General features: G+C 35.3%; 90 protein-coding genes, 5 tRNA genes, 1 other RNA gene and 1 pseudogene. 40 read left to right on the top strand and 57 right to left on the bottom strand.

The genetic code is table 11. From position 1 onward, the window contains the following. Positions 1-393: 393 nt before the first annotated feature. The 5 genes from GXZ72_01405 to GXZ72_01425 form a co-directional block, all read right to left on the bottom strand. Positions 394-741, bottom strand: a complete 348-nt coding sequence (locus GXZ72_01405; protein ID HHT18211.1) for a DUF488 domain-containing protein — start codon at positions 739-741, stop codon at positions 394-396. An 18-nt stretch (positions 742-759) separates the two neighbouring features. After that, positions 760-1,224 carry an HIT family protein gene (locus GXZ72_01410; GenBank protein ID HHT18212.1) on the bottom strand — a complete coding sequence of 155 codons (465 nt, stop codon included), beginning with the start codon at positions 1,222-1,224 and terminating at the stop codon, positions 760-762. Positions 1,225-1,605: 381 nt separating this feature from the next. Continuing rightward, complete coding sequence (locus GXZ72_01415; protein HHT18213.1) at positions 1,606-2,343, bottom strand: metal-dependent hydrolase; 738 nt, start codon at positions 2,341-2,343, stop codon at positions 1,606-1,608. 75 nt (positions 2,344-2,418) lie between these two features. After that, positions 2,419-3,135 (bottom strand): succinylglutamate desuccinylase, encoded by a 717-nt coding sequence (locus GXZ72_01420; protein HHT18214.1) that lies wholly within the window; start codon positions 3,133-3,135, stop codon positions 2,419-2,421. 114 nt (positions 3,136-3,249) lie between these two features. Next, the gene (locus GXZ72_01425; protein ID HHT18215.1) at positions 3,250-3,999 is read right to left on the bottom strand and encodes a SagB/ThcOx family dehydrogenase; all 750 of its coding nucleotides are present in this window, start codon (positions 3,997-3,999) and stop codon (positions 3,250-3,252) included. A 157-nt stretch (positions 4,000-4,156) separates the two neighbouring features. On the opposite strand from GXZ72_01425, the gene GXZ72_01430 reads away from it, so the two are divergent. From GXZ72_01430 to mcrA, 9 genes are all read left to right on the top strand, one after another. Continuing rightward, on the top strand, positions 4,157-4,504 hold the full coding sequence (locus GXZ72_01430) for a hypothetical protein (GenBank protein ID HHT18216.1): 348 nt from the start codon (positions 4,157-4,159) through the stop codon (positions 4,502-4,504). After that, on the top strand, positions 4,501-5,088 hold the full coding sequence (locus GXZ72_01435) for a DUF4405 domain-containing protein (protein ID HHT18217.1): 588 nt from the start codon (positions 4,501-4,503) through the stop codon (positions 5,086-5,088). The genes GXZ72_01430 and GXZ72_01435 overlap by 4 nt, the downstream gene beginning before the upstream one ends. A gap of 197 nt (positions 5,089-5,285) precedes the next feature. After that, complete coding sequence (locus GXZ72_01440; GenBank protein HHT18218.1) at positions 5,286-6,464, top strand: argininosuccinate synthase; 1,179 nt, start codon at positions 5,286-5,288, stop codon at positions 6,462-6,464. 65 nt (positions 6,465-6,529) lie between these two features. Then, entirely contained in the window at positions 6,530-6,790 is a 261-nt protein-coding gene (locus tag GXZ72_01445; GenBank protein HHT18219.1) for a sigmaK-factor processing regulatory BofA, read from the top strand. Between the two features lie 171 nt (positions 6,791-6,961). Beyond that, positions 6,962-7,690 carry a TetR/AcrR family transcriptional regulator gene (locus GXZ72_01450; GenBank protein HHT18220.1) on the top strand — a complete coding sequence of 243 codons (729 nt, stop codon included), beginning with the start codon at positions 6,962-6,964 and terminating at the stop codon, positions 7,688-7,690. Between the two features lie 487 nt (positions 7,691-8,177). Continuing rightward, positions 8,178-9,509: a coenzyme-B sulfoethylthiotransferase subunit beta gene (gene mcrB / locus GXZ72_01455; GenBank protein ID HHT18221.1), complete on the top strand. Its 1,332-nt coding sequence runs from the start codon at positions 8,178-8,180 to the stop codon at positions 9,507-9,509. A gap of 19 nt (positions 9,510-9,528) precedes the next feature. After that, complete coding sequence (gene mcrD, locus GXZ72_01460) at positions 9,529-10,014, top strand: methyl-coenzyme M reductase operon protein D (GenBank protein ID HHT18222.1); 486 nt, start codon at positions 9,529-9,531, stop codon at positions 10,012-10,014. 6 nt (positions 10,015-10,020) lie between these two features. Further along, positions 10,021-10,821, top strand: a complete 801-nt coding sequence (gene mcrG / locus GXZ72_01465) for a coenzyme-B sulfoethylthiotransferase subunit gamma (GenBank protein HHT18223.1) — start codon at positions 10,021-10,023, stop codon at positions 10,819-10,821. Continuing rightward, entirely contained in the window at positions 10,818-12,470 is a 1,653-nt protein-coding gene (mcrA, locus tag GXZ72_01470; GenBank protein ID HHT18224.1) for a coenzyme-B sulfoethylthiotransferase subunit alpha, read from the top strand. The genes mcrG and mcrA overlap by 4 nt, the downstream gene beginning before the upstream one ends. Before the next feature lie 68 nt (positions 12,471-12,538). Here mcrA and GXZ72_01475 read toward each other — a convergent pair whose 3' ends face one another. Then, a complete protein-coding gene (locus GXZ72_01475) occupies positions 12,539-14,029 on the bottom strand; it encodes an NAD(P)H-hydrate dehydratase (GenBank protein HHT18225.1) in 1,491 nt (496 codons plus the stop codon). Positions 14,030-14,151: 122 nt separating this feature from the next. Here GXZ72_01475 and GXZ72_01480 point away from each other — a divergent pair, with 122 nt between their 5' ends. Beyond that, positions 14,152-16,077 carry a hypothetical protein gene (locus GXZ72_01480; protein HHT18226.1) on the top strand — a complete coding sequence of 642 codons (1,926 nt, stop codon included), beginning with the start codon at positions 14,152-14,154 and terminating at the stop codon, positions 16,075-16,077. 38 nt (positions 16,078-16,115) lie between these two features. Here GXZ72_01480 and fhcD read toward each other — a convergent pair whose 3' ends face one another. The 4 genes from fhcD to GXZ72_01500 all read right to left on the bottom strand — a co-directional run bounded on the left by fhcD (position 16,116) and on the right by GXZ72_01500 (position 19,289). Continuing rightward, on the bottom strand, positions 16,116-17,015 hold the full coding sequence (gene fhcD, locus GXZ72_01485; protein ID HHT18227.1) for a formylmethanofuran--tetrahydromethanopterin N-formyltransferase: 900 nt from the start codon (positions 17,013-17,015) through the stop codon (positions 16,116-16,118). Positions 17,016-17,036: 21 nt separating this feature from the next. Beyond that, a complete protein-coding gene (locus GXZ72_01490; GenBank protein HHT18228.1) occupies positions 17,037-17,429 on the bottom strand; it encodes a flavin-nucleotide-binding protein in 393 nt (130 codons plus the stop codon). 228 nt (positions 17,430-17,657) lie between these two features. Then, positions 17,658-18,674, bottom strand: a complete 1,017-nt coding sequence (locus GXZ72_01495) for a UPF0104 family protein (GenBank protein HHT18229.1) — start codon at positions 18,672-18,674, stop codon at positions 17,658-17,660. A 132-nt stretch (positions 18,675-18,806) separates the two neighbouring features. Further along, positions 18,807-19,289: a metallophosphoesterase gene (locus tag GXZ72_01500; GenBank protein HHT18230.1), complete on the bottom strand. Its 483-nt coding sequence runs from the start codon at positions 19,287-19,289 to the stop codon at positions 18,807-18,809. A gap of 367 nt (positions 19,290-19,656) precedes the next feature. Between GXZ72_01500 and GXZ72_01505 the strand changes: the two genes are divergently transcribed. The 3 genes from GXZ72_01505 (at position 19,657) to GXZ72_01515 (ending at position 23,718) form a co-directional block, all read left to right on the top strand. Then, positions 19,657-20,442, top strand: a complete 786-nt coding sequence (locus tag GXZ72_01505; GenBank protein HHT18231.1) for a slipin family protein — start codon at positions 19,657-19,659, stop codon at positions 20,440-20,442. Positions 20,443-20,723: 281 nt separating this feature from the next. Then, positions 20,724-22,154, top strand: a complete 1,431-nt coding sequence (locus GXZ72_01510) for a TrkH family potassium uptake protein (GenBank protein HHT18232.1) — start codon at positions 20,724-20,726, stop codon at positions 22,152-22,154. A gap of 133 nt (positions 22,155-22,287) precedes the next feature. Continuing rightward, positions 22,288-23,718: a TrkH family potassium uptake protein gene (locus GXZ72_01515; GenBank protein HHT18233.1), complete on the top strand. Its 1,431-nt coding sequence runs from the start codon at positions 22,288-22,290 to the stop codon at positions 23,716-23,718. A gap of 115 nt (positions 23,719-23,833) precedes the next feature. Here the strand turns inward: GXZ72_01515 and GXZ72_01520 are convergent, their stop codons facing one another. The 4 genes from GXZ72_01520 to GXZ72_01535 all read right to left on the bottom strand — a co-directional run bounded on the left by GXZ72_01520 (position 23,834) and on the right by GXZ72_01535 (position 25,363). Then, on the bottom strand, positions 23,834-24,454 hold the full coding sequence (locus GXZ72_01520; protein ID HHT18234.1) for an MBL fold metallo-hydrolase: 621 nt from the start codon (positions 24,452-24,454) through the stop codon (positions 23,834-23,836). Between the two features lie 52 nt (positions 24,455-24,506). Further along, positions 24,507-24,660, bottom strand: a tRNA-Trp gene (locus GXZ72_01525). A 40-nt stretch (positions 24,661-24,700) separates the two neighbouring features. After that, positions 24,701-24,772: transfer RNA gene (locus tag GXZ72_01530), tRNA-Cys, on the bottom strand. A 210-nt stretch (positions 24,773-24,982) separates the two neighbouring features. Further along, complete coding sequence (locus GXZ72_01535) at positions 24,983-25,363, bottom strand: DUF3221 domain-containing protein (protein HHT18235.1); 381 nt, start codon at positions 25,361-25,363, stop codon at positions 24,983-24,985. Between the two features lie 171 nt (positions 25,364-25,534). Between GXZ72_01535 and GXZ72_01540 the strand changes: the two genes are divergently transcribed. Further along, positions 25,535-25,807, top strand: a complete 273-nt coding sequence (locus GXZ72_01540; GenBank protein ID HHT18236.1) for a hypothetical protein — start codon at positions 25,535-25,537, stop codon at positions 25,805-25,807. Between the two features lie 218 nt (positions 25,808-26,025). Here the strand turns inward: GXZ72_01540 and GXZ72_01545 are convergent, their stop codons facing one another. The 10 genes from GXZ72_01545 to GXZ72_01590 form a co-directional block, all read right to left on the bottom strand. Beyond that, positions 26,026-26,514, bottom strand: coding sequence for a GNAT family N-acetyltransferase (locus GXZ72_01545; protein ID HHT18237.1), 489 nt, complete (start codon positions 26,512-26,514; stop codon positions 26,026-26,028). A 12-nt stretch (positions 26,515-26,526) separates the two neighbouring features. Then, entirely contained in the window at positions 26,527-27,330 is an 804-nt protein-coding gene (locus GXZ72_01550) for a methyltransferase domain-containing protein (protein ID HHT18238.1), read from the bottom strand. 190 nt (positions 27,331-27,520) lie between these two features. Then, positions 27,521-28,015, bottom strand: coding sequence for a YbhB/YbcL family Raf kinase inhibitor-like protein (locus tag GXZ72_01555; GenBank protein HHT18239.1), 495 nt, complete (start codon positions 28,013-28,015; stop codon positions 27,521-27,523). Between the two features lie 535 nt (positions 28,016-28,550). Next, positions 28,551-29,141 (bottom strand): GNAT family N-acetyltransferase, encoded by a 591-nt coding sequence (locus GXZ72_01560; protein ID HHT18240.1) that lies wholly within the window; start codon positions 29,139-29,141, stop codon positions 28,551-28,553. A 195-nt stretch (positions 29,142-29,336) separates the two neighbouring features. Further along, positions 29,337-30,005, bottom strand: coding sequence for an ABC transporter ATP-binding protein (locus tag GXZ72_01565; protein HHT18241.1), 669 nt, complete (start codon positions 30,003-30,005; stop codon positions 29,337-29,339). Continuing rightward, positions 29,998-31,113, bottom strand: a complete 1,116-nt coding sequence (locus GXZ72_01570) for an ABC transporter permease (protein HHT18242.1) — start codon at positions 31,111-31,113, stop codon at positions 29,998-30,000. The genes GXZ72_01565 and GXZ72_01570 overlap by 8 nt, the downstream gene beginning before the upstream one ends. A gap of 601 nt (positions 31,114-31,714) precedes the next feature. Next, a complete protein-coding gene (locus GXZ72_01575; GenBank protein HHT18243.1) occupies positions 31,715-32,059 on the bottom strand; it encodes a winged helix-turn-helix transcriptional regulator in 345 nt (114 codons plus the stop codon). Positions 32,060-32,092: 33 nt separating this feature from the next. Then, positions 32,093-32,686, bottom strand: a complete 594-nt coding sequence (locus GXZ72_01580; protein ID HHT18244.1) for a DUF1700 domain-containing protein — start codon at positions 32,684-32,686, stop codon at positions 32,093-32,095. Continuing rightward, the gene (locus tag GXZ72_01585) at positions 32,679-33,020 is read right to left on the bottom strand and encodes a PadR family transcriptional regulator (protein HHT18245.1); all 342 of its coding nucleotides are present in this window, start codon (positions 33,018-33,020) and stop codon (positions 32,679-32,681) included. The genes GXZ72_01580 and GXZ72_01585 overlap by 8 nt, the downstream gene beginning before the upstream one ends. A gap of 124 nt (positions 33,021-33,144) precedes the next feature. Continuing rightward, positions 33,145-33,903 (bottom strand): class I SAM-dependent methyltransferase, encoded by a 759-nt coding sequence (locus GXZ72_01590; GenBank protein HHT18246.1) that lies wholly within the window; start codon positions 33,901-33,903, stop codon positions 33,145-33,147. 446 nt (positions 33,904-34,349) lie between these two features. Between GXZ72_01590 and GXZ72_01595 the strand changes: the two genes are divergently transcribed. Then, entirely contained in the window at positions 34,350-35,306 is a 957-nt protein-coding gene (locus GXZ72_01595; protein ID HHT18247.1) for a calcium/sodium antiporter, read from the top strand. A gap of 339 nt (positions 35,307-35,645) precedes the next feature. Here GXZ72_01595 and GXZ72_01600 read toward each other — a convergent pair whose 3' ends face one another. The 6 genes from GXZ72_01600 to GXZ72_01625 form a co-directional block, all read right to left on the bottom strand. Beyond that, entirely contained in the window at positions 35,646-36,539 is an 894-nt protein-coding gene (locus tag GXZ72_01600; protein ID HHT18248.1) for a hypothetical protein, read from the bottom strand. A 244-nt stretch (positions 36,540-36,783) separates the two neighbouring features. Next, positions 36,784-37,116, bottom strand: a complete 333-nt coding sequence (locus GXZ72_01605; protein ID HHT18249.1) for a hypothetical protein — start codon at positions 37,114-37,116, stop codon at positions 36,784-36,786. A 25-nt stretch (positions 37,117-37,141) separates the two neighbouring features. Further along, complete coding sequence (locus GXZ72_01610; protein ID HHT18250.1) at positions 37,142-37,432, bottom strand: winged helix-turn-helix transcriptional regulator; 291 nt, start codon at positions 37,430-37,432, stop codon at positions 37,142-37,144. A gap of 127 nt (positions 37,433-37,559) precedes the next feature. Continuing rightward, complete coding sequence (locus tag GXZ72_01615) at positions 37,560-38,420, bottom strand: 4Fe-4S binding protein (GenBank protein ID HHT18251.1); 861 nt, start codon at positions 38,418-38,420, stop codon at positions 37,560-37,562. A gap of 23 nt (positions 38,421-38,443) precedes the next feature. Continuing rightward, positions 38,444-38,914, bottom strand: coding sequence for a flavodoxin (locus GXZ72_01620; GenBank protein HHT18252.1), 471 nt, complete (start codon positions 38,912-38,914; stop codon positions 38,444-38,446). Between the two features lie 451 nt (positions 38,915-39,365). Next, on the bottom strand, positions 39,366-39,974 hold the full coding sequence (locus tag GXZ72_01625) for a GNAT family N-acetyltransferase (protein ID HHT18253.1): 609 nt from the start codon (positions 39,972-39,974) through the stop codon (positions 39,366-39,368). A 375-nt stretch (positions 39,975-40,349) separates the two neighbouring features. Here GXZ72_01625 and GXZ72_01630 point away from each other — a divergent pair, with 375 nt between their 5' ends. From GXZ72_01630 to GXZ72_01655, 6 genes and pseudogenes are all read left to right on the top strand, one after another. Beyond that, complete coding sequence (locus tag GXZ72_01630) at positions 40,350-42,134, top strand: DNA polymerase (protein ID HHT18254.1); 1,785 nt, start codon at positions 40,350-40,352, stop codon at positions 42,132-42,134. Between the two features lie 270 nt (positions 42,135-42,404). Beyond that, a complete protein-coding gene (locus GXZ72_01635; protein ID HHT18255.1) occupies positions 42,405-42,590 on the top strand; it encodes a hypothetical protein in 186 nt (61 codons plus the stop codon). Positions 42,591-42,615: 25 nt separating this feature from the next. Beyond that, positions 42,616-43,308 (top strand): class I SAM-dependent methyltransferase, encoded by a 693-nt coding sequence (locus GXZ72_01640; protein ID HHT18256.1) that lies wholly within the window; start codon positions 42,616-42,618, stop codon positions 43,306-43,308. A 62-nt stretch (positions 43,309-43,370) separates the two neighbouring features. Continuing rightward, positions 43,371-44,067: pseudogene (locus GXZ72_01645) on the top strand (epoxyqueuosine reductase). 511 nt (positions 44,068-44,578) lie between these two features. Continuing rightward, positions 44,579-44,923 (top strand): winged helix-turn-helix transcriptional regulator, encoded by a 345-nt coding sequence (locus GXZ72_01650; GenBank protein ID HHT18257.1) that lies wholly within the window; start codon positions 44,579-44,581, stop codon positions 44,921-44,923. Between the two features lie 59 nt (positions 44,924-44,982). Continuing rightward, on the top strand, positions 44,983-45,753 hold the full coding sequence (locus tag GXZ72_01655; GenBank protein ID HHT18258.1) for a phosphatase PAP2 family protein: 771 nt from the start codon (positions 44,983-44,985) through the stop codon (positions 45,751-45,753). A 28-nt stretch (positions 45,754-45,781) separates the two neighbouring features. Here the strand turns inward: GXZ72_01655 and larB are convergent, their stop codons facing one another. After that, positions 45,782-46,540, bottom strand: coding sequence for a nickel pincer cofactor biosynthesis protein LarB (gene larB / locus GXZ72_01660; GenBank protein HHT18259.1), 759 nt, complete (start codon positions 46,538-46,540; stop codon positions 45,782-45,784). 158 nt (positions 46,541-46,698) lie between these two features. Between larB and hypF the strand changes: the two genes are divergently transcribed. Further along, complete coding sequence (gene hypF / locus GXZ72_01665) at positions 46,699-49,014, top strand: carbamoyltransferase HypF (GenBank protein HHT18260.1); 2,316 nt, start codon at positions 46,699-46,701, stop codon at positions 49,012-49,014. 74 nt (positions 49,015-49,088) lie between these two features. Here hypF and GXZ72_01670 read toward each other — a convergent pair whose 3' ends face one another. After that, positions 49,089-49,583: an ArsR family transcriptional regulator gene (locus GXZ72_01670; protein HHT18261.1), complete on the bottom strand. Its 495-nt coding sequence runs from the start codon at positions 49,581-49,583 to the stop codon at positions 49,089-49,091. Between the two features lie 345 nt (positions 49,584-49,928). Here GXZ72_01670 and grpE point away from each other — a divergent pair, with 345 nt between their 5' ends. From grpE to GXZ72_01695, 5 genes are all read left to right on the top strand, one after another. Next, complete coding sequence (gene grpE, locus GXZ72_01675) at positions 49,929-50,471, top strand: nucleotide exchange factor GrpE (GenBank protein ID HHT18262.1); 543 nt, start codon at positions 49,929-49,931, stop codon at positions 50,469-50,471. Between the two features lie 22 nt (positions 50,472-50,493). After that, positions 50,494-52,356: a molecular chaperone DnaK gene (dnaK, locus tag GXZ72_01680; GenBank protein HHT18263.1), complete on the top strand. Its 1,863-nt coding sequence runs from the start codon at positions 50,494-50,496 to the stop codon at positions 52,354-52,356. A 220-nt stretch (positions 52,357-52,576) separates the two neighbouring features. Further along, on the top strand, positions 52,577-53,740 hold the full coding sequence (dnaJ, locus tag GXZ72_01685) for a molecular chaperone DnaJ (protein HHT18264.1): 1,164 nt from the start codon (positions 52,577-52,579) through the stop codon (positions 53,738-53,740). Positions 53,741-53,879: 139 nt separating this feature from the next. Then, positions 53,880-54,248, top strand: coding sequence for a carboxymuconolactone decarboxylase family protein (locus GXZ72_01690; GenBank protein HHT18265.1), 369 nt, complete (start codon positions 53,880-53,882; stop codon positions 54,246-54,248). Positions 54,249-54,476: 228 nt separating this feature from the next. Then, a complete protein-coding gene (locus GXZ72_01695; GenBank protein ID HHT18266.1) occupies positions 54,477-54,956 on the top strand; it encodes a DUF308 domain-containing protein in 480 nt (159 codons plus the stop codon). An 83-nt stretch (positions 54,957-55,039) separates the two neighbouring features. On the opposite strand, the gene rnpB is transcribed toward GXZ72_01695, so the two are convergent. The 4 genes from rnpB to GXZ72_01715 all read right to left on the bottom strand — a co-directional run bounded on the left by rnpB (position 55,040) and on the right by GXZ72_01715 (position 56,646). Continuing rightward, an RNA gene (rnpB, locus tag GXZ72_01700) (RNase P RNA component) lies at positions 55,040-55,347 on the bottom strand. A gap of 14 nt (positions 55,348-55,361) precedes the next feature. Continuing rightward, a tRNA-Met gene (locus GXZ72_01705) sits at positions 55,362-55,436 on the bottom strand. Between the two features lie 225 nt (positions 55,437-55,661). Further along, on the bottom strand, positions 55,662-56,216 hold the full coding sequence (locus GXZ72_01710) for a hypothetical protein (protein ID HHT18267.1): 555 nt from the start codon (positions 56,214-56,216) through the stop codon (positions 55,662-55,664). Between the two features lie 16 nt (positions 56,217-56,232). Continuing rightward, entirely contained in the window at positions 56,233-56,646 is a 414-nt protein-coding gene (locus tag GXZ72_01715) for a hypothetical protein (protein ID HHT18268.1), read from the bottom strand. Between the two features lie 373 nt (positions 56,647-57,019). On the opposite strand from GXZ72_01715, the gene GXZ72_01720 reads away from it, so the two are divergent. After that, positions 57,020-57,946: a type II methionyl aminopeptidase gene (locus GXZ72_01720; protein ID HHT18269.1), complete on the top strand. Its 927-nt coding sequence runs from the start codon at positions 57,020-57,022 to the stop codon at positions 57,944-57,946. 43 nt (positions 57,947-57,989) lie between these two features. On the opposite strand, the gene GXZ72_01725 is transcribed toward GXZ72_01720, so the two are convergent. The 5 genes from GXZ72_01725 to frhA all read right to left on the bottom strand — a co-directional run bounded on the left by GXZ72_01725 (position 57,990) and on the right by frhA (position 62,028). After that, positions 57,990-58,364, bottom strand: a complete 375-nt coding sequence (locus GXZ72_01725; protein HHT18270.1) for a tetratricopeptide repeat protein — start codon at positions 58,362-58,364, stop codon at positions 57,990-57,992. 274 nt (positions 58,365-58,638) lie between these two features. After that, positions 58,639-59,523 (bottom strand): coenzyme F420 hydrogenase subunit beta, encoded by an 885-nt coding sequence (frhB, locus tag GXZ72_01730; protein HHT18271.1) that lies wholly within the window; start codon positions 59,521-59,523, stop codon positions 58,639-58,641. A gap of 11 nt (positions 59,524-59,534) precedes the next feature. After that, positions 59,535-60,329 (bottom strand): coenzyme F420 hydrogenase subunit gamma, encoded by a 795-nt coding sequence (frhG, locus tag GXZ72_01735; protein HHT18272.1) that lies wholly within the window; start codon positions 60,327-60,329, stop codon positions 59,535-59,537. After that, on the bottom strand, positions 60,329-60,802 hold the full coding sequence (gene frhD / locus GXZ72_01740; protein ID HHT18273.1) for a coenzyme F420-reducing hydrogenase, FrhD protein: 474 nt from the start codon (positions 60,800-60,802) through the stop codon (positions 60,329-60,331). Before frhD ends, frhG begins: the two co-directional genes overlap by 1 nt. An 8-nt stretch (positions 60,803-60,810) precedes the next feature. Next, positions 60,811-62,028: a coenzyme F420 hydrogenase subunit alpha gene (gene frhA, locus GXZ72_01745; GenBank protein HHT18274.1), complete on the bottom strand. Its 1,218-nt coding sequence runs from the start codon at positions 62,026-62,028 to the stop codon at positions 60,811-60,813. A 349-nt stretch (positions 62,029-62,377) separates the two neighbouring features. On the opposite strand from frhA, the gene GXZ72_01750 reads away from it, so the two are divergent. From GXZ72_01750 to GXZ72_01765, 4 genes are all read left to right on the top strand, one after another. After that, positions 62,378-62,821 carry a peptidase propeptide domain-containing protein gene (locus GXZ72_01750; GenBank protein ID HHT18275.1) on the top strand — a complete coding sequence of 148 codons (444 nt, stop codon included), beginning with the start codon at positions 62,378-62,380 and terminating at the stop codon, positions 62,819-62,821. Next, entirely contained in the window at positions 62,821-63,540 is a 720-nt protein-coding gene (locus tag GXZ72_01755) for a proteasome assembly chaperone family protein (GenBank protein HHT18276.1), read from the top strand. Before GXZ72_01750 ends, GXZ72_01755 begins: the two co-directional genes overlap by 1 nt. Before the next feature lie 8 nt (positions 63,541-63,548). Beyond that, positions 63,549-63,622: transfer RNA gene (locus tag GXZ72_01760), tRNA-Arg, on the top strand. A 79-nt stretch (positions 63,623-63,701) separates the two neighbouring features. Next, positions 63,702-63,776, top strand: a tRNA-Arg gene (locus tag GXZ72_01765). A 539-nt stretch (positions 63,777-64,315) separates the two neighbouring features. On the opposite strand, the gene GXZ72_01770 is transcribed toward GXZ72_01765, so the two are convergent. The 16 genes from GXZ72_01770 to GXZ72_01845 all read right to left on the bottom strand — a co-directional run bounded on the left by GXZ72_01770 (position 64,316) and on the right by GXZ72_01845 (position 75,210). Next, positions 64,316-65,584, bottom strand: coding sequence for a TIGR00375 family protein (locus GXZ72_01770; GenBank protein ID HHT18277.1), 1,269 nt, complete (start codon positions 65,582-65,584; stop codon positions 64,316-64,318). Between the two features lie 95 nt (positions 65,585-65,679). Continuing rightward, a complete protein-coding gene (locus GXZ72_01775) occupies positions 65,680-66,453 on the bottom strand; it encodes a proteasome assembly chaperone family protein (protein ID HHT18278.1) in 774 nt (257 codons plus the stop codon). Positions 66,454-66,585: 132 nt separating this feature from the next. Continuing rightward, positions 66,586-66,753, bottom strand: coding sequence for an RNA-protein complex protein Nop10 (locus GXZ72_01780; protein HHT18279.1), 168 nt, complete (start codon positions 66,751-66,753; stop codon positions 66,586-66,588). Beyond that, positions 66,750-67,529, bottom strand: a complete 780-nt coding sequence (locus GXZ72_01785; GenBank protein HHT18280.1) for a translation initiation factor IF-2 subunit alpha — start codon at positions 67,527-67,529, stop codon at positions 66,750-66,752. The genes GXZ72_01780 and GXZ72_01785 overlap by 4 nt, the downstream gene beginning before the upstream one ends. Before the next feature lie 9 nt (positions 67,530-67,538). Then, complete coding sequence (locus tag GXZ72_01790; GenBank protein HHT18281.1) at positions 67,539-67,715, bottom strand: 30S ribosomal protein S27e; 177 nt, start codon at positions 67,713-67,715, stop codon at positions 67,539-67,541. 9 nt (positions 67,716-67,724) lie between these two features. Further along, positions 67,725-68,006, bottom strand: coding sequence for a 50S ribosomal protein L44e (locus tag GXZ72_01795; protein HHT18282.1), 282 nt, complete (start codon positions 68,004-68,006; stop codon positions 67,725-67,727). Between the two features lie 113 nt (positions 68,007-68,119). Further along, a complete protein-coding gene (locus tag GXZ72_01800; protein HHT18283.1) occupies positions 68,120-69,100 on the bottom strand; it encodes a DNA replication complex GINS family protein in 981 nt (326 codons plus the stop codon). A 2-nt stretch (positions 69,101-69,102) separates the two neighbouring features. Continuing rightward, positions 69,103-69,837 (bottom strand): proliferating cell nuclear antigen (pcna), encoded by a 735-nt coding sequence (gene pcn / locus GXZ72_01805; protein ID HHT18284.1) that lies wholly within the window; start codon positions 69,835-69,837, stop codon positions 69,103-69,105. A gap of 17 nt (positions 69,838-69,854) precedes the next feature. Continuing rightward, positions 69,855-70,538: a CvpA family protein gene (locus GXZ72_01810; protein ID HHT18285.1), complete on the bottom strand. Its 684-nt coding sequence runs from the start codon at positions 70,536-70,538 to the stop codon at positions 69,855-69,857. Positions 70,539-70,561: 23 nt separating this feature from the next. Further along, positions 70,562-70,876, bottom strand: coding sequence for a transcription factor S (locus GXZ72_01815; protein ID HHT18286.1), 315 nt, complete (start codon positions 70,874-70,876; stop codon positions 70,562-70,564). Positions 70,877-70,966: 90 nt separating this feature from the next. After that, positions 70,967-71,407: an NUDIX hydrolase gene (locus GXZ72_01820; protein ID HHT18287.1), complete on the bottom strand. Its 441-nt coding sequence runs from the start codon at positions 71,405-71,407 to the stop codon at positions 70,967-70,969. A 125-nt stretch (positions 71,408-71,532) separates the two neighbouring features. Next, entirely contained in the window at positions 71,533-72,138 is a 606-nt protein-coding gene (locus tag GXZ72_01825) for a DUF99 family protein (GenBank protein ID HHT18288.1), read from the bottom strand. Beyond that, complete coding sequence (locus GXZ72_01830; protein ID HHT18289.1) at positions 72,135-72,473, bottom strand: DNA-directed RNA polymerase subunit L; 339 nt, start codon at positions 72,471-72,473, stop codon at positions 72,135-72,137. The genes GXZ72_01825 and GXZ72_01830 overlap by 4 nt, the downstream gene beginning before the upstream one ends. A 1-nt stretch (position 72,474) precedes the next feature. Then, positions 72,475-73,044, bottom strand: a complete 570-nt coding sequence (locus GXZ72_01835) for an exosome complex RNA-binding protein Csl4 (GenBank protein ID HHT18290.1) — start codon at positions 73,042-73,044, stop codon at positions 72,475-72,477. 557 nt (positions 73,045-73,601) lie between these two features. Then, positions 73,602-74,591, bottom strand: coding sequence for a diphthamide biosynthesis enzyme Dph2 (gene dph2, locus GXZ72_01840; protein ID HHT18291.1), 990 nt, complete (start codon positions 74,589-74,591; stop codon positions 73,602-73,604). Between the two features lie 37 nt (positions 74,592-74,628). Continuing rightward, positions 74,629-75,210 carry a purine phosphoribosyltransferase family protein gene (locus tag GXZ72_01845; GenBank protein ID HHT18292.1) on the bottom strand — a complete coding sequence of 194 codons (582 nt, stop codon included), beginning with the start codon at positions 75,208-75,210 and terminating at the stop codon, positions 74,629-74,631. 484 nt (positions 75,211-75,694) lie between these two features. On the opposite strand from GXZ72_01845, the gene ffh reads away from it, so the two are divergent. The 8 genes from ffh to GXZ72_01885 all read left to right on the top strand — a co-directional run bounded on the left by ffh (position 75,695) and on the right by GXZ72_01885 (position 81,948). Next, complete coding sequence (gene ffh, locus GXZ72_01850; protein ID HHT18293.1) at positions 75,695-77,026, top strand: signal recognition particle protein; 1,332 nt, start codon at positions 75,695-75,697, stop codon at positions 77,024-77,026. Between the two features lie 175 nt (positions 77,027-77,201). Next, positions 77,202-78,422, top strand: coding sequence for a tRNA pseudouridine(54/55) synthase Pus10 (locus GXZ72_01855; protein HHT18294.1), 1,221 nt, complete (start codon positions 77,202-77,204; stop codon positions 78,420-78,422). A gap of 328 nt (positions 78,423-78,750) precedes the next feature. Beyond that, positions 78,751-79,044 (top strand): 50S ribosomal protein L21e, encoded by a 294-nt coding sequence (locus tag GXZ72_01860; GenBank protein HHT18295.1) that lies wholly within the window; start codon positions 78,751-78,753, stop codon positions 79,042-79,044. Positions 79,045-79,049: 5 nt separating this feature from the next. Then, the gene (locus tag GXZ72_01865) at positions 79,050-79,385 is read left to right on the top strand and encodes a DNA-directed RNA polymerase subunit F (GenBank protein HHT18296.1); all 336 of its coding nucleotides are present in this window, start codon (positions 79,050-79,052) and stop codon (positions 79,383-79,385) included. A 112-nt stretch (positions 79,386-79,497) separates the two neighbouring features. Beyond that, positions 79,498-80,076 (top strand): DUF655 domain-containing protein, encoded by a 579-nt coding sequence (locus GXZ72_01870; GenBank protein HHT18297.1) that lies wholly within the window; start codon positions 79,498-79,500, stop codon positions 80,074-80,076. Between the two features lie 27 nt (positions 80,077-80,103). Continuing rightward, positions 80,104-80,943 carry a 16S ribosomal RNA methyltransferase A gene (locus tag GXZ72_01875; protein HHT18298.1) on the top strand — a complete coding sequence of 280 codons (840 nt, stop codon included), beginning with the start codon at positions 80,104-80,106 and terminating at the stop codon, positions 80,941-80,943. 1 nt (position 80,944) lies between these two features. Continuing rightward, positions 80,945-81,268, top strand: a complete 324-nt coding sequence (locus GXZ72_01880; protein HHT18299.1) for a carboxymuconolactone decarboxylase family protein — start codon at positions 80,945-80,947, stop codon at positions 81,266-81,268. Positions 81,269-81,348: 80 nt separating this feature from the next. Then, the gene (locus tag GXZ72_01885; protein ID HHT18300.1) at positions 81,349-81,948 is read left to right on the top strand and encodes a methyltransferase; all 600 of its coding nucleotides are present in this window, start codon (positions 81,349-81,351) and stop codon (positions 81,946-81,948) included. The last annotated feature ends 504 nt before the right edge of the window (positions 81,949-82,452 follow it).

An 82,452-nucleotide genomic window follows, 5' to 3' on the forward strand; every position in this document is an offset into this window, starting at 1 on the left:
ATGATATATAAAGATAACTAAATTAATTTTAACTCCTTATAAAAACGACATTTCCATCTTCTGATCCATGTTGTGGGATGTCTTAGAAGAGGAAGTACCCCGTTATCATTAAAAAGTAAAAATTTAGAAGAATACTCGAATTTAAGAAAAAGTTGGATAACATAGCAAAAAATATCATCATATTTAATGGTAAATAGTATTTTTCACAGATATTTGCCCCTGAATTATTAAAAAAAACTGAGAATATACTGCATTACTTGGCAGCAATCAGAACAATATTAATCATCCCAATTATATAGTGTGGTTGGGAAAAAAACTACAGTGCCCCATAATAAGTAAAAACCATTTTAATTGATTCTAAAATCATAAAACTGTACCCAAAAAAAAATTTTATTAATAATTTTTTAATATTTCTAATAAAACCACAGCATTGTTATGTTTTTCATCTTTAGCTGCATATATTAGAGTTAAATTTCCTTCTTTTTCTTCAATTTTTTTGATTTGTTCTAATTGATCTGTTTTTTCCTTGAGTTCATCAGTGTACTTGTCTCGGAATTCTTCCCATTTTTGAGGATCATGTCCAAATGATTTTCGAAGTTCATTGGATGGGGCAATTTCCTTAAGCCATAGATTTATCCCCAGTTTTTCCTTGCTTAAACCACGGGGCCATAAGCGATCAATTAATATTCTAAAACCATCAGTTTCATTTGCTTCTTCGTATGCTCTTTTTATTTGGATCATTTTACAACCTGTTAAACCTTAGATGTTTGAAATTAAAGGTTTTTTAATTATTTGGGCCAATTTTTCCATTGTTTTATCTGGAATCTCTTTTTTTATTGGAAGAGGAATATGGCCAAAATCAGGGTCTTTGAAAACAATACCATCAAAATCCACTGGATATTTATATCTAGGAATAAAATGCCAGTGAATTTCTGGATTAGGATTTTTACTCCGGAAAGTAGAGTTCTTAAAACAGCTCCAATTGTAAAGTGTGGGGTTAAAATTTATTTCCAGTGAGTTTTCAAGTTTTTTAACGACAAAAGCAAAATCAATCCATTCTTCATTATTGACTTGGGATAAATCTTGAGTACGCCTTTTTAGGGCTACCACACAAGTTCCCAGATAGCGTTGACTGGGTGCAAGATATATTTTCCAGTAGGTTGTCTCCCAAATGAGTTTTCCATATCCGCCAATGATCTGACAATATTCGCAACTAGAATTCATGAAAAAACCATGATGAGTTTTATTAATATAATAATTATATCCATCTAATACTTATTTATTTCAATTATTTAAAATTTCTTAATATTCTGTAATTGTATTGAAAACTATAAAATAATAGGCAAATAACGTTTTAAAATTTGTAAATCTATGGTTTTTCCAATAAAATAAGTTATTAAGCCATGAAGTGATAAATTAGCTTGAATAGGCTTAATCTTGCTGGAGTATGTCGGGTGTGGTGTTTTAATGGGGGGGAAAACTTCAAAATTAGCATCTAGATGACCCTATTCAAATTTCTATGTTTTAAAAAAATTATTTCTCATTTTTTAAAATGAATTCAGATCCTCCTGAAAATTTTTCTTAAAAATAAATGTTAACAACGTTTTAATATAATTTATATTTAGAATACTCGGCTAAATTTTTAATAAACATGTTCAGGGTAAGAATAAAATCATTTCCAGGGTAAAAATTAAATATAACTACGAAAATTGCCCATAACACTAGAAAGAATGATCCTGCTAATTTTCCATAACTGTGTTTCCACAGTGGTTCAAAAAGTTTAACACCATTCCCAGTGAAGAGGTCCAGAATCAGATGGCTTAAAGAACCAACAAATAGTGCTGTGTAGATGTATAAAAAGTTAAAATTGGTTTCAGGCATCAAAAAGATTCCAACAGAAACAAGTAAAGCATATAAAATCAACACCCCCCTATTAAGAATCATGACCCCTATTATTATTGCTGTCAAGTAAATTGCCACCATGTAATCTACTTTAAAAAGGATTAAAATGTTTTGGAAACTTAAAACGAAAATTGCCAGACAGAATGATGTCAAACATATCCCGGGAATTGAATGGACAAATCCCCTGTGTTGGGCTAAAAAGAAAAAAAATGCTATGCTAATGAGTAATATGCCTGGAAACGGAGTTAAATTTAAAAATAGTAATATAAATGCCAGAATTCCTCCTGAAAAGGCCATTATAAACAAGTTTCTGTAACGAAAACTGTTATCCAGATCAACCATCGAAGCACCGATAACAGCCAGAGACAAATAATATACATCTGGAAAGAATGGAATTACCATTAAAAGTGAAAATAAAATATGTTTTTTATAAGAAGACATAAGATCAGTTAAAAATGATGCTTGATATAAGCTTTATCCTCTTACTATCATGATATTTGAATTAAAGGAAAATAATTAAATAATCTTAAAAAACTCCATAAATGACTTCATCTGGAGAAAAGATCGTTCGACACTCCCTGAATCTACTAATCCATTTCTTGAAACAACTTCACACGTCACTGCAGGTATTTTGCTAATGTTTAACTCATCTTCCAAGGCTCCACCATACAAAGTACCTGCTTTTTCCTGTGATATGACCTTGGAAGATGTCTGACTGGTTATATGTTCAGCTATTTTAAAGCTCTCATAACAAGGTTCTTTAGAACAAAAAACACTTTCCACTCCAGGATTACTATGGGGCTGGGTTGAGTGAAAATCTGCTGCAGCTTCAATTTCTAACTTTTGAGCGGTTTTTAAGATTGTATTTGATATGTATCCTTCTTTAGACGTCTTTCTATTCATATCCCATCCTTGAAACCTGCGTGAATTCTTCATGGTAGCATAAGGAATGGCTATGGGCACCATAAATACTGTTCCTCTAATTTTTTTATTTTTTAGATGATCAATTAGTTGAAAAAACGCTAATTGAGGTGGAAGTTCATTACCATGTATTCCACCGCATAAAAAAATACGAGGAGATCCAGAACCCAGTTTTAAAAGAGGAGTTCCATTTTTTGCCACTTCAATAATATTCTTTCCAATCTTATCAGGGGCTAAATGTTTCATGAACTTTTTGTTCAGAGTAATATCCCCTCCAGTATCTTGCGATATAGTTGAAATATCAACTTGCATATTGTTCACCGCAAACCCCATTAAACCATCGAAGTATTAATCTAATTTGAAGATTAAAAAGCTTTCATCATGTGTAAGACTTATTTTCCCCATAAACTCAGATTTTTTTACTAATTATCCTCGGTTGCCAACTGGATAAATGTAAAGAGGTGTTTCATTAGCAGGTAACTTGAAAAGACTTATCATCTGATCATCATAGAAGGAACCTATGGCCACTGTTACCAGCCCACGGGATGCTGCTTCCAAATATATGTTTTGGCCAATATGGCCTGCTTCCATGTCCACAAATCGGGTGCATAAATTTTTATCGGAATATTTGTTTTGCATTTTAAGATAATTTCCAGTGATTATCAGATTAATAGGAGCGTCATTCACCCATTTTTGTTTATGTGCAGCTTGTGATAAGTTATATCTCATATCACCCCTTACAATCATTTCTAATGTGTGATTGAAAGGATTATAATGATATATTCCTGCTTCTAATTCTTGGACGCCATTATTACCTACAACCAGATAGATTTCCATTGGGAAAACACCCCCAGCAGAAGGAGTGGTTCTAAAATTCCTTTCAAAATCAGTTATGCCCTGAGCAGCCCATAACAGTTGTGAAACATCCTTTAAACTAAGAGGAGTTGCACTGAATCTTCTGACTGAACGCCGATTTTGGATGGCTTGATCAACAGACATATTACTGGCAATTTCTACTTGAGGGAGATCTACTGTTGCCAGGATCTCTCTAGACTGATTTATAGGTTGATCTTTAACTCCAACAGGTGGCATGAAAACTGAATATCCAATGTAAACTATTAAAAAGACTGAAAGCAGAATTATCGCTGCGAGGACAAATTTGCTCTTTTTTTGCATTTTTTCACCAGATGGTGATCTATATATTACATCATGACAATTAACTTTTAAAACACATTAATACTCAATTGATATATTAAATTATCCTAAGTGAAGAATTTTTATCAATCGGATAAATTAAGAAAATTTATATAAAAAAAGGTCATTCAGGATTATTATGATTTATGACTTTATAATCGTGTCTATTCTGTTGTTATTAGCTTATCTTGGGAGTTACACCCTTTATCATAAGAATTTTATAAGCAGGGCTGTTCATATCCGTTTATGGAATATATTAATTCTATTTTCATTTTTAGTGTCTGCTGGAGCGGGTTTAACGCTTTTAAGCCTTGTTGAATGTGGTTTGGCTTTGCCAATTAGTCAGAGTTTTTTATACTGGCACATTAAGTTTGGCATGTCCATGTTCTGGATTGCCCTGTTTCACATGCACTCCTACTGGAAGTCATCCAAGAACATTAAAATCCCAGATATCCCTCTAAGGAAAGAAAAGGGGGGAAAATATTGAAAAAAATATGTTTATTGGTTTTTATTATTTTTTTAACTCCGATTGTCATTTATGCTTGGAATGATTGCCCATATGGCCTCGTAAATGATCCGTTTCCTGGTCAATGCCCACGATATGAGGATACAAATCAAGATGGTGTGTGTGACCATTCCCAATCTCCTTCAAGATCGTCCCTCAATAACAGCTCAGATAATGAGCACAGAGGCAAAAAGGGAGACATTGGTGTGAATATTAGCTCTTTAGATACTCAAAAAGCAAAATTTGTTCCGAAAGGAAATTATTATCTAGTTCCACTCTCTATAACCACCCTTATCATCTATTTGGTTACTTACCTTTTTTATTTAGAAAACCGATTAAAGAGAGATATTTTCTATAAAATTTGGAATTATGTCCTGATTTTCAGCTTTTTGGTAACTGGAGTAACTGGTTTGATCTTGATGATAGTTGTTAGCCAAAGCATAAGATCTTCCTGGAATTTGACCATTGATTTTTGGCACGCTGAATTTGCCATTATCATGGTAGTTAGCACCTTATTCCACTTTCATCTATACTGGAACCAGTTGAAAAATGTTTTCAAAGGTTAATCCAAAAGATATTGTATTTTTCGAGGAATATTGCAATTTTGCAATCTGTTTAAAAAAAGAATTTTGGTAAAATTGGAGAATAAGATTTACAACAATTCTTATAAAGTTTTTTATATTGCTGCCATCAAAACTAAATCAATATTTATTCTAACTATACAAAAACATCAATGAAGGATAAGAATTGAGGAGATTTAAAAATGGAAAAAGTTGTTCTGGCGTTCAGCGGTGGGCTGGACACCTCAGTATGCATAAAATTACTTGAAGAAGAATATGATAAAAAAGTTATAACTGCCTGTGTTGATGTAGGGCAACCTGAGGATGAAATAACAAGACCTGCCAAATTATCAACTGAAATGGGGCTTGAACATTATACCATAGATGCTAAAGAGGAATTTGCTCGTGAATTTATCTTCCGAGCAATAAAGGCCAATGCTGTTTATGAGGGTTACCCACTTTCAACTGCATTAGCCAGACCACTTATTGCCATTAAAATTGTTGAACTCGCTGAAAAAGTAGGTGCCACTGCTATAGCTCATGGTTGTACTGGTAAAGGAAATGATCAATTCCGTTTTGAGTCTATCATTAGATCTTATTCTGATAGTGATGTTATAGCACCAATAAGGGATTTAAACTTAACGAGAAGTGAAGAAATTGCCTATGCAAAGTCCCATGGAATTCCACTCCCTTCAGATAAGCTTTACAGTATTGATGAAAACTTGTGGGGGCGTTCAATAGAAGGTGATATTCTAGAGGATCCTATGGTGGAAACCCCTGAAAAAGCTTTTAGTTGGACTTGTTCCACCGAAGATGCTCCTGATAAACCAGAAATTATTGAAATATCCTTTGAGGAAGGAGTTCCAACCGAAATAAACGGAGAACTAATGGGCCCTCTTGATATTATCCAAGAATGCAATAAAGTTGCCGGCATGCATGGAATTGGCAGGATTGACATTATGGAAGACCGTATCATCGGCCTTAAATCAAGGGAAAACTATGAAACACCTGGTGCTTGTCTTTTAATTGCAGCCCATCGTGCCTTAGAACAACTGGTTTTAACCAGGGAAGAGATTAAGTTCTCTGAAATTGTATCATTAACCTATTCTGAACTAGTTTATAATGGATTATGGCATGAACCACTAAGAGATGATTTGGATCAGCTTATTGACAATATGCAGGGCCGAGTTTGTGGAAATGTACGTTTGAAATTGCACAAAGGTAGTATACGCATTTTAGGACGAAAATCACCATTTAGTTTGTACCAAGAGGAAGCCGTGTCCTTTGAAGATAAGGAAATGGATCAAAGAGAAATTGCAGGCATGGTTAAAAACTATGGAATACAAGCAGCTTGTTATCAGGATGTTTGTCGCCGAAAATAGTAAAAGAACTTGTTAAAAAATTATAAATCCATTAAAATTGTTTTAGATGAACGAGGAATGCTAATATGGATATCTTGACTATGATTATTATTGTCATTGTCCTAGTGGTTTTGGGAGTTATTGGGATAGGGATTCTCTTTAAACTGGGAAAAATTGCTTTTAGCATTCTTTTGCACATGTTAACTGGATGGATATTACTATTTGTCTGGAACATATTGCCCTTTTTCAAGATCCCTATCAACGTGTTATCAGTTTTGGTCGCGGGTTTTGGGGGAATTTTTGGTGTTGGTGTGCTAATTTTCGCCAAAGCATTGGGTTTCTATTAACCAGAGATGTTTTTTTATAAGTTATGAGAATTTTAGAGTTATCATTAGAAATTTAATTTTTCAAAGTATCAAAATAAACAAATAACTAAAAGCTAATTGTTTCCATACTATTAAACCATAGTATTACAATAACTCTAGGTCAGTTATTAACCATTGTTTAGAGGTAAAGTAATGTCCATTAAAGATCGGAGGAAAAGAGAAAGGGAACAAAGAAGGAATGATATCATTAATGCTGCTGAAAAATTATTCTTTGCAGGTGGGTATGATGATGTTTCCATGAATGACATTGCTAATGAAGTTGAACTGAGTAAAGCTACTCTTTATCTCTACTTTAATAATAAAGAAGAACTTTTTTTTTCTATTGTCTTGCGGGGTACATTAATATTGAATTCCACTATAAAAGCTGAAGTTCAAAAATCAAAAACTGGAATTGATAAAGTTTCGGCTTTTAGAAAAGCTTATAATAACTTCACAAATGATTATCCAGATTATATGCGGATTTATAAATACTTCCAATCAGGAAGATTTGATATAAAGAAAATAATAGATGAAAATCATATTCATGACGTTATAACTGAGATTAATGGAGAATTTGTAGTTAAAACAAGCTTGGATGAGGAAAATTTGGTTGATGAATATTTAAAAAGGATCATGGAATTGCGTTCAGAAAGATTAATTATTATGTGTAATTCTATCAAAACCGGTATAGACGATGGCACCATTCGTCCGGATGTAGATCCAGTTGAAGCAGCTGTATTATTATCATCAATTTCTAAAAAAATGTCAAATATTCCTCTAGATCATGAAAAAATCCTTGAAAGTCGAGGAATTGATCATGATAAATTCGTTGCTGATGTTGAAAAATTAATCAGATATATGATAATGAACTCTTCCAATTAGCAATTCCTCGGTCTATTACAATTTTCATTAAATAACCAAAAAAAAAGAATTTCAACATTATGAGCTAATATTCTAATTTAATTGAGGTAAGGTAATATTATTGGCTTAATATTACGTAATTCTATTTTTATTCGAAAATAATTTATTTTTTTAAAATTAAACCATTGTATGAGTTTGCTTTAGATCATATTAATGGAAATTTTGGATTTTATTTATAAACTTTTTTAAAAAAATCAAATCGAAACTCTTATAAAGTTTTACCACTGGTTACTAACTAACCAGTAGTAAGTTTATAATTATTGGTTATTTTATCACTAGTAGTAATATTTTATTTATGCTCACAGTTTCATGATTGATCCAGACATTTGATAGGCACAAAAACAGTCTGGATCTTTTTCACCAATCACATTCCCCCTACAGATTCGAAGAGAGACCTTTGTCAGTCTCTTCTTCAACCCCCTTAAAAAATTAAAGAGGTGTAAACGTTATGCCAACCTATGAAGACAAAATAGACCTATATGGCGCAGATGGAAAGCTTTTAGAGAGTGATGTTCCTCTAGAAGCAGTTAGTCCAATGTTAAACCCTACAATAGAAAACATTGTACAAGAAGTCAAACGGTCCGTTGCAGTAAACTTATCCGGGATTGAAAAATCATTGGAAAAAGCAGCTTACGGCGGAAAATCTAATTTTATTCCAGGTAGAGAATTAAAACTACCAATTGTAGAAAACGTTGATATCATAGCAGAAAAAATCGAAAAAATGATCCGTGTTGATGATGAAGATGACTTCAACTTAAAACTCATCAACAAAGGGGACCAGCTTTTAGTGCAATTACCTTCCCAAAGACTAAAAATGGCAGGAGATTACACTGTTTCAACAATGGTCACAGGATCAGCAGTTGTGCAAGCCATCATCGACACTTTTGATGTTGACAAATTCGAGGCATCATCAGTTAAAACCGCTGTTTTAGGAAAATACCCACAATCAGTTGATTTTGCAGGTGCCAATGTCACCGCCCTACTAGGCCCACCACAAATGCTGGAAGGTATGGGATACGGCCTAAGAAACATTCCTGCCAACCACGTGGTAGCCATTACCAAGAAAAACACTCTAAACGCAGTAGCGTTATCTTCAATCTTGGAACAAACAGCCAACTTTGAAATGGGAGATTCAGTAGGAGCTTTTGAAAGATTCCATTTATTAGGATTAGCATATCAGGGTTTAAATGCTAATAACTTGGTATTTGACTTAGTTAAAGAAAATGGTAAAGGAACTGTTGGAACTGTTGTAACCTCCCTGGTGGAAAGAGCACTTGATGATGGAGTTATCAAAGTGGCCAAAACAATGCCATCAGGATACAATATCTACGAACCAGTAGACTGGGCATTATGGAATGCATACGCAGCAGCAGGATTAATAAGTTCAGTTATAGTGAATATTGGGGCTTCTAGAGCAGCTCAGGGAGTTGCATCCACTTTACTGTACTACAATGATATACTCGAATTTGAAACCAGCCTACCCGGTGCAGATTATGGCCGTGTAGAGGGAACTGGAGTTGGAATGAGCTTTTTCTCCCACTCTATATATGGAGGAGGAGGTCCAGGAATCTTCCACGGAAACCACGTTGTAACCAGACACAGTAAAGGATTTGCAATACCATGTACAGCAGCAGCAATGTGTTTGGACGCAGGAACACAAATGTTCTCACCAGAAATGACATCAGGAATGGTTGGAAACATATACAGCGATATTGAGTATTTCAAAGAGCCACTCAAATACGTAGCTGATGGTGCTCGCGAAATAAAAGAAGAAATATAATTTGGTTCAGGTGATCAAGATGGAACCAATCAAGGCCATTGATGTGAAAATATTCCCTCACAGACGCTTGAAACCAGAAACCACTGAAACCATTCTTAATGAATTACTGGAACTAAAAGGATCCCTTAGATTTCTAGTAAACGGAGAATCTTTGCCCAATGTTGTGGGATATGGCCCTGCAAGAGGAATCAGTGTAAACCATCCTGATAGAAAGACCATTACTGTAAAAGGAAAAAAAGTGGAACTTTTAGTTTCTGTTGGAGAAATAGTAGTCACTGTAAAAGAAGAAAATCTGGAAGAATTCGTTGCCGATACAAAAAATATTCTTGAAAAAATATTAAACTTCGGTTTTGACGTGAAAATAGGTTCATTCACAAGAACAAAGACTACTGTATCAGATTATCTGAAATTAGGTTACGGTATTGAAGAAAATTTTGATCCCAGCCTAGTGGGAATAGTTGATCCCAAAACAAATTCCAAAGAAACTGTGAAGTTAATTAGGTGATTAAATATGTCATACAAACCCCAGTACACACCTGGAGAAACAAAAATAGCTCAAAATCGTCGGAATCATATGGATCCAGATTTTGAGATGAAAAAAATCAGAAATATTAATGATGAAGATATTGTTAGCGTTTTAGGTCACAGAAATCCTGGAGAAAATTACAAAACCGTTCACCCTCCCCTGGATGAAATGGATTTCGATGAAGACATGATGAAAGAATTGGTTGATCCAATTCCCGGAGCAAAACAAGGAACAAGAATCAGATACGTACAGTTTGCAGATTCAATGTACAACGCACCTGCACACCCCTACGACCGGGCCCGAACCTACATGTCACGTTTCAGAGGAGTGGACACCGGAACTCTATCTGGAAGACAAGTTATTGAAATTCGAGAACTAGACTTGGAAAAAATTTCAAAAACATTACTAGAAACAGAATTCTTTGACCCTGCAAAGACCGGTTTAAGAGGAGCAACTGTACATGGACACTCACTAAGATTAGATGAAAACGGACTAATGTTCGATGCTCTGCAAAGATACGTATACAATGAAAAAACCCGACAAGTCTCCTACATTAAAGACCAAGTAGGAAGACCACTCGATGCACCTGTAGATGTAGGAGAACCAATGGACGAAGAACACTTAAAAGAAATCACCACCATTTACCGCAGCGACAACGTTGGCATAAGAGAAGATAAAGAAGCCCTTGAAGCAGTTTTAACAATACACGAATCTAGAACTGACGGCGGATATGGATTAGGAGTTTTCAAAAAAGATTTAAAAGCAAAACTGGGTGATGACAAATGAACAATGAGAAAAAGCTATTTTTAAAAGCTTTACAAAGTAAATTTGATGAAGATCCCAAGGAAAATCACACTGATTTTTACTGTTACGGAGGCTGGAAACAATCACCTCGAAAAAAAGAGTTTGATGAGTACGCAAAAAAGGTTGAAAAAGAAAGAGGAATCCCATTCTATAACCCAGACATCGGAGTTCCACTAGGTCAGAGGAAATTAATGGCCTACAAAGTTTCAGGTACTGACACCTATGTGGAAGGAGATGACCTACATTTCTGTAACAACGCTGCAATCCAGCAACTTTCAGATGATATCAAAAGAACCATCATAGTTGGAATGGATACAGCTCATTCTGTTCTGGAAAAACGTTTAGGTGTGGAAGTTACTCCCGAAACTATCAACGAATACATGGAAACTATCAACCATGCCCTTCCAGGCGGTGCAGTTGTTCAAGAACATATGGTAGAAGTTCACCCCGGTCTGGTTGGTGACTGCTACGCCAAACTGTTCACTGGTGATGATACCTTAGCTGATGAACTGGATTCCAGATTCCTCATCGATATTAACAAAGAATTCCCAGAAGAACAAGCCCAAATGCTCAAAGAATATATTGGCAAAAAAACATACCAGATTAGCCGAGTTCCATCCATGGTAGTCCGAGTATGTGATGGTGGAACTGTATCCCGATGGTCTGCAATGCAGATTGGTATGAGTTTCATTGCCGCGTATAAACTATGTGCTGGTGAAGCAGCTATTGCTGATTTTTCATATGCGGCAAAACACGCAGACGTTATAGAAATGGGAAGCATCCTCCCAGCAAGAAGAGCAAGGGGACCAAATGAGCCTGGAGGTATATCCTTCGGTGTAATGGCTGATATGATTCAAACATCCCGTATATCCGATGATCCTGCAAAAATTTCTCTAGAGGTTATTGGAGCAGCAGCCACTATATACGACCAGATCTGGCTAGGTTCTTACATGTCCGGCGGAGTAGGTTTCACACAGTACGCAACAGCAGCTTACACTGACGACATCCTAGATGATTTCGTGTATTACGGTAAAGAATACGTGGATGGTAAATATGGCATCTGTGGAACCAAAGCAAGCACTGAAGTAGTTCACGACATAGCCGCCGAAGTAACCATGTACGGAATGGAACAATACGAATACCCCGCTCTCCTTGAAGACCATTTTGGAGGTTCTCAACGAGCTGCAGTTGTTTCTGCTGCTGCAGGATGTTCAGTTGCCTTTGCAACAGGGAACTCCAATGCTGGAATCAATGGATGGTACTTAAGTCAAATTCTCCACAAAGAAACCCACAGCAGACTCGGTTTCTACGGTTACGACTTGCAAGACCAGTGCGGAGCATCCAACTCCCTATCTATCAGGAGTGATGAAGGTTTGATCCACGAATTACGTGGTCCTAACTACCCTAACTACGCCATGAACGTTGGCCACCAGCCAGAATACGCAGGAATTGCCCAAGCACCACACGCAGCCCGAGGAGACGCTTTCTGTGTGAACCCTCTTATAAAAGTAGCATTTGCTGATAAAGATCTAGCATTTGACTTTACCAGACCAAGAAAGGCCATTGCTAAAGGTGCACTACGAGAATTCGTGCCTGGTGGTGAAAGGGACTTAATCATCCCTGTAAAATAAATATGAAAAAAGAAATTCAATGTGGAAAAATAATAATCCACATTTTTTTTTAATTTTTAATTATTCGATTAAATATCAAAATAATCGTCCATGAAGACTTTTGGGATATATTTCAAAAGATCGGTAGCTTTGAAATTGTAACCAAACTCTTTTTCTGCTAAATCTCCAGCTATACCATTAATATAAGCCCCCAAAAATGCAGATTCAAATCCAGAATGTCCTTGTGCCATTAAGGCCCCAATAACTCCGGCCAGACAATCTCCTGTCCCACCAACTGTCATTCCAGGATTTCCAGTACTATTCAACTTGACTTTATCATTTTGGGCGATTATATCAACTTTTCCCTTTAACAAAACAGTGGTTCCTGATTCTGTTGAAACATCCCTAACCACATTTATTTGGCTTTCCAAATCTTGAGGAACTTTTTGGCCTGAAAAGGCTATGAACTCTCCAGGATGAGGTGTGATAACAGTTTCCTGATTTCTTCGAGGTAAAACACCAGGACCTATAAGTTTAAGGGCATCAGCATCTATTACAATGGGTTTTTCGATTTCAACCGCCAAATCATTAACTGCTAGAGATGTTTCATCCTTTCTGCCAATTCCACAGCCAATAACAACAGAATCAAAGTTTTTAGATAATTTAACTAGTTCATCTGTATCATTGGGATTTAAAAAATCATGTGACAAACTGGTTACTATCAAATCAGGAGAATAAGATTTAATAACTGATGAAACTTCTTGGGGACATGCTACTTGGGCAATATCAACACCAAATGCGAGTGATGAAAGAGCAGCTAAGGCTGGTGCTCCAGAATATTCTCGGTTGCCCCCTATTATTAAAACTCGGCCATTTTGACCCTTATGGGATATACTATCCCTATCTTCTATTCTTAAAATATCTCCTGGTCCTGTAAAGAGTTCAGCTTCTTTTGGAATTCCTATATCGCAAACTTCGATACTGCCCACATATTCCACACTAGCCATGTTCAGACCTACTTTCACTTTATGGAAAGTAACAGTTACATCTGCATGGACTGCTTTATCAGTAACCATTCCTGAATCTGGATCAACACCTGTTGGAACATCAACAGCAATTTTAAATCCTTCAGATTGATTTATAATGTCAACTGCACTAGATATGGGTTCTTTAAGATTTCCATGGACACCAGTACCAAGAAGAGCATCAACAATCACTTCTGAATCAGTGGGGCTAAGATATGATGAATCCTTGATGACTTCAATTTTCAATGGACTGGTTCCCTTACTAATTTTTTCCAATACTTCCCAATTCAATCTAGTTTCCTCTGAGTTTATGAGAACTGGATCAGATAAAAAGTATAAATCAACTTCGAATCCATTATTAAGAAGATATCTAGTCGCTACAAATCCATCCCCACCATTACCTCCATTTCCAGCATAAATAGCAACTTTACAAGGATTTTTGTTTTGGATAATCCTATTAGCCAGACATCTTCCGGCATTTTCCATTAAAGAAGTTCTAGGAATGCCCATGGCATCTGCATTGGCATCGACAACCATCATATCCTTTGGGGTCATGTTATCACTACTTATAATTATAATAAAGATGATATTTAACCATGTCCCTACATGTTTTTCTATCAAAAAATTTTTGATAGGTATACATTCAGGAAATAGATTGGTTGCGTAATGGTGATGTTTTGCAAGCCCCAAGTTCAATGCCCATGGTCACTTCAATTCCTTTTTCAGTTATTAAATATCCGATAATTGCAGTAATAGCATTGTTAACTTATGGTTTTATAGGATCTACTTTAATAATGAAATTAGACATTATTAACGCAATCTATTTTACAATCATAACCACTGCAACTGTGGGTTATGGAGATATAAGCCCCCAAAACCCACTTCAAAAGTTTTTTGTGGTTACCCTCGTACTTGGAGGGGCTAGTTTGATAGCTTATGCCTTTACTTTAATCATAATGGTGGTTTCCATGACTGTTGAAGATATTACATCCGGTGCAAGGCATAAAAGATTGCTCAAAGCTGTTAAGAACCATTTCGTACTTTGTGGCTATGGAAGGGTAGGCAGTGCCGTTCATGAAGAACTTTTAAAAAGAAATCAAAGTGTTGTTATCATAGAAAAAGACCAGAAGGTTGTCGAACAAGAACTTTGGAATGATACAAATATTTTAGCCATTTCAGGAGATGCGACAGATGAAGGCGTCATGACCCAAGCCGGCATCCAAAACGCCAGGGGAGTGATCATCACCACTGGCGATGATGTTGATAACCTCTTTATAACATTAACTGCCCGAGAAATACAGCCAGACATCTGGATAGTAACTAGAGCCAGTAAAAAAGTGAATATAAAAAGATTATACCATTCAGGAGCAAATGCGGTAATATCCCCAGAAAGTAGTGGTGCTGAAGATATCTATTTTGCAGCCATCCAACCAACTATAATGAAGATCACAGAGATGCATGATGTTTCAGACATTCGGAAAGAAGCAGAAATCATTCTCAAACACGGTTGCACCCTTGAAAACATTGAATATCATCTTCCAGAGTTCAAAGAACCGCTTGCTCGAAAAATTGGCATAACAAAAATAGAGGAATTGGACCGATTTTTGGAGAGTCTGGATAAAGACCCTAAAAGGAAAAAATCCTTGGAGAGGATCTATGAATCAGTAAGTGGAATTCACTCCCACTGTATCTCAGGACCTGACAAGGAAACTCTTGAAAAAGTAGCCAATAAACTTGAAAAAGAAGAATACCTTCTAGGAGTGGACCTTAACGAAGAAGAGATCAAAGAAGTAGCTCGCGAATATGGTAGGCTTGTGGAAGTAGTTATAAAACCAGAAATTAAGATCACTGAAAACCATTCTGTTTTAGATATCAAAGAAGAAGCAGAAATCATCTTAAATCACGGTTGTACAATTGAAGATATTGAATACTATCTTCCCGGCTTTCAGGAACCTCTAAAAAGAAAAATTGGTGTTTCTGATATAAAAGAAATGGAAAGGTTCCTAATAAGTCTCAAAAAAGATTCAACCCGAATGGAAGCTTTGGAAAGACTTTATACTCTCTCCGGTGGAGGTATTCATTCCCACCGCATAACTGGACCAGACACAAAAAGTCTTAAGTGTGTAGAAAATGAGTTAAAAAAGAAAGGATTCCTTTTAGGAGTAAATTTGAAGAAAGAAGATGTTTTCGACAAAATTAAGGAATATGGAAGGGTTAGTGAACTATTAATACGGCATGACCCTGGAGCAACTGATGACAAAAAAATTATCATAAGTAATGCTGGCAAAATATTAGATTCAAAACATTTTCTTCCGGGTTTAAAGCAAGTAGTTACCAGAAAATTGTATTTGATAGATAATGAAGACCTTAAAAGATGTGAAGAAGAGTATATGAAGCCAGATGCCAAGAGATCCCTGGATACGTTATCCAAAATATCCAAGAATATTCACTCCCACACTGTGTCCGCTGCAGACGTTGATGCCATGGAAAAGATAATCAAAGCCCTTGACAAATCGGGATTATTATTAGGGGCTGATCTTCCTGAAAAGGAGATATGGGATATTGTTGAAAATGCAGATACTGTTGCGTTTCCAGTAACATGACGAAAAAATTGGAAAATGAAAAAGAGTAAAAAAAAAAATTACTCTCGAATCAGATCTTTAAGCCATATTTGGTATGCTCCAAGAGTTCCACCATAGTTTGCAGCATATATCCTTTTAACACCGGATACTTTTACTGCTGCGGCTATTCCTACCTTCATGGCTTCTTTAACAGCATTTTCGCCAACACCATCAATTACAATTTCATAAATCCCTTTTACATCTGAAGGGATCTCACTTTTTACCTGATCACACAAGGTGGGACAGAATTTTTCATTGGTAGTAGCAGACATGAACTTGTACTTGTTGGAACCAACCTTAGAACCAGAGGCAACAATACCTCCCGGGAAGGGAGTTATTGCCCCTTCAACATTCCCAATAGCGTCAACTGCAACTTCAGCACCGACAAGGGCTGCAGTCTGATTTTCAGCCATGACAAAGAAGTTTCCTCCTGCTACTCCTTTTTTAATTCCCAGTTCCCCTTCAATTACGAACTCTCCAGACATGATAGGAATGCTGTAAACTTTCCGTCCAGACATGTTAGCTTCCTTCTCATAACCATCCCCAAAGAATTTAAGTTTAAATCCTATTTTGAGTTTTTCATCAGCGTCTGACCCCATATCATCAAATACTGCGGTGGTTGGAGCTGTGAGAACACATTGACCAATTCTTTCAAGTAACTGGTGTTCCAATTCATCCTTTTTTGGGTGGCAGACCATTACCACGTATCCTGGTCTTCCATCTGGGGTTTCGGAAGGAGGGACATAGCGGTCTATTCCTGCTTCTGCAGGACACATGATCACGGATGACCCAAAACCAACTGTTTCTTCAGCTGCGATCATTGCGAATTTTTTGGTAGCTGCTGTTATTAAAAATTTAGAGACAAATATATCAAAAGCTTCGGCGAATGAGTCTTCTACTGTTACACCATCAATTTTCATTAATAACACTCCTTGAATAAATTAAGCTATCTTTTTACCTTTGTCACCGACTTTAACTGAGTATATTTCAGTTATTGTAATAACAACAGCAGCTTTAGGTTTGGGAGCCAGAGGATTGACATCTTTAACCCATTCCACAACAGCATCAAAATGTTCGCCTTTTTTAAATATTTCTACAGTTCCCTTAAACTGGTAAGGATATCGTGCAGCATCTTGAACTACGAAGGACACTTTGGGATTTTTTTCCAGATTCGCCCGGCTTTTAACCATGTAACTGTCTGCGATTATAACCTTCTTGTTATCCAGTGGTTTGATGAACCCAATAGGGACAACATTTGGAACTCCGTCTGGAGTGGCGGTTGCTAGATAGGCTCTTTCCTTTTCTATAACTTCCATCATTTCTTCGTTCAACATTTCAAAGACCTCCATTTGTCCATAATGACATGGTGTGTTTAATTAGCAAATAAATAATGATTGATTTACATCCTTTTATAATCTTTTTGATTTAATTTTTATGAAATTCGATCCATCCCCTCCCTTGCAAAAAATGTTAACTAGCGATTTTTTTCCATTTACATTGTAAAATGTTTTAAAAAATGAAAATTATGGCAAAAACAAAATAATAAAAACTTATTTAGAGTTTTAAAGTTTTTTAGACATTTTTTCTACTGCATCAGCACCGAAGTATGGTAAAACTGCTACTCCTAATATGGTTGTCATCCAAAAAGATATCAAACGTTCGACTATGGTGGCAGCTGCACTCACTGATGGGGGGATTCCAGCATAGGAATAAAGGAGAATCATCATACCATCAACAGCCCCTAAACCTCCGGGTAGTAAAGGAATCATACCTATTAACGTTGAAATTACAAAAACCACACCTATAATCTCCAAAGGAGCGTTTATGTTCAGGGCAATGAAAATGACATATACTCGGAAAATTTCCAGCCCCCATATGAGAAAAGATAAAGGTATTCCATATAATAGAACCTTGCGGTCAGTTACCATAATCTTCATACTATCCTGAAAGCCTTCCACTGCATTTATGGCTTTCTGTTCGATTTTGTCATGTATTTTACTTGAAATCTTGTTGATAATCCTCAAAACCCATCTAATGGTTCGGTCACCAAATTCGCGGTTTAAAGACATGTATAAAGCTAGCGCAAAAATAATGACTAAAACAATGAGGCAGATTATAAGGGTGATAATCATCCATTGAGGTAAATTAATGTAAAGAACTGCCAAAATGATAGTTAATATGGCTAATGCAATAAAGGGAAATGTATCAAGACCTCTATCTGCAATAACTGTTGCAAATGCATTTTCAGTTGGGGACTGAGAATATTTAGCCAAAATGTACGCCCGAACAGGTTCACCACCACCCCTACCACTGGGTGTGAGATTGTTAATTGCCAATCCCACCAGGAGCATTGGCAATAATTGTCTTCTTTTAATGGATATGTCTAATGAAGAAATGGTTATAGCCCATCTTTCAGTCCAAAGCCAATATATTACTAATTGAATGACTACTGCTAAGATAACATACCAGGGATTTGCTTGTTTAATGGCACTTTCTATCTTTTCCGGGCCAATAAATAGCACCATTATTGCCAGGACACCAATACCTGCTAGCATCAAAAGCAATGTTTTATACTTCAATAATAATCACCATTAATATCCTTAAAGCCAATTCAACTTTTTAATGTAGTCATGAATCTTATAAATCCTATTTTCAACTATTCATCGACAATATTATCTTTTTAATATCAATTGAACAATAAATGAGTGTATTTAAAGTTTAACTAATTCCCAACTCAAATCAGCAGTATCCAACAGTATAACCGTTTTTTCACCAGATAAATAGCCACAAGTCTCTCCAGGGTTGATAACCATTGTTTTTCCTTCTATAACATCGGTTTTGTGAGTGTGACCCCTTATAATCAGATCATAATTACCACTTTTCTGCAGTGCATCAACCAAGGCCTGGTTTGTTCCGTGGATTACCGCGACCTTCCTTCCATTAATTTTTAATTCTTTAAAGTCTTCTAAGACACATAGTTTTTCATATGCCAATCTTAAACCCTGTCTTTCGCCATCGTTATTTCCAAAAATAGCTTCTAGAGGAGCATTGAGCTTTTCAAATTCCATTGCTGTGAAAGGAGATATGAGATCTCCTGCATGGATAACCAACTCCACATTAGCTTGATTAAATACATCTAATGCGCTTCTGATGGCTTTTAAGTTATCATGACTGTCTGACATAATCCCTATCATTTATTATCCCTCAAAATGGAAAAATGAACCGAAATTACTGTAAGGACTATGTTACCAGAACATATATAATTTATCATAAACTGTAAACTTTGAAAAGGAATTATGAGTAAATTATTTTGAGTAATCCACCAAACCAATAACGATTATTCAGAAACTATATCTGTTTATAAATATGTTTAAATAAGCACATAACCTATTATCTTCGATATTTTCCACTGATCCTTTTTATCAAGCACTTTATTGCGTTCTTGAATTTTCAAACAGTACTAACCTGAAAATTATTCTCATTAGTGCTATGTGAAATTTATTAGGTAGTTTTGATATAATTTAACTATAAATTTTCTAATTTGGAAAAGGAGGTTAAAATATGGATTTATTTACCCTTATCATTATTGGCATAGTGATACTGATTATACTGGGACTTTCTATTAGAATCGTGAATCAGTATGAACGGGGGGTTGTTTTCAGATTAGGAAAAGTTATTGGAGTTAAAAAACCAGGACTTCGACTCATAATCCCTTTAGTTGATAGAATGGTCAAACCATCCCTCAGAATAGTAACTATGCCCATACCCGCCCAGAAGATCATAACCCAAGATAACATTACCATTGATGTTGCGGCAGTGGCTTACTTTAAAGTAGTGGATGCATACCGGGCAGTAGTAGAAATTGAAAATTATAACCGTGCTGTTAACCAGATTTCCCAGACCACAGTAAGAAGCGTTGTTGGACAATTCACATTAGACGAGGTTTTATCCGAGACACCTAAAGTGAACACCCGTATTCAGGAAATTATAGATGACCACAGCGAACCATGGGGTATAAAAGTGACCACAGTTGAAATAAAGGACATTAAATTGCCTGAAAGTATGCAAAGGGCTATTGCGCTACAAGCTGAAGCTGAAAGGGAGAAAAGAGCTAAAATCATATCGGCAGAAGGTGAATATCTTGCTGCTGGAAAACTGGGAGAAGCTGCTGACATCATAGCCGAACATCCAGTAGCACTGCAACTTCGGACCATGCAAGTCTTAAGCAACATTTCTGCTGAGCAAAACTCCACAATAGTATTCCCGGCCCAAATATTAAGCACTCTTAAGGATATTAAAGAGTTCATGGGATCAGAACTAGAATCTATAGAAAAAGAAAAAAAATAATCAAAACCAAATAATAATGGTTGAGGAGAATATTAACTATTGGGAAATCTAGCCTTAGTTAATTCTAATCTTCTTCTCACATAAATTAAATCCAATATTCCAATTCCTATTATAGATTATATTTTTACCAATAGCCTTAATAGTTATATAATAGACGCAAAATTTATAAATCAGTGCGATAAATACTTATTTTAATTATATCCCTTATTTTTTAGTTAATCTATCACTGATGAGACTTTCTTAGTGAAATTTATATATTAGATTGTTATGGATTAGATTATATGAGAAACTATCTAGGGAAGAAGGATTTGTTATTAATAGCCAATCCTCTAGGCATAATAATGCAAGGCATTGGTGCTGTTGTGCTTTTACCTCTTATAATAGCCATTATATACGGTGAATCAAACTTTATTGAATTCATTATATTTGGATTGTTTTCAATTGGACTGGGATCTGTTTTTCGAAGATTACCCTCCGATTATAATCGATTGAAGCTCAAACACGGTATGATAATTGCTTCACTAGCTTGGTTATGGGCAGCACTCATGGGAAGCTTTTGCTTAATGTATGCCACTAACATTGACTTTTTAAATGCTTATTTTGAATGTATGTCCGCTTGGAGTGGCACTGGACTTACGATTTATACTGACTTAGAGATACTACCTAAATCCATTTTATTCTTCAGAAGCCTTATGCAATGGGTTGGTGGGCTGGGAGTGGTGATTGTAGTAATAGGAATCTTAATAAGGCCCGGAACAGCAGCTGCCCGCCTATATAAATCTGAAGCGCGTGACGAAAAAATAAAACCAAGCATAAGCAGTACTGTGAAAACAATTTGGTGGATATATCTTTTATACACTGTTTTAGCAATCACAATGTTCCTAATAGCTGGTATGAACCTTTTTGACGCCATTAACACATCTTTCACCACCATATGCACCGGGGGTATGTCAATAAAAAATAATAATTTAGGAGCCTATGGTAGCACTCCAATTTTTATTGTCGCTATGATTGTGATGATACTGGGTGGTACCAGCTTTTTAGTTCATTATAAAGCACTGAAAGGAAATATAATGGATGTTTTCCATGACTTACAATTCCAAGCAATGATAATTATAGTATCTGTTTTTTCTGTTCTCCTAATTATTATGTCAAAGTTCACTACAATTGATTCTTTTTTCTTTGTAATTTCTGCCCTAAGCACTACCGGGGCAAATATTCAACCAACTAGTGCCATGGTTACTTGGCCAGATTTTGCTAAAATAATTATTATGAGCCTTATGATAGTTGGTATGTCAGCAGGTTCAACTAGTGGTGCAGTTAAACTCATAAGGATTGTTATAATCTTTAAAGGAATATATTGGGAAATAAAAAGAATACTTTTACCACAAGGAACAGTTATCCCCCGAAAAATTAGTGGAAAGCCTGTGGAAGATGTGGAAATTAGAGAAGCAGGAAGTTTCATATTTATATATCTCTTCTTTATTTTCATAAGCTGGTTAATACTTGTTCAGTATGGATATGACGGATTGAATTCCCTTTTTGAGGTAATATCTGCCCAAGGTTGTAATGGTCTTTCCATGGGTATCGCTTCCCAAAAAATTCCTGAACTGGCCCGAATCTTCCTCATCTTTAATATGTGGATAGGTAGGATAGAAATTATACCCGCACTTGTGTTATTTAAAGGATTGTGGGATGTATTAAAAAGATAAACTAAAAATCAATAATGATATAGAGGTTATACTAGTATTCCATAAAACGTTGGATTCATCTAAATATTTCAAAAGAAAGAAATTCAATTTTCCAAAGTCAAATTTATATACAATATTGTTTCTCAATCAATTGATGATGGGTTATCTGGGTAAAAAAGACTTTTTATTAATTGCCAAACCTCTGGGCATAATAATGCAAGGTGTGGGTGCAGTGGTGATTATGCCCCTCATAGTTGCCATTATATATCATGAACCTCTATTCTATGAATTTATAATTTTTGGGGGCTTTTCCATATTATTAGGGTTTATTTTAAGAAAAGTGCCCTCAGATTATAATAAGTTGAAACTACGGCATGGGATGATAATAGCAGCAGTGGCATGGCTATGGGCTGCACTGATTGGAAGTTTTTGCTTAATCTACGCCACCAATATAGATTTTTTAAATGCTTATTTTGAATGCATGTCTGCATGGAGTGGTAGTGGATTTAGCATTTTTACTGATGTGGAAATCTTACCAAAATCTATTCTATTTTTCAGAAGTCTTATGCAGTGGTTTGGAGGACTAGGAATTGTTATTATGGTTATAGGAATATTAATTAGGCCTGGCACAGCAGCAGCCCGATTATATAAATCTGAAGCACGTGAAGAAAAAATAAAACCTAGCATTACTAGTACCGTAAAAACTATCTGGTGGATATATGTATTTTACACGATTTTAGGTATTATACTATACTTATTTGCCGGCATGGGCCTTTTTGACGCTGTTAACAATACCTTCACTAATCTTTCCACCGGAGGAATGTCCATAAAAAATAACAGCATTGGATCATATAACAGCGACTTAATAACTTTAATTACCATTATTTTAATGATTATTGGTGGTACGAGTTTTCTTGTTCATTATAAGGCATTCCAAGGTCGTGTTTTAGATGTGTTTAAAGATTTGCAATTTCAGGCAATGATTATAATAGTTGCTGTATTTTCAATACTCCTAGTTGTATACGCAAAGTTCACCGACCTGAATGCTGTTTTTTATGTGGTGTCTGCTCTGAGTTGTACTGGTTCCAATACTGAGCCAATTAATGCTATGGCTACTTGGATGGATTATCCAAAAGTAATCCTAACTATCGCCATGATAATTGGTATGGCTGCAGGTTCAACTACTGGAGCACTCAAACTAATCAGAGTAATCACCCTCTTTAAAGGCGTTTACTGGGAGATTAAGAGAATATTGCTTCCTGAAGGTTCAGTGATATCACGGACAATTAGTGGGAAACCAGTAAGTGATATTGAAATCAGAGAAGCAGGAAGTTATACATTTTTATATTTTTTCTTTATTTTGATAAGCTGGTTAGTGCTAATGCAGTATGGTTATAGTGGAATTGACTCATTTTTCGAAGTAGCATCAGCTCAAGGAAATGTAGGATTATCTTTGGGAATAATTTCCCCAAATATGCCAGATATAGCTGAAATTTTACTAATATTCAACATGTGGATAGGTAGACTTGAAATTATCCCTGTACTCGTGTTATTTAAAGGTTTGCTGGATATTTTCCGAAGATAAATAAATATAAGATAGAAATCCGCCCAATACTTCAGTTATAATATAAAAAAATAGACTGGAATTTGGATTAATTAAATGAAATAAATTATAAATTTTTCTTTAAAAAGGATCATGACTAATAATATCCGTTTGAAATGTCACATGCCAGTTTAACATGTCTAGAACCATGTTCTACAGCAGGACCATGACCAGGGAGTAAATATTCAATATCGAGTTTTTTCAGTCTTTCCAGGGATTTTCTCATATCATTCATATCCCCACCCAGATCCACCCTACCAAAACCTCCACCAGAAAATACTGTGTCTCCAGAGATAAGAGTTTCACCATCATATAAACAGATACTTCCAGAAGTATGGCCCGGGGTAAGTAAAACCTCAAAATCGTGGATCTTATCCCCTTCTTCGAGTTTAATATCCACTTTCATTTTTTCAATAGATTCCCCGAACATTGTAGCCAATAATGCATCTTCATCACCTTTTTCAAGTGCTACTGCATCATTTGCATGCATAGCCACTTTCAAATTAAAGTAATGATTTCCACCCACATGATCGTAATGATTGTGGGTATTTACTATTAAAGACAACTCATCAACATCTTTACCTGCTTCTTGTATGGATTTAAGTATGTAATCCATGTTTTGGCCTGTTCCAGTGTCTACTATAACATCTTCAAAAATGTAGACATTGGAGTCGTAACCGATTCCTTCAATTATAATTATATCGTTGATTTTAGTCAATTTACACCCATCCAAGTAGGAAATAGGAAAGTGTTCACAAAAAATAGTATAGTGGGGTCACCGGGATTTGAACCCAGATCCTAGGATTTCTCTTGTCTCAGTACTCCAATCGATCATCATCCGATTGATCATACCTAACGTCAGAGCGCGCGTTTCCTCAAAGACAACTGGAGTCCCAGATGATAGCCTGGTTACACTATGACCCCTAAACTAATGCTCATAGAATGATATATTTTATTGGATTAAAGCCAAGGGAGAGATTTGAACTCCCGTGTAATGGATCTGCAGTCCACCGCTTCGCCTCTAAGCTACCTTGGCTCATTAGTTACGTTGCACACTGTTGCTATTTAAACCTTACGGAGGTAATGTAACATTAGTTTTTAAAAGCTCATTCTTCAAAATAAATACTAAAAAAGATATTTATTAATAAATAACGCATATTTAGCGGCTTAAAAAAATTGTTAAATTAATTACAACACTGTTAGAAAGAATAAACTATCCAATAAACCTAATTAGTGCAGATAAGTATTAGGAAATGATTATAATTTCTTTGGCTGTAGTCTGGGGCGGATATGATTCAAGGAATGGTCCAGTGAACATTACGGCAACATTATTCCCTGTTTTCATCTCACAAAAAGATGCATTAACATATTTTTTTCCGTTTTTCTTTAGTATTACAGTGGCATCATTAATTTTTAATGATATGTTATGAGTTTCACTATTGCCTGCAACCTTCCCCTCGACTAGAATAGAATTTTGAGTATTATTTTCATCGTTGGGATTGGCATGGCAAATTCCGATGATTTTTCCATCCATATCAGCTTTCTGCTCACCAGTGGCGAATATAACCCCGTAAAAAACCCCCATCATAATCACAACTAATATTGCAAACAAGGTTATAGTCCTCATCTTTACAAATCCTCTACTTTAGTCGATTAATGGCACATAATTCCAATTATCACAGATGTATAAGTTAATTCTACTATAAATGGTTTATTACTCAACTTGTCTCAAGTTTGGTTATCAAAAAACTTTTTAAAAATAAACATTACATATTACATTGGAGTATAGGAGGTTCCGATAATGCCAGTTCTTGATCCTGTAACTATTTTAAACTTGATCTTTTGTATAATAATAATCGGATTAGGTTACTGGGAATACCACAAGAATAATAGTTTAATATCTCTATTCATAGCCATAACTTTTGGACTTTTTGGTATAGCCCATTCGGCCATAATTTTAGGGATGAAAAGCTCTGATCTTTTCATTATGGTGATAAGGTCTGTTGCTTACTTGGTTATTATTTATGCACTATATAAAACCGCCACAAACAATGAAATAAGGAATGAATGAAAATTTTTGCAACAAAATCTCTTCTAAATTTCCGTTTTTTTGGCCCCCAACACGAAACTGGGGTTACTCTAGTAACAATGCCAATACATTACTATTATCATCCCATCAGGAAATTATTTATCTTTTTTCCCCCAAATGCCCTAATTTAGCATGTTCCCCTAAAAAAAATCAGCACTCTTAAATTTTATCCTTTATTTTCCCTTTTAATTTCATTTTTATTAAAATGTATTATAATCAATATTAATGTGTTTTTTCCTTATTTTTTCCATAAAAACTAAAGTTAAGTGAGGTGTGAGTTTTTCCGTCTTAAATGTTTCATAACCACATTTTTTATAAAGTTTAATATTTTTAGTGCTTAGTTGTCCAGTCATAAGCTCCCATCTATGGCATTTATGGAAAATTTTCTCAATTTCAATCATCAATTTAGTTCCAATACCCTGGTTCTGGAAATCTGGATGTACGATTAATCTTCCAATGTAACAAGTGCCAGGACTGGAAATTCTTCCTCGAACTGAACCAATAATTTTCCCTTTTTTAGTGACTTTCAGGAAGAAATATTTTCCAAAAGCATCTTTTATCATGTCTAATGTGTCAATAAGGGGAGGAATAGTATAATCAGAATATATTTCAGCCTCGCTTAGGTAACATAACTTCTGTAGGGCGAGAATTTCTTCAGCATCATCTACATTTGCTTGTTGAACTATCAATAAATCAACTTCCTACTTTGTGGCTATTCCCTTGAAAAAATTGTAGAAGAACGTACCGGAAGGTTCTGCAGATTTATACAAACCTTGAATACCTTTTTCCCATGTTTCAATATCTATAAGATCTGATTCAAGTGCTTGGTCTTTTACTCCTTGTACCATAGCAATTATGGTCTTTTTAATAAATCCATCCACTAGTTCCGGTTTGCTTGAGTCAACATATACTATTCGGGGATCAACTTTAATGTTTTTAAATTCCGCTTCAGTTAACAATGGATACAGTTCCCGACCCATTAAAGGATTGCATTTCAAGTCATTTTGAACTTTAATTAGGCACTGCCATGCTTTGATGGCCTCTTTTGTCTCAGGATGGAAGTAACAAGACCCATGATCACCTTCTATAACTGTTATGGAACCTCCTTTTTTGAGAACCCGTTTTAAACTTAAAAGAGCCCCAACAGGGTCAGGGAGATGTTCTAGAACAAAACAAATGAAGACATGGTCAAAGGCCTCATCCTCAAATGGCAAGTTCATAATATCCCCTAATTGAAATTTGACATTTGAAATCCCTTCTTCATTGATTAAAGCCCGGGCATGATTGAGGGATGGTTCTGATATGTCCAGTGAAGTTATCTCGGCATGGGGGCTGTTACGAGCCAGAGTGATGGTTTGAGCTCCCACCCCACAACCAGCCTCCAACACCAGACTTCCGGAAGGATAACAAGTATCATGATGCATGAGAGCAGACAGTGTCTTTGCCTGATCAACCAGTCTGATTGCTTCCCTTTCTGAGTATCCGTGAACATAATCATTTCGCATATTGTTTAACCCCTATATGAGATGTGAGAAAAAAATGAAATAACTCATTTACTCATCATACATCCTATACTACTAAAATAAGAGCACTATTTAAAACTTTATAGAACACTTGTGTACATTGAATTGGGGGGATTGTTTAAAAAAATGGATGGAAATATAAGTTTAAACAATTAATTTAGTCTAAATACATTTATTTCCCATATTTACCTGTTATTTTAGCCTTAACAAGCACGTGCCCTTGTATTGCTTCATTCACTTGTTGTTTAGTTGCACCAGATTCTAATTTAAGCAATACATCTAGTGCATAGATTTTAAACACATACCTATGTGTTCCGCTTGGCGGTGATGGTCCGGAGTATCCTATAGTATCCATATCATTAATTCCCTGTTTTGCACCATTATCCAATATCTTCTGGTTGGGTATGCCCTCAGCTAACCGAGTAACGTTTCCAGGTATGTTAAAGATTATCCAGTGGAAGAATGCACCATCATCAAGTCCAGATGCATCGGGATCTTCACAAGTTATAGTGAAACTTTCAGTATTTGATGGTGCTCCAGTCCAAGTGAGAGGTGGAGATATATCCTCACCATCAGCAGTGTATTTTTGAGGAATCTGACCACCCTGAGTAAATGCACTGCTGGTAATCTTAAAACTATTAGAGTGGCTTGTGGGTTGATTATTAATCTGATTGTTATCCTGTGTGCATCCTGAAGCAAAAATAACAATAATTATTATGGAAATTCCCAAAATAAAAAGTAAATTTTTATCCACAAAAATCCCTCCCCTCAATTCTTTATTCTGCTTATTACTCTATAATTATGTATATAATAATATGACGATGCTGAAATGAATCTTCAAAGGACGATTTTAGCTAATTAAAAAGCTAATGCTGTTGGAATATTTCTGTAGGATTCTTCAACAGTTTGAGAACTGATCATTGTAAAGGTACCACTCCTAACTGGATGGATAGAAATAGGAGGATAATCTTCATCCCCCTTCTTCATGAGTTGGGAAAACTAATTTTTATTCACCCATGCAATGGGCATCAAATACATTATTACCTTTTTGAGGACGGATAATTACCAGAATCCCATTCCACTGATAAAAACAGTTTTTTTCGTCCATTTTCCGTGAAATTCTTAATTTTATATCAAATCCAACCTTTTAAACCAAACATTCACTGAACGCATTTATTTAAGAAAGGGAGGATTTAAAACAATTATAGTTTCAGAACCATAAACACATCTCCACCGGATTCATAATCTCCATCACTGTATTTAGGTAAATATTCGCTTAGATAATAATTTTTAGGTTCTAATTCTTCTTGGATAAATCCAGCCTTTTGGTATGATTTAATAGCTCTTTTATTATGTTTTGATGGGCGAATAATTACTTTTTCGTATCCAAGATCCCTGACAGTTTCAACAAGCCTTAATAAAGCCTTTGTCCCATAACCCTGTCCAGTTAAACTGAGTTTTTTAAGCCAAATGTCAAATTCAGTGATTTTATCAAGTAAATGAAACGATGTGTAGGATATAATCCCAATATCCTCAATTTTTCCATTTTTTTTACAAACAATAATGTATGCTCGTCCCTTGTCTGGTTGAGAATCATCAAAATAGAAATCCATGTATTCTTCTTTTTTATAATATTCGTAAGAAGGAATGGCTTCTTTGCTAATTCCTCCTAAGTCATTTAAATAGTCAGAAAAGTCTGAGTAATAAAGCCAATTGTAGGTCATTTTTCTGTCCCTAATTCTAGCTTTTCTTATATCTATAATTTTGATTCCCCTGTTATGATGTTCAATCAACAAATATATTGGTTGTTAAATATGTTTTTCAACATAGTTAATTTGAACCATTTCTAAAACTTTATCTTGCCTTATTCCAAGTAGTTCTCAAAAAAAATGATAAATTGACAAATTCAATTCTAAAAAAAATGAGAGAAGATTAATAATCATCTGAGGTTAATCCAGTTTGTGTATTATTGCTTCATAAAAAATAAATTAGGTTTGGATTTTTCCGTCCAAAACCTTAATGGTCCTCTCAGCCATGGAAGCCACGTTCAAATCATGAGTCACCATGATCAAAGTGACATTTTCCTTTTCATGTAATTCTTTGAGACGTTTAAGGATCATTTTACCATTTTTAGAGTCCAAAGAACCGGTAGGCTCATCTGCCAAAACAATTGAGGGTTTGTTGGCTAGGGCACGAGCAATTGCCACCCTTTGTCTCTCACCACCTGAAAGTTCAGTGGGTTTTCTTGTGGCTTTATCTTGTAAGTTTACATATTTTAAGAGATTCATAGCCCTTACGCTCATTTGTTTACTGTTATATCCATTTCCATACATGGGAATCATAACATTTTCCAAAACACTCAAGTTAGGGATGAGGTTGTGTAATTGGAAGATAAATCCAATTTCTTTTGAGCGAAAATCACTTAAATCATTTTTTTGACTTATATCATTTCCAGCAACTCTAATTAACCCCTCATCAGCCGTGTCTAAGGCTCCGATCATGTTTAAAAGGGTGGATTTCCCAGAACCAGAAGGCCCGATTATGGATACAAATTCTCCTTTCCTAATTTGAAGATCAATTCCATTTAAAGCTTTGATTCTCCCTTTATCAAATCCTTTCTTTAGATTGTTTATTTCTACAATATTTCCATTATTCATAGCGCAACGCCTCCGTTGGAGCTAATCTACTAGCTCTAATTGCAGGATATAAACCCCCAATTATGCCTACCAGGATTGCAATTCCCAGTGCTTTTAAAGCAAGGGCTGGAGTGAAAGCTAAGGGTATTGGAATTTCAGAAAACTTCATAATCACTTCGATTCCAGTAAATCCAAGTATTATTCCCACCATACCTGCAATTAGAGTTAATACTATGGATTCTCCCAGAATCATTCCCAATATCCTGCGACTTTTCCATCCTACTGATTTTAAAACCCCAATTTCTCGAGTTCTCTCGAATACAGACATTATCATGGTATTTATTATTCCAATTCCGCCAACAATAATTGCAAGTAAAGATATTGCCATTGTTGCTGTTTCGATATTTTTTAAACTATTATCAGCCTTTTGATAATCTTCAAGTGATGCTAATGATGTTAATTCACCAGGATAAGCTTTTTCTACTGATTTAGAAATTGTTTTTAAATCTTGACCAGATTTGATCTTTACATAAATCATGTATACTTTTCCCTCTTCTTCGTCCATTTTTTGGAGTTTTTTCAATGGTAACGCACCTATAGAGTCCAAATTGACATTACCCGTTTCAAATATGCCAGTTATTGTGTATTTATTTCCATTAAGGGTTACTGTGTCTCCAGCTTTCTTTTTTAGCTTATCTGAAGCTAATTTGCCCAATATCAATTCGTTTTTATCGTCTGCTGAAAATGCTTTGCCTTGTGTTATCTTAGCCCCTAATAAATTCAGATCCTTGGAATTTACACCAGCCAGATTTAGTTGATCGCCACTTACTATCATTCTACTAGTGGAAACACCTGCTGCTTGTTTAACTCCATTCATCTTGCTGATTTCATCCACTCGTTTTTCATTAATAGTTTCTGATCCTGATGATGATTCAGAGGTGGTGTTTTTCACAACAACAAAATCAGCCCCACCCGTCTTTAACTGCTCTTCAACACTTAATTTAAGTCCATCAGTCACCATTCCCAAAGCCACAATAGTGGCTATACCAATAGCAATTCCTATCACGGATAAGGCTAAACGGGCCCGATTCCTAAATGGATTTTTAGCCATGAGTTTTATAAACGACATAATAATCACCTAATTTTGAATTAAAATATTTTTAGTTGAATACAATCCATTTTATTATTAAAATGCGGTTGTATTATTCCATTTCAATTAATAATCTTGAAAATTATTTCAAAGTTATATTTTTTCTTATTTTAATAATTAAATTCACATTTAAAATTACTTTTAATTATTAAATCTAAATGTTCCTCTAGAAGGGATTTTGAGACGGTATAATAGGATTTGATGATTAATCATTTTCCTAGATCCCCTCTTTCATTGGAACATCTTGATTTTTCATTTTCCCAAAAACTTTTTAACTACCTCCTTTTTACTAATTCATGTTATTTGTAATCAAATGTTAGATTAAACCCTTAAAAATAGTTTTTTCCAAAATTTCCCCACAATTTCCCCATTTTTTATTCCAATTATCTCTTATTTCCCCACAAATTACACCCAAATTCACCCAAAATTAAAAAAGATCACTGGAAAAAAAAACGATTTTAAAATCTGATAAAAAAAATATATTGCAGAAAAAATAATCTTTAATCAGAAAAATAGTATATTTATAAATAAAAATAGGTTAGGATAAGTAAATTTAAAGTAATTGAGTTAAAAAAGCTTATTAATTGATTAATTCCACAGGAACCTTGTCGATAATTTTGTCTTCTATATAATAAATTTCAGAGTCAGAACTACCAAAATCTGCCAAAATCTGCATAAAAGTAGTGAAATTTTTTTCCATTCTATCTGAAAGGAAATACAATGCACCATATCCTTTATGTGTGGGTGTAACTATATCATTTTTCTCTAAAACTTCAATATGGTATTTTATTGTTTTATAATTAAGAGAAAGTTTTTCAGCAAGCTGATTAGCATTATAAGGTCTGTCTCGTAAAATTGCAATGATTCTAGCACGATTCGTCCCTCCTTTAGTTCCTGCTAGTAGCGACCAAAGAATTTTTTTCATTAATACTAACCCCCTACTTAATGTTCGAAAACTTTATCTGCGTCCTTTAATTATCTCTAAATTTAATTTTAAATATCTAATAGCCAATCCATACAACCATCGAGTGACAAAATACAATCCTGCTAAAAATGCAAGGCCTAAAATGGTTAAACAAATACCAACCAGTATTCCTCCTAAAATATTCAACCAGCCATCGCCTATTAGAATATTAAAATGGTACTGAGGTAAAACTGGCTGTAAACAAGAGGCCAGGGTTATGTAGATGCCGCCAAAGACCATTGCCCCACTCAAAACAAAAAAGGTTAGTAAAATGGCAATTAAAATCAGGGCAGGTACTGCTACAAATATTAAATTAAAAATTCCAAGTCCAGCCGCAGATAATATTGCTTCAAACATACTGCTGGCAGACTGTTTATCTTCAGCTATTTTAACCATGTACTCGGTTTTGATCTGTTTTGCAAGTGTTTTGGGATTTCCTAAAGCTTTTGAAATTTCTTCCTCAGACCTACCCTTTTCCAGACCAATCATAAAGTGTTCTTCATAATCCCATAATATGTCTTCCCTTTCCTCTTTTGGCAGTTTTTTAAGGAGTTTACTGAGTTTTTCAATATATTCATCCTTATTCATCATTTATATCCCCTGAATTATTGATTTTCTCATGAATTAGATTATTTACACCCATTGAAAATTGACCCCATTCTTCCACCAGATTTTTCTTCCTATCTTTTCCAATGACTGTGATCTTGTAATATTTTCTTGGAGGGCCATCTTGTGATTCCTTTAAGTATGAAATAACCATGTTTTCCTTTTTTAACCTTTTTAGAAGAGGATAAATTGTTCCTTCCGAAATTGAAATAGTTTTTGAGATTTCATCCACCATTTCGTAACCATAGCAGTCTTTTCTATCTAGTAGTACCAAAACACATAGTTCAAGTACTCCTTTTTTAAATTGTGTGTTCATAATGATCACTATATCTTACAAGGTACTGTATAATGCAAGGTACTATATATAGTTATGGACATTTAATAGTAAACCATTAGACCCAAAAAAATATAAAAAACAAGTTTAAAAATAAAAAAAATCTTTAAAACTCAGCGATAACCAACATTTCATAATTTTCAGTTGTTAATGGAACGTCTCTGCTGAACGCACCAATTTGGCATCCATAAATATCAATTTTTTTAAAACCAATTGATTTTAGGAGCCAATTAATTTCTGATGGAACATAATATCGTTCGTTGCAGTTTAAATTCATTTTACAACCATCATCCCCTTCTATTTCCAACTGATATATGTCTCGGAAGGTCATGAGGTCAAATGTGTTATTTTTGTTGGTTTGAGATGTGGAATCAGAGTTTATGAAATCTTTAACAGAATGAAATAATGGAAACAGACCATTAAGGGTAGTTAAGATTAATTTACCCTTTTTATTAAGTGATCGTGCAGCACTTTCCAAGATATTGAAGTTCATTTCATCAGTTTCCATGAGAGGGAAGGCCCCTTCACAGATCATTATAACCAAGCCAAATTCTCCTTGGAATGATAGATTTCTGGCATCAGCTTGCCTGAAATCTATCTCAAATCCTGCATTGCAAGCATTTTTACGGGCTTTTTTTAGCATGTTTTCAGATAGATCAATACCGGTTACGGAATAACCTCGTTTGGTGAGTTCAATTACGTGACGGCCAGTTCCACAGCCCACATCAAGTATTTTACAATTTTTATTCCAATGAATTTCTTTTTCTATAAAATCAACTTCCCCAATGGTTCCCTGGGTAAATGATTCATCTTCGTATTTATCAGCATAATTTGTGAACAGTTCTTTGTACCATCTACTCATAATCAAAAACTCCTAAATTGTTTTTTTCCTTGAATATTTATTAATAATCGAGGTATTATTGTTTCCATGGAAACCCCCCAAAAAAAACTATATAATCTTAAAAAATCACCAATACATTCGAATGATATACTAATCAAGGAAATTTTCTATGATTGTTTATTTTACAAAAAAATGAGTGTTCACAGATTTAAAAAAAAACCATCATCTATCTTCATGCCAAATAAATTACATATTACTTAATTTCTAAGCCAACTGGTGATTGAAATGCTTCAAAACTAGTTTTTGAATTAATTTAAGAATCTGAAGATTTTTTGGGTAATTTTATTACTAATATTCCCCAGATAGCTCGAATATGAAGATATCAAACCATTAATAACCTAAAAAAAGCCAATGTATAAATAGATGTTCCAGACAATGAATCATAACATAATTTTGTTCAAGTGAAAAACATGTGGATAGTTCTTATCATTTTGTTAGTTTTATCAATTTTAGGTGTCTTAAAGGCAGCAGATATTTTTGTTAATAATTTATCAGATTTAGGAACATTTTTTGGTGTATCAGACGTGGTTTTGGGTGTGACTGCCTCGGCAATTGGTACTTCCTTACCTGAGTTTGGTTCAGCCATGATAGCTATTTTAACTGGAAACCCTGATGTGGGCGTAGGAACAGTGATTGGAGCCAATATGTGGAATATTGGCGGAATTTTGGGTATTACTGCTCTTGTAACCGGTCCCATACTATCTCAAAAGGTTACTATAAAAAGAGACGGTTTAATGGCTCTGGGCACTGCAGTGATTTTATTAGCATTCCTAGTAATTTTTCACGAAATAAATATTATTGCAGGTTTAGTACTTTTAACAGCTTATGGGATTTATACCTATTTCCTTATTGAAGGTCAAAAAAAGGAAAACCGTCAACAAGAACCTGAAAAGAAAAAAACTCACAAACCATCACTAAATATAGCAAAAACAGTTTTATACGCATTATTAGGAGTTATAGGATTAGCTGTGGGTTGTCACATTATTGTTTACTGTGCTGTAGAGCTTTCTGCAATTTTCTGCATACCGGCAATGTTTGCAGGAATAATTTTAGCATTTGGAACAACCAGTCCAGAATTTTTCACTGTAATAACTTCAGCAAGAAAAGGACTAGATAATCTAGCTTTAGGAACAGTTTTAGGCAGCAATATATTCAACATTATGATTGGTCTAGGTGTGCCTGCCATATTGGCAACTGTTCCAGTAGATCAATTTGTCATAACCTATGATGGCCCTGCTCTTATTTTAATTACTATATTGCTCTTATTACTACTTTACAGGGGAAATAAGCTTTCCAGAAAAGAAGGATTAATTTTAATAGGTAGTTATGTCCTTTATATCTCATTAAGAACATTTATGCACTTATAAGAATTAATACATGATTTCATTTTATGCTCTAACTTTTGATATTACATCGTTGCATACTATAGACTATTCTGGTAGACAATAATGAGCAGATTAGTTAACATATTTTAAAAAAGTTAGTTGATTGAAATATTTTTTTTAGGTTACAAACCTTCCTAACCAATGGAAAGGAAAGGTTTCTACCCCCCGTGCCATGTAACTGTGTAGCACATTAGAGGGGTGAAATTTTACCAAGACTTTAGGGCGATAGAAGTGGGTTCAACAACTTCTTCAACTTTTTAAAATCTTTGGAATACCTATCCATCCACATTACTACTTCCAATAATATCTGTATCCCATTTTTTATTCCAAATTCAATTTGATAGTACCAATCTTGGGTGCCAAGAAATTGTATAGAATTGCAATTAGTGCGGTTTCTATGAAGTAAATGATAAAGTTAGATATGAATTCTCCATAGTTTTGGGACAGAATACCAGATATGAGCCCTAATAATGTGAAGATTAGTGCTACAGCTAGGGCAGTTGGTAAGACAGGTATGTGTTTAAGTTCAAACAAACTTCCAGTAATTTGAACAAACTCAAGCTGGATCTTAGCTACTTTAGAAACTATGTAGTTATAGAATATTGCCAACAAAGAATTCCAGATGAATCCAAACACAAATACCATCACAGGCAGCCCAATGATTAAAACCAGAGATAAAATTAACCCTGCTGTTCCTATTTGCGCTCCTGTGGATACGGTAGTTCCAGTTACATGAGTTATATTATTTGTTATATTGGCTGCCTCTGGCATGGTGGCAATTGCACCTATAAATGATAACAGGGGCGATAATACTGCTGCCAGAACTAATCCGGTGATAAATGCCCATATTGCTTCGATAGCAGATAATATCAGAGAAAATGGAATTACTTGAATTTTTTCCACTTCATTACCTTCTAATTCTAACTTAACACCACCAAGTCTTGGTACCAGTATGTTATAAAGCAATGCAGAAAAAAAACTTCCGATTATCATACCGAAGAATGTTCCTATTGGAATTAAAATAATTAAAGGCACTCCTAATCCTGTTATCAAGTTAAAATGCCCTAATTGAGGGATAATTCCCGTTGTTTGCACGATAATGAGGACTATCAGCATCACAATAGCACCGATAAAGCCTAAAATCCCATATATTGAAGCTGACATCTTGGTGAACGGTGTCAGTTTTAATGATTTAATTTCTTTAACATCTACCATGTTTTAAACCTCCATTTCTGATTTTTAACTAAAAAAATGATTTTTACTTAAACATTAGTTAAGGAATCTTTGATTTTTTTAAGTCCTAAACCTTTACTTAATTCTAGTTTAAACACTTAAAAGTAATTTTTCCATAATTTAATCAACTTTTCCTCTTTTTTCCCTCCAAATTCATCCCTATTTTAAAACCTTAAAATTAAACCACCCCTGGAAAAAGAGATTTAAAAATAGAAAAAATGAATAATTATTCCCTTGTTATCATCAAGAGAAGAGTTAATGCGGCAAATTCTAGTCCTAAAAATATTAAAGGCAAAATAGCGTTGATTATTGTTTCAGGAAGATTGTATACGAAATAAACTGAAAATAATATGTTCTGTGCAAGGAAAAGTAGTGAAAATAAAACCAGTGCTGTGGTAAATTTGGATTTGATTTTCAAGTGTCTTTCTAAGTACACATAGAGCATTCCAATTAAAAGAATGATGTTGGCAATACTAGTTATTAAAGCCGAAGATTTAACCAATGCAAATAAATTAGGTATTAAATTTGACAGTCCGAACACAGCGAGTAACATTAACATGTTTTATACCTTCTTTTCCGTGTATTTATTCATCACTTTTTTTAAATTCTTCCCAAATATCTAGAAAAGTGTCGTAAACATCTTCCATCTCATTTGAAAGGAAATACAATGCACCATATTTTTCGCCAGTTGATTCAACTATATTATTCTCATCTAAAACATCAATATGGTGCCTAATTGTCTTATAATCGAGAGATAGTCTTTCAGCAAGTTTATTGGCATTGTATGGTCTAGTTTTTAGTTCAATTATTATCCGGGCACGGTTTTCTCCACCCTTACTCCCTGCAATTAACCACCACAAGAACACTTTTTTCATGATGAACTCCTACAAATTCTATCATAATCAATTCTGTAAAATTTAATTATCAATAAATTTGTCATTGAAGAGTTATTTTTAATATCATTTTTATTCATCATATAAATATATCATAAAATCATTATCTTTACTTCATCATCATTTCTGACAGTTTAACATTAGGATGATGATATCTTATGGTATTTTTTAGTTCAATACTGCCTATAGCCATTTTATGACACCAGTGAAAACAAGCCAGACAAAATTCACAATTGTGCAGCCATTTAGGTCTATTTTCAACTATTTCTATATTATTCACTGGACATATTTTGGCACAATTTCCGCATCCATCACATTTTTCATTGGTACTAAAACTTCTATCCATATATGGTAACATTTCCTCATAGCCCATGTTCTCTGAATTTGAGTATCGTTTCAAATGGCTTAAAGTTAGAGGTTTGAAAAGAAAAATAAACGGGCTGACAATAAATCTGATGAGTCCAAATGTTTTTCCAGCCAGTACATTTGGTGTGTGGAATCTGACTTTCTTTCGGGCGCATATCTGGGCACTTATATAATCAATGTTTTCTTCCCAAACATGGAACATTTTTTCCTGTTTTTTAGAATTGTTAAGGGATGGTCCAGCCATGTTATTAGGCATGTTAACGGTGAATCCTGCTGTAAGTTTGCCTCCTTGAGATTCGATAATTTCTTCCAAACAGTTAATAGCTTTGAAAGAACCACTCCCATATGTGCAGATGGCAAAAAGATACTTTGAATTAATTTTTTCAAGTTTACGGGCAAATTTTCTTACTATGAGCGGAACTCCACCATATGGTTCATAATAAGTAGGAAAAACAATCCCAATTATATCTGCATCTATTTGAATGGTATAATTGTCCATCATTGTTGGGATTGAAATTAATTTTCCATTAGTTCTTCTAGCAATGTCTTTGGCAACAACTAGAGAGTTTCCTGTGCCTGAAAAATAATAAATCTCTGTTTTCATATTCGGTTCTATATTAGATGATTTTATAATTCGAAGATTAAACTGAATTTTTGGGTCAGTTCATTGATTTTTTTATCAATATCCCCTCGCCATACGACAATATCAGTTCCCATAATATTTCCACCCTTAGATTGGCAAATTTTTTCCATTTGACCAATGGCACGGGTTCCACCTGTGAATTTGAGAGGTAATGCCTTAGTAACATATAATGCGACTTTTTTATCATGCAGAGATGGAATTTGTTCCAGATAAATTTTCATTGCCGGTGCCAGTGAAAATGCATGTACAGGAGAGCCAAAAATTAGACCATCATATACAGTTACATCTGGAGGGTTTTCAATTTGTATATCCTCACTTTGAGGTTTATTACCCCCCACCATATCCACTGTTTTAATATTAACTTCGTTTCCATCTTTTTGAAGTTTTTTCTGAAGTTTTACAGCAACAGAATAGGTATTATTTGTTTGTGAATGCACAATTATTCCTATCTTCACCTTAAGTCCCCCTTCTTAAAAAATATTTATGGCATCATATTGTATCTATTTCACTAGTGTAATAACTAATTCGAGATGATTAGTGAATACCCATAAGTTATTAATTCCTATTATTAAATAATTACATATAATGGCTATGAAAATATCCATGTGGGTATCCTTGTTCCAACTTGATTCCATTATCCATCTATTTCATTGTTGTTTCCATTCTTCAGATAAGATTGATTTTGGAATTCTATACACTTGTTTTTTGCATCTTTATGTAAATACTGCTCTTAAAAAATAGTGTGTGAACTAATTATTATTGAGAAACTTGCCGCATATTAAAGGCCGATTAAATCCTTATTCTTAAAACAAAAAGACGTTTTCAAGTTACTCGGCGAAATTAAAATGTAAAAGCAAAACCACAACTTAATAGAGACACTTTCCATTAACTGGTGAAAAAATCTTCTTAATCATTCAATAAATATTCCATGTTGTAAACCCCTTCTTCCCATCTAAAAATTGAAATACTCTTTGTATTAAATATTGTAAATCCTAATTTTTCATAAAACCTTAAAGCACCTTTATTTTCAATGTCAACATCTAAAACCACTCTTTTACATCCTTGTTTCCTGGCCAATTTAATACCCTCTTTAATAATTAAAGAACCTATTCCCTGCCCCCTTGAGTCTTCGTCAACAGCTACAATGGCAAAATAATAATCATCCTCCTTAATATCCGAAAGGAAAATTCCATCAAGTATCTCAATCATGATGAACTTTAACGAATCGATAATGTTAAAATTCTTTAAAATAACCTTTGATTGCCTGATTTTATCATTCCTAACCCTTGTTGCATATACCATTACCCCTAAAATGTGATTTCCTTCATTGGTTACAACGTGCGTCTGTTGGTATCCCAGATTATTATCGCCTGCATTCACCAGTTTTTCAATTTTTTCGGATGCATTTTTCTTATTTCCAAAGAAAAAATTGAAGGTATTGGCATCAGCTTCATAAATTATCTCTGAAACCTTGTTAGAATCATGTTTCTCTAAATCCATTCTTTGAAATTCCATTGAACTGAACCTCCTGGCGATGTGTTATTATTGTATTTTGATGATGTCTTTTATCAAAACCCAATTAATCTGATTAAACCTTTTATTGTTAAACACTGACAATATTTACACTTGCAATATATGGCTAAGTTATAAATATTGTATTACCTCTTCACATACTATTGTATTGATAACTCATTTAAAAAAAAATAGTAATTGGAAAGTATAATATGATTGTTAATACTTTTTAGAAGATTAAAAAACCTAAATTCAATTTTTAAACACAAATTTTAATTTTATTCACATTCATATACATCAAGAATTTTTAAGATTTAAAATCCAAAAATCTTCATTAAACAATTATTTTATACTCCGATTAATATAAATTAAGAGCGTATGGAAACCAAAAGAATGGTGCTCCTGGATATCGACTACGTCACCCGGGGCGAAAAAGCAATTATAAGGCTCTTTGGAAGAGAAAAAAACGATGCAAATGAATCAATTATCGTCCTTGATGATGGATTCCAACCTTACATCTACGTAGTCCCCCGAGACATAGAAGAGTGTCAGGAGCAAATAGAAGAATTGAATGTAGTGAAAGTTGAAAAGGTGAAAATGAAAGATTTAGCTAAAGAAAAATATTTCATAAAAGTGACTTTCAATCATCCACAAGATGTTCCTAAATTAAGAGATAAAATAAGAGACTTATCAAGCGTTAAAGAAATACGAGAACATGATATACCATTTTACCGGAGATATCTTATAGATAAAGGATTGTTTCCCATGGCAGAGGTGGAAGTAGAAGGAAAAACCACCAATCCCTTAGATATAAATGAAATCAGCAATAATTGTCAAACCAAATTATTCAAGTTACAAGGTGAAATTCGGCCGATTAGTTCTGATTTTCCTAATCTTAATATTTTAAGCCTGGATATTGAAGTTTACAACCCAAAAGGAATGCCCAAATCAGAAAAAGACCCTATAATTATGATCAGCCTTTCCAGTAACCAAGGACTTCAAAAAGTAATATCCACCGAAAGATCAAGTCTTGATTTTGTGGAAACTGTTAAAAACGAATCCGAAATTATTGAAAGATTTGTTGAAATCATACAAAAAGAAGATCCTGACCTTCTCATTGGTTACAATTCTGACAATTTTGATTTCCCCTACATAAAAGATCGGGCAGAACTTTTGAACATTCCATTAAACTTGGGAACTGATGGTTCACAATTAAAATTTATGAAAAAAGGTTTTGCTAATGCTGCGCTGGTAAAAGGACGAGTTCATGTTGATCTTTACCTTATAATGCGTCGTTATCTGCAATTGGATCGTTACACCTTGGAAAGAGTCTATTTAGAACTTTTTGATCAGGAAAAACAGGATATTCCTGGTGATGAAATACACTGCTACTGGAGTGAAGGAGGCGAAAAACTAGATACATTGTTTAAGTACTCATTGGATGATGCAGTAACTGTCACAGAAATTGGGGAAAAAATGTTACCTTTGACTTTGGAGTTAACCAGAATAGTTGGACAACCATTTTTTGATGTTGCTCGCATGGCGACTGGTCAATTAGTAGAGTGGTATCTTATCCGCAAAGCCTATGAACAAGGTGAAATAGTACCTAATAAACCATCTTCATCACAATACTCCAACCGAAGAGGAAAAAGAGCCTCAGGAGGGTATGTTAAAGACCCAGTTAAAGGATTGCATGAAAACATTGTTTACTTCGATTTCAGGAGTCTTTACCCGAGCATTATCATTTCAAAAAATGTCTCACCTGATACTCTGGTGACTGAATGTGACGATGAAAAATGTCACATCTCTCCTGAAAAAAGATACATGTTTCTTAAAGGGCCTGCTGGTTTTGTTCCATCAATCATAGGCAATATTCTCCGTGAGAGAGTGCGTCTTAAGACCATGATGAAAGAATCTTCCGATGAAGAGGAGAAAAAATTTCTCAATGTGCAGCAGGAAGCACTTAAACGACTGGCCAATTCCATGTATGGAGTTTATGGTTATTCACGTTTCAGATGGTACCGTTTGGAATGTGCTGATGCGATTACCGCGTGGGGAAGGGATTACATTAAAAAAACCATGGTAAAAGCAGAAGACTTCGGTTTTAAACCAGTTTATGCCGATACTGATGGGTTTTATGCAGTTTATCATGGTGATCATTGAAAAAAATATGGAAAATAATCAATAGGAAAATCTTTACAAGTGGGGGATTTTTTCATGATCATGGCAAGGTGCATGATTAACTTGCTAAAAAAAAGCTAATTTTAGGACAGTGCAGAAATTATTCTCAGAGGTAACAGTACTCATACCACTTAGTGCTGAAAATTTACTACATTTAACACTCATTTTCAAACACTCCCTACTATATGAAATCTATACCCATTTATTTCCTATACAAATCAAATCAGTGTATAGAAAGTTTAAGGTCATAGAATGAAGATTATAAAAATTATTGAAACCGACCATTTGAATCTGGATTTAATTCAGCCAATGTGGGAAAAACTTAATGAACATCACCAAAGGCAGGAATCGGATTTTAAAGATCATGATGAAAATTTCACTTTTCAAGAACGAAAAAAATCTCTCTTGAAGAAAACAGAGGCTAACCATGATTTATGATTAAAATTTTAGGAGTGAGTATTAATTGGAAGAAAAAAATCATCATGATTTGTTGAAAGAAAAGTTCAGTCAGGGTGCTGAAGAATATGACCAGCAACGAAAACATGTTATTCCCTGTCTGGAAGATCTTTACCAGGTCACATCTGATCTGGCCAATTTAAACATCCTCAAGCCTAAAATACTTGATCTTGGTGCTGGAACTGGACTTTTAACATCTTATCTTCATAATAAATACCCCCTGGGTGATTTCGTCCTTCTTGATTTGTCAGAAGAAATGTTAAACATTGCCAGGACTCGGTTCGAAAATTCTTCGAACTTTCATTACGTGGTTGCAGACTACTTGAAACAAGATTTAGAAGGATTTTTTGATATTGTGGTTTCTTCCCTTTCCATTCACCACCTAGAACACCCCGATAAGAGGTTACTGTATGAAAAAGTCTACCAACATCTGAATCCGGGAGGTGTTTTCATCAATGCCGATCAGGTTAGGGGACCCTACCCTGCCAATGAGAAGGAGTACTATCGGAATTGGTTAAACAAAATAGATATGAGTGCTTTATCCAAATCAGAGAAAACCATCATATTGGATCGAATGGAACTGGATAAACCAGCATCATTGGCAGATAATTTCAAATGGTTGGAAGAAATCGGTTTTGTAGATGTGGATGTTTATTATAAATACTACAATTTCGTTGTTTTATATGGAAAACGGGTTTAAATCATGCCCATCGTCGATGGAAATGGATAGTTCTAGGATTGATAATATTTAAGGTGTTTTTTATGGATTTGAACAAAGAATTTAGAAAAACTGCCTTGGATGAAGGAGCAGATTATTTTGGAGTGGCCGATCTATCATCGGCCCATGGTTTTATTAAAGAACAAGGTGGAAATGAAGTTGCTTCCTATCTCCGGGCTATTTCATTAGGAATACGAATTATTGATAGTATTGTAGACCAACTCCCCCAACGGGAAGAACGGGCTGTGGCAGTTAATTACCGCCATCATGGATACGATATCATTAACCGAAGGTTAGACCTTCTTGCATCCAGGATAAGTAGTCAGATCCAGAATAATGGTTACAAAGCTCTCCCTATCCCATCATCGGAACGTTATGATGATGAACGTATCTGTGCAGTTTTTTCCCACAAATTAGCCGCTCATTTGGCTGGTCATGGATGGATTGGGAAATTGTATGTTGATCACACCTGAAGCAGGCCCAAGGGTACGTTGGATAACCATACTTACCGATGCTCCCCTTAATGTTACTGGAACCTCCCAAGATGAAAAGTGTGGTAACTGTACAGAATGTGTGGATATTTGCCCGGTTTCTGCCTTCACTGGTACGCCCTTCAAGGAGGATGAACCTCGAGAAACACGTTATGATGCCAGTAAATGTGAAAAATATCTTCATGAAGAGGCGAAATGGGAAGTTTGCGGTTTATGTGTTTATATTTGCCCATATGGAATGAAAAACTGAAAGATTTATAATAAAAAAAACTCAAAGATAATGATTCAGCTCCCTAAAAACATTATCCAACGAATTAGTTGTAATGATGTTCGCTGCTGTTTTAGGACCCAACAACTTTACAAACTCCTTTTTTAAAAAGAAAATAATAGAATTTCAAGCTTTAGTGACCATATATTACTAAAAAATGTTAATCATTTAAAGTAATGGAATAAAAAAAATAATTAATTGAAATAAAAAAAATCTCTATTTATTCTGCATCCATCATTTCGCCGTATTCTATTTCTATTTGACAGCCTTTAGGACCGCAGCAGAAATGTTGTAAATCAAATTTTGCTTCCATTTTTTTCACCTCGATAAGTTCAACAATATATAAAAGTAACTAATAGTATTTATAGTAAGTACTGACATTGATCATATATACTTACATAAAGTATACTTAGTATCATAAGGTATAGCATTTATTTAGCCATTCGTAAATATTATACATGAACCTGATGTCTTGAAATAAAAGGAGGATCAAATGGCAAAAAATGGCAAAAATCATGAGTATATCTGTTCAGTAGAAGTTGCCATTAATGAAATAGGTGGAAAATGGAAATCATTAGTAATATGTTCATTAAAAGATGGTACTCTTCGATTTAATGAGATAAATAAGAAAATACCAGATATAACTCAGAGAATGTTAACAAAAACCCTTAGAGAGTTGGAAAAAGACAGGATAATAAACAGGAAGGTTTACCCTGAAGTTCCTCCTAAGGTCGAATACTCACTAACTTCCAAAGGAGAATCTGTATTACCAATATTTGATTCTTTGTGCGAATGGGGGAAAAAATACTGCCAATCTGAAGAGAATTGGAAAAATTAGTATGTTTTGATGTTAAATAATTTAAACCTACCATAATAAGAAACCAATCAGGATATAAAATGGACCTTACTACACAAACTTCTGAAATGAAATTATTCGAGTTTGGAAGTCAAAAGAAGCTGATTTTGATTTTATTGGCAGCTATTTTATTGGTTTCCGCCTTAATCACCTATTTTATTCCAGGTTTTAATTACCATTTAGTGGCTAGTTTCAATGCGCTGCGTACCAATGCATCATTTGCATGGTTCTGGTACAATTTTACATTGTATATGTTATATATTGTTTTATTCCCCATTATAGTAGTTTATATCATGTCATTCAAGGTTAATAAATTAAAACCTTATCGTTTGGTGCTATTTTTATCCATTTTGGTCACTGGAATTGGAACTCCCATTGTTGACCCTGTCATGAAAGATTTATTTGCAATTCCACGACCATGGGTAGCTTATTCTGATATTAACAGTTTATACCATGTAACCGGATTTTCTTTTCCTTCAGGACATTCATTTGAATCGTTTGCAGTCACTTTGCCACTAATGATATGTTTTTTAAGTAATGATGAAAACTTCAGGAGAAATTGGAAAAAAGTAGTTTTATCATCCTTATTATTAATTTTTGCAATAACACTGTCATTTAGCCGGGTTTTAGTAGGAGTTCATTATATTTCAGATGTTTTTGCCGGGATAGGTTTTGCAATCCTATTAACTGTGTTATTATCCATTTTATTGCAATGGTTCTTGGATACCAATAGATTAAACCTTCAAAACGAAAAATGGTATGCCTTATTGTTAATTTTTATCTTGGTCATAAATACTTTTTTCATCAGATGAATGCTAAAATAATCAATAAAATTGGTTTTTAAAGTTGTTTAACAATTGTGGCAGCGAAAACAGCTGCTCCAAAACCATTGTCAATATTTACCACTGCAATTCCAGGTGCACAAGATTGCAACATGGCATTAAGGGCCGCAAAACCGCCTGTTCCCACCCCATATCCCACAGATGTAGGAACACCTATAACTGGAACATCCACCAGCCCAGCAACCACTGATGGTAATGCTCCTTCCATTCCCGCCACGACAATAATGGCTTTTACATCTTTTTCAATCATTCGCCTGATTTGTGAGAATAAACGATGAATCCCCGCCACTCCCACATCATAAGATACTAAAACATCACAACCTGCCTCTTCTGCCACTATACGTGCCTCTTCTGCCACGGGAACGTCAGATGTGCCGGCGGTGATGATCCCTATCTTTCCCCGCTTTTCTATTTCGCCATCTTTAATGAGCAAAATTCGTGCTTTATTATTGTATTCAACTTGAAAACCTTTTTTTAAAAGATTATTTATTTCTTCTTTGATTTTTAAGTACCGATCCTCTCCCAATCGAGTTACCAGAACTCTTCCCCTATTTGCACAGTCTTTGATGATCTTCACCAGTTCCTGATCATCCTTACCTTCGGCAAAAATAGCTTCTGGGAATCCAGTGCGAAGATCGCGTGCAGCGTCTAATTTAGCAAAATCCTCCAATTCAGCAATCTGCATGGTTTTAAGCATTTTTTCAGCTGTTTCTACCGATATTTTGCCATTAATCAGTTCTTGGAGTATTTTCTTCATACTATCTCTACCTATCAATCTTATATATTAAGCGGGAGTATTAAAAACAATTCTATGATCTCAATTGTAAATTCATATTTTTCATCCCTACATAATAATTAATATCCTAGAAAAACTATGTTTCATAATTAAAAAATGACAAAATTAGAGGTATGAAATTGAAAAAAGCACGTATACTTGTCCAAGGAATAGTACAGGGAGTTGGATTCCGACCTAATGTTTACAGGTTAGCTAATGCTAGAAAACTAAACGGATACGTGCGGAACTTAGGTAATGTGGTTGAAATAATAGTTGAGGGAAGTGAAGATAATATTAAAAGTTTTTCAAATGAAATTAAAACTAAAAAACCACCTATATCCAAAGTTGATTCTGTAAAAATAGATTGGCTGGATGATGGTAGTTCGTCAAGGTTTAATAGTTTTCAGATATTAGAAAGCTCTTCCAACTTTTCTGGATCTTCTGTAATACCTCCAGATATTGCCACTTGCAATAGTTGCTTGGATGAAGTTATGAAAAATGGAGATCGGCGTTTTCAATATCCGTTCATTGCTTGTACTGATTGTGGCCCTCGTTTTACGGTGATCAGTTCAGTTCCTTATGATCGTGAACGTACATCCATGGATGTATTTCCCCTGTGTTCTGATTGTAAAAAAGAATATGAAGACCCTGAAGACCGGCGTTACCATGCTGAAGCATCTTGTTGCCCGATCTGCGGACCTGAAGTTTCCCTTTATGGTGAAGAGAAGATAAATTCAGATAATCCAATCAAAGAAGCAGCAAACCTTCTTGATGAAGGATATATATTGGCAATGAAGGGTATTGGTGGCACACATTTGGTGGCAAACACCCTTGATGATCTTCCGCTCATCAATATGCGTGATAAACTGGGTAGGATGAATCAACCATTCGCTTGTATGTCTCCAAATATTAAAACAATACGAAGTTTCGCTGAAGTTACAGATTATGAAGAGGATATCCTCCTATCAAATAACAGACCCATTGTTATTCTGAAAAAAAATAAAGATTATTATTTATCCCCCCAAGTTGCACCAGAACTTCATAATTTAGGAGTTATGCTCCCGTACTCTGCCTTACATCATCTTTTATTCACTTACACGGACTCACCAGCTTACATAATGACCTCTGCTAACATGCCTGGTGAGCCTATGTTAACTAAGAACAAGGAAATATTAAGTAAACTGGAAGGTGTTGCTGATTATTTCCTCTTGCACAACCGCAAGATTATCAACCGATGTGATGATAGTGTTGTAAGGTTTCGTGGGGGTGATTTGGCATTTATACGTCGTTCGAGGGGTTACGTGCCTGAACCTTATGATTTTTCTAAGATCAACACCGATTTGAATGTTCTGGCCCTTGGACCTGAAATTGATGTGACTTTTTCTCTCCTCAAGGAAGGAAAATGCTATGTTTCTCAGCATATCGGAGATACCACTAAATATGAAACCTTCCTTTATCTACAAAAAGCTATAGAATATATGATGGGCATCACAAGGACAGACAATGTTGATGTTGTGACTTGTGACCTACATCCTCAATTTTTTACCACGAAATTGGCGCAAGAATTTGGTGAAAAGTTTCAATGCCCTGTTTGGAAGGTTCAACATCATCATGCTCATGCTGCTGCTCTATCTCTTGATTGGGGAGTGGAAGAACTTATTTGTATAGCAGCCGATGGTGTAGGTTATGGTGCTGATGGAAATGCTTGGGGAGGGGAGATATTATATTCTAACAGAACAGAATACGAACGAATTGGAAGTTTAATGCCACATTACATGCCTGGAGGAGATTTGACCACACGTTACCCTGCTAGAATGATGATGGCTATGCTTTACCATTATTATGAGGAAGATGAACTCTTGGAACTTATGAAGAGTGATTATCTTAATTATTTCCCGCATGGTATCAAAGAGGTGGAAATAGTGGTCGATCAACTAAAAAGGAATTTCAACTTAACAAGCACCACTAGTACTGGGCGAGTGCTCGATGCTCTTGCTGCGTCTCTAGAAATTTGTGGAGAAAGAACTTATGAAGGCGAATGTGCCATGAAACTGGAATCTGCAGCTTACTATGGTGAAGATCGTTTCGATATACCTGTCGAAATAACTCAACAAGATGGTATGGATGTTTTGGATACTTCTAAAATTCTTTTATCAGTTTTAGAGAAAAAATTGGAAGGAGAAAATGTTAAAGATTTAGCATGTTCGGCTCAGCGTGCTGTTTCAGAAGGCTTAGCTGAACTTGCAATTTTAGCCGCCGATAAAATAGGTATAAATAACATTGGTGGTTCTGGAGGGGTTTTCTACAATGAAGCCATTAGCATGACTATAAAAAATGTTGTGGAAAATGCTGGTTTTCGATTCCTTCAACATAGAAATAGTTGTGCAGGGGACGGTTCTGTTTCACTGGGTCAAGCAGTGGTTGCTGCCCTGAAATTCAATGAAAAATTGAAATAATTCATGATCAAATCATGGTATTTCAAATGTTAACAAAACAACAATTGAACAAATTACAGGAATAAAAATATACTTTATTTTGGGGGTTCCTCCTCAGCAAACATCACTGGTAAGTTTAAAGAACGAATTTTTAAAGCTCGTTTCCGTTCATTAACCTGTTTTAAAAGAATTTCTGCGTGTTTTTTGGCTTCATCGTAATTTCGAATGAGTTCTTCCAATTCTGATGAAACATCATCCCCAATGCGAGACTGTTCTTCCAACATTTGCAATTCTTGGAATTCATGACCCGGTGATTTGACCCTTATTGTGCCTTGACTGATGAAGATCTGAAATTCTACATCATTGGAAATATCATAGTATTTTCTAGGTCTTCCACGTTCAATTTTCTGAAATTTGGAACTAAGAAGGCCTGCTTCTTCCATTGCACGTAAATGTTCGATTATGGCTTTTTGACCAATTTCTAATTCTCTGGATATCTGACTGACAAAACGGGGCTCTTCACGTAAAAGGTCCAATATGTTCCTTCGAGTTTTGCATCCCATGACGTCCAGCAGTAACTCTAAATCCATTTTTATCCACTTTTATATACTTTATAATTCAAATAATTACTAATTACTATTATATTCCTGTTTATCTTTAATAGTATGTAACATTTGCCTATCTAAAAAAATTTAGATTGCTTTGCCTTTAAGTTATCTAATTCATGAAAAAACATTACACTAAGGCAATGCAAAATTATTATAACAATTTGTTATTATAATCATTATTTTCAGAAAGGTTTATATAACCTTAAGTTACTAATAATTTATATAACTTTTGGTTACTATAACCAGTTTTGTGAAGGTTTATATTACCCTAAGTTACTATAATGCTAGAGTTACAAATCTTCCCACCCCTCCCTTAAAGGTGAATAAATGAGTTACAAAAAAGAAATTAAGAAATTAAAGGATGATTTGAAAAAATTAGAGTCAGAAATCCAGGAAAAAAATGATGAAATTAAGGAGAAGGAAGAAAAAATCATCGAAAAAGACCAAGAAATCAAAAATAAGGAAGAACAATTTTTAAGGCTTCAAGCTGATTTTGAAAACTATAAAAAAAGAACTGAAAAAGAATTGACGGATCACATCAGATATGCCAATGAAGAACTCATAATTAAAATTATAGATACTTATGAAGACTTAGAACGTGCATTAAAATCTGGTGAATCTGATGAACTCCAAGAAGGAGTGGAGATTATCTATCAAAATCTCAAAAAAATCTTAGAAAAAGAAGGCCTTGAAGAAATTCCTACCAAAGGCGAGAAATTTGACCCATTCAAACACGAAGCACTGCTAACAGAGGATCATGAAGATTTTAAAAACGGAGAAATAATCAAAGAACTCTGTAAAGGCTATAAATTAAATTCTAAGGTTATAAAATATTCTAAAGTTCAAGTTTGTAAGAAAAATAATGCATAATGCAAGTAAAAGGTGATTTTATATGGCTAAAACAGAAAAAATAATAGGAATTGACTTAGGAACTAGTAATTCTGCTGCTGCAGTATTAATCGGAGGTAAACCAACCATTATCCCCAGTGCAGAAGGAGCTACCCAATATGGTAAATCTTTTCCCAGTTATGTGGCCTTCGCAGATGATGGTCAGCGCTTAGTTGGAGAACCAGCCAGAAGACAAGCAGTAACCAACCCTGAAAAAACTATTACTGCGATTAAAAGACAAATGGGTACTAATTATAAGGTCGACATAGCTGGAAAACAATACACACCTCAAGAAATATCGGCCTTTATCCTTCAAAAGATTAAAAAGGATGCGGAAGCCTTTTTAGGAGAAGAAGTTAAAAAAGCAGTTATAACCGTGCCAGCCTACTTCGATGACAACCAGAGAACAGCCACTAAAGATGCTGGAACCATAGCCGGATTAGACGTTGTTAGGTTAGTAAATGAACCCACTGCCGCCAGTCTGGCTTATGGTATAGATAAATCAGGTGACGATGAACTAGAAATAATGGTATTCGACTTTGGTGGCGGAACCCTTGATGTAACTATTATGGAGTTCGGAGGAGGAGTTTTCGAAGTAAAATCCACCAGTGGGGACACTAAACTCGGAGGAACTGACATGGACGCCGCTGTGATGAACTACTTAGCAGGTGAGTTCAAAAAAGACACTGGCGTGGATCTAATGAATGATGATCAAGCTGTTCAGAGACTCAGAGAAGCTGCTGAAAAAGCAAAGATAGAACTTTCTACAACTTTAAACACTGAAATAAACCTACCTTTCATCACTGCTACCCAAGACGGACCAAAACATTTAACCCATACCTTAACAAGGGCTAAACTGGAAGAATTAGTAGATTCCATCATCAAAAAATGCTCAGGACCAATGGAACAGGCATTAAAAGATGCAAAAATGACCAAAAACGATGTGGACAAAATTATTCTGGTTGGAGGTCCAACCAGAATGCCCATTGTACAAAAATTTGTGGAAAACTACATTGGAAAACCAGTTGAACGTGGAATCGATCCTATGGAATGTGTATCTGTAGGAGCGGCAATTCAAGGAGGAGTACTAGCTGGAGAAATCAAAGACTTGGTTTTGCTTGATGTAACACCCTTATCTCTAGGTATTGAAACATTAGGAGGGGTTTTCACCAAATTAATTGAAAGAAACACCACTATACCCACTAAAAAGAGCCAAGTATTCACTACTGCTGCTGATAACCAGACTTCAGTTGATATCCACGTGTTACAAGGTGAAAGAACTGTGGCCACTGGAAACACCACCCTGGGCAGGTTCCAATTAGTTGGAATCCCTCCCGCTCCCCGTGGAATGCCACAAATAGAGGTTACTTTTGATATTGATGCTAACGGAATACTTAACGTGTCAGCAAAGGACATGGGTACCGGTAAAGAACAAGCCATAACCATCACTGCCCCAAACAAATTATCCGAGGATGAAATTGACCAAAAAATCAAAGAAGCTGAACAGCACGCTGAAGAGGATAAAAAACGTCAAGAAGAAGTTGAAATCCGAAATAATGCTGATTCAATGATTTATACAGCTGAAAAAACCCTGGATGAACTGGCAGAGAAGGTCGAACCTGATCAGAAAACAAAGATCGAAGGACTCATCAAAGAACTCCGAGAAGTTATAGGTGGAGATGATCTGGAAGCCATCAAAAATAAAACTGAAGAATTGACTAAAGCTGTTCAAGAAGTTGGAGCTGCAATATATCAACAAGCCCAACAAGAACAAGCTCAACAACAAGAACAAGATGCTCAAGGTCAAACAAGTCAAGACCCGGAGGATGATGACACCATCGATGCAGACTATGAGGTTAAAAAATAGAGAATATTTTGTGTGAAAATTGGGTGGGAAACTTCCTCCCACCCACCCACAATTTTATTATATTTATTTTAACAAAAAGGAAATAATCAAATTAATAACACTCATAATTATAATGATCAATTCATAATATGTCGTAAATTGGTTTTGTACATCATCATTCATCTACAATTACTAAACAATGCGTAAGAAAAGTAATCAGAGTATTTAAGGAAGATTATTCATGGCAGAGAAGCGAGATTACTACGAAGTCCTAGGAGTGGAGAAGGGAGCTACTAAAAAAGATATTAAAAAGGCCTATCGTAAATTGGCAATGGAATATCATCCTGATGTTAGCGAAGACCCTGAAGCAGGTGAAAAATTTAAAGAAATCAGCGAAGCCTATGCTGTACTCTCTGATGATGAGAAAAAAAACACTTATGACCAGTATGGTCATGCTGGAATGGGCGGATTCAGTCAGGAAGATATATTTAACAATATTAACTTTGAAGATATATTCCGTGGCTTTGGCTTTGGAGGAAATCATGGTGGAGGCGGTACTGGCTTTGAAAGCATATTTGATCTTTTTGGATTTGGAGGAAGCCGCCGAAACGGACCTCAGCAGGGAAATGATGTTTTATATGAAATGAAAATCACCTTGGAAGAAGCAGCCCATGGACTGGAAAAGGATATCCAAGTCCCCAATAAAAAAACTTGTCCACGATGTAACGGTTCAAAAGCCGAGCCAGGGACAGAAAGTCGAACTTGTGATACTTGTGGAGGTAGTGGTCAAGTTCGCCACGTTCAAAACACTCCATTAGGACAGTTTGCCACTATCCGGCCCTGTAACACTTGCCATGGTGAAGGGAAAATAATTGATAGTCCTTGCCATGAATGCCATGGTAGAGGTATTGTCAAACAAAAAAGCACCATAAATGTTAAAATACCACCAGGAGTAGAAGATGGATCTCGCCTACGCGTTCCAGGTGAAGGTGATGTTGGTAACCGAGGAGGGCCGCCAGGAGATCTTTACGTTCTTATTAGAGTGAGACCACACAAATATTTCAAGCGAGAAGGGGCAAATCTACACTACGAAAAACCAATTAGTTTTGTTCAGGCAACATTAGGTGATAAAGTTGAAGTCCCCACTATTGACGGGACAGTAGAGCTCAAAATACCTGAAGGAACTCAAACTGGGACATCATTCCGAATAAAAGGTTTTGGACTACCCCACCTACGCTGGAACGGAAAAGGAAATTTATACGTGAAAGTAAAAGTAGTAACTCCTAAAAAACTCAGCCCACAACAAAAAGAACTCCTGGAAGAATTTGCCAATATAAGTGGTGATGAGATTTACAACGAAGAGAAAGGATTTTTTGATAAAGTGAAAGATGTCATCAGTCACTAAAAAAATTATATAAACATATTTTTTATTTTCCTTTCCAATAATTGAGCTTGTAGAAGAAAAACTATTTATTTTATCAAGGTTAACTCCTATTTACTGTTCTGCAGCATTGTAAATTAGCTTTAGATGTGGTTGGGAAAAAATGTGTGCTAAGGAAAATAAGGATATAAATGTAACACTCATATTGGAAAAGGTTAAAGATTATTTTGGTTTCGTGCCCAAAATATTCCAAGTTTTATCTGAAAATCCAGTTGCTTTAAAGGTATTCTTCGATAAAGCTGAATTTATGATGGCAGATGATAGTTTACCGCCACTTACAAAAGAATTCGTGTCTATTGGGGCAGCTGCTGCCATGGGATCGCCTCACTGTCTTGCTACCCATTTGGAAGTGGCCAAAGAGCTCGGAGCCTCTAATGAAGAACTCCTCCTTGCTATAATTATTGGAGCATCCATAACCGAAAGCACTGCTTTATCCAAGTCTTTACGAGTTTATGACGATTTTAAAAAATGATTAATGAATTTCATCTAATTTGACTTTTTAAACCTTTTTTCTGATGATATTCGAGTGAAAAATTGATGACCACATTTTACTTATGAAAAATCTTAGATTTTATTTAAAATTCAAAAAATAATTCCAGATATTTCAAGTTCATATAGAAATAGGAGATGATAAAAAAATTTAATATAAATTAAAAAGAAAATATAATTTAATAAAAGTTTTTATAAGGGAGGAATTAATATGCAGAAAAATACCATGGCTATTGTGCTGATAATTCTAGGTATAATCGTATTGGCCGTTCCACTCTTGGGATTAATTCCACTTAGTATTCTAACAGGACTAGGAGTAGTATTTTTAGGTATAGGATTTATACTTGCAGGTTTTCCGGATAGGGAAATTAACCGTGGCTTAGGACTTCTTGAAATTGTTTTAGGGATCATGGCCTTGGTTTTGGGTCTTGGATTCATACTAAACTCTGATCTATTCAGTTTTGTCGCAGGATTATTAGTTACTATGGCAGGTTTGTTCCTGATCATCGTGGGGATAGTGGCCACGTTTACTAAAACTGGTGGTAGTCGTTGGAACGGAGTTGTAGCCATAATTATAGGATTAATTTACCTTCTATTTGGACATATACTACAAGATCCATTCTGGTTAGGCGAACTTATCGGTTTATGGTTACTTTTAACTGGAATCATTATGTTTTTCCAGAAAGATTAATTTAAAAACAATTTTTTTTCCATATTTTTTTATTTAAGGATAGAAAGAAAGATTTCTTGTTTTAATAATACTATTGAAAAATGGCCTGCCGAGAGTAACCCACCTTCTGTTCTTGGCAGCATTCATCTATGCGGGTTACCTCTGCCTCATACAGTTTTCACTGGCAGTGTTTACCCTTGCATCCCGTAGATTAGCCGTTTCACCGATCCTTTTGGTGTCAATCAGACGGATCATCATGTTCATCCACCAAAAGACGTGTCGTTTCTGCTCCAGAGTCCTGCTTCTCAGCAGATGTCTTATGACATCACGGTTCTGTATGATGGGTGGAGTTTCCTCAGTTTAAACTACAGACAAAATATCCGCAGAAACCGTTAGCTGCCCTTCGGCTGGCCATTAAAAAATGAGTAGCGGGGCCTAGATTTGAACTAGGGCTCTCGGGGTTATGAGCCCCGCGGGATCACCAGACTACCCCACCCCGCTGTACTATCACTGTTGAATTTTTAGGTATATAAAGGTTTCCATCAATCTTTTTTTGGTAATTCCCTCATATTCGATTTAATTGATTCTATTACAAGTTAACGTAATTTTATCATCTTCAAAATGTTTTATCTCACTTTACTAAGGTAATGTAGATAAAAATTAAGAAATATAATGCAAAAAATGAACTAATAATTCCCCATATAATACTCTTATTTTATGATTGGATTATTCTTCAGGGTTTTCCAGTTTTTCCAATCGTTCTTCAATGTTTTTCAGTTTTTTGTTTGTTGTGCTACTGTATTCGTTGAAACGTTTTTCCAAAGTCTCTATGTCCATTGAAACTACTTTAAAACGTTTTTCTAATACAGTCAAGTCTTTTTTAGTGGCCAAATCCCAGTCTGCAATTAACTGATCACTCTGTTCATTGAGGAAAATATCGATGCGATGAGATAAGTTATCAGTGCTGATGGGTACGTTAACCCTGCCTTTAAGTTTTTCACCCATTCCTGAAACCTTCTCACTTACTCCTGAAACATTTAATCTTTCACCCATTCCTGACATAGATCTTTCTCCAGAAACTTTTTCACCCAAGTTACTGGCACCGCCTTGAACTTTATCACCTAAATTATTAGCCTCACCATATACTCTTTCACCTAAATTAACTGCATCACTTTTCACTTGGCCCAAATTAAGTTTCCGATTATCCTGTAAATAATAATATAAAAGTATAACTATAGCACTTACCAAAACAAGAATTGCAAATACTTCTAATGGAGTCATTGATCATTTCCCCCTTTTATACTTTCCCCTTCTTTTCAATCTGTTTTTCCTTTTTATCAATTTCATCTAAAAGTTTTTGAAGTTTTTCGTATTCAGCTCTAGTTTCTAGGCGGGTTACTCTCTCGTTAATTTCACTATGGAGAAATCCAACTTTTTGCATCATTTTTGATGTTTCTCCCCTGATCTGAGAAAGTCTCTCTTGCTGGTCCTTTGGGAGTGGTATTACATTTTCCATTAGACGTTTAGATTCTAAATCCCTTTCAACAAGTTCTATTTTCTTAAGTTCAGCTTGTTTTTCAAGGAATATTACATTACTCTGGGCTTCTCTAACTTTTCTCCATTGCATAACAATTACTATTATTGCAACTAATGCTATTACCGCAATAATAAGTAAAAAAATGTTCTGTGGAATGCTTATAGCATCTGCCATGATATTCCCCCTTATTTATGCGTTTCAATATGCTAATTTGTGTACACTCGAACAATTTCTTTAAAGCTTTTAAAGGTAAATCGGTGATTAAACCTTATCTACTTAAAGTCACTTGAATCATCTGCTTGCCAACAAATTATAGAAATCAATTATAAGTACCCTATACTTATCGACTAACAGATGAAAGTTACATATAAATATGTACATTTATATAATTAATGCTTTATGATAAAGCTTATTATCTATGTTTTATAGTATTTTGGAAGAATACAAACTATTCATAATAGGTGGATGAGTGATTTAGTCCAGAATAATTGTTGATAACCCCCAAATAATAGAGATTAATATATTACTGTAATAATAGTGTGATTACATGATAGATATGTACCAAAAAGCAGGTAAAATTGTAAAAGAAGTCAGAGAACTTGCAGTTAAAGAAGTGCATGAAGGGATGAAGGTTTTAAGTTTAATAAATCTCATTGAATCAGAAATTGTAAAAAGAGGAGGGTTACCTGCTTTTCCATGTAATATATCAATTAATGAGGTTACCGCCCATTATACCTCCCCACCAGGAGATACAACGATTATTAAAGATGGAGATATGGTTAAAATTGATTTAGGCGCCCATATTAATGGTTTCATAGCTGATTCGGCAACCACGGTGATTGTGGGCTCTGGTGAAGGTCCATACCAGTCTGGGGAAAGGATTTATACTAGAGAAAAGGAGTTGGAACTGATAGAAACTGCAAATGAAGCTCTTAATCTGGCAATTAGCCACGTCCGAGATGGTGCAGTTCTGGGTGAAATTGGAAAAGCGGTTGAAGAATATGTAAAATCCCAAGGTTTTTTACCTGTGGCTAATCTTACTGGTCACAGCCTAGATCAGTGGAATCTGCACTCTGGCTTATCTGTACCAAATGTTAATGATGAAAATAAACAAATAATAGAAGAAGGGGATGTTTTAGCCATCGAACCATTTGTTACAGACGGTGTTGGCATGGTTGGAGACATGAAAGAAACATTCATTTATAAGTTTCTTCGTGACCGGCCTTTACGCTTAGTTGAATCACGGAAATTACTTAACATTATAAAAAAAGATTATAAAAATCTTCCTTTCGCTCAAAGATGGTTGGAAGAAGATTCAAAAATCCGAAAAGTTAATTTGGCTATGAGACAACTTATTTCTTCCAGGGCAATCTACCCCTACCATGTGCTTCGTGAGAAAAGTGGTGCCAGGGTAGCCCAAGCTGAACACACCGTAATTGTAGAGTCAGATGGTTGCATAATTACAACTGAATAATAGCAAACTATTTCACTTCTGCATAAATTATAAAAGCCCATATTTATTGTTTAAGTGAAATTACAGTGTTATGCGCTTTGTCTCTCCCAGTATAATCTTCAATACCCTCATATATTTTTGAAGCCTCTTGAAAGAAGTAAACAGCATTTTCAGTATCGTTTTGTTCCTTGCAAACTAATCCCATGTTGTAGAGAGCTTCCGCCATGTGTTTTTGGTCATTTATCTCCTCAGAATATTCGTATGCTATTTTAAAATAAGTTGCAGCTTTATCATAACCACCACGCCTAAGATTCATGACACCCTCCAACATTAATTTTGATATCTTTTTTCCTTTTTCTTGTGATCTTAAACGGTAGTAAAGAATAATCATCCCCGCATATGCCAAAAACATTGCCCCAGAAATTAAAATTATGTCCATTTTATCACATCCCCATTCTACAAACCATATATGTAACATTATTACTATAATACTTTCCCATTAAATCATTACAAACCTATTTCAAGAAATATCAAATCTTGTTTGGAGAATAAAATTAAAAAACACGAAAAGATTACGAATTCAATATTATAAGTTATAACGTTTAAGAGAGGTAGAAATTTGAGATGTATCAGAATAATAAGCATTTATAGAATTTATAAATACAAAAGAAAGATCTAAAAATAAAAAAGAGAAAAAATGGGATGTAAATCCCTTAGACGTTAGCTAGTGGGTCTTCTTTTTCGCCGCTGCCTTTATATGGCACAGGTAAGCCCATGGCTTTCCTTTCATCGATGACTTTCATGGCTTTGGTTTTCTTGTCAGTTGCCAGTTTTTCTAGAAGACCTAAACCTGGTTTCACATCATCCATTGATTTGGTTTCAATGAGTCCAGCTTCAACTGCTTGCTTGAATACTGTTTCACCAGCATCAGTTCTGACAAATACCGTGGACCAGCCGTCAGGTGTTCCTACTGAACCAGTTGACACGTCAGTTAATTCGCATACATAGTCCAAGCAGACTTTACATGCGTTTTGTTCGTAACCATGAGTTTCTTTCAGTGGTATGGTCAGAGTCTGATCGGCAGTTTCTATCCAGAATTTACCTTTACCTATGTCCATTTTTTCCACTAAGTCAAAGTCAACACCTGCTTTCTCCGAAATGAAAGTCCTTAATGATTCATATGGGAAGTTTTCCATACAGAAAATACCTAAGGTTAAGGCTATTTTATCTGCTAGGAATCTCACACCAAATGGATAAGACTGCATTTTTCGGATTCCCATACTCTGACAAGGTATAGCTACGGTTCCAACTTTCTCCAGACCGTACTGTCGGACTGCTTCTTTGAGCATCCATACGTTAGGAGAGAATGTGTATTTGGTTCCAGCAGCAGCCAGTATCTCATCTGAGGTTAATGCTACCATTGGTTCTGGTTTCCACATGACATCAGTTGGTCCTGCTACCACTGCTCCATCGATTAATCCTTCATCCAGAGCATAGCAGAATAATCCGGATACTATACCTCCGTCTTGGGCTATTTTTTGGATCTGTTTGTCAGTTGATCTTGCTGCAACAACTTCTTTGTAGGTTCCTAATACCATTTTTTCACCTCCTATAACCCTAAGTCCTGTTGGATCCTGTCAGCAGGCCACCAACTTCGTGGGCACTGCACATAACAGATTCCACATTTAATACAGCGGTTTTCGTTAAGTTCAGGTCGTCCGTTGGTCATGCTTAGGGCTCTGGTCTGGCAAGCCATGGCACATGTTCCACACCCTACACATAAGGCTTGGTTGACCACTTTAGTCTGCAAGTCACATCCACATGCTTCAGTGTATCCTGCCAGATCCATCATAGGTGCTAAGTAGTCCATGTCACCATTTATAGCAGCTACTACAACTTTGGCAATTATTTCTGGTGATGGTGGGCAGCCAGGTATGGCTAAATCCACTTTAACAAGGTCAGCAATTGGCACGAATGATTCGTGGTTTGGTTGTGCTTGTTGTCCTCCTCGGGAGTAACGGGTGAAACAACCTGTTGCTGCGCAGGACCCGAAGGCCACTACTAAGTTTGCTTTTTCCCTTACTTCCATTAGTTCTTTCACACTGTGTTCATCTTGTAAACAACATGATCCCTCGACCAAGGCTATGTCCATTTCTGGCATTTCCCATAGGTCTACCAGGGTTTGTCCGTAAACTACATCCACCATTTCAGTTAGTAAAGGTGCTAATATGTCGTAGTTTTCAGTTAACGAGATTACATCTCCGGTACATCCACTCAAGTGAACGTATCCTATTTTTGGTTTAGCTTTTTCTTCAGCCACTTTTTCAACCTCCTCTTTAGAAGCTTTATCGTCTGGTTTTGCCTCCATTCCTAAAAACGATTTTATGCGGGCTAATATTGACATTAACTAACCCCTATTTCCTTTAATATCATCTTAATGGCCTGGGGAATAGCATCTTCCACACTTTTAGTTAACCCCATTTCAACATCGGGGGCAGAGATATGTTCCGGCTGGCATCCAATTACCATAACTTCACAAGTTTTTGCCAAGTCATGTAATGGCTCAGTAACTGGCCATGAATGCACATTTTCATATGAACCTTTTGGTATTTCGTCCACACTGAATTTGCGAAGGGTTCCTGGTTCTGCATTAAATTGTACAACGTCCACCACAATCATTTTTTTCCATTCTTCATGAGGAAGACTGAAAACAAAGTGGGGACCACCAGTACCTGCATCTATGATCATAACATTCTCTGGTAGGGGTTTTTCCTTAGAGTATTCTCCAAGTGCCTTTATCACTTCTGGTCCGAATCCGTCATCTGCAAATAAGATGTTTCCGCATCCGACCACGATTATCTCTGCAGTGTATGGCATGCTTTTCCCTAAATCCTGACCATCTCGTCTTTGAGAATGCTCCTGTCTTCGTCGTCAATTACGATCATGTGAGTCGCGCAGGAAAGACATGGATCGTAGGCTCGGATGACGTGAGGTCCGAATTCGTGGTGGAATCCTTCGGTTGCAATACCCATAGTAGGTATGTTCCAAGTGGTTGGTACCAGACAACTGTAGAACTGGGTTTTACCATTAGCAACTTGTGCCATGTGAACGTCCATTCCACGTGGTCCTTCAATAGCACCTACCCCCAGCTTGTTAGTACCTCTAACATCGTAATCAGCCATTACAGGTGCAGAAGTGTCTAATTCAGCCAGTAAATCTATTATTTTTGATAATGCCATCTTCTGCTCTAATGCTCTGGCTACGTGCTGAGCAACAACACCTCTTTCTTTGAAATCACCATAAGTGGCTAACCTGGCCCTTGGACCTACTTCAACATTTCTTCCATCATATAATGGAATTGTTGAACAGGCTCTTTTGGCTATTTCTGGGTCGTCATACCAGCTTTCTGGCATGATTTCTGTGAATCTGTCAAGATCGAAGTTTTCCCGGTCACCATATAGTACATCAGTGGCCAGTGTTGGTGCGTTTGTTACACCTAAACCTTCTGGGAATCCTTTGTCTGCGACTAAACCAATAATTAATTCGACGTGGGCGTCTAATTTTGGTTTGAGTTGTTTACATCTTGCATATAGTCTTTTTCTTGCAACTTCACTTATGTTACGGGCCATTCCACCGATCCGAACATCGGATGGGTGAATTCCTTCTCCAGCAACCATGTCCACTACCATTTGGACAGTTTTCCTGATTTCAGATACTGAATTTATTGCTGTGACCATAAGGTCATCTGGCACGACATCAGGAGCTATTAGAAATTGGTGTATTGCGTGACTGTTGATGTCATGGGCAGCTAATGTGATTTCCCTTAATTGTCTTGCTGCTTTGGGTATTTCTATACCTAATGAATCATCCATAGCTTCTACTGAAGCCAAGGTGTGGGGTATAGGGCACACACCACAGATCCTCTGCGAATATACAGGTGCGGATTCTGGGGCTTTACCTGTTAACATCTTTTCTAAACCTCTAACGGGAGTAATACTGAAGTATCGTCCCTTGGTTACTATTCCTTCATCATCGACTTCCATAACCAACTCTGCGTGTCCTTCCTGTCGTGAGGTAGGCGAGATAACTACTCGTTCGCTCAAATGTATCACCTCTTAGTTTTATATAAGAACATCATTATTTCTAACTTTTAAATAATATTATAAGCTTTTCTTTAAAAACTAAAATGAAAAATTTAAATAGCAGTATAAACTAACTTATGAACTCCAACTAAACTTACAAAAAATTAATCGTGATTCTTTTTATTGGAGTAAATAAGATTAAACTTCAATGATATATAAAATTAAAATACTACTAATCTAATTTAAATCCCGAAAACTCTAAATAATATTAATTAACTTAAATCAATTAGTTAAATATAACTTCTAAGACATATAACTAAAATAAAAGATAATCTTAATAGAAGAATAAATTGGTGAAGAGGTGATCTGAGTGATAGACTCAAAAATTTTGATATCAGTGGTCATAGTGCTATTAATAGGAGGGGCGGCTGCAAGTTACCAGATATCAAACACACCTGGACTATGGCAACCAGTAACATCACATAATCCCGATTCAGACAAAAAATCCAGTTCTTCTGATGGGACTGATTCTGGAAGCCACCAAAGTTCTGCATTCAGCCCATCAAAATCTTCAAGTCAACAGTCAAGTGGAACCGGAAGTGATAATGTGAAAATATCATCTTCAGAAGCTAAAGCAATTGCTCAACAATCAATCGTGCAGAAAGGAGCAACTGCAGGAACTCCAACCCTTATTAATTCCAATGGTAAAAAGATTTATGTGGTGCCAATTATGATGAATGGGAATCGGGTTGGTGAAATTTATATTGACTCTCAGACTGGTAACAATTTAGGAGGGGCGGGGGGTGCACCCTAATGGTCAATATGGTGGAAACAGAAGTAGAATGTTGTAAAATAATATCAGAAGATGTTGAAAACGCGTCAGTAATCGAAGGATCTCCAGAACTAGGACTAATTGGCAATATAGTGGGATGGCTCCTGGTAGAAGAGCTTAAAATGAAGGAAATTGGACACATAGAATCCAAATACTTCCCCCCACTCGCTGTTCTTTACAAAGGAGTTGCAATACATCCATTCAGGATTTATGCCAGCGATAACATAGTTCTATTCCTATCTGACTTTGTTGTTCCACCAAACTTAACTTATGACATGACAAACACAATTGTGGACTGGATGGAGCGAAATAATAGTAAGGAAATCGTGACACTTAATAGCATTGCAGTCCGTCAAAAAACTAACGGAGTTGCAGGTGCAGCTAACTCAACAGAAGGTCTTAAAAGATTGGGGAACCTTGATATTCCCATACTGCCCTTTGGAAATATTAATGGAATTTCAGGAACTCTGTTAACTAGGAGCATGAGCCGTAACATTTTAGGCACATGTTTATTTGCGGAAGTTCTAAACCAGTACCCTGATCCTCGTGCTGCTGCCAGTGTAGTAGATATTTTAAATAGGATGCTGGACATAGAAGTAAATCCCGAACCACTCTTAAAAGAGGCAGAAGAAATCGAATCACGACTTAAAGAGCTTGCAAATACTGTTCAAAGCGAAGGAGAATCTCCAGCATATAGTTAAATTCATACGGGCCCGTAGCCTAGTTGGATAGGGCGTCGGACTTCTAATCCGAAGGTCCCGGGTTCAAATCCCGGCGGGTCCGTTACTGTACTCTTTTTTTATTAGAAAATAGTAAATGTTTTGAATATTAGGGTAAATAATAATAGAAAATAAATCATAGTGGGCCCGTAGCCTAGCCTGGATAGGGCATCAGACTCCTAATCTGAGGGTCCCGGGTTCAAATCCCGGCGGGTCCGCTAAATCATTCTTTTTTTTATATAATGATGATATTTCTCACATTTCCAAAAAATTTTTTGACCATGCATTTCCACGAGAACGCATCTCACCAGTTCCAATCCTTTTTCCAATAAACATAACTTCTTAGGATTATTTCCCAACAAATGGAGTTTTAGGTGATTACCCAAATTTTGTGATTAATGAAATTAATTTTCAGGAAGAAGGCTGGTTTTTAATCTGATAAGTCCATAAAGAAAAACTTGTTTAGAATATTAAGTTTACAATAATGAAAAAAAAATGAAATTTTGATTTTAAAATAAAAATATTTATTCTGCAGGATTTCTGTTTATAACTTGCAGTATTGTATTTACCAGTACAAATCCACCAATTATGACTGCTAAAATCCACCATGAATATTCCATCATAATACTCATATATTGAACACCTCAATTTCTAATTCGGAAAGATGATACTAAAAATCCTGTTTATTTCATAATTTAATTAATGAATATAATTATAAAAACCTTTCGCGTGATAATTATTTCTAAAAAAATATTTATCATTTCATAAATGAATCTAATGTAGAATTTTCAGTTTTATATTGCGCTTCATCAACAACTTCTTCATTCGTATTAAATATCATTTCCCCATATTTTCCGCCACCACCTGCCTTGATCTGCAGGGTTTTTTCACGAAAAGCTCGTATTCTAATGGCAAGTTCTGAGTCAATTTCTGCTAAATTTTCCAGTGGGGCATCAATCAACACAGAAATCTCATCACCAAATTTCAAAATTAATTCCTGCCATTTCCTCTGAACAAATTTAGTGGTGACACCTTTACTATAGGTAAGACTTATTATTTCGGCCAGAGGTATTATATGGATGTATGGTGGCCTATGATTGGGGTGTTGGGGTTCATTCCAAGTAGCCAGTTCTTCAACTCGGTAGTCAACTCCTTTTTTAATGGTACCACCACAGGGACATTTCATTTTCATCCGTATTGCTTCTTCTGGATGGAACTGTCGATAGCATTTGGTGCAGGCGGTGTGATAATATTTGCCCAATCTAGGGTCAAACCCATAATTTGCTGTGATCTTCCGGTCATGAATTGCACGAGCCAGTGCAGGGAAGCTTATATTTTTAACGTTAATTTCATTAAACTCACGACCCAATCTATGGGGCCAGGGGGAGTGTGCGTCAGAGTTGGTAAGGAATGGTGTTTCCTGTAATTCTTCAATACGATCTGCCATGCCAGCATCCGCTGAGAGTCCAAGCTCTACAAAATCAGGGATTTCGCCATAACAGTCCATTAAACTATCAAATTCTTTATATATGCTAGTCCAAGGCGTGAATGCGTGAGCCGGCCCCATTATGCATCCACTTGCCCAAGCTAATTCCTGTATTTCAGCACCACTCATGCGAATTCTTGGCCTACCATCAGAATCAAGGTTTCCCTTAAGTTTTTTGCGCATATTGTAGGCTGTTTCAAAAGAAGGGAGAATAATCAAGTGGTGAACCCGATTATAGTCTTCCACTTCAGCTGTTAGAATAAGATATGTTTCAGGATTTTTAATGATCCCTTCTGATATTTCCTCCTGAAGAAATTCATTTTGGGCCTTATTTGTTTCTCGGATCCGAAAAACCCCTTGATTTATCTCTTCTGTGGCTTTTTCAATCATATTAAGCCATCCGAGATGGAACGCATCTCCAGTAGCAACTAAATTAAGTCCTTTAAGGCGTCCCTGAGAAGATAATAACTCAGGAGTCATATTTTTCGAGGTGGCCATTGAAAAACGGCCATGAATATGTAAATCAGCCCTTATAATCAAGTTTTCACCATTTATTCAAATATAATATTTTAAAATAAATTGAAAAAAGAAAAAATTGAATGAACTCGATTGAAAAAATGTAACATGCTAGTGAATTAACCAATGTATCTTAGGTCTTCTTCACCAGGAACTATGTTCATCCGCTCGACCATTTCTCGTTCCATCTGTTGAGCCTTACTGATCATTTTTCTGGTTTCTTCAGCACGTTCTTCCAGCTTGGCCACATCAACATCTAGTTTAATCATTTTCAGTAATGCTTTAAGCACTGCCTTTGATGCATCAGCGTCAATGAAGTAACCAGGAGTTTCACCCATTAGACAAACACCATTCATGCCCCTAGAAATCCCTAAACCAAGAATAAGGCCTGATGCACCGATTATTCCCCCATCAGCTGACCTTAAAGTTATTTCATGTTCTTGAAGCATTTCTGCCAGTTCTTTATTGGTGGCAACTCCATAAACCTTTGGTTTTTCTATAGGTTGACCAGTTCCCAACCCGCCAAGGGTGTACATTTCTTTGACACCATAGTTTTCCACGAAATCAAGTATATATCCGCATATTTCATATTGTCCCTCTGGACTGAGACCTTGAGTATTTCCTCCCAGAAAAATAAAGTCACGTCCATCTTCTCCCTGGTTTTTAAGATAGTAAAACTCGTTTTTCATTGGCTCAACAATACCCTCTTCATCAACAAAAACTTGTGGAGGGAATGATGGCGAATATAGTTCAGCAAATTTTTCTGCACCTAATTCATGTATAATATGCTCTGCAACAAGTTTACCCACGTGACCTAGGCCAGGTAGGGCTTCAATAAATATAGGATCATCAAGATCCACTTCCTTAATCATTTTTATGAATGTTTCTTTCATTTAAACTCTCCTGGGAGATAACAATGCTCTGAAAAAGCATTTCTATCCTCTAATAATATGTTTATAAAAGATTGATGGGATTAGAAAACAATTGGCGTATAATAGCAACATTTATTGTTTGAATTTATTTAGTTAAATGCCTTTGAGTTGTTCCTTAAGAATTCTCCTGTATTTGCCATATCTATCTTCTGGAGAATAGCGTGGAGGGTATACCACTTCTAAATCACCCCCACAGCTAGGACAATGATCCTTTAGTGTATATTCTTTACAGGAGCGGCACCGCCTCATTTTCATTTTCATTCTAATTCCCTGTGAAACTCACCCTCACCACCAGCTTCTAAAACAATTTCTATAGCTTTATCCGCGGCGTCCTTAAGAATAGTTTCTGCAGTGATGTAATCTGATGATTTGACAAGTAACCTGTATCGTGGCGCGCCTACACATTGAACTGATACATCATCTTTGTTGATGGAATTTAGAGCATTGCGGATGATCTGTACGCCATCAGGAGCGTAAGAAGTTATATCCACATATCCAGTGATTTGTACTTCTGGAGGAGATATGTTTTTCTTGGCAACATCAGTTATGGCTGCAGCCCATTTTTCATCCATACCTCTTTCTATAAGAGAATCTTTACCTTCTTCAGCAGATATTTCGAATGCACCATAAAGGTCTCCAAATTCATCTATCATTTCATAGCCTACTTCTTCATAGGCCGCATTTAAATCTTTATTTATACTTTTTGCAGCGAATTCGAGAAGTTTTTCTGCTTTTTGTTCTATTTTCCATTGCTGTATCTTCCGGGTTCTTTGATCTTCCCGGATCCTTTTCATGGAAACATCAACATGCCCTTTTTTAGGGTTAACTCGCAGTACTCGAGCCACTATTTTCTGATTTTCCCTTACATAATCTCTAATGTTCTTAACCCATCCTGCAGACACTTCAGAAATGTGTATGAACGCTTCTTCTCCAGGATATTCTTCAAGTTTGGCGAATGCACCATAATTGAGAACTTTATGCACTGTGGCCACGACTAAATCGCCCTCTTGCGGCCATCTATGCTTCATTCTTACCATTACAACACCTTAATCCAACACTTCTACTATTTGGGCAACAATTTCTGATTTTCCACCCTTAGATTTTACCAGAGATTTACCACAGATTATGCACTCCACTTTGGAGGCTGCGTGATCGAAAACAACTTGCTGGTTTCCACAATCTCCACATTTAACTTTTAAAAAGTTACTTTTTCTTTTTGACATTTTATACACCTACTGCTGGATGAATTCTACTTTTCCAGCTCGGAATGTGGAGCGTTTGATGTGAGATTTATTGCATTCTTTGCATTTGTATCTTAAGTCCAGTTTTTTAGTTGGTTTGTTTCCTGAAGGTAAAGGACGAGGATACCCACGGTACCCGCTAGTCACCCTTCGAAACTGACGTTGACCCCACTTTAGTTCGCTGGCTTTTCTTCTTTTTGATTCTAAAACTGTGTGAATTGTGTGTTTCTTACAATTTGGACAATAAGTTTTCCTTTCTTTAGGAATCTTCATATAATCACCTTTTTGGCTGTAAAAATAAGTCATCTGACCTGTAAAATTGATTAATGGTCCTCGGACTATTATAAAAAGCCTCACTCTATATTTCGCTATTTATATTTCACTGTTTATTTATACCTTTGTATGGACTTTCCCTTATGATTTTTAATTAGTATGCGGGCATTTTGAACAGGCATGGTTATAATATCACCAGGGGAGAACGGACCATAAACATTATGATCAATCCCCATAATAGAGGGCAAGTCATCCAGAATCATTAAAACTTCTGTTGATGGCTTATTAACTCTTGAATCGTTTGATTTGATAAGATTTTTGTCTGAAGATTGAACTTTATTGATTTTTAATTTTTTTCTAATATTATCAACAGAATTAGAAGCGTTTTTATCATCTTTTGATTTAGTTTCTGGCAAGTGAGCAGATGGTTTCTTGGAAACTTGTCGAGAAGGTTCCTTTCCAAACTCCCTGTAAATTTCATCTTGGATTTCAGGAGGAATTTCATTCACACCAGGAGGTACTTCTGTTTTTGGAGTAATAGGGATCTTAAGATCGGTTGAAGTCTTAACATCCGTTGAAGAATTTACACTATGGTTATTGTGGTCATCAATGAACTCATCATAATCCTCCTTCATGGTTTTTGAATCCATTTTCGAAGAAGGTAGTTTTGAAGATAACTCTTGCTCTTTTTTATCACTGTATGATCTCAATGGAGATCTCATATCTTGCCTATAATTTGCTAGTAACTTATAAAGTTCCCTGTATAGTTCTTGTTCTTCAGGAGTTAAATTTGATGGGATTTGGGGTTTTCCATCGCCTGTAGAGTCTTTAAAAATCTTATAAGATCGTTGTACATTCATTACAACGCTATTTGCAATTTTGTGTTCTCTTCTCTCACATATTTCAGCTACAATTCTTTGAGCATCACGAAGGAGGTATGATTCAAATGAAAAGGGATTATTATCTATTTTTTTCATTAATTTATTGAAATAATATGAAATATCCTGGTAAAAATCATCACCCACAGGAGATAAACTACCTGAACTCCTTTCCTTCTTTTGAATCGCCCTCAAATTCTGGAAAAACTCATCCAACCCTATTCCTCACTTTCAATTCTAGGAGCTAAGAGAAAACTTAGTTCACCTTCATCAGAAGCCATTTGCAGTGCAAGATTCAGAGGCATATCGTTCCCCAGCCGTATGACTGCAGATTCAGAGAATTTATCTGCTTTTAACATTTCTTTTACTTTTTCAAGGGAAAAAATTGATTTTGCCGATTCATTTATTTTTTCCCCATGCAAGTACTCGATTTGAGCATCCCCAAACTCTCCCTCGGCTGAGGCGGCAAATTTGTCTTCATTTACTTGAAGAGCTATTTTATCAGAAACTATACCTATGTCTTGAATAGAATCTTTCAGTAAATTAAAAGGAACTTCGAATTCAGTTGGATATTCAAGTTGTGGTGGGCTGGGAGCTTCATATTCTATATCTATAAGCCTTATTTTGAATGTTCTGTGAGCTTCACCTTCCAGTGTTACTATAAGGTTGCCCTCATCAACAGTGAGTTCCACCATATCCTCTGCTTTAGCTCTTTTTAATACCTTCATCAACTCCTCAGTATCCACGTTGATCTTCATTGGTTCATCACACTGATATTCATCAAATAAACCTTTTTTTAACTCCAAATGCACAAATGTGATGTGACTGCGGTCTAATGCATCAAGTCTGAGCCCTTCTTCGTCCGCTTGCATCTGCACTTCATCAACAATGGATGAGATAGCATCAAAACTGGTTTTCAAAATATTAGAATCACTTAAAACTGCTTTGAACATGTTCATCCTCCTTTAAATTACTTTTTATCCTTCTCTTCTATATTATTTTTTTGTTTTTCTTTTTCATTGAATGATTTTTTCTTTTCTTTTGATGATTTTTTGATGGAATGCGGTTCTTCCACTTTTTCTAGTTCGGAATGTATTTTTTTGAGAAAAGTTCCAGTTAACAAGCGGAGCCCGAATAAACCTGCAATTATCAGGATTCCAATGAGGATTGAAAAAGCTGATAATACTGCTCGTTCACCATATATTACACTATCTGCCAATCTTATTGAACCGCCAAACAAGTATAATATTCCAGCGATTATAAATAAAACTCCTACTAGTCCACCAATAATTCTAATAATTTGTTCTTTTTTGGAATGTATGTGTCGATAAATCTTAAATTTCATGAATTCCTGACGAAGATAAAATTCTTGTGACTTTGAAGGGGTATTATCTTCATATTTCTGATTTACTTTCTGTTTTCGAGGTTCATCAAGATATTTATTTTTAGAATCTGATTCTGAATCTAAAAATTCAGAACCAATTAAAAAATCTCTGAAACGTTTGGAAGATTTCGTTTTAGAGGTTGATGAATCCACAGAAAAGCTATTTTTATTCGATCCACTTTTAGTATTTTGGTTAAATTGGACTGCCTTTGATGATTTTTCATCAGAAGTTTTCTGTTCTTGGCTCACCTTTGATGATTCTTCCTCCATTCCAACAGGTCTCCTTCAAATGTTTAATCATACTCTCGCCAAGTTTGTCCGCATTTTGTGCATCTTAAAAACCTGGTTTCAGATTCATCAGCCCTTCTAGTCTGTTGCAACCACCAAAATGCCTCTCGATTACCGCATTTGGGACATATGGCTTTGGTAGTGGGTAAAGTTTTAATATTATCCCCTGTTACAATCACATTCTCCTTGGGGGATACTTTCTCAGAAACTTCATATTCACTTAGTGATTCTTTGGTTATCTTTTTTTGGTAACCGCATGAACATTCGAAACGGTCCCCTTTAGGGAACAATACTGTCCCGCATTTAGGGCAAAATTCCATTTAAATCCTCCTAATAATATTTAAATTCGAAATAATTATTGTCAATGCAACAATATTATTTTTTTGATTATTTAGCTGCTGTTGATTGTATTAGTCTAATATTTCGTCAATAATTCCAATCTTATTTAACGCGTCTTTTAATATTTCATGATGATCAAATGCTAAATCCATTTTAAGCGCATCATCAACAGTGAACGACGAAACTTCTTGAGCATCTGTGTCTGCTTTAAGTTCACCATCTTTTTTATAAGTGAAGAAGCACACGGTAATTGTGTGCCCCCTCGGATCTCTCCCTGGATCGGAATAGACACCCACTAACTCCGAAATTTCTATTAAAATTCCAGTTTCTTCCTTAACTTCCCTTAATATAGCTTTTTCCACAGTTTCGCCGTACTCGACAAAACCGCCGGGTAGTGCCCAAGATCCTTGGAAAGGAGTATTTTTCCTCCTGATTAATATTATTTTACCATTTTCATCAGTTACTACCGCATCTACTGTTAATAAAGGATGTTTCGAATCGGTTATATGCACACTCCCCTCAAATCATGATGCAGAAAACGCCAAGAATGCTTATTTTTTTTGGTTGTGAATGATATAATTTGAAGTGGAAAAAAGATTTAACACATTTTTTTTTAAATTTATTGGATTGTAATAAATTAAGCATTTCCTTTTGATTCTCCAGTTGTTATGCCGGCAGCTATGATATGAGCAACACGGATAGGTTCTGGTATTGCGCTCCTAGTTGTTGAAAGAGTAACAATCTTCTGTGCATCTTCCTTGCTGATTCCACTGGTCTGCATATATATGGAATCTTTTTTATGGATCTCATCAGTCCGGTAAATCTCTCCAGCTTCAAGAAGGCGTTTCCATCTTTTTTCCCAGTCATGAAAGTTTTTCAAAGCTTTTTTTATACTTGGCAAATCAGGATATCTGCGCATGATTACTATAACTGGCACTCCAGTTTCTTGGAATACCTTCTTGATATCAACTATATTAAATCCACCAAAGGTAATCCCATCCAGCATTATTACTCCTAGCTGATCTTGGTGTCTGGATTTGTTAACCATTTCAATAAGAGAATCAGTGGCGTCGTTGCCATCAATAGTTATGTGAGTGCTTATTACACCATCCAACCAAGTTCCTGCCCTAAAAACAGTTCCCACAAGCATGACTTGTTCGTGAGTGTGGGGGGTGAAAGGGGCATCATCAACTCCCAGAATCCTTATTTCTTGCTTAATGTTTCTGAATTTTTTTAAGTTCATTTTTTCTTTTTGGAGGTCTTCTTGGCTGATTTTTTAGTAGTTTTTGCCGATTTGACTGGTTTTTTAGTTTTTCCATCAGCATCAGATTCTATGAGTTCTTTAAACTCTTCACATCTTGATTTTATAATTTCAGCTGCATTTTGGAGGGATTTTTTAGGGTTTTTTGCTTTTATGTACAGTTTTGGCTCGCCAATAATAGGATGTTCAATAACATATGCTGCTGCTTCAACATCTTTATCTTCCATTAGAGTCTTTCTAAGGGCGTTGCATAAGGTGTGTGTCTCACCAGTAATTTCAATCTCTAATTCATTCTTTTTATCCATTATAATCTTCATATTATCCCTCATAATTTGAAGAAATGTTTCGTGTCTCTTTTCTACCACAATTAGGGCATTTAACTTCTTTTTTTCCTATTTTATTCATGAAATGTCGACAGTTGGTGCACATGGCCTTTAAGACACCAAGTTCATTTTCTGCAGTGGTTAGATCAGCATTGTCCACTCCCATGACTTTGGTAACTTTAGCTTGTATCAGATCTCCGATACGGAAATCATCAGTTAGTTTGTCCACATATCCCTTACGTGCTTGTGAAATGTGTATGGCACCTAAAAATGTGATGGGAAGACTTCTTTTACTATCTTTAATACCATCAACATCGACTAAAGCCCTTTGACCTCTAACTTCACGTATTTGTCCTAAAATCACGTCCCCCTTTTTTAAAATAGCGGGGGATTTTGTTTTGGGAACGATGGATATTTTTTTGTTTTTCTGGTCTATGCTTACTGTCCCCGCTACCAAGGACCTGATATCACCATGATCATCGTAGGTCCATTCTGACGGGAGAAACTCCTCAGTGACCCCTAATGCGTCACCAGGAAGAACGAAATCTCCGTTTTTTGTTTTCATCTAATTCACCTCATTTTAAAAAAATAAGTTTATAAAAATCAATTTTTATTCTAAAAATGTTTACTTAAGCATTCTATGAGTAATATTTACATTCTATATTATGAATTTTTTCTAATTTTTGATTAAATTAATTATAGGAGAATTATTGGGAGTATTTTTCTTAAAAACACCCCAATTACTTGTATACTTGAATTATTAAGAACTTGTGGTGATAAATAATTGTCGTGGAAATCCATCACTGTTATTTGAGTTTTAAAAGTTTATGACACTTGATAATAATATCTATTAATCTTGATCCAAACAAGTTGAGAAATTGGAATTAGTATTTGTTGTAAATTTTGTATGATTGCAGTAAATATTATTATTTTTTGTATATTTATAGAGTTCTAATGGTTTCTGTAACAGAGTTAATTATTTTGTTGTTGTGTATGATTATATTTGAAGATTTATGAGTTAACATTAAGTAGTATATAAATTGTGAGAAATTTATGATTTGTAGTATGGTTGTTAAGGTCACTTCTCATTGAAATTTGTTACGAGTTAATGATTACATTATCTTAGTATTTAATCTCATCCATCTCATAATCTTCCCAATCTCTCAGCCCCAACACAATTTCCAGTTCTTGAGGAGTTAAAAGTGGTTTTTCATACATTTTAGAATCATCTATAGCTATCCGTGGACATGCCGTCACAACAAAGGCATCTAAATCCATAAAAGGCATTAAATTTTGAGGAGTAATTTCATCTAAAATGATCAAATACGCTGACATACCCCTTTTAGTAATAATCTTCTTCAAATTTTTTGCAAGATCCCACCGAGACTGTCCTTCCTTGGAAGAGACGAGAATTCCAAATTTTTCAGCTTCAGAAGCGCGAGTAATTCTTGCAAAACGTATCCGAAGAATTTTATCAGTGAATTCATCTATATTCCTTACTTGGTTAAGATAAGGATCCGCGATTATAACAGTTTTCTGAGTGGATAACTTTATACCGAGTGGATGAAAATTGCCACTGCCCAAATAAAGGAATGCATCCACAGGTAAATCTTGAACAGATGAAAAGTTACAGCCCAAAACTTGACCTTTCAGAGTTCCTCTACCTTCCTTCATTAAAACTTTCTTTCCACTTTTCTCAAGTATTTTTGTAGCATCTTCCAGAAGGTGCAGATGCTGAGTAGTAGTAACTAAACCAATTTTTTTCTTATCTTTAAGGTATTTTAATGCTTTTTTTAATATTTGAATTGATTCTAACTGGTAATGTGCTTCTATATAAAGAATGGGAATTTTTTGATCAATTGGAAGGGGGGTGTGGCCAAAGTGGATCAGCAGATCAACGCATCCTTCCATTTCTTTGTCAGAAAGATCGCATGCACCATAACATGGATCACCCGATATTAATACTAAAGAATCGGTTTTTTCTTCGATTTCCCTAGCTAAATCAGTTGCATGGGTTTTGAGACCTTCAGGAAACTGTAAACCAACTACTTTAACCTCCATGCTCTGGATTTTATCAATAATTTCTTCTATTTTAAATTGATAATTAGTCATTGGATCCCTTTAAAAATTATAATATTAGTCGTACTTTCTAAGGACTATTTTTTCGAGCTGTAATTGCCTCTATTGTTACTTTACCCTCGATTACGTTTGCCCTTACCAGTGAATGAACTTTGATTCCTGTTTCCTTCTCCACAAATTCCTTACCTTCACCTTTTTCGATTATGGCCATTACATCAATGATGTCCGCCCCGATGTGTTTTAGTGCTTTGATTACAGCAGCCATGGTACCTCCTGTGCTCACCACATCATCCACCAAAAAAACACGATCGCCTTTTTTAATACCATTAATATATAACTCACCTTCACTGTAACCAGTAGTCTGATGGACTGCAATCTCCCCTTCCAGACCATAGGAACGTTTTCGCACGACTACAAATGGAATATCGGTGAGTAAGGAAAGTGCAGTAGCTAAGTGTATTCCCATGGCTTCCACGCACACAATTTTATCCACATTAATGTTTGCATACTGTGAAACAGCTTCAGATACTTCTTGAAGCAATTCTGAATCAACCAAAGGAATTCCATCTGTAATAGGGTTTACAAAATAGTCATAATCGCCTTTTTTAACAATAGGAGAGTTTATCAGACTTTCGACCAGTTTTTCGAACATTTCATCACACCATTAAAATATTAACATTTTTAAGTTTTGATGTATAAATAATCAATTTCAGATATTAGTTATTTTTACACGCTAGTTCAGAGTTACTTTATTTAATTTGTATTAAAAATTGATAATCAATTGAATAAATTTTAAAAAAACTGAAAAGACTAAATTACATGTTTTAACACAAAAATTCGCCCAAATATGGATTGAAAGACAAAGACGTTTACATATTACACGATCCTTATATATCTCAATATGTTATATATATCGTGTGCTAGAAGTAATTAAAATTATATTTTTATATAAATTAGAGTTTTTATGATAATAGAATTATTTCCTATGAAAAAATAAGACCCATGTATTAAAAATGGTGAATCACAACGAATAATGAATTAATTAAGGGATTAGAAATACTTCAAATCTTTATTACATATAAATGAATAATTGAATTATAATAGCTCTTTAAAGGAACTAAATCTGGTGAAATTTTATGTTAGGAAACTTAGGCAAGAATCTGACTAAAACCATGAAGAAACTTGCTGGAATGACCATAATAGATGAAGAAGTAGTTAAAGAAGTCATTAAAGATATTCAAAGAGCTTTAATCCAGTCTGACGTCAATATTAAACTTGTTTTAAATTTATCCAAAACTATTGAAGACAGAGCCTTAAACGAAGAACCTCCTAAAGGTGTTACAGCTAAAGAACATGTAATCAAAATTGTTTACGATGAATTAGTGCATCTTCTGGGAGATAAAGTTGCCGAAGTCCAAATTGAGAAGAAACCATACAAAATTCTTTTTATAGGACTGCAAGGAAGTGGTAAAACTACTACAATAGGTAAAATGAGCAAATATTTGCAAAAAAAAGGTTTTAATCCAGCGATTATATGTACCGACACGTGGAGACCTGCTGCCTTCGAACAAATTCGGCAATTCACAGAAAACCTGAATATATCACTATACGGAGACCCCAAAAATGATGACGCCTTGGATTTAGCTCGAAAAGGTTTGAAAAAACATAAAAACCAAGACATAATCATTGTAGACACTGCTGGTCGTCACAAAGAAGAAAAAGATCTTCTTAATGAAATGAAACAAATATCAGCAGTTGTTGAGCCTGACGAAGTCATGCTAGTTATTGATGGAACAATAGGCCAACAAGCCAAAGAACAAGCCCAAGCTTTTAGTAAAACCACTGAAATCGGATCAATTATCGTGACAAAGCTTGATGGGTCGGCTAAAGGAGGTGGAGCTCTTTCTGCAGTAGCAGAAATTGGAGCTCCCATTAAATTTATTGGTACTGGTGAACGCATTGATGATCTGGAAGTTTTCGATCCTGAAAGGTTTATCTCCAGATTGCTAGGTATGGGCGATATCAAAACCCTGATTGAGCGTGCCGAAGAAATAGTTGAAGAAGATGTCGATACTGAAGCCATGGACGCCATGTTAAGCGGTAAATTCACATTGAAAGATATGTACAGCCAATTTGAAATGATGAATAAAATGGGCCCAATGCAACAAGTTATGAATATGCTACCAGGCATGGGTGGAAAATTACCCAAAAACGCGTCACAAGTAACTGAAGAGAAACTAACCAAATACAAGATCCTAATGGATTCAATGACTGAAGAGGAGCTTACTCATCCCGAAATCATAAAACAATCCCGAGTTAAAAGAATATCCAGAGGCTCTGGAATGCGTAACGAAGATGTTAAAGAGCTTCTTAAATATTACCAAGTCACTAAAAAAGCAATTAAAGGCTTCGGAAAACGTAAGATGGGCGGTCCCTTGGGACAGATGATGCGTCAAATGATGCGATAACATCACCCATCACCACAAATAAGCTTAATTAACACTTTTTTGTTCATAGTTTTTACATGATTAAAAATGCAATTGCCCCAATTGTGCAATTTACCAGAAAAATACTATTTAACGAAATTTTACGTAAATACTGCTATTTGCCGCCCCATTTAAAAATATATGAGGAACATATAGAATGAATAATATCGAGTATCAAACTATTGAAATTATAAAAATTACTGATGGAAATATCTGTAATCGTTGTTTAGGTAGGAATTTCTACCCTAAAATCTCTGGAAAGAATAATCAGGAGAGAGGGCAGAATCTAAAAAATTCGTTAACCCTAGGAAAAAGCTTGCCCGAAAATAGTAAAGAATGTTTTATATGTGAAAACATCTTTGAAACTCTTACAAATGATGTAAAATACATAATCAATGAAATAAATAGTTCTAAAATCGAATTTTCAAATTTCCTTGTTGGTTGCCGTTTACCGAAAGAAATATTGGAGAAAGAAAAAACTATTTGGGACAAAACAGGCCTAATGAGTGAAAGTATAAAAAAAGAGATCAACAGAGAACTTGGTAAAGCATTAGCACTTAATATGAATAAAGAAGTAGAATTTGAGAATCCTAACTTAGTAGTGATGATGGATTATACCACCGGTAAAGTGGATCTTCAAATAAACCCACTGTTCATAGAAGGCCGATACCGTAAACTTATAAGAGGAATCCCTCAAACGAGATGGCCTTGCAGAAAATGCAGGGGTAAAGGATGCAAATTTTGCGATTTCACAGGCAAAACATACCCAGAATCAGTTGAAGAATTGATTGCTGAAAGAGTGATCCAGGTAAGCAAAGGAAAGGAATCCAGATTTCATGGTGCAGGTAGAGAAGACATTGATGTGAGAATGCTCGGTAGAGGTAGGCCCTTCGTACTAGAGATTAAAGAGCCAAAAATTCGCGATTTAAATTTGAAAGAATTAACTGAAAAAATTAATAAACATTGTCAAGGCAAAGTCGAAGTTCTTAATTTGCAACTTGTAGGAAAAGAACGTCGGAGTGGCGTAAAAGCATCTTCTACAGAAACCTCCAAGACATACCGTGCGGTGGTTGAAGTAGAAAATACCATTTCCAATGATGATTTAAAAATTCTGAGAAATTTAAAAATTATCCAGCAGAGAACACCAATTCGGGTGTCTCATCGTAGAGCAGATAAAATACGAACTCGGGAAGTAAAAGAAGTTGAATTCAAAATAATTGATTCGAATCATTTTGAACTAATAATAAATTGTGAAGGAGGATTATACATCAAAGAACTAATATCTGGGGATGAAGACCGGACAAAACCCAGTATTACCTCACTTTTAGAAAACCAAGCCACTTGTGTTGATCTGGATGTGTTAGAAGTTAATATTTAAATTGGTAATTGATAGAAAGATAGTTTTATAAACTCTAAATTATTAACATTAATTTAATCGATTTCACCGAGGATTAAGCACTGAAAGATTCACACGAATTTTATCTTAAATTAACAGGGACCCCCTTCACGGGACTGTATTATAAAGTAAATCCTAATAATCTCTGTGAATAACATATTGTGTACGTAATGACCTAATGAACATATTACAAGATGGATATATACAATCATGATGGTGTATGTTTACTGATCATTCAGAGATTAAAAAAATACTTTCGATGGACATAATTAAAAAGTTAAACCATTTCTGATGAAGTGGAGGACTAAAAATGACGCAAAGATCAAGAGGTTTTAGAAGTAAAACAAGGTACAAACTTAAAAAGAGTTTAAGAACAGGAAGAGCCAACCCCATAACAAAAAAAATCCAGACCTTCCAGGAAAATGATCTGGTTCACATAATCATTGACCCCAGTGTTCACAAAGGACAACCACACCCCCGTTTCCATGGGAAAACCGGCAAAGTGGCAGAAAAAAGGGGTCGTGCATACATTGTTGCAATAAATGATGGAAATAAGGCCAAAAAACTAATTATAAGACCTGAACATCTTAAAATACAAGAGTGATGGGGATGATTGGAAAGAAAACCCTGGATACCGATCCGATCCCTCTGGTGAATGTAAAGCCATTGCTAGAGGAACGGGAAAAACTACATGAACTAAGTTATGAGCAGAATCTGGCATTGGATCATGTCACGAAATTTTCCAAAATATCAGTGGAAAACGCCGCTAAACTGGTTTCTGAGTTAGAAGAAATAATAAAAAAGAATCAAGCCATTAAAATAGTAGATCTTATGCCTGAAGATATGAACGACATGAGACTAATTTTTGCTAAAGAAAGAGGCTCACACAAAAAAGAAGAACTTGAAAATATATTGAAAATAGTTAATAAATACCGAGAAGAATAAATCTGAGGGTAATACTTAATTTCAAGGATTATTATTCCTATTAAGATTATTCTGAGAGGAATTATTTAATCAATGATTTATATAATAAATATGCCATTGTCAGGGTGATAAAATGGAGGATTATGCGATTATTCTGGACTTTCTACCACTGGGTTATGTTAAAGAGGGATCTAACTCTTACAAACGCAAACCTGTGGCTCAAGCCATTGGTACAGAAGAATTCACCCTGTTAGAGTTAACACCTAAAGAAAATGTAAACTTGGACATTCATGAAAAGGTTTACATAGGTGCAGGACAGAGGGACAAAATCGCAAGGGTAAATCGTAGACTCCCATTTAACAAAATGACATCAACAGCCCAAATTGAGGTTAATTACGTTCTCGAAGAGATTGTAAAAAGGAAAGAAGAAAAATTCATCCGATTTTTCAATGAAGCAGGCCCAATTTCCACCAGACTACATCAAATTGAGCTTTTACCTGGAATTGGAAAAAAACACATGTGGGATATTATACAAGCACGTAAAGAAGCTCCTTTTAAGGATTTTAAAGATGTGAAAAAAAGAGTTCCCATGCTTTCTGACCCAGTGAAACTGATTGTTAAAAGAATTCAGTTGGAGTTAGAAGCTACAGAAGATCGGAAAGGTAAAAAGAAATATATCCTCTTTACTAGACCTCCTAAAAGAAAATTTTAGGCTAAAGAAAATTATTTAATAAGGGAAATGTTGGCAACAGAAACCTTTAATCTATTAAAAAAGTACCGAATACGTTTAGACAGAAAGAAAGGCCAAAATTACCTTATTAACAATCATTTTTTGTCACAGATAATTGAAAATGCTCATCTCGATCATTCTGATGTTGTGTTGGAGATAGGGGCAGGAATAGGCACTTTAACAGTCCCCCTGGCAGAAAAAGTTTCTAAAGTAGTGGCCATTGAACAAGATAAACGTATCATCCCAATTCTAAGGGAAAGACTTAATGAAAAAGACATTTCCAATGTGGAGATTTTGTTGGGTGACGCCACTAAACTTAATTTCCCCTATTTTTCTAAAGTAGTTTCTAATCTACCTTATCAAATATCATCCCCCATAACCTTCAAACTCCTCGGTTATGATTTTGATTTTGCTATTTTAATGTACCAACTTGAATTTGCCCAGAGAATGATTGCTAAACCAGGTGAATCTCATTATTCTCGACTTTCAGTTATGATGAACCTTTGCACTCAGACTGAACTTCTTTTTAAAGTTCCGAAGAACGCATTTCTACCACCTCCTAAGATTTCTTCTGCGGTTATTAAATTAACTCCTACTAGAAATCCTGATGTTGATGAATTTTTTGTCAAGACTTGCCGAGCTTTATTCCAGCATAAAAAAAAGAAATCAGGAAAGGCATTACTACAGTCATTTCATGAAATTTGTGATATGGACCTTGCCCGAAGTTCTATTCGAGATATAATTTCACAAGTAAATGGAAAATTAATTGAGGAAAGAGTTTTTAAACTAACCCCTGAAGAAATATTAGTAATTTCCAGTGAACTTGAAGATGTTTTGGAGAAGATGTAATATGAATAAAAATTCAGAAAATGATAAAAATCCCTATCAATTATTTCAGGAAGAATTTCCAGAACTGGCAGGATGTTTCAATGATTTGGTTGAGGCACAACGTTCTTTAAAGGGAATGGATGCCAAAACTAAACAATTAGCAGTTATAGCCATTCACACTGCTAATCGAAATCCAATGGGTGTGAAATTACATGTTCAGATGGCTAAAAACCAAGGTGCAACTCGTGATGAAATTTTAGGGGCAGTAATGATTAATTTACACCTATCAGGACTTTCAAATGTTTTGGAATGCCTTCCTTCAGCTATGGAAGGCTTAAAATTATAAAAATCGTTATTTAATATTTACTAAAAACTTGATAATTAGCTAAATATTTTTATTCGATAAACTATGAATGAGGCAATTTAATGTTAGAATATAAGGGAATCCATTACGAAACCCATCCCCAAGTATATGAACCTGCAGAAGATACTTTTTTATTAGCAGAAAATCTTCAAATTGAAAGAAGAGACAAGGTGCTTGAAATAGGAACTGGAACTGGGCTTATAGCAATAATAGCCTCTAAAAATTGCAGTACAGTGACAGCTACTGATGTAAATCCTTATGCCATTGATTGCGCAGTAAAAAATTTAATTGCCAATAAATCATACAATGTTGAACTAAGAAAAGGAAGTCTGTTCGAAGCAGTTGAAAATGAAAAATTCGACCTAGTACTATTTAATACACCATATTTACCCACAGATGAAGATGAAAGGGTTGGTGACGAACTTGATGATGCTTGGGATGGTGGAAATGATGGTAGAAAAATTATTGACCAGTTTTTAGAAGGTTTAAAGGACCATCTTACCCCTAATGGAAGAGTTCAACTGGTGCAATCATCTTTATCTGATATTGACAAAACAATCGAAAAATTAAATGAACAAGGATTAGAAGCATCAGTAACAGCCAGAAAAAAATGTTTCTTCGAAGAAATAGTGGTTATTACCGGAATACCAAAATCAACGTAAATTTTTTATCTTGATCCTCATGCTCAAAGAGTACACAGTGGTTTTTCATTATTTTAAAAACTTATCTACACCCGAATTTTTCCGAACTGTTCGTAAATAAACTGATTGTTCGAAAAAAAATAAATTTTTATACAACAAAGACAAAATATATCCTGAGGGGGGTTAACCACTAAAATTATGTACAATCTGCTTTGTATGGTACCATATTCTTCCAAAATAACCCCCATCTCACCCCATTAAATATTACAAAATACATTGGGAAGGAAGAGTAGATTTATTATTAATTCCAACCCGTACCACTCCATGTATTTAAATAAATATCCATCATTAAATCCAATTTAAACCCTTGTTAAGAATATTAATTCTTTTATGACTTAGGATATGATAATTATTTCATGAATGAATGACGTTTTCATGAATGAAATTAAAATTTAAAAAGTTATAACTATAGAAACACATCTCAGCCATTTTTACTGGTGGATTAATACCGCTATTGAATATCAA

This window comes from Methanobacterium sp., from assembly GCA_012838205.1.
Taxonomy (GTDB): Archaea; Methanobacteriota; Methanobacteria; order Methanobacteriales; family Methanobacteriaceae; genus Methanobacterium.

Excerpts from the sequence above, each read along its gene's own strand:
- GXZ72_01600 (HHT18248.1), bottom strand. The coding sequence starts at position 36,539 with ATGGTAGATGTTAAAGAAATTAAATCATTAAAACTGACACCGTTCACC.
- GXZ72_01550 (HHT18238.1), bottom strand. The coding sequence starts at position 27,330 with ATGCGAAATGATTATGTTCACGGATACTCAGAAAGGGAAGCAATCAGA.
- GXZ72_01505 (HHT18231.1), top strand. The coding sequence starts at position 19,657 with ATGGATTTATTTACCCTTATCATTATTGGCATAGTGATACTGATTATA.
- GXZ72_01510 (HHT18232.1), top strand. The coding sequence starts at position 20,724 with ATGAGAAACTATCTAGGGAAGAAGGATTTGTTATTAATAGCCAATCCT.
- GXZ72_01880 (HHT18299.1), top strand. The coding sequence starts at position 80,945 with ATGAATAAAAATTCAGAAAATGATAAAAATCCCTATCAATTATTTCAG.
- GXZ72_01415 (HHT18213.1), bottom strand. The coding sequence starts at position 2,343 with ATGTCTTCTTATAAAAAACATATTTTATTTTCACTTTTAATGGTAATT.
- dnaK (HHT18263.1), top strand. The coding sequence starts at position 50,494 with ATGGCTAAAACAGAAAAAATAATAGGAATTGACTTAGGAACTAGTAAT.
- GXZ72_01490 (HHT18228.1), bottom strand. The coding sequence starts at position 17,429 with ATGTTGAACGAAGAAATGATGGAAGTTATAGAAAAGGAAAGAGCCTAT.
- GXZ72_01825 (HHT18288.1), bottom strand. The coding sequence starts at position 72,138 with ATGAACTTAAAAAAATTCAGAAACATTAAGCAAGAAATAAGGATTCTG.
- GXZ72_01690 (HHT18265.1), top strand. The coding sequence starts at position 53,880 with ATGTGTGCTAAGGAAAATAAGGATATAAATGTAACACTCATATTGGAA.
- grpE (HHT18262.1), top strand. The coding sequence starts at position 49,929 with ATGAGTTACAAAAAAGAAATTAAGAAATTAAAGGATGATTTGAAAAAA.
- GXZ72_01585 (HHT18245.1), bottom strand. The coding sequence starts at position 33,020 with ATGAACACACAATTTAAAAAAGGAGTACTTGAACTATGTGTTTTGGTA.
- GXZ72_01830 (HHT18289.1), bottom strand. The coding sequence starts at position 72,473 with ATGAAGATTATAATGGATAAAAAGAATGAATTAGAGATTGAAATTACT.
- GXZ72_01440 (HHT18218.1), top strand. The coding sequence starts at position 5,286 with ATGGAAAAAGTTGTTCTGGCGTTCAGCGGTGGGCTGGACACCTCAGTA.
- GXZ72_01610 (HHT18250.1), bottom strand. The coding sequence starts at position 37,432 with ATGAAAAAAGTGTTCTTGTGGTGGTTAATTGCAGGGAGTAAGGGTGGA.
- GXZ72_01615 (HHT18251.1), bottom strand. The coding sequence starts at position 38,420 with ATGAAAACAGAGATTTATTATTTTTCAGGCACAGGAAACTCTCTAGTT.
- GXZ72_01720 (HHT18269.1), top strand. The coding sequence starts at position 57,020 with ATGATAGATATGTACCAAAAAGCAGGTAAAATTGTAAAAGAAGTCAGA.
- GXZ72_01420 (HHT18214.1), bottom strand. The coding sequence starts at position 3,135 with ATGCAAGTTGATATTTCAACTATATCGCAAGATACTGGAGGGGATATT.
- ffh (HHT18293.1), top strand. The coding sequence starts at position 75,695 with ATGTTAGGAAACTTAGGCAAGAATCTGACTAAAACCATGAAGAAACTT.
- mcrA (HHT18224.1), top strand. The coding sequence starts at position 10,818 with ATGAACAATGAGAAAAAGCTATTTTTAAAAGCTTTACAAAGTAAATTT.
- GXZ72_01815 (HHT18286.1), bottom strand. The coding sequence starts at position 70,876 with ATGGAATTTTGCCCTAAATGCGGGACAGTATTGTTCCCTAAAGGGGAC.
- GXZ72_01775 (HHT18278.1), bottom strand. The coding sequence starts at position 66,453 with ATGAAAGAAACATTCATAAAAATGATTAAGGAAGTGGATCTTGATGAT.
- GXZ72_01725 (HHT18270.1), bottom strand. The coding sequence starts at position 58,364 with ATGGACATAATTTTAATTTCTGGGGCAATGTTTTTGGCATATGCGGGG.
- GXZ72_01695 (HHT18266.1), top strand. The coding sequence starts at position 54,477 with ATGCAGAAAAATACCATGGCTATTGTGCTGATAATTCTAGGTATAATC.
- GXZ72_01795 (HHT18282.1), bottom strand. The coding sequence starts at position 68,006 with ATGAAGATTCCTAAAGAAAGGAAAACTTATTGTCCAAATTGTAAGAAA.
- GXZ72_01790 (HHT18281.1), bottom strand. The coding sequence starts at position 67,715 with ATGTCAAAAAGAAAAAGTAACTTTTTAAAAGTTAAATGTGGAGATTGT.
- frhB (HHT18271.1), bottom strand. The coding sequence starts at position 59,523 with ATGGTATTAGGAACCTACAAAGAAGTTGTTGCAGCAAGATCAACTGAC.
- GXZ72_01885 (HHT18300.1), top strand. The coding sequence starts at position 81,349 with ATGTTAGAATATAAGGGAATCCATTACGAAACCCATCCCCAAGTATAT.
- GXZ72_01810 (HHT18285.1), bottom strand. The coding sequence starts at position 70,538 with ATGGAGGAAGAATCATCAAAGGTGAGCCAAGAACAGAAAACTTCTGAT.
- frhG (HHT18272.1), bottom strand. The coding sequence starts at position 60,329 with ATGTCAATATTAGCCCGCATAAAATCGTTTTTAGGAATGGAGGCAAAA.
- GXZ72_01410 (HHT18212.1), bottom strand. The coding sequence starts at position 1,224 with ATGAATTCTAGTTGCGAATATTGTCAGATCATTGGCGGATATGGAAAA.
- GXZ72_01630 (HHT18254.1), top strand. The coding sequence starts at position 40,350 with ATGGAAACCAAAAGAATGGTGCTCCTGGATATCGACTACGTCACCCGG.
- GXZ72_01870 (HHT18297.1), top strand. The coding sequence starts at position 79,498 with ATGGAGGATTATGCGATTATTCTGGACTTTCTACCACTGGGTTATGTT.
- dnaJ (HHT18264.1), top strand. The coding sequence starts at position 52,577 with ATGGCAGAGAAGCGAGATTACTACGAAGTCCTAGGAGTGGAGAAGGGA.
- GXZ72_01650 (HHT18257.1), top strand. The coding sequence starts at position 44,579 with ATGGCAAAAAATGGCAAAAATCATGAGTATATCTGTTCAGTAGAAGTT.
- GXZ72_01835 (HHT18290.1), bottom strand. The coding sequence starts at position 73,044 with ATGAAAACAAAAAACGGAGATTTCGTTCTTCCTGGTGACGCATTAGGG.
- GXZ72_01595 (HHT18247.1), top strand. The coding sequence starts at position 34,350 with ATGTGGATAGTTCTTATCATTTTGTTAGTTTTATCAATTTTAGGTGTC.
- GXZ72_01635 (HHT18255.1), top strand. The coding sequence starts at position 42,405 with ATGAAGATTATAAAAATTATTGAAACCGACCATTTGAATCTGGATTTA.
- GXZ72_01425 (HHT18215.1), bottom strand. The coding sequence starts at position 3,999 with ATGCAAAAAAAGAGCAAATTTGTCCTCGCAGCGATAATTCTGCTTTCA.
- GXZ72_01780 (HHT18279.1), bottom strand. The coding sequence starts at position 66,753 with ATGAAAATGAAAATGAGGCGGTGCCGCTCCTGTAAAGAATATACACTA.
- GXZ72_01405 (HHT18211.1), bottom strand. The coding sequence starts at position 741 with ATGATCCAAATAAAAAGAGCATACGAAGAAGCAAATGAAACTGATGGT.
- GXZ72_01570 (HHT18242.1), bottom strand. The coding sequence starts at position 31,113 with ATGTCGTTTATAAAACTCATGGCTAAAAATCCATTTAGGAATCGGGCC.
- GXZ72_01430 (HHT18216.1), top strand. The coding sequence starts at position 4,157 with ATGATTTATGACTTTATAATCGTGTCTATTCTGTTGTTATTAGCTTAT.
- GXZ72_01655 (HHT18258.1), top strand. The coding sequence starts at position 44,983 with ATGGACCTTACTACACAAACTTCTGAAATGAAATTATTCGAGTTTGGA.
- GXZ72_01475 (HHT18225.1), bottom strand. The coding sequence starts at position 14,029 with ATGACCCCAAAGGATATGATGGTTGTCGATGCCAATGCAGATGCCATG.
- GXZ72_01605 (HHT18249.1), bottom strand. The coding sequence starts at position 37,116 with ATGTTAATGTTACTCGCTGTGTTCGGACTGTCAAATTTAATACCTAAT.
- GXZ72_01875 (HHT18298.1), top strand. The coding sequence starts at position 80,104 with ATGTTGGCAACAGAAACCTTTAATCTATTAAAAAAGTACCGAATACGT.
- GXZ72_01860 (HHT18295.1), top strand. The coding sequence starts at position 78,751 with ATGACGCAAAGATCAAGAGGTTTTAGAAGTAAAACAAGGTACAAACTT.
- GXZ72_01845 (HHT18292.1), bottom strand. The coding sequence starts at position 75,210 with ATGTTCGAAAAACTGGTCGAAAGTCTGATAAACTCTCCTATTGTTAAA.
- GXZ72_01535 (HHT18235.1), bottom strand. The coding sequence starts at position 25,363 with ATGAGGACTATAACCTTGTTTGCAATATTAGTTGTGATTATGATGGGG.
- GXZ72_01625 (HHT18253.1), bottom strand. The coding sequence starts at position 39,974 with ATGGAATTTCAAAGAATGGATTTAGAGAAACATGATTCTAACAAGGTT.
- GXZ72_01575 (HHT18243.1), bottom strand. The coding sequence starts at position 32,059 with ATGAAAAAAATTCTTTGGTCGCTACTAGCAGGAACTAAAGGAGGGACG.
- GXZ72_01865 (HHT18296.1), top strand. The coding sequence starts at position 79,050 with ATGATTGGAAAGAAAACCCTGGATACCGATCCGATCCCTCTGGTGAAT.
- mcrB (HHT18221.1), top strand. The coding sequence starts at position 8,178 with ATGCCAACCTATGAAGACAAAATAGACCTATATGGCGCAGATGGAAAG.
- GXZ72_01670 (HHT18261.1), bottom strand. The coding sequence starts at position 49,583 with ATGGATTTAGAGTTACTGCTGGACGTCATGGGATGCAAAACTCGAAGG.
- GXZ72_01450 (HHT18220.1), top strand. The coding sequence starts at position 6,962 with ATGTCCATTAAAGATCGGAGGAAAAGAGAAAGGGAACAAAGAAGGAAT.
- GXZ72_01785 (HHT18280.1), bottom strand. The coding sequence starts at position 67,529 with ATGGTAAGAATGAAGCATAGATGGCCGCAAGAGGGCGATTTAGTCGTG.
- GXZ72_01710 (HHT18267.1), bottom strand. The coding sequence starts at position 56,216 with ATGACTCCATTAGAAGTATTTGCAATTCTTGTTTTGGTAAGTGCTATA.
- GXZ72_01855 (HHT18294.1), top strand. The coding sequence starts at position 77,202 with ATGAATAATATCGAGTATCAAACTATTGAAATTATAAAAATTACTGAT.
- GXZ72_01715 (HHT18268.1), bottom strand. The coding sequence starts at position 56,646 with ATGGCAGATGCTATAAGCATTCCACAGAACATTTTTTTACTTATTATT.
- dph2 (HHT18291.1), bottom strand. The coding sequence starts at position 74,591 with ATGACTAATTATCAATTTAAAATAGAAGAAATTATTGATAAAATCCAG.
- pcn (HHT18284.1), bottom strand. The coding sequence starts at position 69,837 with ATGTTCAAAGCAGTTTTAAGTGATTCTAATATTTTGAAAACCAGTTTT.
- GXZ72_01515 (HHT18233.1), top strand. The coding sequence starts at position 22,288 with ATGATGGGTTATCTGGGTAAAAAAGACTTTTTATTAATTGCCAAACCT.
- GXZ72_01565 (HHT18241.1), bottom strand. The coding sequence starts at position 30,005 with ATGAATAATGGAAATATTGTAGAAATAAACAATCTAAAGAAAGGATTT.
- larB (HHT18259.1), bottom strand. The coding sequence starts at position 46,540 with ATGAAGAAAATACTCCAAGAACTGATTAATGGCAAAATATCGGTAGAA.
- mcrD (HHT18222.1), top strand. The coding sequence starts at position 9,529 with ATGGAACCAATCAAGGCCATTGATGTGAAAATATTCCCTCACAGACGC.
- frhD (HHT18273.1), bottom strand. The coding sequence starts at position 60,802 with ATGCCATACACTGCAGAGATAATCGTGGTCGGATGCGGAAACATCTTA.
- mcrG (HHT18223.1), top strand. The coding sequence starts at position 10,021 with ATGTCATACAAACCCCAGTACACACCTGGAGAAACAAAAATAGCTCAA.
- GXZ72_01755 (HHT18276.1), top strand. The coding sequence starts at position 62,821 with ATGGTCAATATGGTGGAAACAGAAGTAGAATGTTGTAAAATAATATCA.
- GXZ72_01445 (HHT18219.1), top strand. The coding sequence starts at position 6,530 with ATGGATATCTTGACTATGATTATTATTGTCATTGTCCTAGTGGTTTTG.
- GXZ72_01500 (HHT18230.1), bottom strand. The coding sequence starts at position 19,289 with ATGATAGGGATTATGTCAGACAGTCATGATAACTTAAAAGCCATCAGA.
- fhcD (HHT18227.1), bottom strand. The coding sequence starts at position 17,015 with ATGAAAATTGATGGTGTAACAGTAGAAGACTCATTCGCCGAAGCTTTT.
- GXZ72_01580 (HHT18244.1), bottom strand. The coding sequence starts at position 32,686 with ATGAATAAGGATGAATATATTGAAAAACTCAGTAAACTCCTTAAAAAA.